General features: G+C 58.5%; 84 protein-coding genes and 5 pseudogenes (1 of these 89 running past the window's edge). 40 read left to right on the top strand and 49 right to left on the bottom strand.

Annotation, left to right across the window (positions count from 1 at the left end):
- Positions 1–267 precede the first annotated feature (267 nt).
- Positions 268–978: a GntR family transcriptional regulator gene (locus CKW19_RS09570; RefSeq protein WP_095057678.1), complete on the bottom strand. Its 711-nt coding sequence runs from the start codon at positions 976–978 to the stop codon at positions 268–270.
- Between the two features lie 195 nt (positions 979–1,173).
- Here CKW19_RS09570 and lapG point away from each other — a divergent pair, with 195 nt between their 5' ends.
- From lapG to CKW19_RS09525, 9 genes and pseudogenes are all read left to right on the top strand, one after another.
- The gene (lapG, locus tag CKW19_RS09565; protein ID WP_095057677.1) at positions 1,174–1,866 is read left to right on the top strand and encodes a cysteine protease LapG; all 693 of its coding nucleotides are present in this window, start codon (positions 1,174–1,176) and stop codon (positions 1,864–1,866) included.
- Between the two features lie 14 nt (positions 1,867–1,880).
- Positions 1,881–3,827: a cyclic di-GMP receptor LapD gene (gene lapD, locus CKW19_RS09560; protein WP_095057676.1), complete on the top strand. Its 1,947-nt coding sequence runs from the start codon at positions 1,881–1,883 to the stop codon at positions 3,825–3,827.
- A gap of 46 nt (positions 3,828–3,873) precedes the next feature.
- Positions 3,874–4,626, top strand: coding sequence for an alpha/beta fold hydrolase (locus CKW19_RS09555; protein ID WP_095057675.1), 753 nt, complete (start codon positions 3,874–3,876; stop codon positions 4,624–4,626).
- Positions 4,627–4,943: 317 nt separating this feature from the next.
- Positions 4,944–6,500 (top strand): type VI secretion system protein TssA, encoded by a 1,557-nt coding sequence (tssA, locus tag CKW19_RS09550; RefSeq protein WP_095057674.1) that lies wholly within the window; start codon positions 4,944–4,946, stop codon positions 6,498–6,500.
- Between the two features lie 34 nt (positions 6,501–6,534).
- Positions 6,535–7,038: a type VI secretion system contractile sheath small subunit gene (tssB, locus tag CKW19_RS09545; RefSeq protein ID WP_095057673.1), complete on the top strand. Its 504-nt coding sequence runs from the start codon at positions 6,535–6,537 to the stop codon at positions 7,036–7,038.
- 26 nt (positions 7,039–7,064) lie between these two features.
- A pseudogene (locus CKW19_RS09540) lies at positions 7,065–7,289 on the top strand (type VI secretion system contractile sheath large subunit); the annotation flags it as partial.
- Positions 7,289–7,888, top strand: a pseudogene (locus CKW19_RS09535) (PP2C family serine/threonine-protein phosphatase); the annotation flags it as partial. The pseudogenes CKW19_RS09540 and CKW19_RS09535, both read left to right, overlap by 1 nt.
- A complete protein-coding gene (locus CKW19_RS09530) occupies positions 7,885–8,883 on the top strand; it encodes a serine/threonine-protein kinase (RefSeq protein WP_095057671.1) in 999 nt (332 codons plus the stop codon). The pseudogene CKW19_RS09535 and the gene CKW19_RS09530, both read left to right, overlap by 4 nt.
- Before the next feature lie 134 nt (positions 8,884–9,017).
- Positions 9,018–9,401, top strand: a complete 384-nt coding sequence (locus CKW19_RS09525; protein ID WP_095057670.1) for a helicase — start codon at positions 9,018–9,020, stop codon at positions 9,399–9,401.
- A gap of 48 nt (positions 9,402–9,449) precedes the next feature.
- Here the strand turns inward: CKW19_RS09525 and CKW19_RS09520 are convergent, their stop codons facing one another.
- Both CKW19_RS09520 and CKW19_RS09515 read right to left on the bottom strand, forming a co-directional pair.
- Positions 9,450–10,214: a Fic family protein gene (locus CKW19_RS09520; protein WP_095057669.1), complete on the bottom strand. Its 765-nt coding sequence runs from the start codon at positions 10,212–10,214 to the stop codon at positions 9,450–9,452.
- Positions 10,211–10,468: a hypothetical protein gene (locus CKW19_RS09515; RefSeq protein ID WP_095057668.1), complete on the bottom strand. Its 258-nt coding sequence runs from the start codon at positions 10,466–10,468 to the stop codon at positions 10,211–10,213. Before CKW19_RS09515 ends, CKW19_RS09520 begins: the two co-directional genes overlap by 4 nt.
- A gap of 73 nt (positions 10,469–10,541) precedes the next feature.
- On the opposite strand from CKW19_RS09515, the pseudogene CKW19_RS29015 reads away from it, so the two are divergent.
- Positions 10,542–10,724 (top strand): annotated as a pseudogene (locus CKW19_RS29015) (hypothetical protein); the annotation flags it as partial.
- 33 nt (positions 10,725–10,757) lie between these two features.
- Here CKW19_RS29015 and CKW19_RS09505 read toward each other — a convergent pair.
- The 6 genes from CKW19_RS09505 to exbB all read right to left on the bottom strand — a co-directional run bounded on the left by CKW19_RS09505 (position 10,758) and on the right by exbB (position 17,575).
- Positions 10,758–12,158: an aminoacyl-tRNA deacylase and HDOD domain-containing protein gene (locus CKW19_RS09505; RefSeq protein WP_095057666.1), complete on the bottom strand. Its 1,401-nt coding sequence runs from the start codon at positions 12,156–12,158 to the stop codon at positions 10,758–10,760.
- A gap of 78 nt (positions 12,159–12,236) precedes the next feature.
- On the bottom strand, positions 12,237–14,312 hold the full coding sequence (gene recG, locus CKW19_RS09500; RefSeq protein WP_095057665.1) for an ATP-dependent DNA helicase RecG: 2,076 nt from the start codon (positions 14,310–14,312) through the stop codon (positions 12,237–12,239).
- Positions 14,313–14,321: 9 nt separating this feature from the next.
- Positions 14,322–15,251, bottom strand: a complete 930-nt coding sequence (locus tag CKW19_RS09495) for a hydrogen peroxide-inducible genes activator (protein ID WP_095057664.1) — start codon at positions 15,249–15,251, stop codon at positions 14,322–14,324.
- 177 nt (positions 15,252–15,428) lie between these two features.
- Positions 15,429–16,178, bottom strand: a complete 750-nt coding sequence (locus tag CKW19_RS09490; RefSeq protein WP_053163899.1) for an energy transducer TonB — start codon at positions 16,176–16,178, stop codon at positions 15,429–15,431.
- On the bottom strand, positions 16,175–16,603 hold the full coding sequence (exbD, locus tag CKW19_RS09485) for a TonB system transport protein ExbD (protein ID WP_095057663.1): 429 nt from the start codon (positions 16,601–16,603) through the stop codon (positions 16,175–16,177). Before exbD ends, CKW19_RS09490 begins: the two co-directional genes overlap by 4 nt.
- 6 nt (positions 16,604–16,609) lie before the next feature.
- Positions 16,610–17,575, bottom strand: coding sequence for a tonB-system energizer ExbB (gene exbB / locus CKW19_RS09480; protein ID WP_095057662.1), 966 nt, complete (start codon positions 17,573–17,575; stop codon positions 16,610–16,612).
- A gap of 190 nt (positions 17,576–17,765) precedes the next feature.
- Between exbB and CKW19_RS09475 the strand changes: the two genes are divergently transcribed.
- Complete coding sequence (locus tag CKW19_RS09475) at positions 17,766–18,623, top strand: SDR family oxidoreductase (RefSeq protein ID WP_095057661.1); 858 nt, start codon at positions 17,766–17,768, stop codon at positions 18,621–18,623.
- A 131-nt stretch (positions 18,624–18,754) separates the two neighbouring features.
- On the opposite strand, the gene CKW19_RS09470 is transcribed toward CKW19_RS09475, so the two are convergent.
- From CKW19_RS09470 to CKW19_RS09445, 6 genes are all read right to left on the bottom strand, one after another.
- On the bottom strand, positions 18,755–19,495 hold the full coding sequence (locus CKW19_RS09470) for a hypothetical protein (protein WP_095057660.1): 741 nt from the start codon (positions 19,493–19,495) through the stop codon (positions 18,755–18,757).
- Positions 19,496–19,563: 68 nt separating this feature from the next.
- Positions 19,564–19,944, bottom strand: a complete 381-nt coding sequence (locus CKW19_RS09465) for a RidA family protein (RefSeq protein WP_003229509.1) — start codon at positions 19,942–19,944, stop codon at positions 19,564–19,566.
- 22 nt (positions 19,945–19,966) lie between these two features.
- The gene (gene spoT, locus CKW19_RS09460) at positions 19,967–22,072 is read right to left on the bottom strand and encodes a bifunctional GTP diphosphokinase/guanosine-3',5'-bis pyrophosphate 3'-pyrophosphohydrolase (RefSeq protein ID WP_095057659.1); all 2,106 of its coding nucleotides are present in this window, start codon (positions 22,070–22,072) and stop codon (positions 19,967–19,969) included.
- Between the two features lie 57 nt (positions 22,073–22,129).
- A complete protein-coding gene (gene rpoZ, locus CKW19_RS09455) occupies positions 22,130–22,393 on the bottom strand; it encodes a DNA-directed RNA polymerase subunit omega (protein WP_003177259.1) in 264 nt (87 codons plus the stop codon).
- A 167-nt stretch (positions 22,394–22,560) separates the two neighbouring features.
- Positions 22,561–23,181, bottom strand: coding sequence for a guanylate kinase (gene gmk, locus CKW19_RS09450; protein ID WP_095057658.1), 621 nt, complete (start codon positions 23,179–23,181; stop codon positions 22,561–22,563).
- Between the two features lie 12 nt (positions 23,182–23,193).
- The gene (locus CKW19_RS09445; protein ID WP_095057657.1) at positions 23,194–24,057 is read right to left on the bottom strand and encodes a YicC/YloC family endoribonuclease; all 864 of its coding nucleotides are present in this window, start codon (positions 24,055–24,057) and stop codon (positions 23,194–23,196) included.
- A gap of 267 nt (positions 24,058–24,324) precedes the next feature.
- On the opposite strand from CKW19_RS09445, the gene rph reads away from it, so the two are divergent.
- Together rph and CKW19_RS09435 are read left to right on the top strand one after the other, a co-directional pair.
- Positions 24,325–25,047, top strand: a complete 723-nt coding sequence (rph, locus tag CKW19_RS09440; RefSeq protein WP_095057656.1) for a ribonuclease PH — start codon at positions 24,325–24,327, stop codon at positions 25,045–25,047.
- Between the two features lie 28 nt (positions 25,048–25,075).
- Complete coding sequence (locus CKW19_RS09435) at positions 25,076–25,453, top strand: DUF4870 domain-containing protein (RefSeq protein ID WP_095057655.1); 378 nt, start codon at positions 25,076–25,078, stop codon at positions 25,451–25,453.
- Positions 25,454–25,483: 30 nt separating this feature from the next.
- On the opposite strand, the gene CKW19_RS09430 is transcribed toward CKW19_RS09435, so the two are convergent.
- Both CKW19_RS09430 and tnpB read right to left on the bottom strand, forming a co-directional pair.
- Entirely contained in the window at positions 25,484–27,016 is a 1,533-nt protein-coding gene (locus CKW19_RS09430; RefSeq protein WP_095057654.1) for an IS66 family transposase, read from the bottom strand.
- 18 nt (positions 27,017–27,034) lie between these two features.
- Positions 27,035–27,394, bottom strand: a complete 360-nt coding sequence (tnpB, locus tag CKW19_RS09425; protein WP_007943645.1) for an IS66 family insertion sequence element accessory protein TnpB — start codon at positions 27,392–27,394, stop codon at positions 27,035–27,037.
- A 420-nt stretch (positions 27,395–27,814) separates the two neighbouring features.
- On the opposite strand from tnpB, the gene gltS reads away from it, so the two are divergent.
- Complete coding sequence (gene gltS, locus CKW19_RS09420) at positions 27,815–29,023, top strand: sodium/glutamate symporter (RefSeq protein ID WP_095057653.1); 1,209 nt, start codon at positions 27,815–27,817, stop codon at positions 29,021–29,023.
- Positions 29,024–29,106: 83 nt separating this feature from the next.
- Here gltS and CKW19_RS09415 read toward each other — a convergent pair whose 3' ends face one another.
- Positions 29,107–29,886 carry an exodeoxyribonuclease III gene (locus CKW19_RS09415; protein ID WP_053163881.1) on the bottom strand — a complete coding sequence of 260 codons (780 nt, stop codon included), beginning with the start codon at positions 29,884–29,886 and terminating at the stop codon, positions 29,107–29,109.
- 82 nt (positions 29,887–29,968) lie between these two features.
- On the opposite strand from CKW19_RS09415, the gene pyrE reads away from it, so the two are divergent.
- Positions 29,969–30,613 (top strand): orotate phosphoribosyltransferase, encoded by a 645-nt coding sequence (gene pyrE, locus CKW19_RS09410; protein ID WP_095057652.1) that lies wholly within the window; start codon positions 29,969–29,971, stop codon positions 30,611–30,613.
- A 75-nt stretch (positions 30,614–30,688) separates the two neighbouring features.
- Here pyrE and CKW19_RS09405 read toward each other — a convergent pair whose 3' ends face one another.
- The 5 genes and pseudogenes from CKW19_RS09405 to coaBC form a co-directional block, all read right to left on the bottom strand.
- Positions 30,689–30,925: a hypothetical protein gene (locus CKW19_RS09405; protein ID WP_095057651.1), complete on the bottom strand. Its 237-nt coding sequence runs from the start codon at positions 30,923–30,925 to the stop codon at positions 30,689–30,691.
- A gap of 204 nt (positions 30,926–31,129) precedes the next feature.
- Entirely contained in the window at positions 31,130–32,035 is a 906-nt protein-coding gene (gene argB, locus CKW19_RS09400) for an acetylglutamate kinase (RefSeq protein WP_008047078.1), read from the bottom strand.
- A 17-nt stretch (positions 32,036–32,052) separates the two neighbouring features.
- Positions 32,053–33,429, bottom strand: a pseudogene (locus CKW19_RS09395) (phosphomannomutase/phosphoglucomutase); the annotation flags it as partial.
- A gap of 233 nt (positions 33,430–33,662) precedes the next feature.
- Positions 33,663–34,118, bottom strand: a complete 456-nt coding sequence (gene dut, locus CKW19_RS09390; protein ID WP_095057649.1) for a dUTP diphosphatase — start codon at positions 34,116–34,118, stop codon at positions 33,663–33,665.
- A gap of 5 nt (positions 34,119–34,123) precedes the next feature.
- On the bottom strand, positions 34,124–35,332 hold the full coding sequence (coaBC, locus tag CKW19_RS09385) for a bifunctional phosphopantothenoylcysteine decarboxylase/phosphopantothenate--cysteine ligase CoaBC (RefSeq protein ID WP_095057648.1): 1,209 nt from the start codon (positions 35,330–35,332) through the stop codon (positions 34,124–34,126).
- Positions 35,333–35,467: 135 nt separating this feature from the next.
- On the opposite strand from coaBC, the gene radC reads away from it, so the two are divergent.
- Entirely contained in the window at positions 35,468–36,142 is a 675-nt protein-coding gene (radC, locus tag CKW19_RS09380) for a DNA repair protein RadC (RefSeq protein WP_095057647.1), read from the top strand.
- Between the two features lie 125 nt (positions 36,143–36,267).
- On the opposite strand, the gene CKW19_RS09375 is transcribed toward radC, so the two are convergent.
- Positions 36,268–37,854, bottom strand: coding sequence for an ABC transporter substrate-binding protein (locus tag CKW19_RS09375; RefSeq protein ID WP_095057646.1), 1,587 nt, complete (start codon positions 37,852–37,854; stop codon positions 36,268–36,270).
- A 445-nt stretch (positions 37,855–38,299) separates the two neighbouring features.
- Here CKW19_RS09375 and rpmB point away from each other — a divergent pair, with 445 nt between their 5' ends.
- Positions 38,300–38,533, top strand: a complete 234-nt coding sequence (rpmB, locus tag CKW19_RS09370) for a 50S ribosomal protein L28 (RefSeq protein ID WP_007894701.1) — start codon at positions 38,300–38,302, stop codon at positions 38,531–38,533.
- A gap of 11 nt (positions 38,534–38,544) precedes the next feature.
- Positions 38,545–38,700: a 50S ribosomal protein L33 gene (gene rpmG, locus CKW19_RS09365; protein WP_095057645.1), complete on the top strand. Its 156-nt coding sequence runs from the start codon at positions 38,545–38,547 to the stop codon at positions 38,698–38,700.
- An 84-nt stretch (positions 38,701–38,784) separates the two neighbouring features.
- Here rpmG and CKW19_RS09360 read toward each other — a convergent pair whose 3' ends face one another.
- Positions 38,785–39,006 (bottom strand): hypothetical protein, encoded by a 222-nt coding sequence (locus CKW19_RS09360; RefSeq protein ID WP_095057644.1) that lies wholly within the window; start codon positions 39,004–39,006, stop codon positions 38,785–38,787.
- Positions 39,007–39,114: 108 nt separating this feature from the next.
- On the bottom strand, positions 39,115–39,477 hold the full coding sequence (locus CKW19_RS09355; RefSeq protein WP_095057643.1) for a cupin domain-containing protein: 363 nt from the start codon (positions 39,475–39,477) through the stop codon (positions 39,115–39,117).
- Between the two features lie 237 nt (positions 39,478–39,714).
- Here CKW19_RS09355 and CKW19_RS09350 point away from each other — a divergent pair, with 237 nt between their 5' ends.
- On the top strand, positions 39,715–41,208 hold the full coding sequence (locus CKW19_RS09350) for an aldehyde dehydrogenase (protein WP_095057642.1): 1,494 nt from the start codon (positions 39,715–39,717) through the stop codon (positions 41,206–41,208).
- Positions 41,209–41,363: 155 nt separating this feature from the next.
- Positions 41,364–42,509 (top strand): MFS transporter, encoded by a 1,146-nt coding sequence (locus CKW19_RS09345; RefSeq protein WP_095057641.1) that lies wholly within the window; start codon positions 41,364–41,366, stop codon positions 42,507–42,509.
- 58 nt (positions 42,510–42,567) lie between these two features.
- Here CKW19_RS09345 and CKW19_RS09340 read toward each other — a convergent pair whose 3' ends face one another.
- Together CKW19_RS09340 and CKW19_RS09335 are read right to left on the bottom strand one after the other, a co-directional pair.
- Positions 42,568–44,136, bottom strand: a complete 1,569-nt coding sequence (locus tag CKW19_RS09340) for a phospholipase D family protein (RefSeq protein ID WP_095057640.1) — start codon at positions 44,134–44,136, stop codon at positions 42,568–42,570.
- Between the two features lie 57 nt (positions 44,137–44,193).
- Positions 44,194–45,627 (bottom strand): PLP-dependent aminotransferase family protein, encoded by a 1,434-nt coding sequence (locus tag CKW19_RS09335; protein ID WP_095057639.1) that lies wholly within the window; start codon positions 45,625–45,627, stop codon positions 44,194–44,196.
- Between the two features lie 179 nt (positions 45,628–45,806).
- Between CKW19_RS09335 and CKW19_RS09330 the strand changes: the two genes are divergently transcribed.
- On the top strand, positions 45,807–46,052 hold the full coding sequence (locus CKW19_RS09330) for a DUF1127 domain-containing protein (protein ID WP_095057638.1): 246 nt from the start codon (positions 45,807–45,809) through the stop codon (positions 46,050–46,052).
- Between the two features lie 117 nt (positions 46,053–46,169).
- Here the strand turns inward: CKW19_RS09330 and CKW19_RS09325 are convergent, their stop codons facing one another.
- Positions 46,170–47,483: an FAD-binding oxidoreductase gene (locus CKW19_RS09325; protein ID WP_095057637.1), complete on the bottom strand. Its 1,314-nt coding sequence runs from the start codon at positions 47,481–47,483 to the stop codon at positions 46,170–46,172.
- A 147-nt stretch (positions 47,484–47,630) separates the two neighbouring features.
- Between CKW19_RS09325 and CKW19_RS09320 the strand changes: the two genes are divergently transcribed.
- On the top strand, positions 47,631–47,984 hold the full coding sequence (locus tag CKW19_RS09320) for a YkgJ family cysteine cluster protein (protein ID WP_095057636.1): 354 nt from the start codon (positions 47,631–47,633) through the stop codon (positions 47,982–47,984).
- A gap of 126 nt (positions 47,985–48,110) precedes the next feature.
- Here the strand turns inward: CKW19_RS09320 and CKW19_RS09315 are convergent, their stop codons facing one another.
- Positions 48,111–48,599, bottom strand: a complete 489-nt coding sequence (locus CKW19_RS09315; RefSeq protein WP_007975155.1) for an Lrp/AsnC ligand binding domain-containing protein — start codon at positions 48,597–48,599, stop codon at positions 48,111–48,113.
- A gap of 156 nt (positions 48,600–48,755) precedes the next feature.
- Here CKW19_RS09315 and dadA point away from each other — a divergent pair, with 156 nt between their 5' ends.
- The 6 genes from dadA to CKW19_RS09285 all read left to right on the top strand — a co-directional run bounded on the left by dadA (position 48,756) and on the right by CKW19_RS09285 (position 55,019).
- Positions 48,756–50,060, top strand: a complete 1,305-nt coding sequence (gene dadA / locus CKW19_RS09310; RefSeq protein WP_095057635.1) for a D-amino acid dehydrogenase — start codon at positions 48,756–48,758, stop codon at positions 50,058–50,060.
- Positions 50,032–50,385, top strand: a complete 354-nt coding sequence (locus tag CKW19_RS09305; protein WP_095057634.1) for a RidA family protein — start codon at positions 50,032–50,034, stop codon at positions 50,383–50,385. The genes dadA and CKW19_RS09305 overlap by 29 nt, the downstream gene beginning before the upstream one ends.
- Positions 50,386–50,482: 97 nt before the next feature.
- Complete coding sequence (gene alr, locus CKW19_RS09300; protein ID WP_095057633.1) at positions 50,483–51,556, top strand: alanine racemase; 1,074 nt, start codon at positions 50,483–50,485, stop codon at positions 51,554–51,556.
- A 126-nt stretch (positions 51,557–51,682) separates the two neighbouring features.
- The gene (locus CKW19_RS09295; protein ID WP_053163807.1) at positions 51,683–52,231 is read left to right on the top strand and encodes a cupin domain-containing protein; all 549 of its coding nucleotides are present in this window, start codon (positions 51,683–51,685) and stop codon (positions 52,229–52,231) included.
- A 182-nt stretch (positions 52,232–52,413) separates the two neighbouring features.
- Positions 52,414–52,827: a cytochrome c5 family protein gene (locus CKW19_RS09290; RefSeq protein ID WP_095057632.1), complete on the top strand. Its 414-nt coding sequence runs from the start codon at positions 52,414–52,416 to the stop codon at positions 52,825–52,827.
- 272 nt (positions 52,828–53,099) lie between these two features.
- Entirely contained in the window at positions 53,100–55,019 is a 1,920-nt protein-coding gene (locus CKW19_RS09285) for an acetyl-CoA hydrolase/transferase C-terminal domain-containing protein (RefSeq protein WP_095057631.1), read from the top strand.
- Positions 55,020–55,147: 128 nt separating this feature from the next.
- Here the strand turns inward: CKW19_RS09285 and CKW19_RS09280 are convergent, their stop codons facing one another.
- Together CKW19_RS09280 and rep are read right to left on the bottom strand one after the other, a co-directional pair.
- Entirely contained in the window at positions 55,148–55,720 is a 573-nt protein-coding gene (locus CKW19_RS09280) for a xanthine phosphoribosyltransferase (RefSeq protein WP_046038985.1), read from the bottom strand.
- Positions 55,721–55,777: 57 nt separating this feature from the next.
- On the bottom strand, positions 55,778–57,787 hold the full coding sequence (gene rep, locus CKW19_RS09275; protein ID WP_095057630.1) for a DNA helicase Rep: 2,010 nt from the start codon (positions 57,785–57,787) through the stop codon (positions 55,778–55,780).
- Between the two features lie 264 nt (positions 57,788–58,051).
- Here rep and CKW19_RS09270 point away from each other — a divergent pair, with 264 nt between their 5' ends.
- The gene (locus CKW19_RS09270; protein WP_095057629.1) at positions 58,052–59,725 is read left to right on the top strand and encodes a bifunctional diguanylate cyclase/phosphodiesterase; all 1,674 of its coding nucleotides are present in this window, start codon (positions 58,052–58,054) and stop codon (positions 59,723–59,725) included.
- 109 nt (positions 59,726–59,834) lie between these two features.
- On the opposite strand, the gene CKW19_RS09265 is transcribed toward CKW19_RS09270, so the two are convergent.
- Positions 59,835–61,232 (bottom strand): NorM family multidrug efflux MATE transporter, encoded by a 1,398-nt coding sequence (locus CKW19_RS09265; protein WP_095057628.1) that lies wholly within the window; start codon positions 61,230–61,232, stop codon positions 59,835–59,837.
- A 158-nt stretch (positions 61,233–61,390) separates the two neighbouring features.
- On the opposite strand from CKW19_RS09265, the gene CKW19_RS09260 reads away from it, so the two are divergent.
- Positions 61,391–62,311 carry a LysR substrate-binding domain-containing protein gene (locus CKW19_RS09260; protein WP_095057627.1) on the top strand — a complete coding sequence of 307 codons (921 nt, stop codon included), beginning with the start codon at positions 61,391–61,393 and terminating at the stop codon, positions 62,309–62,311.
- A gap of 203 nt (positions 62,312–62,514) precedes the next feature.
- Here the strand turns inward: CKW19_RS09260 and CKW19_RS09255 are convergent, their stop codons facing one another.
- From CKW19_RS09255 to CKW19_RS09200, 12 genes and pseudogenes are all read right to left on the bottom strand, one after another.
- Positions 62,515–63,993 carry a VWA domain-containing protein gene (locus tag CKW19_RS09255; RefSeq protein WP_095057626.1) on the bottom strand — a complete coding sequence of 493 codons (1,479 nt, stop codon included), beginning with the start codon at positions 63,991–63,993 and terminating at the stop codon, positions 62,515–62,517.
- A 57-nt stretch (positions 63,994–64,050) separates the two neighbouring features.
- The gene (locus CKW19_RS09250; protein ID WP_095057625.1) at positions 64,051–64,557 is read right to left on the bottom strand and encodes a hypothetical protein; all 507 of its coding nucleotides are present in this window, start codon (positions 64,555–64,557) and stop codon (positions 64,051–64,053) included.
- 4 nt (positions 64,558–64,561) lie between these two features.
- Positions 64,562–65,293, bottom strand: a complete 732-nt coding sequence (locus CKW19_RS09245; protein WP_095057624.1) for a hypothetical protein — start codon at positions 65,291–65,293, stop codon at positions 64,562–64,564.
- A gap of 34 nt (positions 65,294–65,327) precedes the next feature.
- Positions 65,328–66,872 carry an SUMF1/EgtB/PvdO family nonheme iron enzyme gene (locus CKW19_RS09240; RefSeq protein WP_095057623.1) on the bottom strand — a complete coding sequence of 515 codons (1,545 nt, stop codon included), beginning with the start codon at positions 66,870–66,872 and terminating at the stop codon, positions 65,328–65,330.
- On the bottom strand, positions 66,862–68,085 hold the full coding sequence (locus tag CKW19_RS09235; protein WP_095057622.1) for an ABC transporter permease: 1,224 nt from the start codon (positions 68,083–68,085) through the stop codon (positions 66,862–66,864). Before CKW19_RS09235 ends, CKW19_RS09240 begins: the two co-directional genes overlap by 11 nt.
- Positions 68,069–68,770, bottom strand: coding sequence for an ABC transporter ATP-binding protein (locus CKW19_RS09230; protein ID WP_095057621.1), 702 nt, complete (start codon positions 68,768–68,770; stop codon positions 68,069–68,071). The genes CKW19_RS09235 and CKW19_RS09230 overlap by 17 nt, the downstream gene beginning before the upstream one ends.
- 10 nt (positions 68,771–68,780) lie before the next feature.
- Positions 68,781–70,760, bottom strand: a complete 1,980-nt coding sequence (locus CKW19_RS09225; protein WP_095057682.1) for a vWA domain-containing protein — start codon at positions 70,758–70,760, stop codon at positions 68,781–68,783.
- An 11-nt stretch (positions 70,761–70,771) separates the two neighbouring features.
- Positions 70,772–71,794 (bottom strand): hypothetical protein, encoded by a 1,023-nt coding sequence (locus CKW19_RS09220; protein WP_095057620.1) that lies wholly within the window; start codon positions 71,792–71,794, stop codon positions 70,772–70,774.
- A 3-nt stretch (positions 71,795–71,797) separates the two neighbouring features.
- Positions 71,798–74,506, bottom strand: a complete 2,709-nt coding sequence (locus CKW19_RS09215; RefSeq protein WP_095057619.1) for a putative virulence factor — start codon at positions 74,504–74,506, stop codon at positions 71,798–71,800.
- Positions 74,503–77,568 carry a virulence factor SrfB gene (locus CKW19_RS09210; protein ID WP_095057618.1) on the bottom strand — a complete coding sequence of 1,022 codons (3,066 nt, stop codon included), beginning with the start codon at positions 77,566–77,568 and terminating at the stop codon, positions 74,503–74,505. Before CKW19_RS09210 ends, CKW19_RS09215 begins: the two co-directional genes overlap by 4 nt.
- Before the next feature lie 17 nt (positions 77,569–77,585).
- On the bottom strand, positions 77,586–78,947 hold the full coding sequence (locus CKW19_RS09205) for an SrfA family protein (RefSeq protein WP_095057617.1): 1,362 nt from the start codon (positions 78,945–78,947) through the stop codon (positions 77,586–77,588).
- A gap of 359 nt (positions 78,948–79,306) precedes the next feature.
- Positions 79,307–79,953 (bottom strand): annotated as a pseudogene (locus tag CKW19_RS09200) (ATP-binding protein); the annotation flags it as partial.
- 255 nt (positions 79,954–80,208) lie between these two features.
- Between CKW19_RS09200 and CKW19_RS09195 the strand changes: the two are divergent.
- The 5 genes from CKW19_RS09195 to CKW19_RS09175 all read left to right on the top strand — a co-directional run bounded on the left by CKW19_RS09195 (position 80,209) and on the right by CKW19_RS09175 (position 86,074).
- Positions 80,209–80,757, top strand: a complete 549-nt coding sequence (locus CKW19_RS09195) for a TnsA endonuclease N-terminal domain-containing protein (protein WP_095057681.1) — start codon at positions 80,209–80,211, stop codon at positions 80,755–80,757.
- On the top strand, positions 80,754–82,676 hold the full coding sequence (locus CKW19_RS09190; protein ID WP_095057616.1) for a Mu transposase C-terminal domain-containing protein: 1,923 nt from the start codon (positions 80,754–80,756) through the stop codon (positions 82,674–82,676). Before CKW19_RS09195 ends, CKW19_RS09190 begins: the two co-directional genes overlap by 4 nt.
- The gene (locus CKW19_RS09185) at positions 82,673–83,563 is read left to right on the top strand and encodes a TniB family NTP-binding protein (protein ID WP_095057615.1); all 891 of its coding nucleotides are present in this window, start codon (positions 82,673–82,675) and stop codon (positions 83,561–83,563) included. Before CKW19_RS09190 ends, CKW19_RS09185 begins: the two co-directional genes overlap by 4 nt.
- Complete coding sequence (locus CKW19_RS29450; RefSeq protein ID WP_143500303.1) at positions 83,521–84,642, top strand: TniQ family protein; 1,122 nt, start codon at positions 83,521–83,523, stop codon at positions 84,640–84,642. The genes CKW19_RS09185 and CKW19_RS29450 overlap by 43 nt, the downstream gene beginning before the upstream one ends.
- Before the next feature lie 505 nt (positions 84,643–85,147).
- Positions 85,148–86,074 (top strand): hypothetical protein, encoded by a 927-nt coding sequence (locus CKW19_RS09175; RefSeq protein WP_256580313.1) that lies wholly within the window; start codon positions 85,148–85,150, stop codon positions 86,072–86,074.
- 1 nt (position 86,075) lies between these two features.
- On the opposite strand, the gene CKW19_RS09170 is transcribed toward CKW19_RS09175, so the two are convergent.
- From CKW19_RS09170 to CKW19_RS09160, 3 genes are all read right to left on the bottom strand, one after another.
- Entirely contained in the window at positions 86,076–87,518 is a 1,443-nt protein-coding gene (locus tag CKW19_RS09170; RefSeq protein WP_256580312.1) for a hypothetical protein, read from the bottom strand.
- Positions 87,519–88,140: 622 nt separating this feature from the next.
- Entirely contained in the window at positions 88,141–90,213 is a 2,073-nt protein-coding gene (locus CKW19_RS09165) for a HAMP domain-containing sensor histidine kinase (RefSeq protein WP_095057612.1), read from the bottom strand.
- Positions 90,189–90,878 (bottom strand): response regulator transcription factor, encoded by a 690-nt coding sequence (locus CKW19_RS09160; protein WP_160012830.1) that lies wholly within the window; start codon positions 90,876–90,878, stop codon positions 90,189–90,191. Before CKW19_RS09160 ends, CKW19_RS09165 begins: the two co-directional genes overlap by 25 nt.
- A 281-nt stretch (positions 90,879–91,159) precedes the next feature.
- Here CKW19_RS09160 and CKW19_RS09155 point away from each other — a divergent pair, with 281 nt between their 5' ends.
- A complete protein-coding gene (locus tag CKW19_RS09155; protein ID WP_095057610.1) occupies positions 91,160–91,495 on the top strand; it encodes a YegP family protein in 336 nt (111 codons plus the stop codon).
- Positions 91,496–91,567: 72 nt separating this feature from the next.
- Positions 91,568–91,840: a CRISPR-associated protein Cas2 gene (locus CKW19_RS09150; protein WP_095057609.1), complete on the top strand. Its 273-nt coding sequence runs from the start codon at positions 91,568–91,570 to the stop codon at positions 91,838–91,840.
- A 634-nt stretch (positions 91,841–92,474) separates the two neighbouring features.
- Here CKW19_RS09150 and CKW19_RS09140 read toward each other — a convergent pair.
- Positions 92,475–93,146: a hypothetical protein gene (locus CKW19_RS09140; protein WP_095057608.1), complete on the bottom strand. Its 672-nt coding sequence runs from the start codon at positions 93,144–93,146 to the stop codon at positions 92,475–92,477.
- 151 nt (positions 93,147–93,297) lie between these two features.
- On the opposite strand from CKW19_RS09140, the gene CKW19_RS09135 reads away from it, so the two are divergent.
- The 3 genes from CKW19_RS09135 to CKW19_RS09125 form a co-directional block, all read left to right on the top strand.
- Positions 93,298–94,164, top strand: coding sequence for a hypothetical protein (locus CKW19_RS09135; protein WP_095057607.1), 867 nt, complete (start codon positions 93,298–93,300; stop codon positions 94,162–94,164).
- 127 nt (positions 94,165–94,291) lie between these two features.
- Positions 94,292–94,561, top strand: a complete 270-nt coding sequence (locus CKW19_RS09130; RefSeq protein WP_008439386.1) for an acyl carrier protein — start codon at positions 94,292–94,294, stop codon at positions 94,559–94,561.
- A protein-coding gene (locus CKW19_RS09125; protein ID WP_008439377.1) for a helix-turn-helix domain-containing protein crosses the window boundary here: on the top strand, positions 94,554–94,855 show its 5' portion. The gene runs 49 nt beyond the window's last position; 302 of the gene's 351 nt are visible here — the first part of the coding sequence; its start codon is at positions 94,554–94,556; its stop codon lies off the right edge, out of view. The genes CKW19_RS09130 and CKW19_RS09125 overlap by 8 nt, the downstream gene beginning before the upstream one ends.

The raw sequence follows: 94,855 nt of genomic DNA, 5'->3' as shown, positions 1-94,855 counted from the left end.
GTTGATGAATCGGTGCTGATCTACAACGCGGAGCGGCCACATCTGGCCTTGAAATACAAAACGCCCGATGCAGTGCATCGGGCGTTTTGAGACTGAAACAGGTGTAAACCTATTTCAGGACTAGACAAACAATGGAGCTTATTGTCGTAGCCTCAGAAACGAAGGCGGCGCAGTGCTCACTGTCACTCCAGTTCGTATTCATGCGCAAACGTGAGAGCGGGGGGAATCAATTTACTGGCAGGACATAACAATGGAGAGCTCTGAAGTTTAACTCGAAGCGTTTTTTGCCTGATCTTCTGAGCTGTTGAGATAGCGTGTGATGACTTCAACCGCACGATTGAGGTGATGCTCAAGTAACTTCACCGAGCGTTCGAAATCCCTGTCTTCGGCAGCCTGCAATAGTGCCCGGTGATCATCCTGGGATAGTTTGCCCAACCCCATGGCTTCAAGATTGAAACGCAGGAAACGCTCCTCTTCATTCAACCCGTCTTCGACCAGTTTCAACAGGCGGCGATTGGGAGCCCGGCAGTAAAGCTTCATATGGAAGAGTCGATTGAGCCGGCCGATCTCCGTGTAGTCGTGCTCGACCTCCAGTGCGTCTATGTATCGTCGAGCCTGTTCAACGTCCTCGTCCTCAAGCAGCGGAATGGAGAGGCGCAAGGCTTGCGATTCCAGCAGGATTCGCAGCGCGTAGGTCTCCACGGCATCACCCTGGACCAACGGTGCGACGATAGCGCCTTTATGAGCGATCACGCTGAGCAGGGCTTGTGCTTCTAGCTGACGCAAGGCTTCGCGAACGGGCATGCGGCTGACACCGAACAGATCGGCAAGATCCTGCTGTCGCAGGGCAGTACCACAGGGAATGCGCCCGTCGAGTATCGCCGAGCGCAGGGTTTGTTCGATCACCGAGCGTGCCAGATGTGAAGGAATCGGCCCGTTGACCTTGATACTGCTGAGAGGATTGGGCTTCTTTGTCACAACAACGCACCCTGATTAACAAATTGTTTTGGATCCAAAGGACACTAGTGACTGCTTGGTGGCTTGTCAAACAGGCGTCCATTGCCTTGATTACAGTTTAGCGCGGCGCCGATGATCTCATCGTGCCATTGTTTTTTTCGGGTCTAACCTTCACCATTCAAGAGACTCCCTCCTGCCCACCCTGGATGTCTCGCATTGGCGGTACGTTTACCGATCCCCCGGATTTTAAGCTGGTTGTGCAGCGCACTGCTGCTGGCTGCTGCGATGCTGGGCAACCTGAGCGCCGACTGGGATTTTTCCGTGATCAGCCGGCGAGCGCAGGCATTGTACGGACCTCTGGGCGAAGGTCAGCAGCGCATCAACGATTGGCAGTATTTGTTGGCCAGCCAGAAGCAGATCGGTGAGCTGGAACAACTCAATGTCGTTAACCGCTTCTTCAACAAACAGGTGCGGTACGTCGAAGACATCGACCTGTGGCACGAGGTCGACTACTGGGAAACGCCGATCGAAGCACTGTGGAAGGGCGCCGGCGATTGTGAAGACTACGCTATAGCCAAGTACTTCAGCCTGCGCCATCTCGGCGTACCCAGTGAAAAATTGCGCATTACATACGTCAAGGCACTGACCCAAAACCGTGCGCACATGGTGCTGACCTACTATTCAACCCCGGAGGCCGTGCCGCTGGTGCTGGACATCTTGATCGACGCCATCAAACCGGCCAGCCAACGAACGGATTTGCTGCCAGTCTACTCTTTCAATGCTGAAGGATTGTGGCTACCGGGCACCAAGGGAAACAAGAAGGTCGGTGATACCAAACGCCTGTCGCGTTGGCAGGATGTGTTGAAAAAAATGCAGGCCGAAGGTTTCCCGGTCGAGACGACTCACTAGGAGCATGCGTTCAGATGTCATTGTTCAAACAGCTGTTGATAGCTATCTGTCTGTTCCTGGTCGTTGCCTTCACCGGCAGCTTCATGGTCAGTCTGGAGAGCTCGCGCACTCAGTACGTCAATCAGTTGCGCTCCCACGCCCAGGATGCAGCGACAGCCCTGGCGCTGTCACTGACGCCGAACATCGACGATCCGGCGATGGTCGAGTTGCTGGTCAGTTCGATTTTCGACAGCGGTTACTACGCGAGTATTCGTGTGATCGACGTCAAGACCGATCAGCCTTTGGTCGAGCGCACGGGTATCCCGGCAGTCACTAACGTACCGGAGTGGTTCGTCAAACTGATCGGCCTGGAGCCGGCCGGTGGCGATGCGATCGTCAGTCGTGGCTGGGAGCAGGCGGCGCGGGTCGAGGTGGTCAGCCACCCGATGTTCGCAGTTGCCAAATTGTGGCAAAGCGCATTGGGTAGCCTTGGATGGTTGCTGCTGTGCGGTGCGGTCAGTGCCGGGCTCGGCGCGCTATTGCTGCGCCAGCAATTGAGGCCGCTCGATTACATGGTCCAGCAATCCCACGCCATTGCGCGGCGGGAGTTTCTCAGCCTGCCGGAGCTGCCGCGCACCCCCGAATTGCGGCGGGTGGTGCAGGCCATGAACCAAATGGTCGAGAAGCTCAAAGCGCTGTTCCAGGAGCAGGCCGAGCGCAGTGAAAAACTGCGGGCCGAGTCCTATCAGGATACGTTGACCGGGTTGGCCAATCGGCGTTATTTCGAGATCCAACTGAATGCGCGGGTGAGCAATCCGGAACAGGCCAGCTCCGGTTATCTGCTGCTGTTGCGGGTCAAGGACCTGGCGGGCCTCAACCAGCGTCTCGGTGGTCAGCGCACCGATGAGGTGCTCAAAGCGGTCGGTGAGCAACTCTCTCGCGAGTGCGCCAAATACCCGGAAACCCAGAACCTTGTGACCCGTATCCGCGGCGGCGAATTTGCCGTACTGGCGCCGGGCCTGGTACGCGAAGAAGCACTGCATCTTGCACAAAATCTCGACACTGCCTTGGCCAGTCTTCACGCCACCGGAGCCACGGATGTGGCGTCCGTTGCCTCAATTGGCCTGGCACCATTTGCTCACGGCGACTCACCGCAAGCCGTGCTCAGCCTCGGCGATCAGGCGCTGGCTCAGGCTGAAAGCCAGGGTGAGCAGAACTGGGCATGCCTGGAACACAATCTATCGGCCAGCGTCGGCGACGATCACCATGCCTGGCACAGCATGCTCGATCAGGCGCTGACTCAGCGGCGTTTCGAGTTGTATTTCCAACCGGTCGTGGCGGCCCAGGACACGCAGCTGGTGCTGCATTACAAAGTGTTGTCGCGACTGCTCGACGAACACGGTCAGACCATCCCCGCCGGGCGTTTCCTGCCATGGCTGGAGCGCTTTGGTTGGACGGCCCGACTGGATCAGTTGATGCTCGAGCGGGTGCTTGAGCAAATGAGCGAACATGACCAGTCGCTGGCATTGAACCTCTCTTCGGCGACTCTCACCGACCCTCAGGCGCAGAACAAAGTCTTCGAGCTTCTGCGCACGCATTCCAACCTCGGTCCACGCTTGACCCTGGAAATCGGCGAAGAGCAATTGCCCGAGCAAGCGGTACTGGAACAACTGACCCGCCGTCTGCGCGAACTCGGTTTCTCATTGAGCCTGCAACGTTTTGGTGGGCGTTTCAGCATGATCGGCAACCTGGCGCGGTTGGGGCTGGCCTACTTGAAGATCGACGGCAGCTACATACGGGCGATTGACCTAGAGAGTGACAAGCGTCTGTTCATCGAGGCGATTCAGCGGGCCGCACACAGCATTGATTTGCCGCTGATTGCCGAACGGGTCGAGACGGAAGGCGAGTTGTCGGTGATTCGCGAGATGGGGTTGTATGGGGTTCAGGGGCAGTTGTTTGGTGAGCCCAAGCCCTGGCAGTAAGTCGTTACATCTGGTGGTCGGTCATACAGCCCAACTGGAGAAATGGATGCTTTATTCAACCCGCATAGTTTTTATTCACGGACTGATCGGCCCACTCAATAAAACCTTTTTGATGGATGGAGCGCAGTCTACGCAAATGCTCGCTCCAGACATGCTCGGCTACGGCTCCTTGGCCGAAGTCGATCCTGCAATGATTAGCCTGGATGCCCAAGTCGAGTATCTGCACAAGGAAATCGATGCAGTCTCTGCAACACATGACCGTTGGTACCTCGTAGGGCATTCGGTCGGTGGTGCAATTGCTGCACTTTTTGCCGCGACATACCCAGATCGCGTGGAAGCCGTGATAAGTGTTGAAGGCAACTTCACATTAGATGACGCTTTTTGGTCACAAAAGCTGGCAAAGATGCCTCTTGAAGAAGTCCAAGCCAAACTGGTGGAAGACCGTTCAGAACCCGAGAAATGGCTACATGGCGCTGGAGTAAAACCCACCGAGGCAACCTTGTTGGCGGCTGCAACCTGTCTTTCGTTTCAGCCGGCAAGCACACTTCAGCAAATGGCAGCTTCAGTCGTTGATATCACGGGCAACCCTGCCTACCTGAAAGGAATCGAAAGCTGGGTTGATAACATTCCGCTCCATCTTATTGCAGGCGAGCGATCAGCCAAGGGATGGCACATTCCGGCCTGGGTCAAAGAGAAGGCCGCGTCATATCGAGAAATGAAAAACTGTGGACACCTGATGATGCTTGAGGATGCCCACCAATTTTCATCCGCTATATCCGCCATCATCGAAAAAAGCTAAAGCTTCTTTGAATCGACAGTAGCCTAGAGACTTCTTGGGCTGACTTGTTTTTTGGTGTCTCGCTCAAACTTTAAGTTGTGATGTAATACTGGAAATAATGTGTTGCAATAACTCTACTTGGGCTTGTTTTTAATTGTTTCTACAGTGCCACTAATGCAGTGGCATATTAATTAATTTCTCCATGTTGGCGAACTTTCAGAAGCGTCCTACATTTTTCGTGTTCTGTTTTTGTCATGCTTTGTCGCGGCTTCGGCCACCGGGAACAAGCGCAGTTGAAATCCAACTGATATATGACCGTACTTCTATAAAGGCCATGGATGTCCTACTCAGGCAAACTTTCCGCTCATTACCTTGCGCTCGCAAAAAATCCTGTTTCCGATGAGCATTTTGCGGGTGAGGACGTTCGTTTTTCAAACGAGTTTGAGGCATTGGAATGTGAGTTGGCTAAGGCAAGCTCCATGCACGAGACCGGTCAGGTTGACTGGTTGAAAGTATGCGAAAACAGCGAAAAGTTGTTGCGCACTCAGTCGAAGGATTTGCGGGTTGGCGTCTGGTTGACCTGGGCGTTATACCAGCGTGAATCGTTCCAGGGGCTGTCGGCTGGTCTCGGTTTGCTGCACTACCTTTGCGAGCATCATTGGGTGGATGTTCTCCCCGAAAAATCCCGAACCCGTTCCGCGGCGATCAGTTGGTTGCTCCCGCGTCTTGAACAGGTGTTGAACGAAAACGTGGCAGTAAAAGAGCAACTGCCACTGTTCCGGCGTTTGGTAGAACATCTGGAAGGCCTTGATGCGGCCTGCACCAAGCATCTGGGCGACGATGCACCGTTGCTGCTGCCGGCTTCTCGCCGCCTCAAGACAATGGTCCAACGCGCTGCTGACAACTCCTCGGAGCCTGGCGTGATGGAAGTCGCGGTGGCCCAAGTCAAGCAGGCTGCGGCGCAGTTGTTTATGCCAGGGGCAATTATCGATAACGAGAAAGAGGCTCACAAGGCCCTGCGAGCGCAACAGGAAAATGCCCGTCCGTTGTGTGCATGGTGGCTCAAACAGAAAGCCACCGACCTACGCGCTCTGCGCCTCAATCGAACAATGCTGTGGTTGCCGATCGATACAGTGCCTGAGCGCAATGCAGAGCAAATAACCGTTCTACGCGGGTTACCGGCAGACAAGCTCAAGGAATATCAGGAGCGTTTCGGGCAGGCCAAGTACGCCGATCTGTTGGTGGACCTGGAAGCGAGTCTGGCGAAGGCACCCTTCTGGTTCGATGGCCAGCGGATGGCCTGGGAATGCTTGCAAGAATTAAATGCCGAAGGGGCAATGCGCGAGGTGGAAATTCACTTCGCACTTTTGATTCAGCGATTGCCCGGCATCATCGAATTACGGTTTCACGACGGCGCTCCCTTCGCCGATCCGGCCACCCGTGCCTGGGTCAGCGCCAGTGTCATGCCACATCTGCAACGCACCCAGTCACCGCACAAGGTCATCGTCAACGACACTCTGCCGGACTGGGAGCGGGCCTTGGAAGAGGTCATGCCAATCTTGCGCAAAGACGGCCTCAAGGTTGCGGTGCAATGCTTCAAACAAGGATTGCAGACCGCCCATGGCGGACGGGCGCGGTTCTTCTGGCAGTTCGCCATGGCGCGGCTTTGCTTCATGGCCAAAAAATACGAACTCGCAAAAACCCAACTTGAATCGCTCGACCAGGCACTACAAGGCTCAGGCCTACACGCCTGGGAACCCGCCCTCGCACTGGATGTGCTGCATTTGCTGCATGGCTGTTGTGAATTGTTACCGCAGAACCATGCAGTACGTGAATGCAAGGAAGAGGCGCATCGCAGGCTGTGCAATCTCGACCTCGAAGTAGTACTCGAATAGGCCCCTGGTCCCCATAACAGCAAGGAGAAAAGTCATGGCCAAAGAAGGCTCTGTCGCCCCCAAGGAACGCATCAATGTCACCTTCAGGCCCACCACAGGCGGTGCCCAGGAAGAGATTGAACTGCCACTGAAGCTACTGACCATCGGCGATTACACCCAGCGTGTGGATGAACGCAAGGTCGAAGAGCGCAAACCGATCAGCGTCGACAAAATGACCTTTGACGAAGTGCTCTCCAAGCAGGAGTTGAGACTGACGTTGAGCGTACCGAATCGCCTCCAGGAGGGGAGCGATATCGACGAACTCGCAATGAAACTGCAGATCAATTCGATGAAGGACTTCAACCCGGCAAGCGTGGTTCAGCAAGTACCAGAGCTGAGAAAACTGATGGAGTTACGCGATGCACTAGTGGCTCTCAAAGGTCCGTTAGGCAATGCCCCCGCATTCCGCAAAGCCATTGAAGACGTGCTTACCACTGACGAGTCCCGTGATCGTGTACTCGTTGAGCTGGGCCTGAGCACCACAGTCCCGAATGCTTGAGTCTCCATCAGCCAAGGAAGCCAATTATGAGCACTAACACAGCGCATCAGCAGAGCAGCGAGATCGGTGAATACAGCATTCTTGACAGTATCATCGCCGAAACCCGCCTGACTCCGAATGATGAGGCCTACGATATCGCCAAGCGTGGTGTATCGGCATTTATCGAAGAATTGCTCAAGCCGCAGAACAGAGGCGAACAAGTCAAAAAAGCCATGGTTGACCGCATGATTGCCGAGATCGATGCGAAGCTCATACGGGAGGTGATATCGCCAGCCAGTTGATCGTCACCAGCCTCGCCGAATTGCCATTTCCCAATGATTTCGATGAACGCCTCAAAGGTATACGTCAGTGTCTGCACTGGCTCAACCGTCGTTTGGGGCAGGAGTTGACGGTCACTGCCGCGAGCAGGGACAGCATTATGGGGAGTACCGTGGTGGCATTGCTGGTGGAAGGCCATCGCGCAGCCTGCATCTGGGCGGGCGATAGTCGTTGCTATCTGTGGCGCGGGCAGCGGCTGTACCAGCTGTCCAGGGACCATTCGTTGCAGCAGCAATTGATCGATGAACAACGGATGAGTATCGCTCAGGCTCGTGTACATCCATCTGCCCAGGCTCTGACCCGTGCAGTTGGGGCAATGGAACATCTGAGGCTGGATGTGCTCGAGCTGAAGGTGCACCCGGGCGATATGTTTTTGCTGTGCAGCGACGGGTTGTACCAAGAATTGAGCATTGAAACACTTAGTAGTGCCATGAGCCTGAGTACGCCACAGGTGGTGATGGAGCGGTTGTTCAAAGATGCATTGCGTGGTGCTGCTCGAGACAACCTGACTGCCGTGGTGATCCGTCAGTGAACCAACTCAAGTTGCCATTCGATGATGCTTCGCACTGCAAATCACAAACAAGTAGCCTGACTTACTTTGCCTTCTCCAGCTCAAGCAGGAGCGAACCTTCGTTATCGCCAACAAAGTCTCAGGTAGGGGAAATGCCGGAGGTGCTCGCAGGTCGTTATCGAATCGAGCGTTCGCTGGGGGCGGGCGGAATGGGCAGGGTTTATCGGGCAAGGGATTTGTTGGGCGAGCAATTCAATGATCCTGATCCATACATCGCCTTGAAAGTTCTCAGCGATGAGTTTGCCGAATCACCGGACGCCAGCGCCTTGCTGTTCAGCGAATTTGCACTGACGCGGCGACTGCACCATGAAAACATTGTGCGCGTGCACAGCTTTGGAGTGGACACGGACTGTAAGCGCGCCTTTTTTACCATGGAACTCATGCGTGGTCTGACTTTGGACAAACTGCTCTGCGAGCGGCCACTCGGAATGCCGTGGAAAGAGTTGCGCTGCGTGGTGTTGTCGCTGCTCGATGCTCTAGCCAGTGCTCACGCTGCCGGTGTACTTCACGGCGACATAAAACCCGGCAACGTGATGCTCAGCGATGAACGTATACGCCTCTTTGACTTCGGCCTCGGTCAAGCGCAAGACGGGACGTTATCCGGATTACCCCATTTGAGTCGCGAGCGCTTCAACGCCTGGACGCCGGGGTATGCCGCCCCCGAACTGTTGGATGGTGAGTCGTTATCGGCCAGTGCGGACATCTACGGTGTTGCCTGTATGGTCTATGAGCTGGCGTGTGGAAGGCATCCATTTCATCGCTTGTCCTCGACCCTTGCTCGCGAGCAACGTTTGGATCGCCACCTTCAGGCGCCCAGGCATCTACCGTCGTATTGTTGGCCTGCCTTGCGCACAGCGCTGGCGTTACACGCGACTCAGCGCGTGATCAGCGCCAGTGAGCTGGTTGAAGCAATGCGCGTCAAACCGTCCTGGCTGCACAGACTAGCATTTCGCTAGCGCGATGTTCGTGACTTGGTAGTCATCATGCAAGAAAACAACTTCATCGTCTTCTAACGTAACGTGATAGTGGCGTTATCAGGCGAAGTCGCTACACTGCCCCGGCCGTTCATTTTTCTCTTGAGGCTGTGCGCATGAAATTTCGTTTTCTGCTGTGGATGCTGGGTTTGTTGATGGGTAAGGCCAGCCGGTCCAATCCGGCGTTTCAGCAGCAGTTGGGTGACAAGGATCTGGTGTTTCAACTGCAGACCCAGGACGGGAAAGTGGCGCGACAATTTCGGGTGAAAGATCAACGCATCACCAGTCAGTCCGGTGTACATGCCGAGCCTGCGTTCGCGATTGCCTTTAAAGATGCCGCGTATGGCTTCGCCACGATGCAGGCGAAGAATAAGCAGTTGGCGTTCATGACGGGGATTCAGGACAAGTCGATTCAGATCAAGGGCAACCCGGCGCTGGTGATCTGGTTCCAGGGGCTGACCAAGTATTTGAAACCGAAGAAGGCCAAGCCTAAGGCTTGAGGTTTTTAACTAGCCCTCGGGATTCTCGTCGCCGGAGGGGGCGCGGCTTCAGTTGTCCGATTCCGGAGGCTCGCGGTTAGCGATAGTTTGAGCCCGGTATGTCTTGTAGATCTGCTGGACTTCCGGGTTATCCAGGCTTTCGTAGGTGATGCCTTCCTTGTCCAGGCCATCCAGGCCTCTGATGCTGCTGATGGTCGCTGGCCACTCGTCCCGACTGGCGATATCGACTACGAACGGTTTCAGGTAATGATCGAGATGCCTCTCGCGAGGTTCTCGAATCTCGTCACTGAGTGCGCGCAGGTAGTCGTCTTTGGTTGATTTTGACCAGTCGATCGCGAACCGGGCCCGATAGCAGAGTTCCATGAAGACCAAGAGGATCGTGCGCCCATTGCCGTCGAGGAACGGGTGTGCGAACGCTAACTGGCCCATCACTTCGCCAGGGCGATCTCTGAAACGCTGATGGTTTGCCGCCAGCGCTAGCGCATAGTCGACGGACATCTTGATGGCGTTCGGGTGCTCAAAGACAGTGGCACGCGGATCGCCGTGCAAGCCTTTGAAGACTGCCAGATGAGGGACCAGTTCGTTCCGGTCTTTTCCTGCCCAGGGATAAAAGCCGGAGAAGAGGATTTCATGAACGTGGAGCACTGACTTGTAATCGATGGGGTTCTTTTTGGCCAAGTAGGCCAAAGCGTCTTCGATGCTCAGTTCGAATGCAAAATGCTCTGACTCTTTGACGTCAGTGGGATCTTTGAGCTGTAGCGAATTTTGAAGGTAGCCGGCCGTTTCGAAATCGCCGAAAGGATCAAACGTCATGCGCTGCGTTTCTTCGAGCGCCTCTCCTGAAGATAACGCCCTTGGAGCGCCAAGGCTTCTGACTTGCTCAGTGCGCCTTTTTTCTTGAGATTGACGAGCAGCTGTTCAACGCCATCCAGCACGACGATATCACCGGCCAGGCAAGTAATGGTCACGGCCATACGACTCATGCCGTCGGGTTCGGCAGTGATCTTGTGGTCCTTGGCAAGCTTGCGGACTTGACTTGCAACACTGACAGCCGCTGTTTGGGTCATCGGAAAGCCCTCTGTTTGCGCTCAAATCATAGCAGCGCGCATGCTTTCTGTCGTCGCTGGCTCGTCGGCCAACGCGCTCATGATTGGGATTCAGGGCAAGTCGATTCAGATCAAGGGCAACCCGGCGCGGGTGATCGGGTTCCAGCGGCTGACCCAGTATTCGAAGTCGAGCAGGCCAAGCCCAAGGCTTGAGGTCTTTCAGTTAAACCGCATTGGTTTCATCGCGGGCAAGCCCGTACCCACAGGGATCATTTGAATCCTGTAGGCGTAAGCTCGCTCGCGATTGCTTTTAGGCCTGTGAGAACTGCGAAGCGAGTTCGCGCAGCAGCACTTCGGCTTCGAGCACTTTGCTGACCACGTCTTCGGCTTTGGCGCGGGTCAGGCCGAGGCGTTCGAGCAGGGCGTCCGGGATGTCTTCGTCCGGGCCGGAGCCGATGCCACGGCTGCGCAGCAGGCGCACGGACAGGCACACCAGGTTCGGGTATTCGGCGAAGTCGCCGTCGTAGGCCGGGTCGTGCTGGAAGCGCAGGGCGGTGGCCAGTTCTTCGGGCATGTCCCAGAAGCGCATCAGCCACGAGCCGATCTGTTCACGGCTGATGCCCAGCAGGTGTTGCTCGATGTAGCTGTGGCACAGGTGCGGGTTGACCTCCAGGTGGCGGCAGATCAGCGAGAAGTGCGGCGGGAACACGTGGGCCAGCAGCAAGTAGCCGAAGTTGTGCAGCAGACCGGCCAGGTAGGTCAGGCCGGCTTCCGGACGCTGGGCGCGCGGCATGGCGCGGGTCAGGCCTTCGATGACGGCGGCGGTGTAGATCGATTGCTGCCAGTACGGCGTGGAGTGTTGCGGGTGGTCCTTGGGCAGGCTCAGGGTTTTGCCCAGGGCCAGGCCCAGCGCGAGGTTGATCACCAGATCGAAACCCAGCACACGCACGATGGCGTCTTCCACCGAACGAATCTTGCCCGGTGAGGCGTAGTACGGCGACGCCGCCCAGCTCACCACTTGTGCCGCCAGCGCCGGGTCGGTTTCGACCACGCCGGTGATGTCGTCGATGGTGGCGTTGGGGTCGACACGCAGCTTGATGATTTTTTGCGCGGTTTCGGCCAGCGGCGGGATTTCGATGGTCGCTTCCAGGCGCTGCTGGATGCGTCGTGCAGTGAACGCTTGAACGGCTTGGGTGATTTCCTGGCGGTCGTCATCGGGACGGTCGAGGTTCGGCCGAATGCTGGTCAGGTTTTCGCCGAAGTTGGCGGCGCTGGCCTTGGTCAGCATGGTCTTGAAATCTTCGCTGGCGATTTCCAGCAGCACGCCCGGCTCGCCCGAGTTGACCAGCAATTTCGGTTCGCGCAGCAGGCTTTCGTCGTACAGGCAGGGTGCGCTGGTCAGCGCCGGCAGGCCCGGCAGCAGGCTGAGGTTGTGCTTGCCCAGCATTTTGACCAGGCGCTCGTTCGGCACCGCCGTGAGGCGGCGACCGGTGAGTTCGGTCAGGCGATTGAGGTCCAGCAATTGGCTCTGCGGGAACAACACCATCAGCGCACCAACGCTATCATCGAGCAGAACAGCCTGGACCTTGCGCGCGGCGTTGAGGCCGTGATGGTCGAGGACTTCTTCGTGGGCAATGCCCAGCTTGCCCAGCATCAGCCGAATGACCGACGGAGCGTGCGGGGAAGCAGGTGCGAGGGCAACTTCGGTCATGGTCTGTATCCGGACTAAAACAATTGCGGGAGTATAACCAGCTTGATTAGCGCCATGCTTCAGAAACTGAGGCGGTGCTCACACTTGACCGTATTGCTGCCCATGGCGCAACCAGCGGTCAAGTAGCGGGCTGACGTGGTCCGGCCAGCGCTCCAGCAAGGCTTGGGCAGCGTCGCGCACGGCGGGCAGCAAGTCGGCGTCACGCATCAGGTCGGCGACTTTGAATTGCAGCAGACCGGTTTGCCGTGTGCCGAGCATTTCACCGGGGCCGCGCAGTTCGAGGTCTTTTTCGGCGATGACAAAACCGTCGTTGGTTTCGCGCATGATGCCCAAGCGCTGACGGCCGATCTGCGACAGCGGCGGATGGTAGAGCAGCACGCAATGGCTGGCTGCACTGCCCCGACCGACACGGCCGCGCAACTGGTGCAGCTGCGCCAGACCCAGGCGCTCGGGGTTTTCGATGATCATCAGGCTGGCGTTGGGCACGTCCACGCCGACTTCGATCACGGTGGTTGCCACCAGCAGTTGCAGGTTGCCGGCCTTGAATTCGGCCATCACGGCGGCTTTTTCCACAGGCTTCATGCGGCCGTGGATCAGCCCGACTTTCAGCTCGCCGAGGGCGGCAGTCAGGTCTTCGTAAGTGGTTTCCGCTGCCTGGCAGGTCAGCTCTTCGGACTCTTCAATCAGCGTGCACACCCAATAGGCCTGACGCCCTTCGGCACACGCGCTGCGCACCCGCTCGATGACTTCGACACGCCGGGTGTCGGTGATCAGCACGGTGTTGACGGGGGTCCGGCCGGGCGGCAATTCGTCGAGGATCGAGGTGTCGAGATCGGCGTAGGCGCTCATCGCCAGCGTACGCGGGATCGGGGTGGCGGTCATGATCAACTGGTGCGGACACATACGTCCGCCGACGCCTTTTTGCCGCAGTGCCAAGCGCTGTTGCACGCCGAAACGATGCTGCTCGTCGATGATCACCAGTGCCAGGTTCTTGAACTGCACTTCGTCCTGGAACAGTGCGTGGGTGCCGACCACCATCGGCGTGCCGCTGGCGATTTGCTCCAGCGCGGCGACGCGGTTCTTGCCCTTGAGCTTGCCGGCCAGCCATGCGACTTCGATACCCAGCGGTTCGAGCCAACGCTTGAAGGTGATGAAGTGCTGCTCGGCGAGGATCTCGGTGGGCGCCATCAATGCGACTTGATAGCCGGCCTCCAAAGCCTGAAGCGCGGCGAGGGCGGCGACCACGGTTTTACCCGCGCCTACGTCACCTTGAATCAACCGCAGCATGGGCTCGTGCTGGCTCAGGTCGTAGGCGATTTCGTTGCCGACCCGATGCTGGGCGCCGGTCGGACTGAAACCGAGGTTGGCCAGGTATTTGGCCGGTAGCCGCGTGGCTTTCGGCATGGCGGGCGCGCGCAGGGAACGCATGCTTTCGCGCAGGCGCTGCTGCGACAGTTGATGGGTCAGCAGTTCCTCGAACGCCAGGCGGTGTTGCGCCCAGTGATGCCCGAGGGCCAGTTCATCGACGTCGGCATCGGCGGGCGGGTTGTGCAGGTAGCGGATCGCGTCGGCCAGTGGCGCCAATTGATAGTCCCGGGCCAGCTCCTTGGGCAGCCAGTCGGGCAGGCTGCTTGGGCCGAGCAGGGTGAGGGTCTGCATGCACAGCTGGCGCAGGCGTTGTTGGGTCAGGCCCTCGGTCAGCGGGTAGACCGGGGTCAGTGTTTCATCCACGGGCGGCGGTTCGTCGCCGGTGATGGCGCGGTATTCCGGGTGGTAGATCTCCAGCCCCGAAGCGCCGGGCCGGGCCTCGCCGTAGCAGCGAACCCGCGTGCCGCGTTTCAGGCCTTCTTTCTGCGCGTTGCTGAAATGGTAGAAGCGCAGGCTGAGCCCACCGGTGCCATCCTGCAGCCGAACCACGAGGCTGCGACGACGGCCCATGACGACATCGGCACCGCTGACGGTGCCTTCGATCACGGCGTCCTGCCCCGGCCGCAAATGGCCGATCGGCACCACGCGAGTGCGATCCTGATAACGCAGCGGCAGATGAAACAGTACGTCCTGGAGGTTCTCCAGGCCGACCTTGGCCAGTTTCTCGGCCATGGCATCGCCGACACCCTTGAGTGCCGTCACCGACACTTGCGACAACTCGCTCATGACCGCTGCTTAGCCCGCAGCGACCTGTGCCGCTGGCTTGGCCACCGAACACAGGCGAATGGAGTCAGCAAGGATTTCAATCGCCTTCGGACGCGGGAAGCTCGCACGCCAGGCAATCGCTACGGTGCGGAACGGCACCGGTGCCGAGAGTGGGCGCACTTCGATCACGCCGGGGGCGTAGTGATGGCTGTCGACTGCCGACAACGGCAGGATCGAGATGCCGAGACCGGACGCGACCATGTGGCGAATGGTTTCCAGGGAGCTGGATTCCACGGTGGTGTGTTTGGCGCCGTCGTGGCCCTTGGCCAGGGTCGGGCAGGCTTCGAGCACCTGATCGCGGAAACAGTGACCTTCGCCGAGCAAAAGCAGGCTCTTGTCGTTGAGCAGGCTGGCGTCGATGGATTCCTTTTGTGTCCACGGGTGTTGGGCTGGCATCAGCACGTAGAACGGTTCGTCGTAGAGCTGCAAGGTCAACACGTCGGCTTCATTGAACGGCAAGGCGATGATGATCGCGTCGAGTTCGCCGTTGCGCAGTTTGTCGCGCAACACGTGGGTAAAGTTTTCTTCGATGTACAACGGCATCTGCGGGGCGACCCGGTGCAGTTGTGGAATCAGATGCGGGAACAGGTACGGGCCGACGGTATAGATTGCGCCGACTTTCAGCGGGGCGGTCAGCTGGTTCTTGCCGGCCTGAGCCAGTTCGCGGATGCCTTGGGCCTGCTCCAGCACTTTTTGCGCCTGGGCCACGATGCCTTCACCGACCGGGGTCAGGCGCACGGCGCTTTTGCTGCGCTCGAAAATCAGCACACCGAGTTCGTCTTCAAGCTTTTTCACGCCCACCGACAGGGTTGGCTGGCTGACGTGGCAACGCTCGGCCGCGTGGCCGAAATGCTGCTCTTGGGCGAGAGTAACGATGTAGCGTAATTCTGTGAGGGTCATAGCAAGCGTCCATGAAGTTGCGGGCCAAGCATAACGGCTGCAATCGATAGACGCACGTTATCAGACGTAGGAGCAAGCTTGCTCGCGAAAAACCTGAGATCACCGTGGGGTGTCAGGCTTCAAGCGTAATAGTTCGCCTTCATTCGCGAGCAAGCTCCTACAGCGGTTCAGCGGTGTTTACCGCCGGCGTTTTTCCAGCGAATAAACAAACGGTGCAACGATTTCGATGGAGCCGTTGGTCAACATGTCGGCCGGCGGCTTGGGCAGCGGTTGGGCGCGACGGATCATTTCCAGGGTGGCCCGGTCCAGATCCGCGGTGCCGGAGGCGCCAACCAGCTCGAACGACAACACATTGCCTTCACCGTCGACCACGAAGCGCAGACGGTTCATGCCTTCCTTGCCCCGTGCCTGTGCACTGGCAGGGTACTTTTTGTACTTCTGCAAGTGTGCCAGCAGCGTGCCTTGCCAGCTGGCCTTGGCCGCCAGTTGAGCGGGCGAAGGGCCTGGAGCAGGCTGAGCGGATTTTTCCGTCGGCGCCTGAGTCTGCTGTGTTTCGGCCGGTTTCTCTTCGGCCGGTTTTTCCTTCGGCGGCTCAGGCTTCTTTTCTACCGGCTTGGGCGGCTGTGGCTTCGGCTTGGGTTTGACGGGCTTGGGCACGGCAATTTCAGCTTTCGGCGCTTCGGCGAGCTTCGGTATCGGCAGTTCTTCAACCGGAGCCGGTGGCTGCGGAGGTGTGACGACTTTCGGCGGTGCTGGCGGTGGCGGGGCAGGAACGGGGGCCAGTTCGACCATCATTGCCTGGGGAGGCAATTCGATGGGCGGGCGGGCGGACCAGTTCAGTGCCAGCGCGATGGCCAGCGCGTGAACGCCCAGCACCACGGCCAGGCTACCGCTGTAACGCGTCAGTTTATGGCGCGTCGTGATCATTTCTTGGCTGCCGTCTCGAGTCCGACCAGACCCACTTTCAGGTAACCGGCGGAGCGCAGGTTATCCATCACGCTCATCAGGTCACCGTAATCCACGCCTTTGTCGGCCTGGAAGAAGATCGTTGTGTCTTTCTTGCCTTGAGTCCTGGCGTCGAGGATGGCGCCGAGTGTTTCGGCCTTCACTTCTTCTTCGCCGAGGAACAGGCGCTGGTCAGCCTTGACGCTGAGGAACACCGGTTTTTCTGGTCGTGGCGCCGGTTTGGCGGTGGACGCAGGCAGGTCGACCTTGATGTCCACGGTGGCCAGCGGGGCCGCCACCATGAAGATGATCAACAGCACCAGCATTACGTCGATAAACGGCGTAACGTTGATTTCGTGGTTTTCGGACAGATCGTCGTCTGCCCCTTCCTTCAAATGCAGGCCCATGGCCGATTACCCCACTTTCACCATGTGCGGTTGCGAGCTGCTGCGCTCAGGCTGGTGGTCGAGGTCACGGCTGACCAGCAGCAGGACCTGCGCCGACGCGTCGGACACCTGGGCTTTGTAACCGGCGATGGAGCGGGCGAAAACGTTGTAGATCACTACGGCGGGAATCGCTGCAACCAGACCCAACGCTGTGGCCAGCAGGGCTTCGGCGATGCCGGGGGCCACGACGGCGAGGTTGGTGGTCTGGGTTTTGGCGATGCCGATGAAGCTGTTCATGATGCCCCACACGGTACCGAACAGGCCGACAAACGGCGCGGTGGAACCGATGGTGGCGAGTACGCCGGTGCCGCTGCTCATGTTGCGACCGCAGGCTGCAACCAGGCGCTCAAGGCGGAAGCTGACGCGTTCCTTGATGCCTTCTTTCTCACGGCTGCTGGCGGACAGGCGCATTTCTTCCAGGGCGTCATGCACCAACAGGTTGGCAAGTGTGCCTTCCTTGGCCGCGGTAGCGCTGGCTTCTTTCAGGGTGGCGGCTTTTTTCAGGTGGACAATTTCGGTGCGCAGGCGACGCTTGGCGCCCATCAGCTCAAGGCCCTTGGCGATCCAGATGGTCCAGGTGATGATCGAAGCGATGGCCAGGCCGATCATCACGATTTTCACGATGATGTCGGCGTTCTGGTACATGCCCCAAGGCGACAGGTCATGAGCCATGCCCAGGGTGTTGTCGGCTTCGAGGACTTCCGGCACGTCTTCACCCAGGGCGTCTGCCGGTACGGCTTGTGCTGGATCGGTCGCGGCGGGGGAGGCGTGATCGGCCGCAATTGGGGCCGAGGCGGCTGCCGGCGTGGCGGGCGCCTGAGCATCAGCGAAAGCGGCGACTGGCGCCAGCATCAGGCTGAGCAACAGGGCGGCCACCGCGCTCCAGGCGCGAGGTCGATTGGTTGGCGAAGCGGAGAAATGATTGCGTGTCATGCTGGGCCGGACCTGAGAGAAAAAAACGGATGATGTTCTTCCAGACCTCGAAAGCCCGAGAACAAAAGTGGGGCTTATTATTGCAAGTAATTCTTGTTAACAAAAGTAATAGAGTATCTTTTTTTCCTGCATTGCTAGCCGCTCGTCTATTGCCGGCGCTAGTCTGTCCGTTTCCTAGGGGAGTTTTCTGATGTCCGCGCCTTCTGTTTTGATCGCCGGTTGCGGTGATGTCGGCAGTCGTCTGGCCACCCAACTGCTGAGTGCAGGGTGGGAAGTTCATGGCCTGCGGCGCGACGTTTCACGCTTGCCCGAGGGGGTCATCGGCGTTGCCGGTGACTTGTTCAACAAGGATTGCCCGGACACCTGGCCAATCGGCGCGGTCGACTACCTGGTGTACTGCGCGGCCGCCACCGATCACGATGAAGCCGGTTATCGTGCGGCCTATGTCCAGGGCCTGGAGCATGTGCTGGAGTGGTTGAACGACTACGGGCAGGTGCCCAATCGCCTGCTGTTCGTGTCCAGCAGCAGTGTCTATGGTCAGCAGGAGGGCGAGTGGGTCGACGAGACTTCACCGGCTGTGGCCAGCAGTTATTCAGGGCGTGTGATGCTCGAAGCCGAGCAGGTCGCCCTTAAAAGCGGTATCCCGTCCAGCATCGTACGTTTGACCGGTATTTATGGTCCGGGCCGCGAATGGCTGCTGACACAGGTGCGACGGGGGTATCGCGTGGTAACCGATCCGCCGTTGTATGCCAACCGTATCCACGCCGACGACGCCGCAGGATTGATGGCGTGCCTGCTGGAGGCGGATCGTCGTGGCGTGGCGCTGGACGATTTCTATATTGGTGTCGACGACACGCCAGCCGCACTGGCGGATGTGGTGGGCTGGTTGCGTGAGTATCTGGGTGTGACGGAATGGGCCGATGACGCCAGCGTGCGTCGTACGGGAAGCAAGCGATGCACCAATGCGCGGGCAAAAGCGTTGGGCTGGACGCCGACGTATCCGAGTTTTCGCGAGGGGTATGCGGCGATTCTTGAGGGGCGTTGCTGATTTCCTGACAACCCGCACATTGTAGGAGCCGGCTTGCTGGCGAAAGCGGCGTACAACCAACATTGATGTTGAATGTTACGACCCTTTCGCCAGCAAGCCGGCTCCTACAGTGGGCTCAATTCAAGCTCGGATCACTGCTTTTCCAGCAACCACTTGCGATCACCCGTCGTGAACGAAGGCATTTCGTCCGCCTGGGCGGTGTTCACCGTCTGGAAAATCTCCAGCGCTTTACCCTTGCGCGCAAAGATCCAGGCATTGCCCTGGCCGTTGAGTTGCAGCCACATGTTGTCGTTGCCGCCGCTCATGGATGCGCAGTCGCCAGCCAGGCACAGCGCATAGCGATCACTGCCCGGCAGGCCGGTCACCTGGCCGTCGGCCTGGAATTGCACCGTGCCGCCTTCACCGGGGCCACTGACAATGGTCCAGCTGCCGCCCATGTAGGCTGAATACAGCGCACGTTCGAAGGTGGCACCCATCGGTGCGCCATCCGGAACCGGGGTCTGTGCGCGGTCGAAGACTTGTTCGGGCTCGTTGTCGCTGGCGGACTGACTCAGTTGTTTGCCGTCACGCTTCAGTTCGCTGGCCGAGCTGCCATAAAAGTCGACTTTCCAGACACCGGACTGTTCACCCAGCAACTGGCCTTCGACTTTTTCAAAACCATTGGTGTAACGGGCCTGGCCGGCCTTGGTGTTGATGTCCCATTCCAGGTTCGGGCCATAGGCCTGGAGCGCTTCACGCAGGGGAACGCCTTTGGATGCAGCGTCGATCGCTACCTGGTTGATCCAGGTACCGCTGATATCACGGTCGGCAGGGTCGCTGGCACATCCGCCCAAAAACAGGGCGAGCAGCGAGAGAGCAAGCGCTTTGCGCATGGGTGGAATCCTTTCAGACTTTCTTTACAGCAGAGCAGTCGGCGCAGCCCTGGGCTGCGCCGTACGCATTACTCGATGACCAGGATGGCATCCATTTCAACCTGCGAACCCTTTGGCAGGGCTGCAACGCCGATGGCGGCGCGGGCTGGGTATGGCTGGTCGAAGTATTTGCCCATGATCTCGTTGACCTTGGCGAAGTGGCTCAGGTCGGTGAGGAAGATGTTCAGTTTGACGATGTCCTTGAACGAACCGCCGGCAGCTTCAGCCACGGCTTTGAGGTTCTCGAACACCTGGACGGTCTGGGCTTCGAAGCCTTCAACCAGTTCCATGGTTTTTGGGTCCAGAGGAATTTGACCCGACATGTAAACGGTGTTGCCAGCCTTGATCGCCTGGGAATAAGTGCCGATGGCGGCCGGGGCTTTGTCGCTGGTGATAACAGTCTTGGTCATGAATAGCTCCTTAAGGGGTGGGTCAAGCGCGCATGCGGGTGATGCGGATCACCCCGGTCAGGGCGCGCAGTTTCTTGATCACGCGGGCCAGGTGCACACGGTCGTGAACGCTGACCACCAGTTGGACCACGCTGATGCGACCATCGCGTTCGTCCATGCTGATTTTCTCGATATTGCCATCGGCGGCGTTGACGCTGCTGGCCAGCAGGGCGATCAGGCCGCGCTGGTGTTCCAGTTCGACGCGCAGTTCGACGTTGAATTCGCCGGTGACATCCTTGGCCCACGAGAGCTGGATGCATTTTTCCGGGTTGTGGCGGATTTCGGTGATGTTACGGCAGTTGTCCAGGTGCACCACCATGCCTTTACCCGCAGACAGGTGACCGACAATCGGGTCGCCCGGGATCGGCGTGCAGCACTTGGCGTAGCTGAGCACCAGGCCTTCGGTGCCACGGATCGCCAGCGGGCCTTCCGGACTTGGCAGCTGTTCGCCTTCGCCCAGCAGGCGGCGGGCGACTACATAGGCCATGCGATTGCCCAGGCCGATGTCTTCGAGCAAATCTTCGATCAACTCCAGACGGTACTCGGCGAGCATCGCCTTGATGCGCTCGGCCGGGATTTTTTCCAGCGAGCTGTCGAAGCCGTTGAGGACCTTGTTCAGCAGGCGTTCGCCCAGGCTGATGGACTCGGAGCGGCGTTGCAGTTTCAGCGCATGGCGGATGTGCGTGCGCGCCTTGCCGGTGACCACGAAGTTGAGCCAGGCCGGGTTAGGCCGGGCGCCCGGGGCGCTGACGATCTCGACCGTGGAGCCGCTTTGCAGCGGTTCGGACAGCGGCGCGAGGCGACGGTTGATCCGGCAGGCGATGCAGCTGTTGCCCACGTCGGTGTGCACCGCGTAGGCGAAGTCGACCGCGGTGGAGCCTTTTGGCAGCTCCATGATCCGGCCCTTGGGCGTGAACACATAGACCTCGTCCGGGAACAGGTCGATCTTCACGCTTTCGATGAATTCCAGCGAATTGCCGGCGCGTTGCTGCATTTCCAGCACGCCTTTGACCCACTGGCGGGCGCGGGCGTGAGTGCCTTTCGGCTGTTCGTCACCGCTGGATTTGTACAGCCAATGAGCGGCGATGCCGTTGTTGGCCATCTCTTCCATTTCGCGGGTGCGGATCTGGATCTCGATCGGAACACCGTGCATGCCGAACAGCGTGGTGTGCAGCGATTGGTAGCCGTTGGCCTTGGGGATCGCGATGTAATCCTTGAAGCGCCCCGGCAACGGCTTGTACAAATTATGTACAGCGCCTAACACGCGGTAGCAGGTGTCGACCTTGTCGACGATGATCCGGAACGCGTAGACGTCCATGATCTCGTTGAAGGCCCGACGCTTGCCGCGCATTTTCTTGTAGATGCCGTAGAGGTGTTTCTGGCGACCGCTGACCTCGCCCTGAATGCCATCGATGGCCAGGCAGTGACTGAGGGATTCTTCGATCTTGTTGACGATTTCCTTGCGGTTGCCCCGGGCGCGTTTGACCGCCTGGTAGATCCGCGCGGAACGCATCGGGTGCATCGCCTTGAAGCCGAGATCTTCGAATTCTATGCGAATGGCGTGCATGCCCAGCCGGTTGGCGATGGGCGCATAGATTTCCAGGGTTTCCTTGGCGATGCGCCGGCGTTTTTCGCCGGACAGCACTTCCAGCGTGCGCATGTTGTGCAGGCGGTCGGCCAGTTTGACCAGGATCACGCGAATGTCGCGCGCCATGGCCATGGCCATTTTCTGGAAGTTTTCGGCTTGCGCCTCGGCCTTGGTCTCGAAGTTCATCTGGGTCAGTTTGCTGACCCCGTCGACCAGTTCGGCCACGGTTTCGCCGAACTGCGCTTGCAGCGCTTCCTTGGCAATACCGGTGTCTTCGATCACGTCATGCAGCATCGCAGCCATCAGGCTCTGATGGTCCATGTGCATGTCGGCAAGAATATTCGCCACCGCAAGAGGGTGCGTGACGTACGCCTCACCGCTACGGCGGCGTTGGCCATCGTGGGCTTGTTCGGCGTAGAAATACGCTCGGCGGACCAGATTGACCTGGTCGTTGCCGAGGTAGGTCGATAAGCGATCGGCGAGGGCGTCTATGCTCGGCATGATGTCTCCTGCCGCAAGCTGTAATCCCGCGCCGTGCTACGTCGACCAGGCATAGGCTTAGACGGCCTCGTTGGACTCGTCCTCGAACGCTGCGAACAGCGGTTCGTCTTCGACGATTTCTGCGTTGGCGATGAACTCGTAGCTCATCAGGCCTTCCGCGATTTCACGCAGGGCTACAACGGTAGGCTTGTCGTTTTCCCACTGGACCAGTGGCTCTTTGCCGCCGGTGGCCAGTTGACGGGCACGCTTGGTAGAGAGCATGACCAGCTCAAAGCGGTTTTCCACGTGTTCTAGGCAGTCTTCAACGGTTACGCGGGCCATGGTATTCCTCGGAGCGAATGCAATATGCGCGCTGCCCGGTTGGGCGAGCGGACTCGACAGTTTAAAAAATCACCAGCGTTTAGGGAAGCGCTGATTTTTTGACCAAGCCCTCCAACGCGCTACAAGTGCCAATGTAAAGCCCCTGCAGCGGTTTTGGGAAGAGCTGTTTAGCCGAGCAATTCAGCCAGCAATTTGCCGAAACGTTGCTGCTGGCGTTTCTGAATCAGCTGATTGGCGCGGAAAATCGCCTTCAAATCGTGCAGCGCATGGGCGAAATCGTCGTTGATGATCAGGTAGTCGTAGTCGACGTAGTGGCTCATTTCGCTGACGGCTTCGCGCATCCGGCCGTCAATGATCTCGTCACTGTCCTGGCCGCGGTTGGTCAGGCGCTGGTGCAAGGCTTCAAGTGACGGCGGCAGAATGAAGATCGAGCGAGCCTGAGGCATCAACTTGCGCACCTGCTCCGCACCTTGCCAGTCGATTTCCAGAATCAGGTCGTGGCCTTGATCCAGGGTCTGCTGCAAGTGGCTTTGCGAGGTGCCGTAGAGGTTGCCGAACACTTCGGCGCGCTCGAGGAAGTCCCCGTGCTCGATCATTTTCACGAACTGTTCGCGTGCGACGAAGTTGTAGTTCACGCCGTCCACTTCGCCCGGGCGCATGGCGCGGGTGGTGTGGGAGACCGAGACGCGGATCTCCGGATTGGCGTCGGTCAGGGCCTTGACCAGGCTGCTCTTGCCCGCACCCGAGGGGGCGGAAATGATGTACAGGGTGCCGGTGCTGTGGGTCATGTCGGGGTTGCCTTACTCAATATTCTGTACTTGTTCGCGCATCTGCTCGATCAACACCTTGAGGTTGACCGCAGCCTGGGTGCTGCGCGGGTCGAAGGCTTTGGAGCCCAGTGTGTTGGCTTCGCGGTTGAGCTCCTGCATCAGGAAGTCCAGGCGCCGCCCGGCCGCGCCACCGGACTTGAGCACCCGGCGAACTTCGATGATGTGAGTGCTCAGGCGATCCAGCTCTTCGGCGACGTCGCTTTTTTGCGCGAGCATGACCATTTCCTGCTCCAGGCGCTGCGGGTCCATTTCGGCCTTCATGTCGGCGAAACGATCGAGCACTTTCTGGCGCTGGGTGGCGAGCATTTGCGGAACGAGTTCGCGCAGGGTCACCACGTCTTCTTCAATGGAAGTCAGGCGTTCGTTGATCAGTCGGGCCAGCTCCGAGCCTTCGCGCTCGCGGCCGGCCTTGAGCTCTTTCAAACCCTGATTGAACAGCGCCAAAGCCTCGGCATTCAAGGCTTGCGGGTCGGTTGCGTCACCCACCAGCACGCCGGGCCAGGCCAGCACTTCGAGCGGGTTCAGCGCTGCCGGGTTCTTGATCAGGCCGGCAATGGTTTCGGCGGCCGCGACCAGTTGCGCGGCGCGCATCTGATCCACTTGCAGCGCTTTGCCGGTGTTTTCTTCAGTGAAGCGCAGGGTGCATTCGAGCTTGCCCCGCGATACGCCTTGGCGCAGGGCTTCACGCACGGCGCCTTCGAGGTCGCGAAAGGACTCCGGCAGGCGCAAGTGCGGTTCCAGGTAGCGGCTGTTGACCGAGCGCAGCTCCCAGCTCAGGGTGCCCTGAACGCCGGCTTTCTCGACGCGGGCGAAGGCGGTCATGCTGTGCACCATGGAGGTACCTCGCAATGCAGATCGGCGCAGAACTGGCGTTCCGGCAATCCGCTATCAATGAATTAAAGCCGACTGGCAGCAAAGGCGCAGGATTGTAGCGCAGTGGCGCCGATGCGCCCAAACACACGGTGTGACAAACGGCTGCAGGTCGTCGGGTGTGGGCTGTTCAGCGCCTTCGCTCGTCAGAGGATTTTTTTAGAAGTGCCCAGGCGTGGCTGGCGGCTCTATAATGCTCCGCAGTTTTCCGTCCCCGTACAGGTATCCCTTATGAAACGTCCAAGTGGTCGCGCTGCCGATCAGCTCCGCTCGATCCGCATTACCCGCAACTACACCAAACACGCCGAGGGTTCTGTGCTGGTCGAGTTCGGTGACACCAAAGTCATCTGCACCGTCAGCGTCGAAAACGGCGTGCCGCGTTTCCTCAAAGGTCAGGGCCAAGGCTGGTTGACCGCCGAGTACGGCATGCTGCCGCGCGCCACCGGCGAGCGTAACCAGCGTGAGGCGAGCCGCGGCAAGCAAGGCGGCCGCACTCTGGAAATCCAGCGCTTGATCGGCCGTTCCCTGCGCGCTGCGTTGGACATGTCCAAACTGGGCGACGTGACCCTGTACGTCGATTGCGATGTGATCCAGGCCGACGGCGGCACGCGTACTGCGTCCATCACCGGCGCCATGGTTGCACTGGTCGACGCCTTGAAAGTGATCAAGAAGCGCGGCGGCCTGAAAGGCGGCGACCCGCTCAAGCAAATGATCGGTGCCGTGTCGGTCGGTATGTATCAGGGTGAGCCAGTGCTCGACCTCGACTACCTGGAAGATTCGGCTGCCGAAACCGACCTGAACGTCGTGATGACCAGCACCGGTGGCTTCATCGAAGTCCAGGGCACCGCCGAAGGCGCTCCGTTCCAGCCGGAAGAGCTGAACGCCATGCTGGAACTGGCGAAGAAAGGCATGAGCGAAATTTTCGATCTGCAAACGGCTGCGCTGGCTGACTGAACGGATTGTTCCATGCAAGGAGGACGTTATGAGTGATGAGCAACTGCCACTCCCCACGCCGAGCCGTGAGGTTCGCCAGTGGGCCATGTTTTGTCACTTGTCCGCCTTGCTGGGGATCTGGATTCCGTTCGGAACGCTGATCGGCCCGCTGATTCTCTGGCAGATGAAGCGCGAGATGGATCCGTTCATTGATGCGCAAGGCAAGGAGGCGCTGAACTTTCAGATCACCGTTGCCATTGCTTCCACCATTTGCTTCCTGCTGATGGTGGTAATTGTCGGGTTCTTCCTGCTGGGTCTGGTGGCGATCGGTGCTTTGGTGCTGACGATTATTGCCGGGGTGAAGGCCAACGAAGGGTTCCCCTATCGGTATCCGTTCACCTGGCGGTTGATCGTAAGCGCTCCATAAACCCCACCGACTTCAAGATCGGTAACGCGCCTAGCTAGGCGATGCCGGCGAGCAGTTCCACGGCAACAGCGCTTCGTAATCTTCAACCGAGGTCGCCAGTGGTAGTCGTTCTAATGTGTGGCGCAGCCACGCATAGGGCTCTTGGTCGTTGGCTTTGGCAGTCTCGACCAGGCTGTAAAGTTGAGCGCTGGCCGTCGCGCCTTTGGGTGTGTCGCTAAACAACCAGTTCTTTCTTCCGATGACGAAGGGCCTGATCGCACGCTCGGCGGGGTTGTTGTCGATCGGCAAATAGCCTTCCTCGGCGTACCGCTCCAGTTTGTTCCAGTTACTCGCCAGATAGCCGATGGCCTTGCCCAAGGCGTTCTGAGACGTAACTTGTGGCTGCGTCTTTTCCATCCAGCTTTTTAACTGAGCCAGCACTGGCAGGCTTCGATCATGACGGCCGGTTTTACGATCGTCGTCGCACGCATCCTTCAGATCACGCTCTACGCCATAGAGTTTGTTGATCAGGTTCAGTGCGATATCAGCGCGTCCCGTCTTGCCTTTCGGCTGCACTTTTTGCGCCTCAATAAACTTGCGCCTTGCGTGCGCCCAGCAGCCCAAACGCTCGACTCCGGCCTGCGCGCCCAACGCGTTATAACCGGCGTAATCATCGGTCATCACATAGCCACGATAGCCATCGAGCAGGCGTGTCGGCACCTCCTGCGCACGGCTGGTGGCGTAGTCAAAAAGGATCACTGGTTTATCTGGCGGGCCGCCGGTTTGCACCCACATCCAGGACTGGCTGCTTGGGTCTCGGTCAGGCTCTTTCAACACCTGTACCCGTGTTTCATCGCAGTGGATAACACGGCTGCCCAGTAGGCTCTCGCGCATTAAATTCAGCAGCGGTTGGAAGTGTTCACCGCACTGGATAACCCAGCGTGCCAACGTCTGGCGCGGGATATCGACGCCATGGCGGCCCAAGACTTTTTCGAAACGGTGAAGCGGTAGTCCATCGACGTACTTGGTGGTCAGCAGCATCGCCAGAACACTTGGGCTGGCCATGCTTTTTTCAATCAGTTGAGCCGGCTTGTCAGCAGTGACCGGCGCCATCTCGCAGTCGCGGCAACCGTAAACTTTCCGAACGTGTCTGATCACACGGATCTGCATCGGCACGATTTCAAGCTGCTCGCTGACTTCTTCGCCAATCGTGTGTTTGCGGCAGCCGCAGACGCACGTCAGTTCATGTTCGGGAAGTTCGTGGATGATCTCGATGCGCGGGAGATCGGCGGGCAGAGGCTTGCGTTTGCCGCGGCGCTTGGTCGGGGCAACGACCTCTTCATCTGAGATTTCGTCCACAGGCTCAACGACGCTTTCTACTTCATTGAAGAGGGCCAGTTGCGGCGTTTCCGCATCAGCTGTTTGCTCGGACTTACGTCCGAACAGACGCTGAAGCAGGAGGGCATTCTGTTCTTCTAGCCGAACAATTTTTCCCTTATCCAACTGACGCTCGTCAAGCATCTGCCCAAGCATTTTCTTGAGCAGAACGGGATCATCTGGAAGATTTTCGGGCAAGGAATTCATGCCCTGGATTATACCGAATCAGGCTACGAATCGCGGCGTCAAAACTTGATGAGGACGGTTGCGCCAGAGGTCAAAGCCATCGAGCATCCAGTTGAGTTCCTGGACGGTCAGAACGATCGCCTCGTCGGTGGCGTCAGGCGATGTTTTGAATCGTTCGGACTCGAGGCGCTTGAGCCAAAGGCAGAAGCCGTTGCGCTCCCAATAGAGGATCTTTACTCGGTTACGGTGGCGATTCAGAAATACGAAAAGCACCGGGTCGAATACGGCGACTTTAATATCCAGCTCGACCAGCGCAGCCAAGCCGTCGATGGATTTTCGGAAGTCGACCGGCTTGGGGTACAGATACACTTTTTCGACTTTGGCATCGGGTCGCATCATGGCGAGCTGGCTCCTGAAGGAATCGGGAGCACAGCATCCGGGATCAGCTAAGCGCTTTGAATGTGGGGTTTATGGAGCGCTTACGGTTGATCAAGTAAGCCAGGCGTCAGGTTCAAAAAAATGCCCCGACTTGTCGGGGCATTTGTATTTCTGATATCTCATTTTTCAACGAAAGTGTATTTACGCTTCTTACACTTTTAGTCACAACTGCAAAGCGTTGATACCGCCCATATGCTTGGCAATAAGACTGGGTGATTGTTAAAGTTCCACCAAGTCATATTCCTTAGAAATATTTCGATATATTCAGACCATTGACGGATCCTGAAACTAAAAATAATCAGCGTTGAGTTTAATCAGCCTGTTCGAGAGGCGTGTCCAGGTAAATAGTTCGCCCCTGAATGAATGTACAAGAATATCCCAATGGTTCAGCTTGATTTTTATGGAACACTTGTAGCCGCCTCTTTAGTCCTGCTTCTGGGTCGTGGGCTTGTTTCACGAGTCGGTTTTTTGCGTGCCTACAATATCCCCGAGCCTGTAGCGGGCGGCCTGGTGGTTGCCCTGGTTCTTTTGGGTTTGCGCCTTCTTGATATTCAAGTCCAATTTGATACCTCGCTGCAAACTCCCTTGATGCTCGCGTTCTTCGCCACCATTGGCTTGAGTGCCGACTTCGCCAGCTTAAAGAAAGGCGGGCGCGTGGTGGGGGTTTTCGTACTGGCGGTCACCGGCCTTCTGGTGGTTCAGAATGCCATGGGCATCGGGCTCGCAACGGCATTTGGGCTCGATCCCCTGATGGGCTTGCTGACAGGCTCGATTACCTTGGCGGGTGGTCACGGTACAGGTGCCGCGTGGGGGGCGACGTTCAGTGAGAAGTACGGTCTGGCTTCCGCCACTGAGCTTGCAATGGCCTCTGCGACGTTTGGCTTGGTGCTGGGCGGTTTGATTGGTGGGCCGGTCGCGCGTTTGCTTATCAAGCGCATACCAGTCCCGGGTTGCGGTAATCAAGATAAGCCAAGACTGCCAAAGGGCTTTGAACAGCCGAACAAAGAGCGCTCGATCACACCCTTTTCGTTTATCGAGACACTCGCGCTGATCGCCGTCAGCTTGCTGGCGGGTAATCTGTTGAACGGTGCACTCCGAGAAACCGCCTTTGAGTTGCCGACATTCGTTTGCGTATTGTTCGTGGGCGTTCTTTTGCGCAACGGACTTTCAGCGCTTGGCTTGTATCAAGTATTCGAGAAAGAAGTTTCTGTGTTGGGGAATGTCAGCTTGTCGCTGTTCCTGGCAATTGCGCTGATGTCGCTCAAGTTGTGGGACCTGGCTGCGCTGGCTTTGCCGTTCTTCGTTATTCTGGCTATGCAAACGCTGGTCATGGCTCTGTTTGCGATTTTCGTGACATTCAGAGTGATGGGCAGTAATTACGATGCGGCGGTATTGGCGGCAGGGCATTGCGGCTTCGGACTGGGTGCCACTCCGACGGCCATCGCCAACATGCAGGCAGTGACACAGCGGTACGGTCCTTCGCAGATAGCGTTCCTGGTCGTGCCGATGGTGGGGGCATTCTTCATCGACATCATCAATGTCATCGTGATCAAGTTGTACCTCACGCTGCCGTTTTTCGGCGCTGCTTGAAGTTCTGATCACTGATTGCGGCTCATAAAAAATGCCCGTATCTCGCGATACGGGCATTTTTTGTCTGAGCGGTTTCTATTCGCTTAGATAGTCAGCGTCCAGTCGTAGTCCACGATCAGCGGTGCGTGCTGCGAGAACCGCGGCTGACGTGGCAGGCGTGCGCTGCGTACAAAGCGGCGCAGGCCCGGGGTCAGCAGCTGATAGTCGAAGCGCCAACCAAGGTTGAGCATTTCGGCCTGTTCGTTATCCGGCCACCAGCTGTACTGGTCGCCTTCACGGCTGACTTCGCGCAGGGCATCGACATAACCCATGTTGCCGACAATCTCGTCCATCCAGGCCCGTTCAGGCGCCAGGAAGCCCGGAGATTGCTGGCTGTCGCGCCAGTTCTTGATGTCCAGCTTCTGTTGCGCCACGTACAGCGAGCCACAGTAAATGTACTCGCGGCGTTTGCGCCGCTGCTTGTCCAGGTACTTGGCGAAGTCGTCCATGAGCTTGAATTTCTGATTCAAGTCTTCATCGCCGTTCATACCGGACGGAAGCAACAAGGTTGCAATACTGACTTTGTCGAAATCTGCTTGCAGGTAGCGCCCGTAGCGGTCGGCCGTCTCGAAACCGAGACCGCTGATGACTGCCTTCGGTTGCAACCGCGAATACAAAGCCACACCGCCTTGGGCGGGAACTTCGGCGTCGCAGGCATAAAGGAAGTATCCATCCAGTTGGAAGGCTGGATCGTCCAGTTCAAAGGCGGAGGCACGGGTGTCCTGCAGGCAGATGACGTCGGCATTCTGTGCCTGCAGCCAACTGAGCAAACCTCGCTCGACTGCGGCCTGAATACCATTGACGTTCACACTGATGATCCGCATAAATGGCCCCAAAAATCGCGTGCGTGTATGATACACGGCGTCTACCTAATTAGCTAAATCCGTGGTATTTGGGGTTTTTTACATGCAAGCGTATCAGCGCGATTTCATTCGTTTTGCCATCGATCGCGGCGTTTTGCGCTTCGGTGAGTTCACCCTGAAGTCCGGGCGCACCAGTCCTTACTTCTTCAATGCCGGCCTGTTCAACTCGGGTTCGGCGCTGGCGCAGCTGGGTCGTTTCTACGCCGCAGCCATTGCCGAAAGCGGCATTTCCTTCGACGTTCTGTTCGGTCCGGCCTACAAAGGCATCCCTTTGGCGGCGACCACTGCCGTCGCGTTGGCCGAGCATCATAACCGTGACCTGCCTTGGTGCTTCAACCGCAAGGAAGCCAAGGCCCACGGCGAAGGCGGTAGCCTGGTTGGCGCACCGTTGACCGGTGACGTGCTGATCATCGACGACGTGATCACTGCTGGCACCGCCATCCGCGAAGTGATGCAGATCATCGCTTCCCAGGACGGTGCCAAGGCCGCCGGCGTGCTGATCGCCCTGAACCGTCAGGAGCGTGGTAACGGTGAGCTGTCGGCGATCCAGGAAGTGGAGCGTGACTTCGGCATTCCGGTGATCAGCATCGTTTCGCTGAACCAGGTGCTGGAATTCCTGGCAGATGATCCGCAACTCAAGCAGCACTTGCCTGCCGTTGAAGCGTACCGCGCGCAATTCGGCGTCTGACGCAGCCTTCGGCAGCTCCTACAGGTATCAGGACGCAAAAAAAGACCCCGGTCAGCCAGGCTGAACGGGGTTTTTTCATGCCTGCTGTTTTTTTGCGCCGCCAGGTTTATCGGTATCCGGATACGGATCTTTTACCGCATCACCTTGGCCGGTCAGAATTTTCCAGCCATGGCGGATGTGTGGGGTTTTGCGCATTTGCGGGCAGGGCGGCATCGAGGTTTTTGCCTGATTCGAATACTGATGACCGCAGTCCACGCACGCGTAAGTGCCTGCTGAAACATCGCTGCCGTACGGCACGTAGTCTTTTTTCATGGGTCGTTCTCCTGTGGATAGAGAGAAGATCCTAGGCAGATTGTTTCTTTCCCGATGTCAGACATTTCGCTGTGATCGGTCAGGCATTTCCTGTGCGCGTAAAAAAGATCGCAGACTTCGTCAGCTCCTACGGACTTTTCGTACACCTGAAAAGACTCTGTTGTAGGAGCCGCCGAAGGCTGCGATCATTTTTGTGATTTTGAATCATGGACGCTTGCGATTGCTGATCAGGGTGCCCACACCGGTGTCGGTGAAGATTTCCAGCAGGATCGCGTTCGGTACGCGGCCGTCAATGATCAGCGAGCTGCCCACGCCGCCTTGCACCGCTTCCAGCGCACAACGGATCTTCGGCAGCATGCCGCCGTAGATGGTGCCGTCGGCGATCAGGTCGTCGACTTGTTGAGTGGTCAGGCCGGTCAGGACCGTCCCCGACTTGTCCATCAGGCCGGCGATGTTGGTCAGCAGCATCAGCTTTTCGGCTTTCAGCGCTTCGGCCACTTTGCCGGCCACCAGGTCAGCGTTGATGTTGTACGACTCACCGTTGGCGCCAACGCCGATAGGCGCGATCACCGGGATGAAATCACCCTTGACCAGCAGGTTCAGCAGGTCGGTGTTGATCCCGACCACTTCGCCGACGTGGCCGATGTCGATGATTTCCGGAGTCGTCATCTCCGGCGTCTGGCGGGTCACGGTGAGCTTTTTCGCGCGGATCAGCTCGGCGTCTTTACCGGTCAGGCCGATGGCGCTGCCGCCGTGACGGTTGATCAGGTTGACGATGTCCTTGTTGACCTGGCCGCCCAGGACCATTTCCACCACGTCCATGGTCGCGGCGTCGGTGACGCGCATGCCATCGACAAAGTGGCTTTCGATGGACAGACGCTTGAGCAGGTCACCGATTTGCGGACCACCACCGTGAACCACCACCGGGTTGATGCCCACGGCCTTCATCAGCACGATGTCGCGGGCGAAGCCGGTTTTCAGCTCCTCGCTTTCCATCGCGTTGCCGCCGTATTTGATCACCAGTGTCTTGCCGACATAGCGGCGGATATAAGGCAGCGCTTCGGACAGGACCTTGGCGGTGTTGGCGGCGGCTTCGCGTTCGAGGGTCATTCAGGGCTCCGGGTGAATCAGAACGGTAGTTGGAGATCAGGTGCAACACGCTTCAACTGGACTTTGAAAACGTCCTTGATGCGTTGCAATTCAGCCTCGTCATCGGCCTCGAAACGCAGCACCAGCACCGGTGTGGTGTTGGAGGCGCGCACCAGGCCCCAGCCTTTGGCGTAGTCGACTCGCACGCCGTCAATGATGGTCAGGTCAGCGCCTGCGCCCCACTGTGCGTCGTGCAATGCATCAATGATGCTGAATTTGCTCTCTTCGGTCACATGGATATTGATTTCCGGCGTAGAAATATCGTTCGGGAAGGTCGCGAATAGCTCTTCGGCCGAAGATTTTTCTTTGCTGAGGATCTCCAGCAACCGCGCAGCGCTGTAAATGCCGTCGTCGAAACCGAACCAGCGCTCTTTGAAAAAGATGTGCCCGCTCATTTCGCCAGCCAACAGGGCGCCGGATTGTTTCATTTTCTTTTTGATCAACGAATGACCAGTCTTCCACATTAACGACCGGCCGCCGTATTCCTTGATCAGGGGAAACAGGCGACGGGTGCATTTGACGTCGAAGATGATCTCGGCGCCCGGGTTGCGCGCCACGACGTCGCGGGCGAACAGCATCAGCAGGCGGTCCGGGTAGACGATGCTGCCGGTGTTGGTTACCACGCCGACGCGGTCGCCGTCGCCGTCGAAGGCCAAGCCGATGTCTGCGTTGGTTTCCTTGACCTTGGCGATCAGGTCGACAAGGTTTTCGGGCTTGCCCGGGTCCGGGTGGTGATTCGGGAAGTTGCCGTCCACTTCGCAGAACAGCGGGATGACTTCGCAGTTCAGCGCTTCGATCAGTTGCGGGGCGATCACGCCGGCCGCGCCGTTGCCGCAGTCCACGACCACTTTCAGGCGGCGGGCCAGTTTGATGTCCTGGACGATTTCGGTGGAGTAACGGTTGAGAATCTCGACCTGGGTGATGCTGCCCTGGCCGCTGCTCAGGTTGTTGGTCTTGAGGCGGTCGTGCAGGGCCTGGATCTGTTCGTTGGCCAGGGTGTCGCCGGCAATGACGATCTTGAAACCGTTGTAATTCGACGGGTTGTGGCTGCCGGTCAGCATCACGCCGGATTTACCGGCCAGCACGTTGGCGGCGTAGTACAGCGCCGGCGTCGGCACCAGGCCGACATCACTGACGTGGCAGCCACTGTCGGCGATGCCCTTGATCAACTGCGCGACCAGTTCCGGGCCGGACAAGCGGCCATCGCGACCGACGGATACGTTTGGCTCGCCCTGGGCCAGGCTTTGGGAGCCGACGGCGCGACCGATCCAGTAAGCGGTTTCAGCGTTCAGGAATTCAGGGACAGTGCCGCGAATATCATAGGCGCGGAAAATGCTGTCGGGGAACTTGGGTGCGATTTTGGCCGGGGTGTTCATCTGTGGAAGTGCTCCATCTCGAAAGTGGCTGGACAGGTCGCCGAAACATTTGGCGACACGTTCAAACTGAAGGTATGACGGCGATTTCCATGGAGAGTTCGTGGTGCGAAAGGGCCATGACAGCGACTTCTTCGACTGTTTGGGTGGCCAATGCCTTGATTTCAGGCGGTCAAACCTTTCAGTTGAGCAGAGCACAATGGATCTTTATCGAATCAACGGGTGCCGGTATGGCCGAAACCGCCGGTGCCGCGCTCGGTTTCGACAAACTCTTCAACCATTTCGAAGTGAGCCTGTACCACCGGTACCAACACCAGCTGCGCCAGGCGCTCGCCAACCGGCATGGTGAACTCGGTCTGGCCACGGTTCCAGCAAGAAACCATCAGTGGGCCCTGATAGTCGGAGTCGATCAGGCCCACCAAATTACCCAGCACGATGCCGTGCTTATGGCCCATTCCCGAGCGTGGCAGGATCAGCGCCGCGAGGTTCGGATCACCGATGTAGACCGACAGGCCGGTCGGGATCAGCACGGTTTCACCCGGTTTGATCACGGTGTCTTTGTCCAGCATGGCCCGTAGGTCGAGGCCGGCGGAGCCTGGCGTGGCGTACTGCGGCAGCGGGAATTCGGTGCCGATGCGGGGGTCGAGGATCTTGGCTTGCAAAGCGTGCATGTAAATTAAACCTGGTTCAGACGTTCGGCGATAAAAGTGATCAGCTGGCGAGCAATCTTGCTCTTGCTGGTCTGGGCGAAAACTGTGGCGTGTAGCTCACGGTCGATCACGCTGCAGGCGTTTTCTTCGCTGTTGAAGCCAATGGTCGGGTTGGCGACATCATTGGCGACAATCAGATCGAGATTCTTGTCTTTCAACTTGCGGGCAGCGTAATCGAGCAGGTGTTCGGTTTCGGCGGCGAAGCCGACACTGAAAGGACGGTCGGGACGTGTGGCAATGCTGGCCAGAATGTCCGGGTTGCGGACCATTTGCAGGACAAAACCGTCGCCGCTTGTAGGGTCTTTCTTGAGTTTTTGTGGGGCGACGACTTCCGGGCGGTAATCCGCGACCGCTGCCGAGGCGATGAAAATGTCGCACGGGATCGCGGCTTCGCACGCGGCGAGCATGTCGCGGGCGCTGACCACGTCGATGCGCGTGACGCGGTCCGGCGTCGGCAGATGCACAGGGCCGGTGATCAGAGTCACACGGGCGCCGGCTTCTACCGCGGCTTCGGCCAGGGCAAAGCCCATTTTCCCGGAGCTGTGGTTGGTGATGTAGCGCACCGGGTCGATGTTTTCCTGGGTCGGACCGGCGGTAATCAGCACGTGTTTGCCGGTCAGCGCTTGACGCTGGAAGCAGTCGGCCGCGCATTGCGCCAGATCCGTGGCTTCAAGCATGCGCCCAAGGCCCACATCACCGCAGGCCTGGCTGCCGGACGCCGGGCCGAAGGCCTTGATGTCGCGGCTTGCGAGGGTTTGCAGGTTGGCTTGGGTGGCCGGGTCGCGCCACATGGCCTGGTTCATGGCCGGGGCAACAGCAACGACGGCGTCTGTGGCCAATACCAGCGTGGTCAGCAAGTCGTCGGCAATACCTTGGGCCAGTCGGGCGATCAGGTCCGCAGTAGCGGGAGCGATCAGCACCAGATCGGCCCATTTGGCCAGCTCGATGTGCCCCATGGCCGCCTCGGCCGCCGGGTCCAGCAAGTCCAGATGCACAGGGTGCCCGGACAGTGCCTGCATGGTCAGCGGGGTGATGAACTCCGCGCCGCCACGGGTCATGACCACGCGCACTTCGGCGCCTTGGTCGATCAGGCGGCGAACCAGGTCGGCGCTCTTGTAGGCAGCGATGCCGCCGCCGACGCCCAGAACAATGCGTTTCCGATACAGCCGCTGCATAGGCCTGCCTTTCATTTCGTTGATGACTGCATGGCGATACCCCCTCCCCAGGAGTGAAATCGCCCGCAAAAAAGATGGGCTACGATATCACAGCGACCGCTACGGAACAGCGGCGCCCACAGACAGGGAGGTGCTATGAGTATTCGCGATTGGCCGGCGGCGGAACGGCCGCGGGAGAGGTTGCTGGAACAGGGCTCGGGAAGCCTGTCGGACGCTGAATTGCTGGCGATATTTTTACGGACCGGCGTAGTGGGAAAAAGCGCCGTGGATCTGGCTCGACACCTGTTGCATCAGTTTGGCAGCTTGCGCTCACTGCTTGAGGCCGATCAGGAAACATTCAGTAAGCAGTTAGGCCTAGGGCCAGCGAAATTTGCTCAGTTGCAAGCAGCTCAGGAGATGAGCAGGCGTCATCTGGCCGAACGTGCGCGTCAGAAGTCGGCACTGGAGAACCCTCAGGCGGTGCGTGACTACCTGAAGTCGATGCTGCGCCACGAGCCACACGAGGTGTTTGGCTGTCTGTTTCTCGATTCCAGGCATCAGGTACTGGGGTTTGAAACACTGTTTCGCGGCTCCATCGACAACACTAGCGTGCACCCGCGAGAGGTGGTCAAGCGAGCCTTGGCCAACAACGCAGCGGCACTGATCCTCTGCCATAACCATCCGTCGGGCAACTCCGACCCCAGCCAGGCAGATCGGAAACTGACCAAACGACTGCAAGATGCTTTGGGCCTGATCGATGTGCGAGTACTCGACCATTTCATCATCGGCGACGGTGATCCGCTGTCGATGGCGGAGTATGGGTGGATGTAGGAGGTACACGCGGACTTTGTAGGAGCCGGCTTGCTGGCGATGAGGCCATCGGATCCAGCTTAGGTGCTGAACCTGACGACGCTATCGCCAGCAAGCCGGCTCCTGCACGTTGTGGGGTGTGGCGGTTACTTCAGGTCAACCTTCGAGTAGTCCTGCCGCCCGAACGGGCTCACTGAATAACCCTCGACATCCTTGCGCGTCAGGGCGAAGGCGGTCGGATGCGCCAGCGGCAACCACAATGCCTGCTGCTGAATCTGCGTCTGCGCCTGTTCGTAAAGTTTGGTGCGCACACCTTGCTCGCCGGTGGTCTTGCCGGCGCTGATCAGCTTGTCCAGGTCTGGATTGCAGTAGCGGGCGAAATTGGTGCCGGACTTGAGCGCGGCGCAGGAAAACTGCGGCGTGAGGAAGTTGTCCGGGTCACCGTTGTCGCCGGCCCAGCCCATGAACAGGATGTCGTGCTCGCCGGCCTTGGCACGGCGGATCAGTTCGCCCCATTCGATCACCCGAATTTCGGCCTGGATGCCGATTTCCGCGAGATCGGCTTGCAGCAGTTGGGCGCCGAGGCTTGGATTGGGGTTGAGCAGGCTGCCCGACGGACGGGTCCAGATCGTGGTCTGAAAACCGTCCTTGAGCCCGGCCTTGGCCATCAATGCCTTGGCTTTCTGCACATCATGGGGGTAGCCCGGCAAGCTCTTGTCGTAGCTCCAGGTATTGGGCGGATACGGGCCATTGGCGGGCTCCGCGGTGTCTTCGAACACGGCTTTGACGTAGTTGGCCTTGTCGAAGGCGAGGTTGATCGCCTGACGCACTTCAGGCTTGTCCAGCGGTGGATGCTGGCTGTTGAGGGCGACGAACGCGGTCATGAAGGCGTCAGTTTTTTCCACTTTCAGCGTCGGTTCTTTCAGCGCGGCTTGTACGTCCAGCGGTTTGGGCGACAGGGCAATCTGGCATTCGTTACGGCGCAATTTCTGCAAACGCACATTGGCGTCCGGGGTGATGGCGAAGATCAGCGGATCGACGGAAGGTTTGCCACGGAAATAGTCGGCGTTGGCCTTGTAGCGGATCGAGGCGTCTTTCTGGAATCGAGTGAAGACAAACGGGCCGGTGCCGATGGGTTGGCTGTTGAGTTTCTCCGGTGTGCCGGCCTTGAGCAGTTTGTCGGCATACTCGAGCGAATAGATCGAGGCGAAGCCCATGCTCAGGGTCGGTAGGAACGTCGAGTCCGGGTGGTCGAGCGTGAAGCGTACGGTCAGTGGGTCGAGGGCGTCGATCTTCTTGATCAGCGCAGGTAATTGCATCGATTGCGCATGCGGGAAGCCGCTCTGGGCAACCTTGTGCCATGGATTGGCGGGATCGAGCATGCGGTCGAAGCTGAAAATGACGTCTTCGGCAGTGACATCGCGCGTGGGGGAGAAGTATTCGGTGCGATGAAACTTCACCTGCGGGTGCAACTTGAAGACGTAGATCAGGCCGTCAGGGCTGACCTCCCAGCTGTCGGCGAGACCGGCGACCACTTTGCCGCTGGCGGTGTCGAAGTCCACCAGGCGGTTCATCAGCACGTCGGCCGAGGCATTGGTGGTGGTCAGCGAGTTGTATTGCACCACGTCGAACCCTTCCGGACTGGCTTCGGTGCAGACGCTCAGGGCGGCGGCCTGGGCCAGCGGGCTCAGCAATAAAGGGGCAAGCAACAGCGGTAGGGCAGCGAGGCGCATGGTCGGATTCCTTTACAGATCGAAGGCCCATCTGCAAGTGCAGTCTGGAAAAGGCTTACCCTAGTGGGCTCTATTGCAAATGACTATCTCCTTTTTCATTTTCGGGGGAGTATGGCGCCTGATTTTGCTGTGCAGTGGTTCTGGATTGGCCTCGATTGGCAGGCTGGTCGATTCTCTGCGACGAGTGGTCGACATCGGCGATAGCCTTTGTCCAAAGCCCTTGGCGCTCGAAAAATGGGCTTTTTGTTAATTCAACGCACAGCGAATGTTGTTGCTCTCTAGTCTTTCTGGTATAAAGCAGCGCTCTTTTCTAGGGGCCCGGTTCCTTCGTTTGTAGGTGTAGCCGGTAAGACCCTTAAAGAAACGCGGCGCCTGGCGCCAAATGACTGAGAGATTAAGCGGCCAACCCATGCCGGGTTGGGCATGTGGTTTAGAGGGCTGAGGCATGTCTAGAGTCTGTCAAGTTACCGGTAAGGGTCCGGTGACTGGGAATAACATTTCCCACGCAAACAACAAAACCCGTCGTCGTTTCCTGCCGAACCTGCAGCATCACCGCTTCTGGGTTGAAGAAGAGAAACGTTTCGTGCGTCTGCGCGTATCTGCCAAAGGCATGCGTATCATCGACAAGCGCGGCATCACTGTCGTTCTGGCCGAAATCCGCAAAGCTGGCAAGATCTAAGGGAGCTAATCATGCGTGAATTGATTCGTTTGATTTCGAGCGCCGGTACTGGTCACTTCTACACTACCGACAAGAACAAGCGCACTACTCCGGACAAACTCGAGATCAAGAAATTTGATCCGGTTGTTCGCAAGCACGTGATCTACAAAGAAGGCAAAATCAAGTAATTGATTTTTCCCTCTTACGAAAAAGGCCCGTATCGCGAGATACGGGCCTTTTTTGTTTTTGCGCCTTACGTCAGGGCGAAAGGATCAGCCGAAGTAAATGGAAATGATGATGTCCTTTTCGTTGACGTTCAGGTTGATGCGTTCTGCGCGGGAGTCGTAGGTCGCGACGTAGTTGCCCCACGGGCGAGTAGGGCGACCGGTTGTGTCTTCGACCTGTTGGCGCAGTTCTTCGGAGTAAGGCGAGCCGACAATGGAGTTGATCAGGTCAAGTACCTGCTTGTCGGTGTAGGTGGTTGCGTTTGGCATGTTGCTTCCTTGCGGTGAGTGATCAATCGAGGCGCTTCGTCCTTCGAAGCGCCTGTGAATGATCCAACCGAAAAGGCTGCCTGGTGCGGTATATAGTTATTGCGAATCTCAGGCTTTCTGTTCAAACGCCACGTAGATCTTGCGGCACGGCTCCAGCACTTCCCACGTCCCTTTGAACCCGGCCGGGATTACGAAACGATCGCCCACGCGCAAGGTCTTGGCGTTGCCCTCGCTATCTCGCAGCACCGAAACCCCCTGCACGATTTCGCAGTATTCGTGTTCGGTGAAGTTCACCATCCATTGCCCGGTTTCCGCTTCCCACACCCCGGCGTTCAGTTGGCCGCACGGGCTGTTGTAGTGGTTGTACAAGGTTTGCTCAGGATCGCCCTTGAGCACTTTGGCCGCGTCTGGGCGGTAGCGTTCAGGTTCGGTGGTGGCCTGGCTGAAGTCGACGACGTTCTGGATGTTCATTGTTGTTATCCCCCGTAAATACGGCGCGAGTTGGTAGGTCAGCCCAAAGTCTATGTTTATTAAAATGAACATCGCAAGGCCGTTTGCCGGTGTTGTGTCAAATATATTGAAACTTCACCCGCCGCTGGTTTAGGGTGACGGTTGCCTTGGGCCGAAAAAGCAGGCTGGCCGGGCAGAATTCCTGACAGCGCCCGCGAAGAACGCGGGTGTCGTATTCAATAAGAGGAGGACACTCGCATGACCACCCTGACCCGTGCCGACTGGGAACAACGTGCCCGCGACCTGAAAATCGAAGGTCGCGCCTACATCAATGGCGAATACACCGATGCCGTCTCCGCCGAGACCTTCGAGTGCATCAGCCCGGTCGATGGCCGTCTGCTGGGCAAGATTGCCAGCTGTGATGCCGCCGACGCCCAGCGCGCTGTGGAAAACGCCCGTGCCACTTTCAACTCCGGTGTCTGGTCGCGTCTGGCACCAGCCAAGCGCAAATCCACCATGATCCGTTTCGCCGGCCTGCTCAAACAGCATGCCGAAGAGCTGGCCCTGCTTGAAACCCTGGACATGGGCAAGCCGATCAGTGACTCCCTGTACATCGACGTTCCAGGCGCGGCGCAAGCGCTGAGCTGGAGCGGTGAAGCCATCGACAAGATCTACGACGAAGTCGCAGCCACTCCGCACGATCAATTGGGTCTGGTGACCCGCGAGCCGGTAGGCGTGGTTGGCGCCATCGTGCCGTGGAACTTCCCGCTGATGATGGCCTGCTGGAAACTCGGCCCGGCACTGTCCACCGGCAACTCGGTGATCCTCAAACCGTCGGAAAAATCCCCGCTGACCGCCATCCGCATCGCGGCGCTGGCCGTTGAAGCCGGCATTCCGAAAGGCGTGCTGAACGTGCTGCCAGGTTACGGTCACACCGTCGGCAAGGCCTTGGCCCTGCATAACGACGTCGACACCCTGGTGTTCACCGGTTCGACCAAGATCGCCAAGCAACTGCTGATCTACTCCGGCGAATCGAACATGAAGCGCGTCTGGCTCGAAGCCGGCGGCAAGAGCCCGAACATCGTGTTCGCCGATGCGCCGAACCTGCAGGACGCTGCCGAAGCTGCTGCCGGTGCGATCGCGTTCAACCAGGGCGAAGTCTGCACCGCCGGTTCGCGCCTGCTGGTGGAGCGTTCGATCAAGGACAAATTCCTGCCGCTGGTGATCGAGGCCCTGAAAACCTGGAAGCCGGGCAACCCGCTGGACCCGGCGACCAACGTCGGCGCGTTGGTGGACACCCAGCAGATGAACACCGTGCTGTCCTACATCGAATCGGGTCACACCGACGGTGCCAAGCTGGTGGCTGGCGGCAAGCGCATTCTGGAAGAAACCGGCGGCACTTATGTCGAACCGACGATTTTCGACGGCGTGAGCAACGCGATGAAAATCGCCCAGGAAGAAATCTTCGGGCCGGTGCTGTCGGTCATCACCTTCGACAGCGCTGAAGAAGCCATCGCGATCGCCAACGACACGCCGTATGGCCTGGCCGCTGCAGTCTGGACGACCGATATCTCCAAGGCGCATCTCACCGCCCGCGCCCTGCGTGCCGGTAGCGTGTGGGTCAACCAGTATGACGGTGGCGACATGACCGCTCCGTTTGGTGGTTTCAAACAGTCCGGTAACGGTCGCGACAAATCGCTGCATGCGTTCGACAAGTACACCGAGCTGAAGGCGACCTGGATCAAGTTGTAAGCCGTTAGGGGGCCTGTTGTAGAGCAGGCCTCCAAACGACACAGATTCCTTGTGGGAGCGAGCCTTTGTGGCGAGGGAGCAAGCCCCCTCGCCACAAAGGCTCGCTCCCACAGTGCTTTGTGTTGCACATAAAAATATCCACAGGAGCGTGGTACATGCGTTGGGCGACGTATTTCGCCGTGTTGGCGTCTGTCTTGAGTGTTGGCCTGGCCCTGGGGGTCAGTATGCCGCTGGTGTCGTTTCGCCTGGAAAGCTGGGGCTACGGCTCGTTTGCTATCGGCGTGATGGCGGCGATGCCGGCCGTTGGCGTGTTGCTGGGGGCGAAGATCTCGAGTCACCTGGCGGCGCGTTTCGGCACGGCGAATCTGATGCGCCTGTGTCTGTGGGCCGGGGCGGTTTCCATTGGTTTGCTGGCGCTGCTTCCGAGCTATCCGATCTGGCTGGTGTTGCGGTTGATGATCGGGGTGATCCTGACCCTCGTCTTCATCATCGGTGAAAGCTGGATCAATCAATTGGTGGTCGAACAATGGCGCGGACGGTTGGTGGCGCTGTATGGCAGCTGCTATGCGCTGAGTCAGCTGGCCGGGCCGGTGTTGCTGGGCTTCATCGGTACCGATCACGATTATGGTTTTTGGGTGGGCGTCGGATTGTTGATGAGCGCGCCGTTCCTGTTGTTCGGTCGAAGCGGCGCGCCCAGCAGCGAGGCCAGCAGCGTGACCCTGACCGACTTGCTTGCTTTCTGTCGTGGCCTGCCGGCGATTGCCTGGGCGGTGTCGCTGTTCGCGGCGTTCGAAGCGATGATCCTGACGCTGTTGCCGGTTTACTGCCTGCGCCAGGGCTTCACCACGGAGATCGCTTTGGCGATGGTCAGCACGGTGGTGGTCGGCGATGCGATCCTGCAGTTGCCGATTGGCGCCTTGGCAGATCGCCTGTCGCGGCGTGCTTTGTTCACCGGTTGTGCGGTGGTTCTGTTGGTGTCGAGCCTGGCGATTCCGATGCTGATCGATACGCTGCTGATCTGGCCGTTGTGGGTGTTGTTTGGCGCCAGTGCCGGTGGGCTGTTCACCTTGTCGCTGATCCTGATCGGCGAGCGTTATCGCGACGATGCGCTGGTGCGGGCCAATGCGCACGTCGCCCAGCTCTGGGGGATCGGATGCCTGATCGGGCCGTTGCTGGCCGGTGCGGGCAGCCAGTGGATCAGCGGGCATGCGTTGCCGTTGTTGATGGCGGTCGGGGCCTTGGGTGTGTTGATTGTGGTGTCGCGGCAAGGGGCGTTTGGCACGGCCGCAGAACCAGCCTGAGGAACAACAAACTGTGGCGAGGGAGCTTGCTCCCTCGCCACAATGGATCATTGGCTGGTTACAACATCTTCTCCAGGCCGACGGTATTGCTCAGCCAGGCATTGAATCGCCGCCACCAGTCTGCCGGCTCTCGGGTCAGGGTATGCGTGTTGCCGTTGTCTTCGGTGGTCCACACGACCTGTTCGTTTTCCAGTTTCACCTGATAACTCAGGGCTGGCGCCATGCCTTGCATCGCCAGTTCGCGGACCTTCGCGGCCAGTTCCGGGCTGTCGACCAACACGCCGACTTCGGTGTTCCACAAGACCGAGCGCGGGTCGAAATTGAATGAGCCGATGAAGGATTTCTGCTGGTCGAAGATGATCGCCTTGCTGTGCAGGCTCGAATCGGATTCGCCGTAGGATTTGGTGGAGAACAGGCGAGGTCCGCTACCGCTTTCATCGCCGGGCTGGCGGCGCAGCTCGAACAGCTGCACGCCGTGTTCCAGCAGGGCCTTGCGATAAGGCGCGTAGCCACCGTGCACCGCCGGTACGTCCGTGGCTTCCAGCGAATTGGTCAGCAATTTCACCGAGACCCCGGCATCAGCCCGTCCGGTGAGGTACACCAGGCCCGGTTGTCCCGGTACAAAGTAGGCCGAGACCATGATCAGTTCTTTTCTGACGCCATCGAGTTCCGGCGCCAACTGTGTGGTCAGCAGCAAATGCGGATCAGGTTCGCCGTCGGCCAGCACCTTGCTCGGCGCATCCCACAGCGCCTGATTCCAGGCCCAGATCAGTTCCTGGCGCCAGGCGTCCAGGCGTGGATGTGTGGTGTAGGTCATCAGGTGCTGATAGAGCGCGTGATTCTGTTGGCGCGATTCGGCCAGGGATTTTTCCAGTCGGCTGCGGGTTTCTTCAAGGTCCTTGGCCGTCGGTTTTTCCGACAGGAACTCCTCGATCGGCTTGCTCAGGGCGCTGTTCCAGTACTGGTCGAAACTCTGTCCCAGCTGCTCGGCGACCGGGCCGACACCGAGCAAGTCGATGTCGGTGAAGTTCATGTTGGTCTCGGCATCGAAATACTCGTCGCCCAGATTGCGCCCGCCGACAATGGCCATGCTGTTGTCCGCCAGCCACAGCTTGTTGTGCATGCGTCGGTGTTGCCGTGACAGGTTGAGAAACCGCCCCAAGGTTCGCGTGACGCCGGTGCTGCGGCCCAGATGCAAGGGATTGAATACGCGGATCTGGATCTTGGGATGGGCTGCCAGGGTCGCAATGGTGCGGTCCTGGCCGTCGCTGGTCGTGTCGTCGAGCAGAATGCGAAAGCGTACGCCGCGGTCGGCGGCCTTGAGCATTTCATCCACCAGCATGCGTGTGCTGATGCCGTCATGCACGATGTAGTACTGCAAATCGATGCTGCTCTGAGCATGGCGGATCAGTTCGGCCCGCGCAGTGAAGGCTTCAGTACCGTCAGACAACAGGCGAAAACCCGATTGCCCCTGATAAGGCGCGGCTTGCGCCTTGACCGAGCGACCGAACGCGGAATCCGTCGCCGGCAGTACCTGGCTCGGTTGAACCTGAAGGTCGAAGTTGGCACAACCGCCTAGAAACGAGGCAAGTAGCAGAAGAGCAAGCAGGGGCTGTCTGGCGCTCACGTAGGCTCGTTCCGATTGGCGGCTGTTGGCATATGGACGCTGGTTTTCCGAGAAAAGTCAGTCGGTCAGTCGTGCGCTTTCTGCCAGCAACTGGATGGCGGTTGCGCCGACCTTGCGCACCGCTTCTTCAATCAGCGGTGTTGGTTTGGCAGCGTAGTTCATGCGCAGGCAATTGCGGTATTTGCCCGAGGCGGAAAAAATGCTGCCGACTGCAATCTGTACGCCTTGGTCGTGCAGGGCACGATTCAGTTTCAGCGTATCGAAGCCGTCCGGCAGCTCGACCCACAACATGAAGCTGCCTTGGGGGCGGCTGGCGCGGGTGCCGGCCGGGAAATAGCGGGTGACCCAATCGAGCATCATGTCGCGATTACGCTGGTATTGCGTGCGCATCCGCCGCAAATGCGGTTCGAAATGCCCGCCCTTGAGGAATTCGGCGATAGCAATTTGCGGTTGCGGCGCCGTGGAGCCGGTGCTGATGTATTTCATGTGCAGCACCCGTTCCAGATAGCGGCCGGGCGCGACCCAGCCGATGCGCAGGCCCGGCGCCAACGTCTTGGAAAACGAACTGCACAGCAGCACGCGACCGTCCTCGTCGAAGGACTTGATCGTGCGCGGGCGCGGGTAGGTGTAGGCCAGCTCGCCATACACATCGTCTTCGATGATCGCGACATCAAACCGCTGGGCAAGCGTCAACAACGCACGTTTGCGCGACTCGGGCATGATGTAGCCCAACGGGTTGTTGCAGTTGGGGGTCAGCTGTATGACTTTGATCGGCCATTGCTCCAGCGCCAGTTCCAACGCTTCGAGGCTGATCCCGGTCAGCGGATCGGTCGGGATTTCCAGGGCTTTCATGCCCAGGCCCTTGAGGGTCTGCATGGCGCCGTGAAAGCTCGGGGAGTCCACCGCCACAATGTCCCCCGGTTCGCAGATCGCCCGAACGCTGGTGGACAGGGCCTCATGGCAGCCGGTCGTCACCACCAGATCGCTGGCGCTCAACTGGCAGCCGGAGTCGAGCATCAGGCGGGCGATTTGCTCGCGCAGTTCCAGGTTGCCGTGGATGTTGTCGTAATACAGACCGGGCATGTCCTGCCGCCGACTGATGCGCGCCAGATCGCGCAGCAGCGGTTTCATGGTCGGCGAGCTGATGTCCGGCATGCCCCGGCCCAGTTGCACCACGTCTTTGCGTGGCACTGCGCGAATCAGCTCCAGCACCTGATCCCACTGGGAAATATCCACCGGACGCTGGGCCGGGCGGCCCACTGCGGGCAGATCGGGCAATTCTCGACAGGCCGGAACGAAATACCCGGACTTGGGCTTCGGCATCGCCAGGCCGCTGTCTTCCAGCACCCGATAGGCCTGCTGCACCGTGCTCAGGCTGACTCCATGCTCGACGCTCAATGCCCGCACCGACGGCAGCCGGTCACCGGGGCGATAGAAGCCCTGTTCGATACGTGTGCCGAGCAATTCGGCGAGGTTGACGTAGAGGGTCATGGCGCAGCCTCGGTGTTGGTGATTCGGTAGACCAGTACAGATGACGCAGAAATACGCCATTCAGTCGCAAAAACGGCAAATCTGTATGGAGTTAATACAGTTTGTTTGAATCTGTAACGATTTTATTCGCCCGCGCATCATGGAACCTCTGGCTACCCAAGTAAACAGGAGCAACCACCATGAACGGCTTGAGCGATGTGCGGCTGACGTTACACAGTCAGGAACTGGAGACCGGGCAGAAGGACACTGCGCGCCATGCGCTGATGCGTAACGCGTCGTCCGGCCTGGGTCGCTGGGATCTGTTCTGGCAGCGTCTGCACACGCGCAGGGCGTTGCTGGCGCTGACGCATGATCAGCTCAAGGATATCGGGCTGACACGGGAGCAGGCGCGGGAGGAAGGGTTGAAGCCTTTCTGGCGGATCTGAGTTTTGCAGTGTTCTTGTGGGCCTCTTCGCTGGCAAGCCAGCTCCTACAGGTTTTGCGCGGAACCTGTAGGAGCTGGCTTGCCAGCGAAGGCGCCGGAACTGCCACAAAACAATCTTTCAGACCAACTCTTTCAGCCGATGCCACAACATCCCCAGCGCCAACAGCGGCGAGCGCAGATGCTTGCCACCCGGGAAGGTGATGTGTGGCACCTTGGCGAACAAATCAAAACCACCGCCGTGCTGCCCGCTGATGGCTTCAGCCAGTAGCTTGCCGGCCAGGTGCGTGGCATTCACACCATGACCGGAATAGGCCTGGGCGTAATACACGTTCGGCTGGTCATTGAGTCGGCCGATCTGCGGCAGGCGATTGGCGCCGATGCCGATCATGCCGCCCCACTGATAGTCGATCTTCACGTCAGCCAATTGTGGAAAGACTTCGAGCATTTTCGGCCGCATGTACGCAGCAACGTCTTTCGGATCGCGTCCTGAGTAATGACAAGCACCGCCGAACAACAGGCGTCGGTCCGCCGAGAGCCGGTAATAATCCAGCGCCACCCGTTGATCACAGACCGCCATGTTTTGTGGCAGCAACGCGTGGGCGAGCTCTTCACTCAAAGGCTCGGTGGCAATGATGTAGCTGCCCGCCGGCAGGACTTTGCCGCTGAGTTCGGAATTGAGCCCACTGAGATAAGCGTTGCAGCCCAACACCAGCGTCTTGGCGCGAACCGTACCTTGGGCGGTATGGACCTTGACCTCTGGACCGTAGTCGATGCGCGTGACAGCCGATTGCTCAAACAGCTTCACCCCCAGTTGCTGCGCAGCGGCCGCTTCGCCCAAGGCCAGGTTCAAAGGATGCAGATGCCCGGAGCCCATGTCGATCAAACCGCCGACATAACGCTTGGAACCGACCACGGTGTGCATTTCATGGGCTTGCAGCAAACGGGTCTCGTAGCGGTAGCCGAGACCGCGCAGTTCTTCGGCATCTTCGGCGAAGCCTTCGAGGTCCCGGGGTTTGTTGGCCAGGTCGCAGTAACCCCACGTCAGGTCGCAAGGGATCTGAAAACGCTCGACGCGTTGGCGGACGATTTCCACCGCTTCCAGGCCCATGAGTTTCATCTGCCGAACACCGTCGACGCCGATGATGTTGGCGAATTGATCGAGGCCATGGCCGACGCCGCGAATCAGTTGCCCGCCGTTGCGCCCGCTGGCACCCCAGCCGATTTTATGCGCTTCGAGCAGCACCACACTCAGACCGCGTTCGGCCAGTTCAAGGGCCGTGTTCAACCCGGAAAATCCCCCGCCGACCACGCAGACATCGGCCAGCACTTCGCCTGTCAGCGCTGGATATTCTGGCTGCGGCAAACTGCTGGCGGCGTAGTAAGACGCGGCGTGTTGGTGGCTTGGGGCGGGCTGTTGAGCACGGGCATTCATGTGCATGCTCCTGATTTTTGTGTCTGGAAAATTTGCAGGAGCATAAGCCGGACGTTCCTGAGTGGGCAACATTGGTCGGCTAGCGCTGTCTGGATCGGGTTTTTTGCGTCAGAATCGCGCTCTATTCCGCCTTCGGTTACCGCTTCAATGAGCTGCAACAGTCAGACAATTCGCACCTTGCGCCAACAGATTCCCTCGTTCGAGTGCGTCCCCGGCTGCCATGACTGCTGCGGGCCGGTGACCACCTCGCCGGAGGAAATGTCGCGTCTGCCGCGCAAGACTCGCGCCGAGCAGGATGCGGCGATGGATGAACTCAATTGCGTTCATCTGGGTCCGAACGGTTGCACGGTGTATGAAGAGCGGCCGCTGATCTGCCGGCTGTTCGGGACCACCAAAACCTTGCCGTGCCCGAATGGGCGCGGGCCGGTGGAACTGATTCATCCGCGGGTGGAGAAGCAGGTGTTCGAGTACATGGCCTCGAACCGACAGGTGTTGGTTTAGACCCTCGAACCGAGTTTTCCGCATCGCTAGCAGGCTAGCTCCCACAGGGTGCGAGTGAACCACGGATTTGTGTTCACCACCGAACCTGTGGGAGCCAGCCTGCTGGCGATAGCAGCACCACAAATGTCAGTCCGGAATCGGCAGGGTCAGGCTCTCTTTCACCTCTTCCATCACGATGTAGCTCTTGGATTCCCGCACATGCGGCAGCTTGAGCAGAATGTCGCCCAGCAGCTTGCGATACGAAGCCATCTCGGAAATCCGCGCCTTCACCAGATAGTCGAAATCCCCTGACACCAAGTGGCATTCCAGCACGTGGGGCAATTTCAGCACCGCACGGCGGAACTCCTCGAACGTATCACCGGACTTGTAATCCAGGCTGATCTCGACGAACACCAGCAAACTCCCCTTCAGGTGCTGCGGATTGAGCCGGGCGTTGTAGCCCATGATGATCCCTTCGCGCTCCAGGCGCCGGACCCGCTCAGTACAGGGCGTGGTCGAGAGCCCGACCTTTTCTCCAAGCTCTGTAAAGGAAATCCGCCCGTCCGCTTGCAGGATCCGCAGGATATTGCGGTCGATCTTGTCCAGCTCACGTTTGGTCTGAGTGTTGGTACGCATAGGGGATGCGCCTCCGTGAAAAGGGTTTTTGCCGAGAATTGTCGCCAAATATAGGCGCTTATATAGTGAAAAGCACTGGCAAATCTTTTTTACACTGCGCGTATCTAAAGCTCTCAATAACAAACGTCAGCGGTTAGCCGCGATGAGGGATATAAAATGCGCGTCATGGTCTTGGGTAGCGGCGTCATCGGTACCACCAGTGCTTATTATCTGGCCCGTGCCGGGTTTGAAGTGGTGGTCGTGGACCGGCAGCCGGCTGCCGCGATGGAGACCAGTTTCGCCAACGCAGGGCAAGTGTCGCCAGGCTATGCCTCGCCGTGGGCTGCGCCGGGCGTGCCGCTCAAGGCTATCAAGTGGCTGTTGCAGCGCCACGCCCCGCTGGCGATCAAGGCGACTGCGGACATCGATCAGTACCTGTGGATGGCCCAGATGCTGCGCAACTGCACCGCCAGCCGTTATGCGGTGAACAAGGAGCGCATGGTCCGTCTGTCCGAGTACAGCCGTGACTGCCTCGACGAACTGCGTGCTGAAACCGGCATTGCCTACGAAGGCCGCAGCCTCGGTACCACCCAACTGTTCCGCACCCAGGCTCAACTCGACGGCGCCGCAAAAGACATCGCCGTGTTGAAAGAGTCCGGCGTGCCGTTTGAACTGCTCGACCGTGAAGGCATTGCCCGCGTTGAGCCGGCACTGGCCAGCGTCACCGACATCCTCGCCGGTGCCCTGCGCCTGCCGAATGACCAGACTGGCGACTGCCAGATGTTCACCACCAAGCTCGCCGAGATGGCTACGAACCTTGGCGTGCAGTTCCGTTTCGGTCAGGACATTCAGCGCCTCGACTTCGCCGGTGATCGCATCAACGGCGTGTGGATCGACGGCAAGCTGGAAACCGCCGACCGCTACGTGCTGGCCCTCGGCAGTTACTCGCCGCAACTGCTCAAGCCGTTGGGGATCAAGGCGCCGGTGTACCCGCTCAAGGGCTACTCCCTGACCGTGCCGATCACCAACCCGGCGATGGCCCCGACGTCAACCATTCTCGACGAGACCTACAAGGTCGCGATCACCCGTTTCGACAACCGCATCCGTGTTGGCGGCATGGCCGAGATTGCCGGTTTTGACCTGTCGCTGAACCCGCGTCGCCGTGAAACCCTGGAGATGATCGTCAACGATCTTTATCCTCAGGGCGGCGATCTGGCCCAGGCCGATTTCTGGACCGGCCTGCGTCCGACCACTCCGGACGGCACCCCGATTGTCGGCGCCACCCCGTTCAAGAATCTGTTCCTGAACACCGGTCACGGCACACTCGGCTGGACCATGGCGTGCGGCTCCGGTCGCTTGCTGGCTGACCTGATGGCGAAGAAAAAGCCGCAGATCAGCGCCGAAGGCCTCGATATTTCCCGTTATGGCAAAAAAATTCAGGAGTCTGCAAAGCATGTCAGTCCAGCGCCAGCTCACCAATGAGCGCATGAGTCAGATCGTCACCCATAACGGCACGGTGTACCTGGCCGGGCAGGTCGGCGACGACATGAACGCCGGGATTGAACAGCAGACCCGCGAAACCCTGGCCAACATCGAGCGTTTGCTCGATCTGGCCGGCACCGACAAAAGCAATCTGTTGTCGGTGACGATTTACCTGAAGGACATCGACGCGCATTTTGAAGGCATGAACGCGGTGTGGGACAAGTGGCTGCCAAAAGGCGTCGCCCCGGCCCGCGCCACCGTCGAATCGAAACTGTGCGAACCGGAAATCCTGGTCGAGCTGTCGGTTGTCGCCGCTCTGCCATAAGCTTTCAGACAGATCCCTCTCCCGGTGCTGCCGGCGGTTTACGCCACCAGTCAGCGCCGGTTTTTCTTCCCGATGACCCGACCAGAAGTCTGCCGCCATGCGTCCTGCCCGTGCCCTGATCGACCTTCAAGCCCTGCGTCACAACTACCGAATCGCCCGTGAACTCACGGGGGCCAAAGCCCTTGCCGTGATCAAGGCCGATGCCTATGGCCATGGCGCCGTGCGTTGTGCCCAGGCACTCGAAGCCGAGACGGACGGTTTTGCGGTAGCGTGTATCGAAGAGGCGTTGGAGCTGCGGGCGGCGGGCATTCGTGCGCCGATCCTGTTGCTGGAAGGTTTTTTCGAAGCCGATGAGCTGGCGCTGATCGTCGAGCACGATTTCTGGTGCGTGGTGCATTCGCTGTGGCAACTCGAAGCCATCGAGAAAGCCTCACTGAACAAACCGATTACGGTGTGGCTGAAGCTTGATTCGGGCATGCACCGCGTGGGGCTGCACCCGGCGGATTATCAGGCGGCCTACCATCGACTGTTGGCCTGCGGCAAAGTCGCGAAAGTGGTGCTGATGAGCCACTTTGCCCGTGCCGATGAACTGCACGAGCAGGCCAGTGCCGATCAGGTGGCGGTATTTGAAGCGGCGCGCAAGGGCTTGTCCGCCGAGGTCAGCCTGCGCAACTCGCCGGCGGTGCTCGGATGGCCGCAGATTCCGAGCGATTGGGTGCGCCCAGGCATCATGCTCTATGGCGCCACACCTTTCGAAGAAGCCAACGAAGTAGCATCGCGCCTGCAACCGGTCATGACCCTGGAATCGAAAGTGATCAGCGTGCGTGAATTGCCGGCCGGCGAACCTGTCGGTTACGGCGCCAAATTCATCACTCAAAAACCAATGCGCATTGGCGTCGTGGCCATGGGCTACGCCGACGGCTACCCGCGTCTGGCACCGACCGGCACGCCAGTGCTGGTGGCAGGGCAGCGCAGCCAGTTGATCGGCCGGGTATCGATGGACATGCTCTGCATCGACCTGACCGATGTGCCGCAGGCCGGTCTGGGGTCGACCGTCGAATTGTGGGGCAAAAACATCCTCGCCAGTGACGTGGCCATCGCCGCCGGCACCATTCCTTATCAGATTTTTTGCAACCTGCGCCGGGTGCCACTGCTCTATTCCGGGGCTTAGTGCCAAACGCGGCGGACCGGAAGTCGCCTCGCTGAACAGGATTCAGGTCAAAGTGTTGTAAATACTGAACGCTGTCGCCATGATAACGCTCACTATTCCAACAATTGAATCCTGGAGGCGCAAGCTTTGGACGTCGGTGAACGACTGCAATCCATCCGTAGGCTCAAAGGCCTTTCCCAGCGTGAACTCGCCAAACGGGCGGGGGTCACCAACAGCACGATTTCGATGATCGAGAAAAACAGCGTCAGCCCCTCGATCAGTTCGCTGCGCAAAGTGCTGGGCGGAATTCCCATGTCCATGGTCGAGTTCTTTTCCGAAGAAATCCTGCAGGAGAAACCGACTCAGATCGTCTACAAGGCCAACGAGCTGATCGATATTTCCGATGGCGCGGTGACCATGAAACTGGTCGGTCGGGCGCACCCGAGCCGGGCTATCGCATTCCTCAATGAAATTTACCCGCCAGGCGCCGACACCGGTGACGAGATGCTCACCCACGAGGGCGAGGAAACCGGCATTTTGGTCGAAGGCAAACTGGAGTTGGTGGTCGGGCAGGAAACTTTTGTGCTCGAAGCCGGCGATAGCTACTACTTTGAAAGTACCAAGCCACACCGTTTCCGGAATCCGTTCGATGCGCCAGCGCGACTAATCAGCGCAGCCACACCGGCGAATTTCTAAGAGAAGCGGCGTCCTGTCAGCCTCGCAGAGGCGGTCAGGCGGCTTTTCCGCCGCCGCCTAAGACCCCTTCGACTTTGGGGTTGTTTCAGTGCGACGGGCTTACCGCTATACTTGCGCCCGCCTGCGAACCGTGGCCGTAGGCGTGACTAGCCACCATTGAGGGTGAACGCGTGAATCTAATTATGAAAATGCTGGCTGTACCAGCAACCGTATTGGCCCTATGGGCTGCCAGCGCTCAAGCTGCGACCAACGACGAAATTGCCAAACGCCTTGAGCCGGTCGGCCAGGTCTGTGTGACAGGTAAAGAGTGCAAGGGCATGGAAGTCGCCGCTTCGGCTGGCGGCGGCGGTGGTGCCAAGGCACCTAAAGATGTTATTGCCAAGCATTGCAACGCTTGCCACGGCACCGGCCTGTTGGGCGCGCCGAAAGTCGGCGACAAAGCGGCCTGGAAAGAACGCGCCGATCACCAGGGCGGCCTCGACGGCATCCTGGCCAAAGCCATTACCGGTATCAACGCGATGCCGCCTAAAGGCACCTGCGCCGACTGCTCCGACGACGAGCTGAAGGGCGCCATCAAAGAGATGTCCGGTCTGTAACCAGCCCGCCTCTTTCGCGAAGAAGCCGCTTTCGAGCGGCTTTTTTGTGCCTGCGATTTTTGTTGCTTACCGTAGGAGCGAGCCTGCTCGCGATGGTCGTTAACGATAACTTGGCGAACCTGAAACCCCGCGGCGTCTGAGAGTCCTTCGCGAGCATGCTCGCTCCTACACGGTTTTTGTGTGGGGCGATGGTTTTTTACAGGCTGTTCAATGCAGCAAAGACCCGGCAAGCTCGGTCCAACCCCATACCATGGAATGCGAGGGAGGTTCGGATGGTTCAGTTGTGTACTATCGAACAAGCGGTCGATGACGTTCTGGCGCGGTTGCCGGCGCATATTCACATGGGCCTGCCGTTGGGATTGGGCAAACCCAATCATTTCGTCAACGCGCTGTATCGACGTATCGCCCAGTTGCCCGAGCGGCGGCTGACGATCTACACCGCACTGTGCCTGGGCCGTCCGTCCTTGGGCGATGGCTTGCAGAAGCGTTTCCTCGAGCCCTTCACCGAACGGGTCTTCGGCGATTATCCGGAGCTGGATCTCCTCGCCGACCTGCGCCGCGACAACCTGCCGGGCAACATTCACATCCAGCAATTTTTCATGCAGCCCGGCAGCCTGCTCAACAGCCCGCCTGCCCAGCAGGATTACGTCAGCAGCAACTACAGCCACGCGGCGCGGGACATCAATGCGGCTGGGCTGAACCTGGTGGCGCAGTTGGTGGCCAGCCATGCCGAGCACCCTGATCGCTTGAGCCTGAGCTGCAACCCGGACATCACCCTCGACCTGTTGCCCATGATCGCCAAGCGCCGCGCCGTCGGGGAAACTATTCTGCTGGTCGGCCAGGTCCACAACGATCTGCCCTATATGCCGGGCGATGCGGAGGTCGGCATTGATACGTTCGACCTGCTGATCGACGAGAAAGACAGCACCACACTGTTTTCCACGCCCAACATGCCGGTAGGTTTTCAGGACCATTTCATCGGGCTGCACGCCAGCACCCTGGTGCGTGATGGCGGCACGCTTCAGATCGGCATCGGTTCGATGGGCGATGCGCTGACGGCAGCGCTGTTGGCCAGGCAGACGGAAAATGATGGCTACAAAGCTTTGCTGGCGGATGTAAATCTCAGCCACTGGGCGCAGTTGATCGAGCGCGAAGGGGGCCTCGAACCTTTCGCCAAAGGCCTGTACGGTTGCAGCGAAATGTTCGTCAACGGCTTGCTGATGCTGTCCGACGCCGGAATCGTGCGGCGCAAGGTCTACCCGGATGTTGAAACTCAACAGCAGGCGAATGCCGGCACCCTCGACGAAGCGGCAACCGATGGCATCTCGGTGCACGGTGGCTTCTTCCTCGGGCCGCGCAGCTTCTACGAACGCTTGCGTGAGTTGCCACAGAGCAAGCGGCTTGAATTCAACATGACCCGCATCAGCTACATCAACGAGCTCTACGGCCAGGAAGAACTCAAGCGGTTGCAGCGTCTCGATGCGCGGTTCATCAACACGGCGTTTACCGTGACCTTGCTCGGCGCCGCCGTGGCGGATCAGCTGGAAGACGGACGTGTACTTAGCGGCGTGGGCGGGCAGTACAACTTCGTGGTGCAGGGGCATGCACTGGCAGGCGCGCGCTCGGTCTTGTTGCTGCGCAGCTGGCGCGAATCCGGCGGCGACGTCAGCTCGAACATTGTCTGGGAATACGGCCACTGCACGATCCCCCGGCATCTGCGCGATGTCGTGGTGACCGAGTACGGCATCGCCGATCTGCGCGGCAAGACCGATGCGGCAGTGATCGAAGCGTTGCTCAATATTTGCGATTCACGCTTTCAACAGGGATTGATCGAGCAGGCGCAAAAAGTCGGCAAGTTGCCGAAGGGTTTTCAGCTTGATCCACGTTTCAGTGATAACCGACCGGAGCGCTTGCAGGGCATTGAGGCGCGGCATCCGAATCTGTTTCCGGAGTATCCGTTGGGTTGTGATTTCACCGACGTGGAGCGGGATGTGTTGCGGGCGCTGAACTGGCTCAAGAGCAAATTCAAGCTGAGTGAAGTGCTGGAGTTGGGCAAGGCAGCGCTGGATGCGCCGGAGCCTGGGGCGTTTCCTGAGCATCTGGAACGCATGCAGCTGAGCAAGCCGGAAGGGTTGAAGGAAGACTTGTATCAACGGCTGTTGCTGGCGGGCCTGAAAGCCACCGGGCAATAACTGCCCATCCCAAAACCAACTGTGGGAGCTAGCCTGCTAGCGATTTCAGTCTGTCAGTCATGAAGATTGTGACTGACACGACGCCATCGCTAGCAGGCTAGCTCCTACAGGGGGGTTGCGGTGCGGCTTTATTCGATGAAGGTCACAACACCGTCAGCCAGCGACTTGACGCGGGCCAGCGATTCAACGCGATAACCCTGCGAATCCAGCTCCGCACGCCCGCCCTGGAACGACTTCTCGATCACGATGCCCAAACCGGCGACGGTGGCGCCAGCCTGCTTGATGATCGAGATCAGCGCCTGGGACGCCTTACCGTTGGCCAGGAAGTCATCGATGATCAGCACGCGGTCGCTGCTGGTCAGGTGACGCGGGGAAATCGCCACGGTGCTTTCGGTCTGCTTGGTGAACGAGTAGACGGTCGCCGACAGCAGGTTTTCAGTCAGGGTCAGGGACTGGTGTTTGCGGGCGAAAATCACCGGCACACCCAGGTTCAGACCGGTCATGATCGCCGGGGCAATGCCCGAGGCTTCGATGGTGACGATCTTGGTGATGCCCGAATCCTTGAACAGCGTGGCGAATTCGTCGCCGATCAGCTTCATCAGGGCCGGGTCGATCTGGTGGTTCAAAAAGGCGTCGACCTTCAGGACCTGGTCGGAAAGCACGATGCCTTCTTCGCGAATTTTCTTGTGCAGGGCTTCCATGAAGCTGTCCTCTGTTGGCGCTTTGTGCGCCCTAAGGTTGTAAAAAAGTGGTCAATTCTAGCGCTTTAACATCGCGCGTATATCCGCCAATGCGCTATTGCCCCGCACGGCTTTGACTTCGGTCGGTGTATCGTCGTTGCCTTCCCACGCCAGATCGTCCGGCGGCAGCTCATCGAGGAAGCGGCTGGGCGCGCAATCAATGATCTCACCATACTGCTTACGCTTGGCGGCGAAGGTGAACGCCAGCGTTTGACGTGCGCGGGTAATACCCACGTAGGCCAGGCGGCGTTCTTCTTCGATGGTGTCGGCTTCGATGCTGGAGCGGTGCGGGAGGATTTCCTCTTCCATGCCCATGATGAACACGTAGGGGAATTCCAGGCCTTTGGACGCATGCAAGGTCATCATCTGCACGCCTTCGGCGCCGTCTTCTTCTTCCTGCTGACGTTCGAGCATGTCGCGCAGGACGAGTTTGCCGATGGCGTCTTCGACGGTCATTTCGCCGTCTTCGTCTTTTTCCAGGGTGTTCTTCAGCGCCTCGATCAGGAACCAGACGTTACCCATGCGGTAATCGGCGGCCTTGTCGCTGGAGCTGTTGGTGCGCAGCCAGTTCTCGTAGTCGATGTCCATGACCATGCTGCGCAGGGCTGAAATCGGGTCTTCGCCCGCGCACTGCTCGCGCACCCGGTCCATGAAACGCTTGAAGCGCGACAGGCGATCGGTGAAGCGGCTGTCCAGATGCTCGCCCAAGCCGATTTCATCGGTGGCGGCGTACATCGAGATCTTGCGTTCGGTGGAGTAGTTGCCGAGCTTTTCCAGCGTGGTCGAGCCGATTTCGCGGCGCGGTACGTTGATCACCCGCAGGAAGGCGTTGTCGTCGTCAGGGTTCACGATCAGGCGGAAGTACGCCATCAGGTCTTTGACTTCCTGACGCCCGAAGAAGCTGTTGCCACCGGACAGGCGATACGGCACCTGGTGATGCTGCAACTTCAGCTCGATCAGCTTGGCCTGGTAGTTGCCGCGATAGAGGATCGCAAAGTCGCTGTACGGGCGATCGGTGCGCAAGTGCAGGCTGAGGATTTCCACGGCCACGCGCTCGGCTTCGGCGTCTTCGTTGCGGCAACGGATCACGCGGATCTCGTCGCCGTGACCCATCTCGCTCCACAGCTGCTTTTCGAATTCGTGCGGGTTGTTCGAGATCAACACGTTGGCGCAGCGCAGGATGCGGCTGGTGGAGCGGTAGTTCTGCTCCAGCATCACCACTTTCAGGGACGGGTAATCGTCCTTGAGCAGCATCAGGTTTTCCGGCCGCGCACCCCGCCAGGCGTAGATCGACTGGTCGTCGTCGCCTACCACGGTGAACTGGTTGCGTTTGCCGATGAGCATTTTCACCAGCAAATATTGGCTGGCGTTGGTGTCCTGGTATTCGTCGACCAGCAGGTAACGCACCTTGTTCTGCCACTTTTCCAGGATGTCGGCGTGCTCTTCAAACAGCTTCACCGGCAGCAGGATCAGGTCGTCGAAGTCCACCGCGTTGAACGCCTTGAGCGTGCGCTGGTAGTGGGTGTAGACGATGGCAGCGGTCTGCTCCTTGGGGTTGCGCGCGTTTTCCAGGGCCTGGGGCGGCAGGATCAGGTCGTTTTTCCAGGCGCCGATCATGTTCTTGATCTCGTCGACGCCGTCTTCGCCCGAGTATTCCTTCTGCATGATGTCGGTCATCAGGGCTTTGACGTCGGTCTCGTCGAAAATCGAGAAGCCCGGTTTGTAGCCCAGCCGCACGTGTTCCTTGCGGATGATGTTCAGGCCCAGGTTGTGGAAGGTGCAGACGGTCAGCCCGCGGCCTTCGCCGGCGCGCAGCAGGGTGCCGACCCGCTCCTTCATCTCGCGTGCGGCCTTGTTGGTGAAGGTCATGGCGACGATGTACTGGGCGCGGATGCCGCAGTTCTGGATCAGGTGCGCGATTTTGCGCGTGATCACGCTGGTCTTGCCGGAGCCTGCGCCGGCGAGCACCAATAGAGGGCCGCCGACGTAGTTCACGGCTTCTTGCTGCCGGGGATTGAGTCGGGACATACGTAAATTCAGAAGTCAGTCACGAAATGGGCCGGCATTTTAACAGGCTCAGCGAATTGTGCTGCTCTGTCCGACTTGTGACGTACAACGCTTTCTGTATTTGCCGGTTTTGTTACTTTCACGCAGGATGCGCAATAAATTTGCGGCTAATGTTCGTAATTCCAGATACAAAGACCGCGTTTTGATAATTGATGTCATTGCCATTGGTTATCGGCACGGCATAATGCCGGTCGCCTACATCTTTGCAGAGTCTAGGGAGCTAGCTTGTCTACGCCTGTCGAACCCTTGCGTTTGCTGTTACTGGCCGAAGAGCCAGCGTGGGCAGCGTTGTTGCGCGAGTGTCTGGCTCCGATGGGGAGCACGGCCGTGCTTATCAGTGCGCCGAGCTGGGACTCGGTCAGCAGTCTGTTCGATGACAACCGCAGCGCGGTGTTATTGACGATCCCGGCACTTCAGCCGGCACCCGGCCGTTGCAATCTGCCGACGGTGTTGCTGCTGGATCACGAGCCCCAGACCCCGCCCGATGGCGTGAGTGACTGGTTGGTGCGCGATCTGCTCGATCACGGCATGTTGCGCCGTTGCCTGCGCCATGTGCGCGAACGTGGCGTGCTGGAAAACACCCTGCAACGCCTGGCCGAGCAAGACCCGCTGACCGGCATCGCCAATCGCCAGGGTTTTCAGACCTTGCTGACAGCGCGGCTGGCGGAAAACGACGGGCGCGGTCTGGCTCTCGGTCACCTCGACCTCGACAATTTCCGTTACGCCAATGATGCCCTCGGTCATCAGGCCGGTGACCGCCTGATCCTGCAAGTGGTGGCGCGGCTCAAGAGCCAGCTTGAGGCCGGCGATCAGTTGGCGCGCCTGGGCAGTGATGAATTTGCTCTGCTGATCGACACTCGTCGCGCTCCCCAGCGTGCCGAGTGGATGGCCGAGCGCATCAGCGAAGCATTGGCCGAGCCTTATTGGGTCGATGGCGAAAGCCTGCTGATCGGCTCCAGCCTGGGCATTGCCCATGCACGGGCCCAGGCCGGTGCGGACCCGCTGATGTGGCACGCGCACATCGCCATGCAACAGGCCAAGAGCACCCAGGGCTGCACCTTTCACATTTTCAACGAACGCATCAACCGCAATGCCCGCAGCATCGCCGACCTTGAAAGCGAACTGCGCCGGGCGTTGCGTCGTGACGAACTGGAACTGCATTACCAGCCACGGCTGAACCTTGAAGACGGGGAGATCGTCGGCCTCGAAGCCCTGGTCCGTTGGCGTCATGCCGAGCGCGGTTTGCTGCCACCGAGTGAATTCGTGCCGCTGGCCGAGCAAAGCGGCCTGATCGTGCCGCTGGGCTACTGGGTGATTTCCCGGGCGTTGCGCGACATGCAGGCGTTGCTTGAACTGGGCTTGCCGCCGCTGCACATGGCAATCAACCTGTCGTTCCGCCAGTTCCAGGACAGCCAGTTGCTCTCGACCCTGAGCCGTTTGATCGCCGAACGCGGTGTCGAGGCGCAATGGCTGGAATTCGAATTGACCGAAACCGCGGTCATGCGTCGCAGCGATCTGGTCAAGCAGACCATGGACGCCCTCGGGCGCCTCGGTGTGCGCTTCTCCCTCGACGACTTCGGAACGGGTTTTTCGTCGTTCGTGCACCTCAACAGCCTGCCGATCACGCTGCTGAAGATCGACAAGAGCTTTGTCGGCGGCATGGAGCAGCGCGAGGAGAACCGCAAACTGGTCCACGCGATGATCAACCTGGCGCACAACCTCAACCTCGAGGTCGTGGCTGAAGGCGTGGAAACGCCGGAGCAGCTGGATTTGTTGCGCGGGTTTGATTGCGATCAGGTGCAAGGGTATTTGATCAGCAAACCGTTGCCGCTGGCCGAGTTGGTGGAGTACCTGACGTTCGACGCCAGACAGCAGCCGATGATGGAAATCGTTAGTTAAGGCGCCACAAGTCACCTGTAGGAGCTGGCTTGCCGGCGATGATGGCCTGACAGCCAGCGATGATGTGACGGTCATCGCTATCGCTGGCAAGCCAGCTCCTACAGGGATCTCAGTCTGGCTGAGCGACTGTGAAACCGTTCCGTTGCGCTGGCTCGCGCTCGATCATCCGTTTCATCTTCCACTCAAATCCAAGCGTCAGGCTCACCGCCGCGCACGCCAGCCCCAGCGCCAAACCCCACCAGACGCCGGTCGGTCCCCAGTTCAGGTGAAACGCCATCCACCAGGCCGCAGGCGCGCCAATCAGCCAGTAGCAACCCAGGCCGACGAGGAACGTGGTCTTCGCATCCTTGAGCCCGCGAATGCAACCCATGGCAATGGTTTGCACGCCGTCGAACAGCTCGAACCACGCGGCCACCGCCAACAGGCTCACCGCCAGACTGATGACTTCGCGGAAGGCCGGGTCATTGTGGTCGAGGAACAGACCCACCAATTGATTCGGCAGCAGCCAGAACACCATCGCGAAACACAACATCGCCACCGCGCCGAAGACTATGCCGACACGGCCAGCCAGGCGTGCGCTCAACAGTTGCCCGGCGCCGTAGTGCTGACCGATGCGCATGGTGATCGCGTAAGAAATCCCCGCCGGCACCATGAACGCCACCGACACGATCTGCAGGGCGATCTGGTGCGCGCCCAGTTGCGTACTGCCCATGGTGCCCATGCACAGCGCGGCGAAAGCAAACAGCCCGACTTCCACCGCATAGGTGCCACCAATCGGCAGGCCCAGGCGCCACAGCTCCTTCAGGTACTGACGGTTGAGTCGCGATAGACCCTGGCGCAGCGGATAGTCGTTGTAGGCCGAGTGCCGACGGATGTGCCACGCCAGTGCCAGCGCCATGAGGTTGGCGACAATCGCCGTCACGAGCCCGATCCCCATCAGCCCCAGTTTTGGCAGGCCGAACATGCCGGTGATCAACGCATAGTTGAGCAAGAAGTTGGCGACCGTACCGCCCACGCTGATGACCATTACCGGTGTTGCGCGGCCGATGGCACTGGTGAACCCGCGCAGGGCCATGAAGCTCAGGTAACCGGGCAGAGCGAACGGCAGGAAGATCAAAAACTGACCGGCCGCGTTGACGTTGGTTTCGGTTTGGCCAAACAGCAGCAGGACCGGTTTGAGGTTCCACAGCAGCAGGCCGGCAACCAGTGCCATCAGCCACGCCAGCCATAACCCGGCCTGGGTCAATCGGGTCGCTCCGAGGATGTCGCCGGCACCTTGCCGGATCGCCACCAGGGTGCCGACCGCGGCAATCACGCCGATGCAGAAAATCGACACGAACGAATAGGTCGCCGCACCGAGCCCGCCACCGGCCAGCGCCTCGGGACTCAGGCGCGCCATCATCAATGTGTCGGTGAGGACCATCAACATGTGCGCCAACTGCGAGGCAATCAACGGCCCCGCCAGCCGCAGGATGGCCCAGAGTTCAATACGCGCTGGATGCTGCATGGTCATCACGCTCGAATATCAGAGAGAACAGGAAAGCGTCGATTCTCGGCGCTTTGCGGGGATTGCACAAAGGGATAAAAAGGATAGATGGCATGATTCAAACTCATGCTGAATAGTTTCTGCTAGGGTTGGCGAGTCCCGCTGTAGGAGCATTCCTGATGTCACGTCGTCTTCCTCCCTTGTATGCCCTGCGCGCATTCGAAGCGGCGGCGCGGCACAGTTCGTTTACCCGCGCCGCCGAAGAACTGTCGATCACCCAAAGTGCGGTCAGCCGGCATATTCGTACGCTGGAAGATCATTTTGCCTGCCGCTTGTTTCACCGCAGTGGCCGCAACCTGCAACTGACCGAGTCGGCCCGTTTGCTGTTGCCGGGTATTCGCGAGGGTTTCACAGCCCTGGAGCGGGCCTGCAACACCCTGCGTGCCGAAGACGACATCCTGCGCATGAAAGCCCCGTCGACCCTGACCATGCGCTGGTTGCTGGCGCGCCTCAGCCGCTTCCGTCATCTGCAACCGGGCAACGAAGTGCAATTGACCAGCGCCTGGATGGACATCGATACGGTGGACTTCAATCACGAACCCTTTGACTGTGCCGTCATCCTCAGCAACGGGCATTTTCCTCCGGACTGGGAGACGACTTTCCTATTCCCCGAAGAGCTGATTCCGGTGGGCGCACCGAATCTTCTGAAGGATCAACCGTGGGACGTTGCGCGCCTGGCCAGCGCCGAGCTGCTGCACCCGACGCCGGACCGCCGTGACTGGCGCAAGTGGCTGGAGCGCATGGGCCTGACCGATCAAGTCTCGCTCAAGGGCGGGCAGGTGTTCGACACACTGGAACTGGGCATGATTGCTGCCGCCCGAGGCTATGGTGTGTCCATGGGCGATTTGCTGATGGTGGCGGAGGATGTTGCGCAGGGACGTCTGAGTTTGCCGTGGCCGACAGCCGTCGCCAGCGGTGAGAATTATTACCTGGTCTGGCCGAAAACCCGCCCTGGAGGTGAACGTTTGCGCCGCCTCAGCGTTTTCCTCTTGGGTGAGGTTCGGGCCATGGAATTACCGGCGGTCGAGCACCTGAGCTGAATCGATGTGGCACTGTGGCTGTGACTGCCTAGGGGCTGGAAAGCCTGGCGCAGACTTGCGGCATGATGTTGACCGGTTTCGTTGAGGCGCCTCTGAGATAGCCATCGCGAGCAGGCTCCAACACTGTATTTGTGATCGACACAAACCCTGTGGGAGCGAGCCTGCTCGCGAATGGGGTCACTTCATTTCAGCATGCTCCCAAGCTAATCACACTTGGCATTGCTGGATAATTCCTTGCTTGCCTGTTTCAACTGGTTGCCCAGTTCAGCCGCGTTGGTGCTGTTGTAAACCCGGCCGCCGGTGTTTTCAGCGATGCAACGTGACGGGCCGCCAACACCGATTTTCACCACGTTGACCCGCAGGCGCGGTTGTTCCCTGGCGATTCGACGGGATACCGCGCAAACGTCCTGCCCGCAACCGTCTTCTCCGTCGACAAACATCACGATAACCGCATCGTTATTGCGCCCGTCGACGGTACTCGCCGCGTGGGCCAGGCTGTCGGCCAGCGGTGTGCCATCGTCGGGAACCAGACCTCGAATCCCGTTGATCAGCCTCGGGCGGTCGCCGAACCTGAACACACCCCGGTCCGGTGTTCTTTCGCAGCCGGCGAAGGTGATCAGGCGTGTGTCGATCTTCGGGTCCAGCCCGTTGATCATGCTGGCCAGCGAGTCCTTGGCGACGTCCATGCGGCTGGGTCTGGCGGTGAGCCGCATGGTGCGGTTCGGGTCCAGGAGCTTGTTGAGGTCACTACCGAAGAACCAGTCCTCGTCGGCTTTCACTGACTTGATGTTCAAGTTCATCGAACCCGAGGTGTCGAGCACCACCACGAATTGCGGGATCTCTGAGTTCGGCGCATTTTTACGGCATGCGAAGTTGTCCAGCGTTGGGGCTGGTGGCGGGGCAGCCACTACCGGTTTGGGTGGTGGAACCGGTTTGGGTGGCGGGATCGGCTTGGGTTCCGGTGCTGGTTTTGGTGGCGGGACCGGCTTGGGTTCCGGTACTGGTACTGGTACCGGTTCTGGCGCGGGTGCTGGTACCGGAGCAGGTTTCGGTTCCGGTTCCACGACAGGCTCGGGAGCAGGTTCAACCGGTTTCTCAACCGGCGTCACCACTGGCGCCACTGGCGCGACAGGCGGAACCACAACAACCGGCTCACGGTGCAGGAACCACCAGAGCCAGAGCGCCAGAAGCAGCAGCAACAACGCGAGCAAGGCCGCCGCGATCCACCAGCCTCGACGCGATGGCGGCACGACCGGAGCGAGAGGTACCACCGGCGGCACGATCGGTTTGGGCGGACGCAGGTTCCAGCGCACCACCAAAGGCTCACCGTTGAGGCTGTAGAGTTTGTCCAGCTCAGGCGCGCCGAGCAGGCTGCGCAGGTCATCCGCTTCCGTCGGTTGACCGCGTTTTTGCAGTTCGTCCGCCAGCTGTCCAAGGGACGTCTGTCGCACTTCATAGGTTTCCAGCAACCGTCGTTGCGCGTCCTCGTTGAGGTCGGCATAGGGCGTGGGTTGGCCGCCCAGTTCGGTCCACCATTCCAGCACGTCGCCGCTGCCCATTCGCGGGATGGCAAACAGACTGGCGACGGTCGGCGGAAAGTGTTTCTGGATGAGGGCGACTTTGGCTTGCAGCGTACTCATCCCCTCCGATGTGGCTTGCGCATCCCTGATGACCCGCTGCATGACGACGATTCCTGAAAAAGTGCAGGCATCCGTCGGGATGCCCTGCGGGGTGAAAAGTTACTCTTCGTAGCCGAGGCTGAATTGCAGCTGATTGACCTTCTTCTGCAACGTTTTCAGCTCTTGCTGCTTGGCCGCCAGCGTCGCTGGGGTTGATTGGGTCGTTGGCGCCGCTTGCGAAGCCTTGAGCTGCTTCTCGAGGTCGGCAATTTGCTTCTGCACCTGGGCTTCATTGCCACGGCGGGCCTTGAGCGAGGTCAGCAGTTGCGCCAGCGACTGATTCAGCGCCGCCTGGGATTTCTGCTGGCTGGCCAGATCGGTCTTGGTGCTGAGTTGTTGGGCCTGAATGTTCTCGTACACCTGATGGAACATTGCGTTTTGCTGGCGGGACTCGCTCAGGGCCAGTTCCTTCTGCTTGACCTGATCGCTGTAACCACCGGAGTAGTCGCAATTCATCTTGGTCAGCATGCTGCTGTCGCGATTGGTTGCATCGCACTCGCCGGGCGCGGTCGCGCAACCGCTCAGGGCCAGGACGGCGGTGATAACCACCAGTTTTCGTAGCGTCATGTGCTTAGCCCAGTGTGATTGCGGAGCGTTGGCTGTACAGAGCATCGACTTCCTTCTGGAGGGTGACGACTTTCTGGTTCATTTTCTGAATGTTCATGTCCACCTGCCTGATCTCGGCGCTGGTGCCTTGTGAGCGCTCGGCGTCTGCCACTTTGCTGTACTCGGTGACTTTGGTACGCATGTTGGCAAGGTCTTTACGCAGGCGTGCGATGTCCGAATCGATCCCGGCGATTTGCGCCTGAGCCCTGGACTTGTCGACCCTCTTGTTGGCGATGTCCTTTTTGATCTGGGCGATTTGCGCCTGGTCATCATTGATCACTTGCTGAGCGGTCGCGGTACGGGCGATCACCTTCTGCGTGTCTTGCTCGACGTCGCTGTTCATTTTCGCCAAACGGGTGGTGGTGTCGGCGTATTCGGCGCGACGTTGATCCAGGTAATAGTTGGCGCCCATGGCCACGCCGCACGCGGTAATACCGGCGGCGACGACGCACACGGTTTTGTTGTTGCTGTTGGACAGTGCGCAAGCGAGGATGGCGACACCGGCGCCGACGGCGCAGGCCTGGTATCCGGACTTGCTGAAGAAATCTGCGTCATTGCCCTGGGTCAGGCGCGGGTCGGCACCGTCGCCCTCGCCGAGCATGGAGCTGCCAGTGTTGGCGCAACCGGTCATTAGCAGGCTGCCGGCGACTACGAAAGCGATCTGTAGCTTGAAGCGAGTCCAAAGGCTGCGCGACATGGTGAAACTCCTACATAACGGTGTTGACGCGTTGTTATTGAGTGACGGTTTTGCAGCTGGTCAGCCAGGCTTCAGTGTCGATTTTCTGCTTTTGCAGGAACGCCTTCTGATTGGCCCAGTGGGTGCGCAAGTAAGGCTTGAGGTCTTGCAGCTGTTTGTTGCGGCTGATGATTTCTTCCATCACCGGGACTTGCGTTTCAAGCAGTGGCTGGCCGTACAAGGTAGCCGATTCCACCAGGCTACTGGCGTAGTAACGGCTGAGTTTGTGCAGGCGATCCTTTTGCTCTTCGAGCTTGCCTTTACGCATGTCGCAACTGGCGTCTTTGTCCGCGCCTTCGCAATTGAGCTTGTAGTTTTTTTGCAGGAAGTCCACGTACTGGCCATCGTCGAGCATCTTGGTGCACAGGAAAGCACCCAGGTTGAGGCTGGCACGGATCGCCTGGTCGCGGGTTTCTTCCTGCTGCTGGTTGCTGGCACGCAGCTGGCTTTCCAAGGCCTTGAGTTTTTCCTTGAGCGCTTTGTCTTCGACGCCCGAGGCGAGGCTGTTCAGGGATTGTACGGTGCCTTTGTCGGCGGATTCGGGGTCCTTGCTGCCGGTGCCGAGTTTCTTCCAGCTGCTTTCGATGCTGGCGACCCGTTCGCGAGAGGTGAGGGTCGGTGAGACCATGACCAAGCGCAGGCCGGTGGTCTTGTTTTTCACCTGGCCTTCGGCGTTGTAATACGGCTCTTCCTGGCGCAATGCCGTACGCAGGTCGGCTTGCGCGGTCAGGTAGTTGCCGCCACGGACGACGTAGCCGCCGGCCTGACCGTGCTGGCGGTCGAGTTTGTTCAGGCGAAACGGCTCGAACATCATTTCGTCGACGTTACCGAGCATGTCATGCAGGCCCAGCGAGTTGGGCTTTTGCAGACCGGTCAATTGCACTTTGCCGTTGGACGATTGCGCCCCGGCGAACCACTCGTAGGCGTTGATGCCTTCAGGCATCGGGTAGTGCGTGTCGCGGAATTCAGCGGCACTGACTTCCAGCCCGCCGCGTGCGGCGAACTCCCATTCGACTTCGGTTGGCAGGCGCAGAAAGCCTTGCGCGCCGTCTTCCTTGGGCAGCTTGCCGGCGGCGTTTTTGCGCAGCCACAGGTTGTACTTGTCGGCGGCGTCGATGGCTTGCACCCAGCTCACCGCCGTTTGCGGCAAGCGCATCTTGGTGGCGGCGGTGGGGCAGGTCGCTTCGGTCAGCGCGGCGTATTGCAACTGACTCATCTCGTACTTGGCCATCAGGTAGTAGCGGGATTTGTCGTTCTTGGCCCCGGTAAAACTGCCGGCGATAAAGGTCGGACGGGTCTGTTCGACATAGCCGTATTCCGCGCCGTCCTGACCGATGTTGATCGGGTAGTCATCCAGGGGGCCGGCGACCGGAATGAACACCTTGCGAAACACCATCGAGCCTTCGCAGGGCATTGGCAGCACCACGTCGGCGGCGTCTGGCATCGGGTTGTAATACTTCGCTTCCCAGCCTGCCGCCGAGGCGCAAAGCACGTAGCCGAGGCTCAGGGGCAACAGCAAGCCAAAACGTTTATAGCTCACGCAGACTCTCCGCAGGTTGGATGTTGATGGCTCGCAGGGCGCCGATCGCGGCCACCCATGCAGCGACCAGGAAGGTCAGGAGCAGGGCGGCAACGCCATGCCAAGCGGTAATGTGGCAAACGAAGGTGCCGGTCGCCTGGCTGTTGCCGAGCAAGTAGTCGAACAAATGACTGCCCACAGCATAAAACCCCAGCCCGCCAATGTAGCCGGCAAGGCTCAGCACCAGCGCTTGCAGGACCACGAAACCGCCAACGGCCCGGCGTTTGAAACCCAGCAGGCGCAGGACCGCCAGGCTTTTGCGTTTACGGTCGATGTTGGCCAGGAACGCGCCCACCATCGACGCCACGCAGCCGATCAGTGCCGCCATGGCGATTACACCGAAGATCAGCCCCAGCACATGGTTGATGGCTTTGACGTTGTCGATGTCGGCCAGTCGGCTGGAGGTTTCGATGTGTTGTTCGTTGAGCCAGTGTTCCAGCGGTGCGACCTGATCGATGTCGCGCGCATAAACGCGGGCGCGGGCATACAACGGTTGCAGATTACCCTGAGGCTTGCCGGTGTCAACGCCGAACCCACTGACCTGGTAGCCGTCGCGAAAGCGCTCCAGATCCAGCAGCAGCGGCGGGGCGACAAACCCGGCAGCGCGACCGAAGCGGGCACCGTCGAGCACGGCCAGTACCGTCAGCGTCATCTCGCCACGTTCATTGACACCGTCCAGGCGGCGCAAGGCCCGCATCTGCACGCTGTCGCCTACCTTGGCCTGCAAGCGTTGCGCTGCGCTGGCGCTGAGGATCACTTGATTGCCGACGGGGTTGAGTGACGCCAGGTTCAGTTGTGGGTCGCCCGGCTCGGTCGCGATGATTTCTGCGCCTTCGACAAACCGTTGCATGCCAATCTGCAAGTCAGCCTGGGTATTGAGGGAGCGGGTCTGGCCGAGGGCAAAACCGGTCTCGGGGCGCTGGCGCAAACGCTCGATCCAGGCCGTGTCGTAATTGCCGTTGCTGAGCATTTTCACTTCAAGGTTGCGCGGGTCACGCAGCAGTTCGTCCTGCAGCTGGCTGACCACCCCGTGTTTGAGCCCGAACAGCAGCAATAACGGTGCGATCACCGCCACCAGGGACGCGGCGATGCACAGCGAGACCTTGCGGTCGTGCCAGAGGTCTTGCAGCGCCAGTGAGCCCAGCAGGTGCAAGCGATCAGTCCATCGGTTCAAACAGAGTCTCTCCCTGGCGGCTGATAGCGCCGAGTCGCGGCAAGCCGAAATCTTTCAGCAAGGCCCAGTCATGGGACACAACGAGTGCGCTCAGGCCCATGCTCGACACCAGGCTCAGCAGCAACTCGAACAAACGCCGGGCACTGTGAGGGTCGAGCGCGGCGGTCGGCTCGTCGGCCAACAGCAGCAGCGGTTCATGGGCAATTGCCCGAACGCAGGCCACGCGCTGGCGTTCACCGATCGACAAGGCCTGTGGTTGTTTATCCAGCAACCCTTGCAGGCGCAACACATCAACGGCGTGGTCGATGTGCTCGCTCTTCGCCGGCATCCCGAGCAAACGGCGCGGCAGGCTGATGTTGTCCCGCACGCTCAGGAATGGCAGCAAGCCGCCGCTCTGCAAAATGAATCCCAAATGCCGTGAACGCACCGCTGCCAGAGCAGGCTGGTCGTCAGTCGCCAGCAGATGGGCGATATCCTGAGCGGGCGCCGCGCCCAGTCGAAAGCGCTCGAGTTCCACTGGCGCGAGCAACAGGCCGATGGCTTCGAGCAACGTGCTTTTGCCACTGCCGCTTTCGCCGGTGATGGCGAGGATTTCCCCGGCGCCAACCTGCAAGTGCGGCAATCGCACGTGATGAGCCTGTGCGCCTTCACCACGGCGCACCAGCAGGTTCTTGATATCAAGCATGGGCGTCTCGTTAAGGCATCATTTCCAGTGGTACGGGGTAGACGTTATCCCGCGCATCGCTGTCCTTGGCCAACGCTACCCAGCGGTCGACATCGGCGTTGTAACGCTGGTAATGCCGCAGTTTGGTGTTCAGCGTGCGGATGAATTTCTCTTGCGCCAGACCGTCCCAGCTCTTCCAGGTCTCTTCATCCAGGTTCAGCACTTCACTGTGATAAGGCAGGTCTTCGAGGTATTCGCCGAGGACGCCCATGTCCGCCAGTTTGGCGTTGCCGTTCTGTTTGAGCTGATTGGGATCGGCGCCCATGGTCGCCGCCACGGAACGCAGGCGATCGAACATTTCCGTCGGCGAAATCAGGCCTTCGTTGGCGGCATCGAGAATCTGCTTCATCACGTCGCTCAAGTCGCTGAGCTGGGATTTGGTCAGCAGCACCCGCACATCGGTGGTCGGAATGTTCTGCTTGATCAGGTCGCGGTCAGTGATCCACGCCTTGAACACCGGCGGGGCCTTGCTGTTGGTCTTCTCGCCGAGGTAGGCGAGTTGCATGGCGTGGCCGATCAGCGCCGCGTCTTCGAGCATTTTCTTCTCGGCCGGGTCCTGCTTGGCATTCGCCGCGCTGCCGATGGCGTCCTCGCCCATGTAGGCGGCTTTCACCTGTGTCGTGATCGCACCGGCCAGGGCGTCAACCTTGCGCCCGAATTCTTGCACATCCCCAGCATTCACCGGGTAGTACAGCGAGGTATTGGTGCCCGGGTAGGTCGACAGGTTCTGGTACTGCGCCTCGGCCTTGGCGTGGTCCTTGGCCCCGGCCGGGGTTTTCAGGTGCAGGGTGTAAATCGCCACGCCCGGGTTGGCGGCTTCCATACGCACCTGTGAGGCACTCAAACCGGTCTTCGACAGCTTGTCGTCACCTTCGATGGCGCCCGCGTCAGTGATCAGCACCACGTAGCGCGCGCCGAACTGGTTCCAGTCGACCTTGTCGATGCTCTCCATGACGCCAGCAAACGAGTCTTCATCGAAACTGCTGCTCGACACGGTAGCCTGCTTGAGGTCGGCGATTTTGGCGAAAAAGTCGGCGCTGTCTTTCACCCTGGTAGGGTCGGCGTACATTTTGGTGGTGTATTCCAGCCCAGGTACCGCCTGGGTGTTGGAGCGGAAAGCCACCAGGCCGAATTTGACCTGCTTGCCGAGATTCTGCGCTTCAATCTTCTGGTAAACCTTGCGGATCGCCTCGCGGGTGCGGTCGATGTAGGGGTCCATCGAAATCGTCGAGTCGATGACAAATACCACGGCCGCACTGAATTCCTTCAGCTGGTTGGCCTTTTTCTCTTCGGCTTCCTTGCTGCCGGCAGCGCTGGTTGCAGCACCACCCTTGGCGCTCTTGTCATCCGGCTTGCTGACGGAGGCGACGTTGAGCAGGCGCGTGCGGAAACCGCTTTCGGTCATGACTTCTTCGCCACTGAGCACCGGCAGCAGGTAGAACTGCTTTTGCAGGTCGACGAAGTATTCAGGTTCTTCAGCCAGTACGCCCGGTGCTTGCTGGCCCTTTTTCAGCGTGGCCCGCAGCGGCGCGACTTTGCTGACCGGGTCCGGTGCATCAAGAATGCCTTCGACGGTGGCGCGGTCCTTGAAGAACAACAGCCGGTCACGGTTGGCCGGATTGGTGAAGGCCAGCGTCAGCTGCATCTTCCAGTCGGTGGTGCAGCTTGCAGGCAGCCAGCCAATGGTTTTGCCATAGCTGTCGGGGCCGACTTTCAGCCATTCGGCGTTGCCTGCTTGCGCGCGCTCGTACACATAAAAGCGGCTGAAGACGGGTTGTGCGTCACCTTCGGTACCGCCCGCCGTCGGGCTGGTCTTGCAGCCCGGCGTGGTCAGCACGCGTTGAAACAGGGTCTTTTTACCGGCCTGGATCAGCGGTTTGTCACCGGCCTGGGACAGCGGGCTGATGCACAGTGCGAGCAAGGCGGCACCGCTCAGCAGGAATCGACTCATGGGCGAACGGATCACTTCTGCAACTCCTCGAAGCGCTGCTTGGCTTCGGTGTTGTTCGGGTCCTGGGTGAGGATGGTTTCGTACCAGTAGGCGGCGGTGGCGTTGTCCGCGGTCGGGAAGCACTCGCTGGCCTTCAGGTATTTAGGGTCGTATTCGCGGGCATAAGCATTGGCGATCAGCGTGTCACCGGCCTGGGCACGGTTGGCGTACAGACGCTGGGCGACGCCGCAGTGTTTACCGGCCTTGGCCTGGTTGATGATCTCCAGCAACCTGGCGCTGTCGGGGGCCGCCTTGATGCAGGTCTGGACGAAGGTCAACTCGGGCAGACTGTTCATGCTGTCGAGGGTGCAGGCTTGAGCATCGGCGCCGGCGGGTGCGGCGGCAGTGGCGGTAACCGCAGGGGCCGGGGTGCGTTTGTAGAACCAGAATCCGGCACCCGCTGCCAGCAACAACACCACAATCAACAGACCGATCAGGCCTTTGTTGCTTTTCTTCACCGGTGGAGGCGGCGGCGTGTAGGCGGGCTCGGTGAGCACCGACTCCAACTCCACTTCGGGTTCGGCGGTGGACAAGACCAGTTCAGGCATGTCCGGGATCTCCGGGATCTCCACCGGTGGTACGCTCGGCGTCGTCAGTTCGGCGCTGCCGTAGGTCGAGCGCGTCTGGCCGCCGGCCGTGGACGGCAGCAGCCCAACGCCTGGGCGAACCACGCCTTTATCGGCATGACCGTGGTTCTGTTGGCGCAGTTCGATCTGGAATTGCGAATTGGCGCCGCCTTCCAGCAGCGGGTCGACCACGTTCGGGCCGACCTGCGTTTCCAGGGCTTCGTCGTTGGCCGTGAGGTTGAAACGCGAGACCTTGAACCAGAATGGATTGTTGCTCCAGGTCTTGTGGTCCTGGAGGTAAAAACCGTCCTGGTTACGCTGAATGGAAAACTCCAGTTGTTCCTCGTCACCCTGCCATTTCTTCACAGTGAGGCGGGCCTGGCCAGGCACATTGGGCTCTAACGCGAGCAGGTCGACACGAATGGGCATTGCTTATCTCGCTGCGAAGGCTGTGAGCACTTGGCCCAGCCGTTCGTTCTGTTCAGGGGTGATTTCTCGTCCGGCACCATGGCCGGCATTGTCCTGCGTGATGTAGGCCAGGCCCGAGAGCCAGTCGCCCAGATACCGCTGCGCCTGATTCGCCGGTTGCGCCGGCAGCACGGGCACTTGTCCCGGGCCAATGTCGGTGTAGAACGAAAACAATGGCTCCTTGGCCCCGGCGCGGCTGTTTGGGCGCTCGCTCACCGGTTTCTGGAGGTAGCCGAACCAGGACACGTAATCGCGCAGCACCCGTTGCACTTCCAGTACCTGGCGCTCGACCAGTTGATCGCGCCGCGCGCCGCTTTGTGCACGTTTGAGGACGGCGCGGCTCAGTTGCCCCGGCAAGTCCTGGCGATAACCGGCGGTGATCAGTTCATCGACCACCGCTTCCAGCAAGGCCTTTTCCAGCCCCAGCAGGTTGAGCAGGCTTTGCCGGGTGGTCAGTTCACGCAGGTGTGCGATCCAGGCCTTGAACGCCGCTTTGGCGAAACGGTGCTCGTTGCTTTGCAGTTCGGGCGCCGGGGTGCCGGTTTTGCTGCTGACGGGCGCTTCGTGGCTGAGGTCGTCACTGAAATCGAAATTGAAACCGGCGTCGTTGCCATACAGGCTCTGGCTCGGTGTCGGGGCGACCGGCTCTTTCGCGGCCGGCACGTCATCGGTTTCGTACACGCCGCTGAGGTACAGGTCGCGGACCTCTTCGCTCGGTATGTCGAGTTGATCGATCAATTCGCCAAGTACTGCCGGACGACGACCCAGGCCTGTCAGAATCATTTGCGCCTTGGCTTTCTTGGCGGCTGCGGCGCTGTCGTCGTCGGCGTGGTACCAGGTGCTGAGGCCGTGAGTGGTCAGACCTTCGAGGCATTCGCTCAATTGCTCGCGGATGCGCTGCAATTTGAATTCGATATTGGCCACGCCTTTGAAACTGCCGCTGAAGTGGCTGATGCCACCGTCATCGTTGCGCAGCATTTCTGCCCAGGCGTTGGCCGGGTTCTTGATGTGTTTGCACACCAGGGCGTTGCTGGCAAAGCTGGAACCCAGTGCGTCGACACGTTCTTGATAGATGGCGTTGAGGCCGGTTTCCGCGCCGGTCGCGTCTTGCCCGATGAACGCCGCGTCCATACGCGGTTTGCGCACCAGGTAGGTATTCTGGAACGGTGTGCCGGCCCAGTCGTTCATCCAGCTCAGGCTACCGAAGCGCTCCAGCATGGTCAGCTTGACCATGCCGTTCCAGCTCTCGTCGTACTGATCGGGTGTCAGGCTGAGGGAGTTGGTAATGCGCAGGTCGAGCATGGTCAACGCCCAGATCAGCCCGGTGTCGCGCTTGCTGCGAGCGGCCGAGTCGGCGCCCTGGGTTTTTTCGATCCAGCGGGTCAGCACCGGGCCCACGTCGTTGACGTCGCTTTGCTTGGTCGAACCGGTGCAGACCACCAGTGCGTTCATTTCCTGGTTGTCGGTGTAGCGTTCGAACAGATAGGCGACCTTGCCGCGAAGGATCAGCTGGGAAACGGAGTTGTCCTTGGCGGTGGATTGCGGGTCGTTGGAATTGGCGATCTCGTGCAGTTTCTGGCGTCCGCGATAACCGGGGAAGTCCAGCAAGTCGACCTGATTGACGATGTCATCAACCGGCGCTTCGATCAGGGGGAAGGTCATTTCGGCGGTCAGCGCCGCCAGTTGCGCGACAGGTATCGCCTGACTGTTTTGCAGGCGATCGCCAACCAGCGGTCGAACATCGATCGGCAAGTCCTGCGGGCTGCCGAAGCGTTCGAGGATGTCGACGTTCATGATGCTGTCGCGCTGGCTGTATGTGTCGTTTTCGAAACTCACCAAGGCCTTCAACGGTGCGAACACGGTCTCGGGCAGACCCAGCTTGTGCAGCGCGCCGGCCAATTGCTGGTACACGCGCGTCAACTCGCTTTGCTCGCCCCAGAGAATCGAAAACAGCTCGGCCCGTTCCTGGAAATTCAGGCGTGGCGCCAGTTGCAACGCTTTGGGCCAGTACAGGTGCTCAAGCTTCTTCACCGAGTTGCGGAAATTGTCACGCAGGTAATCCCACAGCGACACCAGATCGTCGGCATTGACCCCCGTTTGCAGCGGGCCGGTTTCGCGGCCCTCGAACGGTTTGAGCGCGCGCTGGATGCGTTCTTCGTCGATCTCGTAGGAAATCCGTTCAAGGTCGAAATCCTTGAACCAGGCGTTGGCGAGAATCTTTGCCAGCTCGATTTCCTTGAACAGCGTGAGTTCTACCGGGAAGTCCTTGTCCTGGCTTTCCGTCGCCCGACGGCTGAAGCGCGTTACCAGGCCGGTGGCTTCCTTGCCACCACCCACCGGGTTGATGTGCTTGATGAAGTCCAGGCGATGGTCGCCGAACTCGGTCTCCAGCTTGCCGTTCTGACCGGCGGCGAGGGCCGAAATCAGGTAGGACTTGCCAGCCTGGGACAAACCGAAAAAGCCAATGGTCATCGGCGTACAGGCCACGCGACCGAGGCTTTGGGCCAGGTTGCGGGCGCGGTGCAGGCGGATGTTCAGGTTGTCGGCTTCGCTGTCCAGACGCGGCGCATTGCCGCGCGTCTGGCCTATCCAGTCCAGCGCCTGACCGGCGCCTTCATAAACAGCGGCCCAACTGGCAGAGAGCTGAGTTTGATCGGGGGTCAGGTCATTCATTTGCGTTTCACACTTCCACTGTCGAGCCAGTACTTGGTCTCGCTCAGGCCGGCGTCGAGCATGGTGTTGAGTTCCAGTTCGAGGTCGCTGCGCGGGTTGAAGTTGACGTTGTTGCTGTTGGATTCGATGTCGCGGACCGAGAGGCGGTCGCTGACCAGATCCTGTTTGCGTGTGTATTTGTCTGCCGGTTTGACCTCGAACCGTACCTTGAGCAGCGGCGCGCTGCCGTTTTCACCGATTGCCCGGGAAAACTTCTCCCGACCGGCCTTGGTGAACCGCAAGGTGTACAGCGGCGAGGCGGCCCAACGGTCGGTGGCCAACTGGCGGAAACCGAGGCGCAGGTCACCGCGCATTTCCAGCTGTGGTGTGTCGGCGCCGTCGCCCGTGCCGATTTCCGGCAGCTTTATTTTGTAGTCTTCGGACTGGATGTCGCGGTACAGCACGTCGGCATCCTTGATCACGTTGTTCAGGTCGATGACGCCGATGTGCTTGACCGTCGAATACGGCTTGAGCGCCGATGCCCGGAAGTAGAAGTTCGGCACGCTGTGGTTGGCGCACAACAGGCAGAGCATGGCGCCGACCGAGGCGGTGCTTTTCGGGTCGTCGATCCGGCCGTTCTTGTGAAACGGATACCAGCCGCCGGTACGGTAGTTTTGCAGCGCCAGAATACGCCCCGGCGGCAGCGGCAACACCTTGCGAATGAACGCCTGGATGCCGGGCAGGCGCGAAGGACGGCCGGTCAGCAGCAAAACATCACACGGGTAATGCGCGACCACTTCACACAGCGCACCAAGGATCTTGGTGATGTTGATCTGATCATTGAGGAACGCGGCGTGGAGCTTTTGCAGGTCGAAGCTGATCGGCGCGGCATACAGGTCGAAACCGCTTTGACCGCCGACATCGCGACGCACGGCGGCATTGACGTAGTCCAGCACGGTCTGGCTGATTGCGTTGTCACCGAGCAGTTGGCGGTAGCTTTGCGGGGTGACTGCTTGCGGGACCTGCGGATCGTAATGCTCGTACGCCTTGAGCAGTGCCAGGCCCAGCGGGGCGAACACCTGGAGGTTCAATTGCTGGCGCAGGATCATGTCCTGGGCGCTGACCGATTCATCGCCACACAACCGTGACATCAGCGAATCCGCAGCTTTCACGCCAGCGTTCTGCAAGGCTTTTTCGAAACTCGGCAGGACGAAGTCCTGAATCACGTCCAGCAGGATGTCGTCACCGGCCACTTTGAAACCATCGCGAAAACGCTGTTCGGGCACGATGTGCACGTTGCTGCCGCTGCCGGTATTACCCGCGCGGTCGAGGCGATAGTCGGTGATCACCAGGTCGGTGGTGCCACCGCCGATGTCGATGGTCGCGAGGGTGATGCGTTGGCGGTCGGCCTTGTCCGGCCGGGCGATGGTGTCGAAAAACTCTTCCGGATGACCGGCGAAGTTCTCGTTGACCTCGGTGTACAGGTACACCAACTGGCCGCAGGACGCTTCGTCCCATTCCACGCGGATACTCGGGATCGGCGTGCGTGGGCTGACGGCCTGATCCTGATGTGGATCTTCCTCGCCGGCATGCCAGCCGAGGCTTTTCCACACCAGGCCGATGGCTTGCAGCATGCGTTCGTTGAGGATGCTGCGCTCGGCCTGCGGCATGCCCGGCGGTACGGTCAGCGTGATGCTGTTGAGTTGGCGCGGCACGCGGGTGTGACCCTGGCGCGAACGCTGGGCCGGGCTGTTGATTTGCGACAGCGCCTGGGCCAGCACTTCGGCGAGCATGAAGGTCATTAGCGAGCTGCGTGAATAACGCGGCATGAACACCGGCAGACGATCGTCTTCTTCGAGGCTGTATAGCGCCTCGCCGGTTTCGTTGATCAGGTGCGAGAACGGCGCGGCGGTGGCGTACGGCTCGTTGTCGGTCTTTATGTACGAGCAGTTGAAACGCCAGCCGTGGCCATAGGCGTTTTCGTCCCACAGATAGCGTTTCGGGCTGGACAGGCCGGTGGAGCCTTCGGTGCCGCGACGACGACTGGCCAGACGACTGGCCTCATTGCCGACGCGGGCAATCGTCGCCCATTGGAACGCATCGTGACGACCGCTCTTGACCGAGCAGTGGTCTTTGCCGAAATACGCCTGGGCGAACTCCACGCGGCTTTCAAACGGCAGGTTGTAGGTGTGTTCGGGGGTGATCAGGTCACGCAGTTCCAGCACGTAATTCTGCTTCAGTCCGGAGCCGGCCTGACCGTGGTTTTCGATCAGGATGCCGCAGGTGCGCGAGTTGCCGACGTCCAGCACCAGGTCCACTGGAATCGGTTTGACCAGGCCATTGCTATCGTTGGCGACCACTTTCAGCTCAGGGATTTCAACTTTCGCCCGGGCTTTCGACGGCTGGGCGGATGACGGTTTGCTCAACAGGCTGAGCAAGTTGAGGTAGTGCGCCAGGTGATAGTTGGCACGGATATCGATGTCCAACTCTGCGCGCGAACGGTGGGCATTGCCCTCATTGAACACTTCCAGCAACCACTCGTTGACCCACGGCTGTGCCAGAAACCAGCGGGTTTCGCTAGCCTTGGTCGCCAGTTTGAAAGATACGCCGGAGCTGATGTCTTCTTCGTTTGGCGCCAGATATGCAGTGCCGTCACGCTTGGGCATCACACGGCTGTCGAACGCCATCGTCAGGCGGTGGGTGTTGCCGTCGATGTCGGGAGTTGCCAGTTTCACCAAGCGCATGCGCGACCAGTTGGTAGGGCCTTCGTCGAAGCGATGCGGCGGCATGAAACGGAAAAACGGGGTCGGCAGCCAGATACCGTCGAGTAAATCGAGGCTGCTTTTCATGTCGACGCTGAACGCAGGTTTGGCCTTTTCGACCTTTTCCGGTTCGGGCTCGTAGAAAAAGAAGTCTTTCTCTTCGTTATACGCCAGGCGGCAGATCAGCCCGCTGATCATCGGTGCGAACTCACCCGCCGGTTCCTTGCGGGGATCCAGGCGCAGGGCGAAATCCATGAACTGGATGCCGGTGTCGCTGACCAGCGTGACGGTGTCTTCGAATTGAGTGACTTCAGGCAACATGTCGGGTTATTCCGTTTTTATTCGGCCACTTGCCGCATGGACATGGGGAATTGATCTTTTCCGTAACCGCCGGTGCAGTCCGCGACCGTGGTCGCCCCTGGGCGGCAGTTGACCTTGGGCATGTCGTAAGTGCTGCCATCGCCGCAAACGGCCTGGCCCTGACTGTCGATGGCCAGGCTGCCACCCTTCATAGTAGCGCTCACCGGCCCACTGCATTTCGAGCCGTCGGCCTGGTGTACGGTGACTTGGCCCTTACCGTCCTTGAGCTGGTATTCCAGACGCAGCGGTTTGCCGGTTCGGCGGTCCTGTATCCCGGCGCCTGCGTTGTACTGGCCGTCGAGGAACTTGGCGGCTCCGTCGGCGACGTCTGGTGGGATGCTCAGGGGAGGGCCGGCTTTTGCGGCGGCGGATTTTTCTGCCTCGGGCGATGTGACATCCGGCGGCGCGGTTTTGTTTTCGGGGGGGGCGGCTTTGTTTTCGGCTGCCGGGTCTTTGGCCGGGTCTTTGGTCAAGTCGGCGGGTGCTGCGTCAGCCTCGTTACCCTCGACGCCCGGCGTTTCCACACCCTGTGTTCCGGGCACGACGGTGCCGGTTCCTGTGGTGGAGCCTATAACGGTGCCTGTCACAGGAACGCCATTGAGCGTCGTGACATTGCCGGGCAGTTGCGGCTCTTCCAGTTGTTTTTCCACCGGAACGATGCCCTCAGGCAGCAGGTCCACAGCCACTAATGGAATCGGGACGCAACCGCGCAGGCCGAGCAACAGCCACAAAAGCAGCAGCAGGAGCGGCAGCAGCAACAGCCACCACCACCAGCGCCGCCACCACGGACGGGCAACTACCGGCGCAACAACAGGCGCTTCGACCACGGGTGGCAGCGTGAATGCGGGCGGAACTTGATAGAGGCAGTGCAGGGGATCGCTAATGCCGCTACCAGCATGCTCGAACCCCCAAAAGGTCAGCACCGGTTTGCCTTGCACCAGATAGACAAAATTTTCGTCAGGGAAATGAATCACTCGCTTGAGTAGCTTGCCAAAGACGGCTTTGTCGCCTTGCTGCTGCTCACCGGAATCAGTGACCAGGAAACGCTGGCTCAATTCCTCGAGTGCAGTCTTGAGGGCTTCAAGTTGGCGGCGGGCAGGGGCGCGCTCTTCTTCGGTCGCGCTGCTCCACGGGATCACATCGCCGTCGAGGGCGCTGTACCAATCGATCTGGTTGCCGAGCTCATCGCTTTGAGGAATGGCCAGATGATCGACCAAATCGGGGTTCTTGCGGCGAATGGCTTCGCGCAATTGCAGGGCTGCCCGGTAGACCGGTTGACCTGTTTCGCCGAGGGCAGTGAATGACCCGCTCTTACCGCTGCGTAATAGTGCCCCGCGCATTCAAACTCCATACGATCCGTTGCGCAAAAATGACAGACAAATGCGTCTGTACTTGCTCCTGCAATTAGCGGGCGACCTTAGTGTCATCATGACATCGCCGTCAATCTGCCGGAGCTTCAACCGTATGAGACTAACGTAAGCGTGCGGAGGTTGCATAAGGTCAATTTTAATTGGCTTGGGAAGGCTCGGGCGTAAGCTTTATTAAACCTGATGAATCGTTTCATTCGTCATGATTGGAGTTCACCGCTCAAGGACGTGGATCCATTTTTCATCGAACTCAACGGTCGTGGCGGTCTGGGCTGGAGCGCCCGCATCAGCGGCCACTCGATTGAGTGCCGAAGATTGGGTGAAAGAGCAGATCAGTTGGTGCTCGGCCGATACTGCAGCGCCTCAGCCAGATGATCGCGGGTGATGCCTTCAACTTGCTCCAGGTCCGCCAGGGTCCGTGAGACTTTAAGCAGTCGATGGGCCGCTCGCAGCGACAAGGTCAATCGCTCACATGCCGTTTCCAGCCAGGTTTCGTCGGCTGTGGATAACTTGCAGTGTTCGCGCAGGCCCGGCAGATCAAGGAAAGCGTTCGCGCAGCCCTGGCGTTTTTGTTGTCGCTCTCGGGCGTTGGCAACCAGCACTGCGGCTGTTGCGGTGTCATCACCGGGTTTCAGCGCAGGGTTCAACGCTGTGGCTTCCCGAGCGACGGTCAAGTGCAGGTCGATTCGGTCCAGCAGCGGTCCCGACAGTTTGTTGCGGTAACGCTGGACCATGTCCGGTGTACAACTGCATTTGCCGCTGGGCTCGCCAAGATATCCACAGGGGCACGGGTTCATCGCGGCAACCAATTGGAAACGGGCCGGGAAGCGGACACGATCCTTGGCGCGGGAGATTACGATCTGACCGGACTCAAGCGGCTCCCTTAACACCTCCAACACCTTGCGATCGAATTCGGTTCGTCGAGAAATAGAACGCCATGATGGGCGAGGGTTATTTCACCGGGTTGCGGTTTCGAGCCGCTGTCGGCTTCCTAAATAGCTGCGAAAGCACTAGGCTAGAGGCCGTGAGATGCGGTTTTTGATTGCGCAAATAGATGCGAAAAACTTTCAAATTGGATGCGACAGGATTGAAAATGACTCGAAATAGCTGCGACCAACCTAAACAGGTCCGTCCTATCAAGCCGACACGTCGCAGCGTTTCAGGTTTCTTGCCGTTTCGCGGCACAGGTGGCGTGTCGTACGAGTCACTGCTTGAGCGCGACTTCTTAAAGCGAATGAGGTTTTCTCATCGGGTCGAGTCAGTGGTTGCCCAGCCAGTCCGCGTCGACTTTGTTGATTCACGAGGGCGCGATTTGACCTACACCCCTGACTTTCTGGTGCATTACCGCCAGCCGGCGGGCGTTAACTACATGGACTACATCAGGCCGATGCTGGTCGAAGTGAAGCCCGCTTATGAGTGGCGCAATAACTGGCGCACCTGGCTTGGGAAATGGAAGGCAGCGCGCCGCTACGCCCGGGAAGAGGGCTGGACGTTCAGCATCTATGACGAGTCACGCATCCGTGGGTTGCCTCTCGATAACATCACGTTCCTGGAACGTTTCGAGCGCTTGGACTTTGATCGTGAAGACATTGAGATGGTCCTGAAGACGCTTCAGGAAATGGAATTTGCGCCCGTGCACTATCTCTTGGCTCGCCATTTCAAAGGCGTGTATCGAGATCGTGGTGTCGCGCTGTTCTGGCACCTTATCGCTACTGGCCTGGTGGAGTGTGATATCACCGAGCCGCTGAATGAATACCTTGAACTCTGGGTGGCTACGCCATGAACATTTATGAAATCGACACGGATGAGCACTTCACCCCATTCGAACCCTCCAGAGAGCGTGTCTTGGTCGAAGTCGGGGAAATGGTTAGCTGTGACAAGCAAATCTTTCGAATCGTCCAGCTACTCGACTTTCAGAACGTCGTCGGAGTAGAAGTCGAGACCGGCCGTAGCGTCTCGCTCCGCATTTCCGAACTCCAACCTGTCGCGCAAGACCGAGTCGACGGCCTGTACGTGAACTACGACATCTCGACGATCAGCTCGGATGAGTGGGCAATAGCGCAACAGCGGTTCTCAGCCATCAAGCCCTTACTGCGCGATTCGATCTTGCCCAGAGCGAGCGTAGAGGAGAGAGCCAAAGAAGTAGGTGTTGATACTGCCACTCTCTATCGGTGGCTGGATCGGTATCAAAGTTGGCACGAAGTGCTTGCGCTCGTGCCGCGCAAGCGGGGTTGGCAATCCGGTAACAGCCGATTGACTGCACAAGCCGACAAACTCATTGATGAAGTGATCGAGCAGCACTACCTGACGATTCAGCGGCGAACTGTCCAATCGACCATTGCTGAAATCGAATTACAGGCCAAGGCTAAGGGAGTTAAGCCACCCAGCGCATCCGCTATCAGGGCAAGGATCAAGCGCATCCCTGAGAAGATCAAGCTGCGTAGACGTGGATATGCTGATCAAGCTCGTAATCGGCATACACCCTCAGTTGGTAAGTTTCCAGGCGCCGATTACCCGCTGGCGGTCGTTCAAATTGATCACACCCCGATTGATCTGATCATTGTGGATGATCGGCATCGCAAGCCCATTGGTCGTCTGTGGCTAAGCCTAGCGATTGATGTGCACTCGCGCATGATCACCGGCTATTACCTGGCCCTTGAGGAACCTTCCGAAATTTCCGTCGGCATGTGCGTTGCCCACTCTATCCTGCCAAAAGAGGCTTGGCTGAATCTTCACAACGTTCGCGGGGAATGGCCAGTGTGGGGTTTCCCTCGAATGGTCCATACCGATAACGGGCCTGACTTCCAGGCAGAAAACTTCCGTCGTTCGTGCGCAAATTACAATATCGAAAACCAATTCCGCCCAGTAAAGCGGCCCAGATACGGCGGCCATATTGAACGCCTGCTCGGTACTTTCATGAGAGAGCTACATGAACTGCCGGGTACTACGCACAGCAGCGTGCCTGATAGAGACGGCTACGATTCCGACAAGCATGCTGCACTCACGATGGGTGAGTTTGAGGAGTGGCTGGTTCGAACGATCATTCTGTATCACAACCGACCCCACTCAGCGCTTTACATGAGCCCTTCGCGCAAGTGGCATTTAGGTTTCTTCGGGAGCCGTGAAGCCGATGCGTTGGTGAGCATTCCGCCTCGACCTGCGGATCCTCTTACGGTGCAGCTGGATTTCATGCCCTCGTACCGCCGGACCGTTCAACATTATGGCGTCCAGCTGGATGTCTACTATTACTCGGAGGCATTGCGTCACTGGATCGGTACGACGGATCCAGTGACTGGTCAGGCGCGTAAATTTGTATTCAGACGGGACCCTCGCGACATCAGCGTTATCTGGTTCTACGACCCTGTCCTGAAACAATATTTCCGGGTGCCGGTGGCCAACCAGGCGTTCCCGGCAGCCACCTTGTGGGAATTCCGAGCGGCCAAGAAACAAGCTGTTGATGAAGGTCGAAAGCACATTGACGAGGCGTTGATCGGCAGATTGATTTTGGAGCGTCGCCAGATCGTCGATGGGTCATCCGCAAGCACTAAGAAAGCGCGTCGTGAAGCTCAGAAGCACAAGGTACACAGCAAAAATACGACCCCGGCGCAGCCTGTCAAAGCGCCTATGCAAGCCATGCCTTCCATCTCTACAAGCGAAGGGTTACTGCTTGATGATGTTGATCTGATCGGTGATATCCAATGACTGAGTACGCACATCTGCACGCCGATTTCAGGCCAGTGCTGCAACTATCAGCTCGGGAGCGTATTCGCTTCATGGGTGAACCTCGGTGGATCGGCTACAAGGCAGCACATCACATATTGGATAGCCTTGAATGCCTGCTCGAGGCGCCCAAGCGCCCAAGGATGCCGAACATGCTCATTGTCGGTGATTCGAACAACGGGAAAACGACGATCGTCAGGCATTTCGAGAAGATGCATGGGGAAGGTTATGTGGACGAGAACTCGGAGGCGGTGCGACCGATCATCGTGGCCGAGGCACCGCCCTCTGCTGAGGAAAAGGACCTATACATCGCCATCCTCGATCGCATGTGGATGCCTTACAGAACGACCGATTCAAAGGTAACGCTTCGGTTTCAGGTGATCCACGCGCTGCGCGAGCTCAAGGTACGCATGCTGATCATCGATGAAGTGCACTCAATGCTCACCGGCTCCGCTATGAAGCAGCGTGAGGTTATGAACGCGCTAAAAATGCTGTGCAACACCTTGGTAATCCCGGTTGTTGGCGTAGGAACTCCGGACGCTGTGCAGATCCTGCACCTGGACCCGCAGCACGCAAGCCGGTTTGATGTCATCAAACTGGAAACGTGGAAGTTAGACGCCGAGTTTCAGCGAATGCTGAAAGCTTTCGAAGCCGTGCTGCCGTTGAAAAAGCCGTCGGCTATCTACAAGCCTGAGCTGGCTCAGCTGATCCATTCCATTTCAGGCGGCAACACTGGAGACCTGCACGGTCTGTTACTCGAGTGCGCCACGGAAGCCATCAATTCTGGGAAGGAATGCATTGATCGGCAGCTGATTGAGGCTAAGTCGTGGAAGCGACCTACACGTGGCATCAGGGAGCGCGTTGTCTAAATCCTCGTTGGCCACTTACTCCCGAGATGTTGCCTGATGAGCTGTTCTCTTCCTGGCTAGTGAGAACAGCGCATGCCCATAGGTGCTTGCCCAGCACGTTGACCGGCATCGTTTGGCCTGGTGCTCAAGCGTGGAAAGTTGACCTTGATCGTAGGCATTCCTGGGCAAACATGGAGGTCTTGTCCAGCATGACCGGCCTCCAGGTCCCCTCACTCCTGGCCTCTACGCTTTGGCCTGTCGTGCAAAAATTTCACCCTAACGGTGTAGCTGAGCAGACAGCGCATCTGCCCTGGATTTTGCCGCTTGGTTGTCGGAACCGATCTCACGCAGGCGGGCTGCTCTGCTGTCCTTATTGCATGACGGAAACTGTTCCTCATTATCTTTTGCAGTACCGCCTGGCGTGGCACACAGTCTGTCCTCGCCATCGCACTTTGCTTATTGATCGGTGCTTGCGGTGTAGTTCGGCCCTCCAGCCAAATCGCCTTCGTCCTGATCGACCCTTATCCGTGTGCCACCAATGTGGCCAGTCATTGGCTGACGTTTCGCCCGAGCCCGTTGTGAAATCAGCTTTGGCGTTTCAGAGCTTTGCGGACTCAGCCACCCAATCGGCAGCGCTTTACGGTCTGACGTCATTGAGCTTTGCGGAGTGGATGTGCATTGCTCGGGTCATGGTCAGCTTTCTCAAGAACGTAACGCGCAATCCTACGACCAAATCGCAACTGTTCTGCCAGGCGATGGGTTTGGATCTTTCACATCTGAAGTCATCGTCTCTTGGATTGCCTTTCGAATACGCAACGCCTGCCGAGCGTGCTGGGTTGTTGGGGCAGGCTTGGGTGATAATGCAGGCAGGTCCGGAGCGTTTCCTGGAGCTTGCGGGTGAGGTTGAGTTGCCTGTGACGATATTTCCGGTCCGGGGGATTGGAGGATCGCCGATTCTCGCGCAAATGGTCTCGGTACTCGTGCAGCACACTCGACACCAGTCAGGTCGACCAAGTCGCAGGCAGACACGCGAGCCCCTCGAAGTTTGGCGTATGTGGAATCGATTGCAGAGAAGGACGCATAGAAATGGCATCTCATGACACACCCACTCCGCCGGGCTGCCACGGCTGCGGCGGCGAGATGGCCAAAGCCAAGAAGGTGCATGCGAACAAGCGCTACTGCGAGACATGCTACGCACGGCTCTTCAAACGGCGAATGTGTTCTAGCTGCGGGCACTTCGCTCGACTTCCGATTTTTGATCAGTCGGCACACTGCTCAGCCTGTGAGCGCGCCGGACCTTGCGTACGATGCGCAAAAGTGGATTTTAAAATAGGCCTACGTACTCAATACGGTCCAGTGTGCAAGCCGTGTCGCCCTTATTTCAACGTCCCGGAGCCATGCGAGGTGTGCGGCAGGCTTTCCCAGCGACTGGCTCGGAGCAAGTCGACAGGACTGCGTAGATGCCCGAGTTGCAGTGGCCCTGCGAAGGGGACTTGTCCACGCTGCCGGCGTCATCGCGTATTAATCAGTGGACAGGACGGCTCCACTGCTTGCGAACCTTGCACTGTTGCGATCTCCCACCCGTGCGATACATGCGGCAAACAGATGCCTGCTGGTCGCGGCCGCGAATGCGAAATATGTGAGTGGCTACGCGTTTTTCATAAGCGGTTAGCGATCAACGTCAAAGGTTTCAGCAGTGACCACATCACTGAGCTGTTCAGTCAATTCGGGGAATGGTTCCTAGCGAGTGTCGGGGCACATAAAGCTGCGCTGAACATCAACGTTCACTACCGCTTTTTTGCAGTACTCGACTCGAACTGGAGTGCGGCACCTTCCTACGAACAACTCCTGCAGCATTTCGGTGCGGCGGGGCTGCGCAAGGCCGAAAGTCCAATGCGGTTTTTGACAGAAACTGGTGTGGTTACTGTCGATGTGCAGCTGCGCGATGAGCACACAGAGCATCGTCGTCTTGCGGCAATTTTGTCGGAGCCTTCCAGCAGATGGTCGGCTCAGTTGCTTAACGAGTATGTCAGCGTCTTAAAGGCGAAAATGGAACAAGGCCTTACAGATCTGCGGTCAGTCCGGTTAGCCGCCCGCGCCGCCGTTAACATGCTCGAGAATGCTCAACTGAAGTTGGGGGAGTTGCCGACTCAGAAGTCGTTACAGTCTTTCTGGCGAGGCTCACCAGGCCAGGTTGCGGCAGTCGCTGGTTTCATCGGCCATTTAAATAGGCGTCACGGACTCGAACTGCAAGTGAAGCCTGACCCGCGCTGGTTGTCTCAGGCAAGACGGCAAAAAGCAGAGCGTGAGCTGGTGGCAATGTTAAGTGAAACTGCCGAGGGTGACTTCGAGGGACGCTGGATCGTGAAGGCGCTCGCCTATTTTCACGATGTAACGAGGGCAAGTCGGAAAAAACTGGTTTTCCAGCGGCAGGACTACCGAGACGTCGCTGGCTACAGCGTTACCCATGAGGAGAAAAATCTTTGGGTGCCGTCAGCTAGCAGTTACCGGCGAGGCGAGCATCCAGGATGAGTCAATCCAGCGTCACTCCCATTTCCCTAAATACGTTAATCAAACGGCTTCGATAAAGTACCGTTGCATCCCTCTGGTGATGCTTGAAGATCTTGGCGTTGGGCGGGAAGTACCTGTGCATGTGTATGAATCTGCCCATGACGTATCGCACCCGGGAGCAAATCTCCTTGACGAATTCTTCAAACTCTTCGGGGCTGTGGACGTGTGACCTCATGAGCACGCCAGAGTATTCAGCCTTGTTAGGATTGATCGGCTGAACCTCGAAACAAAAGTAGTTTTTTCCATCTATCACAATGCGCAGTACCATTAATCCCCGACACTTACCGGTTTTGCGATCCAGGTATACCCATCCTAGGGCAGATTTGTTCTCCGGTTCCCAATCAGTTGTTGGCCGCAACAAAATGGCCCTCGGAGGACCCTGATCCCGGAACTTCGGAGGTGTGTACCAATTCACCTTCGTCACTCGACCTGGGTTAGCCGCCATGATCGATCGGAATGCATTCCAGATGTCATTAAGGAAGCCATGCGTTTCGAGTTCGACATCGACATCGACATCGACATCGGGATCGGCGACATGCTCTAGCTTGCCGATGTTCTTGCCGGAACCGGTTTCTTCTCCGGATGAATGCGAGTTCGCCTCTGAAGGGCGCGGGCCGAGGCGCCCACGGTTGGCTTTGATCACTTCCTTAATTTTTTTAACTTTGCGTTTTTCGCCCAAAGTTTTGAAAGGTGGCGTTTTAACGATAACGGTTTCGGAGTGGTTGTCTGGCTCGGCGTGGGAATGCTCAGTTAAGAATTCTTCGGCCTCGGCCGTTCGGACCGGCCTGGGGAGCACTATCCGTCCACCATCCTCACCTTCGCTGCTGTCGAAGTTCTTGCGCTGCCATTCAATTTCTTGCCCGGCCGGTTGAGAGGAGCCAATCAGATTTAGGCACAGGAAGGTATTACCGTTATTGATCCATCTGCCTCGACACTGGAGCTGCCCTTTGCCCCGAAACCAGGGGGTCGCCTCCATGAATATCTGCGACAACGGATCTTGCGACGTAAATTGTGCATTCACGTGCTTGATACGGTCTTCTGTGTAATCGTCGTAGAGCAGGTGCGCGAGAAAAACCGCATCATAGTTGCGCATTTTCCTGGATGGCCTGACTAACCATCGATGCTCGTCACGTCGCTCATCATCATAAAAAACGGATTTAACGTCGGACCAACGCAACGTTGCCAAGGCTCGGCAAATTTCCATATTCCTGACGTAAGCACGCACGAAGTATTCAGTGCATGGAATGAGCAAATTCTTGTTGCCACCCAGCTTGAAGTCGATCACGCGAGAAAGATCGTGCCGGTACTTCAGAGGGTATTCGTCATGATGGAAAACGTTAGCCCTATCTTGCTTTAGCAAGTCGGCTCTTGACGTCAGCGACCACCCTGACTCGTTGAAGTCCACGTCAAATATCCGTGCGGGTGAGGCTAGATTCGTATCGGAGATACATTTGCCGTTACGCCAAATGGTGCCTTTTCGATAATGAGGCAAGCTGCTGAGTGGCACTGTGGCCGAAGTCCAGGGGCCTGGCACATCGTTGAACAGCTGTCTGAAATGCACCTTGGCTAAAGGGATAGTTCGGGTGGGCCTTCCTGGGCGAATAGGACCGTACCACCAGACCAAGTGATCGCCTTTGAGGCTTTCGACAGAGCTATCGGGATGCCGGAGATTAGCGCGAGAGTACGACAAATCAATGCGTTGAAGCTGTCCAGCCAAACCGATACTCCCGTCATGTTAGATCGCCATGATTAAGAGTCTACCGGTTTGCTTTCTCTCCCGCGACGCAAAAGTGGCGCCTATTTGATGACGTTTCGCGGCCTGCAAATTTGGTAACGCTTTCCAATTCAAAGGATTGGCTGGAACGCCTTACGAAGCTTTTCCCTTTGCTCTTGCCGATACTCCTACAGCTTTCAGGTTGGCGCCGTTAAGCCTTCTTTCAAAATATACAGCCATGCAATTCACGCTGTATCGGCTTCGCCGGCAGAGGTCTGGATTTCACTACGTGCTGCTCACGATCTGTCAGGTCCTAATGTGCCCTCGCGAGCTTGATTGCAAACCGCACCCCACCTTCGACGTTCTTGACGTGAACGTCGCCACCCATCTTTTTTACATACTGCTTGGCAACGAACAGCCCTAAACCCTGATGTTCACCGTCCAAGTCACGGCTGCTCACGCCGTACTCGAAGATTTCGTCAATCAAATAAGACGGGATCTGTGGCCCCTGATTACCCACCTCGATTAGAACCCAGCTTGCGTCGGCGAACACCTTGAGGGTGATTTCCGTGCCCTGATTTCGGAACTCTTTGGCGTTATTCAAGATTGCGGTCAGTGATGCTTCCAGCATGTCGCCGTCGGCACTGACATACAACGAGCCGGAAGAATAAGCAAAGGTAATCCCCTCACTGGATTCGGCGGCGTTTTCCAGATACTCAACCACGTTTTCTTTGGTGAGGTGGCCCCGAGATGCGCTAATCGCTTCCTTGGGGCCGAGCGACTTTCCGGAACTCGGCGCCGTAGGGTTACCGGAGAGCATTTTTAAGGCATAGGACATTCGCTTAAGGCTCTTGGCACTGGGATCGTCGGGTTTATTGTGACGTATCAGCAGCTCTTGCAAGGGGGACTTGATTTCATGGCCAATGGCGCGAAGGATATCGCTTTCATTCTTGGCGTTCTCCAGCGCCTCTCGCCCATATGTGGTAATAGACTTGTGCAAATCTTCAATACTGGCCCATAGCACGCCCACTTCGTCATGCTGGTTTAAGATCAAATACGGTAACTTGAAATCATCCGCATCCGAGTAACGCCCTCGCATATAGATAGTGTTACGCCTGACCTTGTTCAGAGGTGCCAGTACATAGTGGTGAATTGCGAAACCACTTATCACCAGGAGAGTGCCGAGGATCGCTGCAAACGCCAAAATTGCTTTTGCTGCAGCGCTCCACCCGCCTAATACCAAGGCAGGGTTTCCGCTCAACTCTATCCTGCCGCCATTGGAGAGTACGACGGCTTTCTGAGTAGCAATCGAAGGCGTCACCAGCTCAACGACTCTGTTGGCCAAGCGTGCCAGCGCAGAGCGGCTTTCATTGCGGCCACCGTGGTTACCGGCAAACACTTCGATAGGCTCACTTCCGGGAGAAGCAATGAAGCGAAGGCTTTCTCCTGGTGACAAGTACTGCGACATGGACTCAAAAGAGAATACAGGTCGCTCGTTGGTTTCTAGGCCATTCATGAGTATCTGGCCTTGCCCGTCACCGATAGGTCCAAGCAATTTCAACGCGACTCTCGCCTGAGAAATGTCTTCAGGAGGCCAGATGGTCTGCGTCTCCGGAGCTTCGAGGTAAGCATACAAGGGTAATTGAAGAATGAACTCGTAGCTGCTGACCGCTCCTTCAGGGGTCAGGTGAGCCAGAATACGACCCTTGATATCGCGCTCACGGGTAAAATCATCTGCCCCTTGCTTGGTGGTTTTGAAACCAGCAATGCTCCACGCTGGAGAGAACAGCTTGGCGGTCGAAGCATCCGCTCGGCGCACCGGATCGAAGGTGGCGACAAAGTGGCTGGTGCGCCCCCGTGCGGTCACCGCCACGCTGAAGTGGTGTGCCGTGAATGGGGATTTCGCATAGGTCGGTGAAGTCAGCTCGCTGTCGACATGAAACGTACCGCGAAGGTACACCAGTGCGCCATAATCGCGATTTTCTAACACCCCAGCGCACAGCTGATCACGTGAATCCTGCAGGGTTTTGAAGCTGCAGCCTAGGAGCGGCTTGAGATCTTCGACATGGCCTGGAATGACATTGATAAACTCAAGAGGCAATTTTGCCACGGGTACACCGTGTCCATCTGAAGACTGCTCTCCGAAGTTAGAAAAGGCAATGTCACCCTCCAAACTTTCGAACTCAGCCGTGACACGTTGTAACGTCCTCTGAATGGCTGCCTGGTATTGCTGTGCTACTGAAACATAGCTGAACCGCAACACTGCAATCGTGCCAAAAAACACCAGCAAGACCATGCCGGTCATAATGCCCACGATCAGCACCCGAGCCTTGGCTCGGTAAAGATTACCTTTTAACTTGCTTAAGGATTGACGCAGTCTTGCCATTGCACACCTTTCATCCTGATTACAACGACATGATCCGGCGACTCACCCACCTCCTCGAAGGCGTCACGTATATTCTTAACGTGTTGACGAATAGCTTCAGGGTTACGGCCTGATTTCACCAACTCGAAAAAGTCGGCATATGGGACATAAGAGCCTCGGCGTTCGTAGAGCCGCCAGAGAATATTCTTGGCCGTCTGAGGGATATTCAACGCTTTATTCTTGAAGCGCATTCTTGTGGTGGATTGGTCGTATGTAATCAGCGCTTCCTTATCCTCTACACTCGGCCCAGTCTGGGTCCTGAGCACCCGTAGTGCCAGTTCGACAAACTCTTGACCGTCCGGAGGAATGGGTTTTTCCATATAGTCCCAAACATCCAGTTGGCGCATCACACCACGATACAATGAGGCATCAAGTCCGGAGACCACTATGACCGGTGACTTGTGGTTACTTATATTTGTTCGCAGTATTCCAACACCAGCATTTTTCTCCGGCAGCAACTCGATGTCCAATACAATTAAACTAAAATCCGTTTCTACAATCGCCTTCTCGGCGCTTTCTCTATCAAAGAATTGATGAACTTCAATGTCCTTGGCAATGCTCTTGCAAAACCCAGCAAGGGCATTATTCGTGTCAGGAGAATCTTCAATGATTGCAATCTTTTTCATGCTTTTTACCTCGTGCGCATAATGGGCTAGGGTATCAGCTCTACAACCCCCACAGCTCCGCATCAACGTGAGACTTTGCTCACGTTTGAGGCTGAAAACTTGCATTGGCTAGCAAAAACCTCGCAACGCAGTGGTGGAACAAGCGCCCGGTAATGGATCCAATTGTTGGCGCCTAGCCCACTAACGACTCCTTGCGTAGCCTTCAGTTCAAGCCAATTACGGCCCACAACATGCGCCATTACCGCGCTTGTTCATTAATTCGCAACTGATCCGAGGTTCACATGGCTGCACATTATGAGATTTTCCGCTCCTCCCAGAACAACCAGTTCTACTTCCACTTGAAAGCGCCGAATGGCGAAATCATCCTAGCCAGCGAGGGGTATATCCAGAAATCCGGCTGCGAGAGCGGGATTGCTTCCTGCAAAGCGCATTCGCCGTACGATCAGTACTACGATAAACGCGTCGCACAGAACCTGCGCCCGTACTTCGTACTGCGTGCTGCGAATAATCAGATTATCGGCACCAGCCAGACCTATAGCTCGGCCTACGCCCGCGACCAGGGGATCGTCGCAGTAAAGACCTATGGCTCGACCGCCACCACCATCGATCTGACCTAATGCTCTGAACGGGCCGCATCATTGCGAGCGGCCCTTCGACTCCTCCAATTACATTTCTGTCCGGAGCCAATCATGACTAGCTTCACCGTGTCGTATGACCTCATAAAAAACAAAGACTACAAGCTGTTGATCGATGAACTCAAACGTCTCGGGGCGCATCGCTCGCAAGAGTCCTTTTGGCTGGTGGCCTATAACGGCACCGCAAAGGGCTTGCATGACCACCTCAGGAATTTCATGGATGGCGACGACAAACTCTGGGTATCCGAGCTGACGCGCAACCATCACTACGCCCAAGCCAACAGCGGCACCAATGCCTGGATCGCGCAGAACCCGCCTGCCCGCTAGTTAACTGCGGATTGCGGTTGTGGCGGTAACAAGCCTCGACGGATCGGGGCTATGGGCGCTCTGTACGTCAGCCCGCCTAAGTCGCAACGGTTCGAGTTCTACTGGTGTAGAGATATTGATTGATCGGCCCACGCGACACCCATACCCGTCGCAAAGTCATTCGGGTGGCCTTATCAATATTGTTGGATCGCGGGAGATAAAGACGTTCGCAAGCCCGGGCTGCGTCTGGGGTTTCTGAATCAACAGTCGTTTGCACGCCGACCGTACCAGTTGCATCTATTGCGAAATGTCACACCTGCATCGCCAGCGGCCGGCGCCAATCAGTAATCTGATTGCACCAAAAGCCCTGACGGGCTTTCAGCAGATTTACAAGTAAGCGTAGCTCCTTGACGGTCGGTCCCGGCAGGTCAGCCAAGTCCTCTCGGCACTCCACTGTCTCGCTCATCGGCAATGCGCCGATTACCTGTTTACTTTGTCTTTCGGCATGCGCAGACACACCACGGCAGCCATGACCAACGCTACAGCGATGGCCATTCAGGGCATAGTCAGTCGAGGCTGTAGCGTCCTTGACCCATCCGATCAAGTGAGGGCTGGTAAACCCTGCCAGATTGCCGAACGGGCGAGAGTCGCCAAGTTACCGCGTGCACAGATCTCCTCTGGAAAGCATATCGTTATCTCGACAAGCGATGCGGATGGCTTCATAGGGAGATTTGGAGCGAGTCAGGATCCAGTAGTTGTCGACCACTATGTAGCGTAAAGATTCTTCTTCGTTTCTGAGTGCTACAAATTTGAGTGTTTTATCGAGATAGCTGAGCAATCTGTTTTTAGGTGTTACCTCGTACGTAATCTCAAAGATGGCGGCTTCCAACTGCAGATAGTCACGGCTATTGAGGGGCGGAAGCCTGAATTTATGAGTGTCCCTAGCGGATATTGTTTCACCATCCAGCTCATGGAATTCGATGATCGGTATCGTGCTGATGTTTCCCCCAGGCATCACCAGCCCGCCGTCCTTGGATTGTGCGTAAATGTCTTTGGTGGTTTTCGCGATTACTGGCTGATCGGGATAAGAGATTTTGAATTTCTCAACAATTATGTCAGCGGGCGAATCATTGATTAATGAAAAAACGTAAGAGCGCCCGTACGGCTTTTCATAAACGAGCTTGGTGTCACTAATAAGAAAGCTGTAGGCCGTTGCGACGATCACACCGAATGCGCCCAAGCTTGAAAGAATTGTAAATGTACGGATGGCGATTTCTTTAAATCTCTTGCGGCCGTTGGGGCGTTTAAATCTTGCCTGCTGTTTCATTTTGCTCTCTGATTTCAGGTGCTTGCTGCGTCGCAAGCGTCTGGTTTGCGCGATTACGCAACCGTGATGCCAATGTGATATTAATACGCTTGGCCGCAGTCGAGAACCCTGCTCGGCGCAAGCCATTTGCCAATGATCAGAGGATGAATTGGTGCTGTTGAAAACGGATTTTGAGGCGGACTGGATCGTTGAGATGCGGCGGATCATGGAAGAGCACTGGGCGATGGACCTTGCTTCTGCGAAGACCGAGGAATTGGCCGCGCTGTTTTTCCATGCCAGAACACGCAGAGTCGAGCCAAGGCCCAGGGTCGTGCATTTATCTAATGCCTTCGTCTGCCCACTTGAACACGAAACAGGGTGGGCAGAGCTCAAAGTTAAAATAGAAACCGGTGAGGACCTGTCGCCGCATCTGAGCCTGAAAATTGAAGACTTCAAAGGCAAGGATGGACTGCTACTGGATTGGGGCATTTACCACTTCCATCTTGGACGGGCGCAGCACGCAAAAAACAAGAGCTTCGTCGAGCGCACGGGTCCACTGGTCTTCGGTTTTCCCACTGATGATGCATTCCATGCGGTAGGCATCTATCAGCACGGTACCTGGTCGGACAGTTCGGTTATTGAAACGCTGCATGCAAACTGGCCGCACCTAACGCGGGCAGCAAGGATGCAGGGCAGTGGCATGTCTCTCGGTCAGCTTTATACCGATGAAGACAGAGAGATGCTGAGGGCCGCCGGTATCAATCTCATCACCCCGCTATCGGACGGTTCCCTTCTATATCCTCTGGGAGGCGGGTATTCAGGCACTGGGGTTTCCGCCCAAGCGGTGACAGACGCCGAGTTAGAGCGACAACGAATTCATGGCCTTCAGCACCTGATCCACGACCGAGCGGCTGAAGTTGCGCGGGCTCTTAAGGCTGAGGGTTATACCGGCAACAAGGAGGTGGTTGGGCGTTTGAACTTCGGTAATGGCGTTCAGTGGGTTTCATTCGACGGGTTTCGCGTCTGCTTTGCTGTTTAACAAGGTGAGGTACCGCGCTGGAAAGCTGGCTCCAGAGATTGATGCGTCGGCAGACGTTGCAATTTCTGCGGTATCGACTTAAATTCAAACATCAAATGTACGATTTTCTTACCTTGGAACCATCGAAATGAAAGACGGCATTGAGAAACACCTTGGCCAGTTCTGGGATAAGCGTGCGCTCGAAATCGTTGATGACCCGCTGTCAGTTGATGACTTGGGTGCGCCGATGGAATCGGTCATGGCTATCGAAGCGCTGGTTGAGATCGGGAAAATGTTGAAAGTCAAAATCCCGGTGGATGTCGTGATCCGCAACGGCGGTTACGAAACCAAAGAACAGTTCGTCAAGCTGGTCACGTCAGGAATCCTTAAGCACCTGAAGGAAAAAACCCATGCATAGTTCGTCGGTGGAGGATCAGGACAGGCTACGCCTGGCTGAGCGCCTGCGAGATGCTCGGGAGTATGTGGGGCTTTCCCAGGATGAGGTGGCTCATGCACTCGGGGTCTCCCGCCCGGCGGTGACCAACATCGAGTCGGGCAACCGCAAAGTGGAGGCGACGGAGCTGAGCAAGCTCGCCAAGCTCTATCGCAAGTCTATGGAGTACCTGATGACCGGAAGAGACCCGGCGCCTTCCGGCCCCACCCAGCTCGCGTTTCTGGCCAGAGCAGTAAATGGACTTTCGCAGCAGGATAT

Origin of the sequence: Pseudomonas sp. Irchel s3f7 (assembly GCF_900187615.1) — a bacterium.
Lineage (GTDB): Bacteria > Pseudomonadota > Gammaproteobacteria > Pseudomonadales > Pseudomonadaceae > Aquipseudomonas.
Note: the sequence above shows the minus strand (reverse complement) of the source record. Positions and strands in the feature narration are given on the sequence as shown.

Excerpts from the sequence above, each read along its gene's own strand:
- lapD (WP_095057676.1), top strand. The coding sequence starts at position 1,881 with ATGTCATTGTTCAAACAGCTGTTGATAGCTATCTGTCTGTTCCTGGTC.
- CKW19_RS09555 (WP_095057675.1), top strand. The coding sequence starts at position 3,874 with ATGCTTTATTCAACCCGCATAGTTTTTATTCACGGACTGATCGGCCCA.
- tssA (WP_095057674.1), top strand. The coding sequence starts at position 4,944 with ATGTCCTACTCAGGCAAACTTTCCGCTCATTACCTTGCGCTCGCAAAA.
- tssB (WP_095057673.1), top strand. The coding sequence starts at position 6,535 with ATGGCCAAAGAAGGCTCTGTCGCCCCCAAGGAACGCATCAATGTCACC.
- CKW19_RS09525 (WP_095057670.1), top strand. The coding sequence starts at position 9,018 with ATGAAATTTCGTTTTCTGCTGTGGATGCTGGGTTTGTTGATGGGTAAG.
- CKW19_RS09520 (WP_095057669.1), bottom strand. The coding sequence starts at position 10,214 with ATGACGTTTGATCCTTTCGGCGATTTCGAAACGGCCGGCTACCTTCAA.
- CKW19_RS09515 (WP_095057668.1), bottom strand. The coding sequence starts at position 10,468 with ATGACCCAAACAGCGGCTGTCAGTGTTGCAAGTCAAGTCCGCAAGCTT.
- CKW19_RS09505 (WP_095057666.1), bottom strand. The coding sequence starts at position 12,158 with ATGACCGAAGTTGCCCTCGCACCTGCTTCCCCGCACGCTCCGTCGGTC.
- recG (WP_095057665.1), bottom strand. The coding sequence starts at position 14,312 with ATGAGCGAGTTGTCGCAAGTGTCGGTGACGGCACTCAAGGGTGTCGGC.
- CKW19_RS09495 (WP_095057664.1), bottom strand. The coding sequence starts at position 15,251 with ATGACCCTCACAGAATTACGCTACATCGTTACTCTCGCCCAAGAGCAG.
- CKW19_RS09490 (WP_053163899.1), bottom strand. The coding sequence starts at position 16,178 with ATGATCACGACGCGCCATAAACTGACGCGTTACAGCGGTAGCCTGGCC.
- exbD (WP_095057663.1), bottom strand. The coding sequence starts at position 16,603 with ATGGGCCTGCATTTGAAGGAAGGGGCAGACGACGATCTGTCCGAAAAC.
- exbB (WP_095057662.1), bottom strand. The coding sequence starts at position 17,575 with ATGACACGCAATCATTTCTCCGCTTCGCCAACCAATCGACCTCGCGCC.
- CKW19_RS09475 (WP_095057661.1), top strand. The coding sequence starts at position 17,766 with ATGTCCGCGCCTTCTGTTTTGATCGCCGGTTGCGGTGATGTCGGCAGT.
- CKW19_RS09470 (WP_095057660.1), bottom strand. The coding sequence starts at position 19,495 with ATGCGCAAAGCGCTTGCTCTCTCGCTGCTCGCCCTGTTTTTGGGCGGA.
- CKW19_RS09465 (WP_003229509.1), bottom strand. The coding sequence starts at position 19,944 with ATGACCAAGACTGTTATCACCAGCGACAAAGCCCCGGCCGCCATCGGC.
- spoT (WP_095057659.1), bottom strand. The coding sequence starts at position 22,072 with ATGCCGAGCATAGACGCCCTCGCCGATCGCTTATCGACCTACCTCGGC.
- rpoZ (WP_003177259.1), bottom strand. The coding sequence starts at position 22,393 with ATGGCCCGCGTAACCGTTGAAGACTGCCTAGAACACGTGGAAAACCGC.
- gmk (WP_095057658.1), bottom strand. The coding sequence starts at position 23,181 with ATGACCCACAGCACCGGCACCCTGTACATCATTTCCGCCCCCTCGGGT.
- CKW19_RS09445 (WP_095057657.1), bottom strand. The coding sequence starts at position 24,057 with ATGGTGCACAGCATGACCGCCTTCGCCCGCGTCGAGAAAGCCGGCGTT.
- rph (WP_095057656.1), top strand. The coding sequence starts at position 24,325 with ATGAAACGTCCAAGTGGTCGCGCTGCCGATCAGCTCCGCTCGATCCGC.
- CKW19_RS09435 (WP_095057655.1), top strand. The coding sequence starts at position 25,076 with ATGAGTGATGAGCAACTGCCACTCCCCACGCCGAGCCGTGAGGTTCGC.
- CKW19_RS09430 (WP_095057654.1), bottom strand. The coding sequence starts at position 27,016 with ATGAATTCCTTGCCCGAAAATCTTCCAGATGATCCCGTTCTGCTCAAG.
- tnpB (WP_007943645.1), bottom strand. The coding sequence starts at position 27,394 with ATGATGCGACCCGATGCCAAAGTCGAAAAAGTGTATCTGTACCCCAAG.
- gltS (WP_095057653.1), top strand. The coding sequence starts at position 27,815 with ATGGTTCAGCTTGATTTTTATGGAACACTTGTAGCCGCCTCTTTAGTC.
- CKW19_RS09415 (WP_053163881.1), bottom strand. The coding sequence starts at position 29,886 with ATGCGGATCATCAGTGTGAACGTCAATGGTATTCAGGCCGCAGTCGAG.
- pyrE (WP_095057652.1), top strand. The coding sequence starts at position 29,969 with ATGCAAGCGTATCAGCGCGATTTCATTCGTTTTGCCATCGATCGCGGC.
- CKW19_RS09405 (WP_095057651.1), bottom strand. The coding sequence starts at position 30,925 with ATGAAAAAAGACTACGTGCCGTACGGCAGCGATGTTTCAGCAGGCACT.
- argB (WP_008047078.1), bottom strand. The coding sequence starts at position 32,035 with ATGACCCTCGAACGCGAAGCCGCCGCCAACACCGCCAAGGTCCTGTCC.
- dut (WP_095057649.1), bottom strand. The coding sequence starts at position 34,118 with ATGCACGCTTTGCAAGCCAAGATCCTCGACCCCCGCATCGGCACCGAA.
- coaBC (WP_095057648.1), bottom strand. The coding sequence starts at position 35,332 with ATGCAGCGGCTGTATCGGAAACGCATTGTTCTGGGCGTCGGCGGCGGC.
- radC (WP_095057647.1), top strand. The coding sequence starts at position 35,468 with ATGAGTATTCGCGATTGGCCGGCGGCGGAACGGCCGCGGGAGAGGTTG.
- CKW19_RS09375 (WP_095057646.1), bottom strand. The coding sequence starts at position 37,854 with ATGCGCCTCGCTGCCCTACCGCTGTTGCTTGCCCCTTTATTGCTGAGC.
- rpmB (WP_007894701.1), top strand. The coding sequence starts at position 38,300 with ATGTCTAGAGTCTGTCAAGTTACCGGTAAGGGTCCGGTGACTGGGAAT.
- rpmG (WP_095057645.1), top strand. The coding sequence starts at position 38,545 with ATGCGTGAATTGATTCGTTTGATTTCGAGCGCCGGTACTGGTCACTTC.
- CKW19_RS09360 (WP_095057644.1), bottom strand. The coding sequence starts at position 39,006 with ATGCCAAACGCAACCACCTACACCGACAAGCAGGTACTTGACCTGATC.
- CKW19_RS09355 (WP_095057643.1), bottom strand. The coding sequence starts at position 39,477 with ATGAACATCCAGAACGTCGTCGACTTCAGCCAGGCCACCACCGAACCT.
- CKW19_RS09350 (WP_095057642.1), top strand. The coding sequence starts at position 39,715 with ATGACCACCCTGACCCGTGCCGACTGGGAACAACGTGCCCGCGACCTG.
- CKW19_RS09345 (WP_095057641.1), top strand. The coding sequence starts at position 41,364 with ATGCGTTGGGCGACGTATTTCGCCGTGTTGGCGTCTGTCTTGAGTGTT.
- CKW19_RS09335 (WP_095057639.1), bottom strand. The coding sequence starts at position 45,627 with ATGACCCTCTACGTCAACCTCGCCGAATTGCTCGGCACACGTATCGAA.
- CKW19_RS09330 (WP_095057638.1), top strand. The coding sequence starts at position 45,807 with ATGAACGGCTTGAGCGATGTGCGGCTGACGTTACACAGTCAGGAACTG.
- CKW19_RS09325 (WP_095057637.1), bottom strand. The coding sequence starts at position 47,483 with ATGAATGCCCGTGCTCAACAGCCCGCCCCAAGCCACCAACACGCCGCG.
- CKW19_RS09320 (WP_095057636.1), top strand. The coding sequence starts at position 47,631 with ATGAGCTGCAACAGTCAGACAATTCGCACCTTGCGCCAACAGATTCCC.
- CKW19_RS09315 (WP_007975155.1), bottom strand. The coding sequence starts at position 48,599 with ATGCGTACCAACACTCAGACCAAACGTGAGCTGGACAAGATCGACCGC.
- dadA (WP_095057635.1), top strand. The coding sequence starts at position 48,756 with ATGCGCGTCATGGTCTTGGGTAGCGGCGTCATCGGTACCACCAGTGCT.
- CKW19_RS09305 (WP_095057634.1), top strand. The coding sequence starts at position 50,032 with ATGTCAGTCCAGCGCCAGCTCACCAATGAGCGCATGAGTCAGATCGTC.
- alr (WP_095057633.1), top strand. The coding sequence starts at position 50,483 with ATGCGTCCTGCCCGTGCCCTGATCGACCTTCAAGCCCTGCGTCACAAC.
- CKW19_RS09290 (WP_095057632.1), top strand. The coding sequence starts at position 52,414 with ATGAAAATGCTGGCTGTACCAGCAACCGTATTGGCCCTATGGGCTGCC.
- CKW19_RS09285 (WP_095057631.1), top strand. The coding sequence starts at position 53,100 with ATGGTTCAGTTGTGTACTATCGAACAAGCGGTCGATGACGTTCTGGCG.
- CKW19_RS09280 (WP_046038985.1), bottom strand. The coding sequence starts at position 55,720 with ATGGAAGCCCTGCACAAGAAAATTCGCGAAGAAGGCATCGTGCTTTCC.
- rep (WP_095057630.1), bottom strand. The coding sequence starts at position 57,787 with ATGTCCCGACTCAATCCCCGGCAGCAAGAAGCCGTGAACTACGTCGGC.
- CKW19_RS09265 (WP_095057628.1), bottom strand. The coding sequence starts at position 61,232 with ATGCAGCATCCAGCGCGTATTGAACTCTGGGCCATCCTGCGGCTGGCG.
- CKW19_RS09260 (WP_095057627.1), top strand. The coding sequence starts at position 61,391 with ATGTCACGTCGTCTTCCTCCCTTGTATGCCCTGCGCGCATTCGAAGCG.
- CKW19_RS09255 (WP_095057626.1), bottom strand. The coding sequence starts at position 63,993 with ATGCAGCGGGTCATCAGGGATGCGCAAGCCACATCGGAGGGGATGAGT.
- CKW19_RS09250 (WP_095057625.1), bottom strand. The coding sequence starts at position 64,557 with ATGACGCTACGAAAACTGGTGGTTATCACCGCCGTCCTGGCCCTGAGC.
- CKW19_RS09245 (WP_095057624.1), bottom strand. The coding sequence starts at position 65,293 with ATGTCGCGCAGCCTTTGGACTCGCTTCAAGCTACAGATCGCTTTCGTA.
- CKW19_RS09230 (WP_095057621.1), bottom strand. The coding sequence starts at position 68,770 with ATGCTTGATATCAAGAACCTGCTGGTGCGCCGTGGTGAAGGCGCACAG.
- CKW19_RS09225 (WP_095057682.1), bottom strand. The coding sequence starts at position 70,760 with ATGAGTCGATTCCTGCTGAGCGGTGCCGCCTTGCTCGCACTGTGCATC.
- CKW19_RS09220 (WP_095057620.1), bottom strand. The coding sequence starts at position 71,794 with ATGCCCATTCGTGTCGACCTGCTCGCGTTAGAGCCCAATGTGCCTGGC.
- CKW19_RS09215 (WP_095057619.1), bottom strand. The coding sequence starts at position 74,506 with ATGAATGACCTGACCCCCGATCAAACTCAGCTCTCTGCCAGTTGGGCC.
- CKW19_RS09210 (WP_095057618.1), bottom strand. The coding sequence starts at position 77,568 with ATGTTGCCTGAAGTCACTCAATTCGAAGACACCGTCACGCTGGTCAGC.
- CKW19_RS09205 (WP_095057617.1), bottom strand. The coding sequence starts at position 78,947 with ATGCGCGGGGCACTATTACGCAGCGGTAAGAGCGGGTCATTCACTGCC.
- CKW19_RS09195 (WP_095057681.1), top strand. The coding sequence starts at position 80,209 with ATGAGGTTTTCTCATCGGGTCGAGTCAGTGGTTGCCCAGCCAGTCCGC.
- CKW19_RS09190 (WP_095057616.1), top strand. The coding sequence starts at position 80,754 with ATGAACATTTATGAAATCGACACGGATGAGCACTTCACCCCATTCGAA.
- CKW19_RS09185 (WP_095057615.1), top strand. The coding sequence starts at position 82,673 with ATGACTGAGTACGCACATCTGCACGCCGATTTCAGGCCAGTGCTGCAA.
- CKW19_RS09175 (WP_256580313.1), top strand. The coding sequence starts at position 85,148 with ATGCCTGCTGGTCGCGGCCGCGAATGCGAAATATGTGAGTGGCTACGC.
- CKW19_RS09165 (WP_095057612.1), bottom strand. The coding sequence starts at position 90,213 with ATGGCAAGACTGCGTCAATCCTTAAGCAAGTTAAAAGGTAATCTTTAC.
- CKW19_RS09160 (WP_160012830.1), bottom strand. The coding sequence starts at position 90,878 with ATGAAAAAGATTGCAATCATTGAAGATTCTCCTGACACGAATAATGCC.
- CKW19_RS09155 (WP_095057610.1), top strand. The coding sequence starts at position 91,160 with ATGGCTGCACATTATGAGATTTTCCGCTCCTCCCAGAACAACCAGTTC.
- CKW19_RS09150 (WP_095057609.1), top strand. The coding sequence starts at position 91,568 with ATGACTAGCTTCACCGTGTCGTATGACCTCATAAAAAACAAAGACTAC.
- CKW19_RS09140 (WP_095057608.1), bottom strand. The coding sequence starts at position 93,146 with ATGAAACAGCAGGCAAGATTTAAACGCCCCAACGGCCGCAAGAGATTT.
- CKW19_RS09130 (WP_008439386.1), top strand. The coding sequence starts at position 94,292 with ATGAAAGACGGCATTGAGAAACACCTTGGCCAGTTCTGGGATAAGCGT.